Source organism: Streptomyces violaceoruber (assembly GCF_033406955.1).
In the GTDB taxonomy this organism is placed as follows: Bacteria; Actinomycetota; Actinomycetes; order Streptomycetales; family Streptomycetaceae; genus Streptomyces; species Streptomyces violaceoruber.
The window spans coordinates 6,879,766-6,993,824 of record NZ_CP137734.1 but is presented as its reverse complement, the minus strand read 5'-3'; the positions used below and the strand labels follow the sequence as shown (position 1 = coordinate 6,993,824).

At 72.5% G+C, this 114,059-nt stretch carries 103 protein-coding genes, 1 pseudogene and 1 riboswitch (2 of these 105 only partly in view); of the genes and pseudogenes, 27 read left to right on the top strand and 77 right to left on the bottom strand.

The features are described from left to right. Positions 1-813, top strand: partial view of a putative hydro-lyase gene (locus R2E43_RS31380; RefSeq protein ID WP_030866955.1) — the 3' portion only. 21 nt of this gene lie to the left of the window's left edge; only the last 813 of its 834 coding nucleotides appear in the window; its start codon lies beyond the left edge, outside the window; the stop codon is at positions 811-813. A 446-nt stretch (positions 814-1,259) separates the two neighbouring features. Here the strand turns inward: R2E43_RS31380 and R2E43_RS31375 are convergent, their stop codons facing one another. After that, positions 1,260-2,678 carry a HEAT repeat domain-containing protein gene (locus R2E43_RS31375; protein ID WP_332056762.1) on the bottom strand — a complete coding sequence of 473 codons (1,419 nt, stop codon included), beginning with the start codon at positions 2,676-2,678 and terminating at the stop codon, positions 1,260-1,262. A gap of 335 nt (positions 2,679-3,013) precedes the next feature. Next, positions 3,014-3,406, bottom strand: a complete 393-nt coding sequence (locus tag R2E43_RS31370) for an ankyrin repeat domain-containing protein (protein WP_016325767.1) — start codon at positions 3,404-3,406, stop codon at positions 3,014-3,016. A gap of 269 nt (positions 3,407-3,675) precedes the next feature. Here R2E43_RS31370 and R2E43_RS31365 point away from each other — a divergent pair, with 269 nt between their 5' ends. Together R2E43_RS31365 and R2E43_RS31360 are read left to right on the top strand one after the other, a co-directional pair. Further along, positions 3,676-3,870, top strand: a complete 195-nt coding sequence (locus tag R2E43_RS31365; RefSeq protein ID WP_003977410.1) for a hypothetical protein — start codon at positions 3,676-3,678, stop codon at positions 3,868-3,870. Between the two features lie 53 nt (positions 3,871-3,923). Beyond that, the gene (locus R2E43_RS31360; protein ID WP_319711306.1) at positions 3,924-5,678 is read left to right on the top strand and encodes a hypothetical protein; all 1,755 of its coding nucleotides are present in this window, start codon (positions 3,924-3,926) and stop codon (positions 5,676-5,678) included. A 367-nt stretch (positions 5,679-6,045) separates the two neighbouring features. Here R2E43_RS31360 and R2E43_RS31355 read toward each other — a convergent pair whose 3' ends face one another. After that, entirely contained in the window at positions 6,046-7,548 is a 1,503-nt protein-coding gene (locus tag R2E43_RS31355) for an SCO1417 family PLP biosynthesis transcription factor (RefSeq protein WP_003977408.1), read from the bottom strand. Between the two features lie 102 nt (positions 7,549-7,650). Between R2E43_RS31355 and yczE the strand changes: the two genes are divergently transcribed. The 4 genes from yczE to R2E43_RS31335 all read left to right on the top strand — a co-directional run bounded on the left by yczE (position 7,651) and on the right by R2E43_RS31335 (position 11,166). Next, positions 7,651-8,343, top strand: a complete 693-nt coding sequence (gene yczE, locus R2E43_RS31350) for a membrane protein YczE (protein ID WP_030866963.1) — start codon at positions 7,651-7,653, stop codon at positions 8,341-8,343. Next, the gene (locus R2E43_RS31345) at positions 8,340-9,107 is read left to right on the top strand and encodes a glycerophosphodiester phosphodiesterase (protein WP_030866965.1); all 768 of its coding nucleotides are present in this window, start codon (positions 8,340-8,342) and stop codon (positions 9,105-9,107) included. Before yczE ends, R2E43_RS31345 begins: the two co-directional genes overlap by 4 nt. 51 nt (positions 9,108-9,158) lie before the next feature. Further along, positions 9,159-10,514 carry an MFS transporter gene (locus R2E43_RS31340; RefSeq protein ID WP_210984468.1) on the top strand — a complete coding sequence of 452 codons (1,356 nt, stop codon included), beginning with the start codon at positions 9,159-9,161 and terminating at the stop codon, positions 10,512-10,514. A 277-nt stretch (positions 10,515-10,791) separates the two neighbouring features. Further along, positions 10,792-11,166, top strand: a complete 375-nt coding sequence (locus R2E43_RS31335; RefSeq protein ID WP_003977404.1) for an RNA polymerase-binding protein RbpA — start codon at positions 10,792-10,794, stop codon at positions 11,164-11,166. 102 nt (positions 11,167-11,268) lie between these two features. On the opposite strand, the gene fxsA is transcribed toward R2E43_RS31335, so the two are convergent. From fxsA to R2E43_RS31315, 4 genes are all read right to left on the bottom strand, one after another. Then, entirely contained in the window at positions 11,269-11,853 is a 585-nt protein-coding gene (fxsA, locus tag R2E43_RS31330; protein ID WP_193485757.1) for an FxsA family membrane protein, read from the bottom strand. Between the two features lie 46 nt (positions 11,854-11,899). Continuing rightward, positions 11,900-12,808, bottom strand: coding sequence for a polyprenol monophosphomannose synthase (locus R2E43_RS31325; RefSeq protein ID WP_011027779.1), 909 nt, complete (start codon positions 12,806-12,808; stop codon positions 11,900-11,902). Between the two features lie 525 nt (positions 12,809-13,333). Further along, on the bottom strand, positions 13,334-14,938 hold the full coding sequence (locus R2E43_RS31320; protein ID WP_037666826.1) for an amidohydrolase: 1,605 nt from the start codon (positions 14,936-14,938) through the stop codon (positions 13,334-13,336). Positions 14,939-15,027: 89 nt separating this feature from the next. Next, a complete protein-coding gene (locus tag R2E43_RS31315; protein WP_019983923.1) occupies positions 15,028-15,468 on the bottom strand; it encodes an Lrp/AsnC family transcriptional regulator in 441 nt (146 codons plus the stop codon). A gap of 267 nt (positions 15,469-15,735) precedes the next feature. On the opposite strand from R2E43_RS31315, the gene R2E43_RS31310 reads away from it, so the two are divergent. Together R2E43_RS31310 and R2E43_RS31305 are read left to right on the top strand one after the other, a co-directional pair. After that, the gene (locus R2E43_RS31310) at positions 15,736-16,173 is read left to right on the top strand and encodes a hypothetical protein (RefSeq protein WP_003977399.1); all 438 of its coding nucleotides are present in this window, start codon (positions 15,736-15,738) and stop codon (positions 16,171-16,173) included. 172 nt (positions 16,174-16,345) lie between these two features. After that, positions 16,346-16,663, top strand: a complete 318-nt coding sequence (locus tag R2E43_RS31305; RefSeq protein WP_003977398.1) for a hypothetical protein — start codon at positions 16,346-16,348, stop codon at positions 16,661-16,663. Here R2E43_RS31305 and R2E43_RS31300 read toward each other — a convergent pair. Next, positions 16,626-17,801, bottom strand: coding sequence for an acyl-CoA dehydrogenase family protein (locus R2E43_RS31300; RefSeq protein WP_003977397.1), 1,176 nt, complete (start codon positions 17,799-17,801; stop codon positions 16,626-16,628). The genes R2E43_RS31305 and R2E43_RS31300 overlap by 38 nt on opposite strands. A gap of 369 nt (positions 17,802-18,170) precedes the next feature. Between R2E43_RS31300 and R2E43_RS31295 the strand changes: the two genes are divergently transcribed. Beyond that, positions 18,171-19,424, top strand: coding sequence for a glycoside hydrolase family 18 protein (locus tag R2E43_RS31295; protein ID WP_136209164.1), 1,254 nt, complete (start codon positions 18,171-18,173; stop codon positions 19,422-19,424). Positions 19,425-19,502: 78 nt separating this feature from the next. Here R2E43_RS31295 and R2E43_RS31290 read toward each other — a convergent pair whose 3' ends face one another. The 3 genes from R2E43_RS31290 to R2E43_RS31280 form a co-directional block, all read right to left on the bottom strand. After that, the gene (locus R2E43_RS31290; protein WP_003977395.1) at positions 19,503-20,165 is read right to left on the bottom strand and encodes a TetR/AcrR family transcriptional regulator; all 663 of its coding nucleotides are present in this window, start codon (positions 20,163-20,165) and stop codon (positions 19,503-19,505) included. 82 nt (positions 20,166-20,247) lie between these two features. After that, positions 20,248-20,391 (bottom strand): SCO1431 family membrane protein, encoded by a 144-nt coding sequence (locus R2E43_RS31285; RefSeq protein WP_106435246.1) that lies wholly within the window; start codon positions 20,389-20,391, stop codon positions 20,248-20,250. 119 nt (positions 20,392-20,510) lie between these two features. Continuing rightward, positions 20,511-21,902: a peptidase C39 family protein gene (locus R2E43_RS31280; RefSeq protein WP_332056761.1), complete on the bottom strand. Its 1,392-nt coding sequence runs from the start codon at positions 21,900-21,902 to the stop codon at positions 20,511-20,513. 184 nt (positions 21,903-22,086) lie between these two features. Here R2E43_RS31280 and R2E43_RS31275 point away from each other — a divergent pair, with 184 nt between their 5' ends. Together R2E43_RS31275 and R2E43_RS31270 are read left to right on the top strand one after the other, a co-directional pair. Then, entirely contained in the window at positions 22,087-22,689 is a 603-nt protein-coding gene (locus R2E43_RS31275; protein WP_231909170.1) for a uridine kinase family protein, read from the top strand. 447 nt (positions 22,690-23,136) lie between these two features. Then, the gene (locus R2E43_RS31270) at positions 23,137-24,993 is read left to right on the top strand and encodes an AAA family ATPase (protein WP_189283929.1); all 1,857 of its coding nucleotides are present in this window, start codon (positions 23,137-23,139) and stop codon (positions 24,991-24,993) included. Positions 24,994-25,167: 174 nt separating this feature from the next. On the opposite strand, the gene R2E43_RS31265 is transcribed toward R2E43_RS31270, so the two are convergent. The 9 genes from R2E43_RS31265 to R2E43_RS31225 all read right to left on the bottom strand — a co-directional run bounded on the left by R2E43_RS31265 (position 25,168) and on the right by R2E43_RS31225 (position 32,501). After that, positions 25,168-26,211 carry a hemolysin family protein gene (locus R2E43_RS31265; RefSeq protein ID WP_003977390.1) on the bottom strand — a complete coding sequence of 348 codons (1,044 nt, stop codon included), beginning with the start codon at positions 26,209-26,211 and terminating at the stop codon, positions 25,168-25,170. Beyond that, entirely contained in the window at positions 26,208-27,539 is a 1,332-nt protein-coding gene (locus tag R2E43_RS31260; RefSeq protein WP_003977389.1) for a hemolysin family protein, read from the bottom strand. The genes R2E43_RS31265 and R2E43_RS31260 overlap by 4 nt, the downstream gene beginning before the upstream one ends. Positions 27,540-27,743: 204 nt before the next feature. Beyond that, on the bottom strand, positions 27,744-28,214 hold the full coding sequence (locus R2E43_RS31255; RefSeq protein WP_003977388.1) for a PH domain-containing protein: 471 nt from the start codon (positions 28,212-28,214) through the stop codon (positions 27,744-27,746). Between the two features lie 37 nt (positions 28,215-28,251). Further along, positions 28,252-29,109, bottom strand: coding sequence for an ATP phosphoribosyltransferase (gene hisG, locus R2E43_RS31250; protein ID WP_003977387.1), 858 nt, complete (start codon positions 29,107-29,109; stop codon positions 28,252-28,254). A gap of 48 nt (positions 29,110-29,157) precedes the next feature. Beyond that, the gene (locus R2E43_RS31245) at positions 29,158-29,430 is read right to left on the bottom strand and encodes a phosphoribosyl-ATP diphosphatase (RefSeq protein WP_011027788.1); all 273 of its coding nucleotides are present in this window, start codon (positions 29,428-29,430) and stop codon (positions 29,158-29,160) included. Between the two features lie 34 nt (positions 29,431-29,464). Then, complete coding sequence (gene ribH / locus R2E43_RS31240; protein ID WP_003977385.1) at positions 29,465-29,950, bottom strand: 6,7-dimethyl-8-ribityllumazine synthase; 486 nt, start codon at positions 29,948-29,950, stop codon at positions 29,465-29,467. A 21-nt stretch (positions 29,951-29,971) separates the two neighbouring features. Beyond that, a complete protein-coding gene (locus R2E43_RS31235) occupies positions 29,972-31,261 on the bottom strand; it encodes a bifunctional 3,4-dihydroxy-2-butanone-4-phosphate synthase/GTP cyclohydrolase II (RefSeq protein ID WP_193485760.1) in 1,290 nt (429 codons plus the stop codon). Then, positions 31,258-31,902, bottom strand: coding sequence for a nicotinamide mononucleotide transporter family protein (locus R2E43_RS31230; protein ID WP_003977383.1), 645 nt, complete (start codon positions 31,900-31,902; stop codon positions 31,258-31,260). Before R2E43_RS31230 ends, R2E43_RS31235 begins: the two co-directional genes overlap by 4 nt. Further along, positions 31,899-32,501, bottom strand: a complete 603-nt coding sequence (locus tag R2E43_RS31225; RefSeq protein ID WP_003977382.1) for a riboflavin synthase — start codon at positions 32,499-32,501, stop codon at positions 31,899-31,901. Before R2E43_RS31225 ends, R2E43_RS31230 begins: the two co-directional genes overlap by 4 nt. 148 nt (positions 32,502-32,649) lie before the next feature. Next, positions 32,650-32,780, bottom strand: a riboswitch (FMN riboswitch). Positions 32,781-32,984: 204 nt separating this feature from the next. Here R2E43_RS31225 and R2E43_RS31220 point away from each other — a divergent pair. From R2E43_RS31220 to R2E43_RS31210, 3 genes are all read left to right on the top strand, one after another. Continuing rightward, positions 32,985-35,366 carry a chitinase C-terminal domain-containing protein gene (locus tag R2E43_RS31220; RefSeq protein WP_332056760.1) on the top strand — a complete coding sequence of 794 codons (2,382 nt, stop codon included), beginning with the start codon at positions 32,985-32,987 and terminating at the stop codon, positions 35,364-35,366. A gap of 241 nt (positions 35,367-35,607) precedes the next feature. After that, complete coding sequence (locus R2E43_RS31215; RefSeq protein WP_030867004.1) at positions 35,608-36,375, top strand: SDR family oxidoreductase; 768 nt, start codon at positions 35,608-35,610, stop codon at positions 36,373-36,375. Positions 36,376-36,594: 219 nt separating this feature from the next. Further along, on the top strand, positions 36,595-36,810 hold the full coding sequence (locus R2E43_RS31210; protein ID WP_231909118.1) for a hypothetical protein: 216 nt from the start codon (positions 36,595-36,597) through the stop codon (positions 36,808-36,810). 21 nt (positions 36,811-36,831) lie between these two features. Here the strand turns inward: R2E43_RS31210 and R2E43_RS31205 are convergent, their stop codons facing one another. After that, positions 36,832-38,031 (bottom strand): ROK family transcriptional regulator, encoded by a 1,200-nt coding sequence (locus R2E43_RS31205; protein WP_003977378.1) that lies wholly within the window; start codon positions 38,029-38,031, stop codon positions 36,832-36,834. A 112-nt stretch (positions 38,032-38,143) separates the two neighbouring features. Here R2E43_RS31205 and R2E43_RS31200 point away from each other — a divergent pair, with 112 nt between their 5' ends. Then, positions 38,144-39,355, top strand: a complete 1,212-nt coding sequence (locus R2E43_RS31200) for an MFS transporter (RefSeq protein ID WP_003977377.1) — start codon at positions 38,144-38,146, stop codon at positions 39,353-39,355. Here R2E43_RS31200 and R2E43_RS31195 read toward each other — a convergent pair. Further along, entirely contained in the window at positions 39,315-39,773 is a 459-nt protein-coding gene (locus R2E43_RS31195; RefSeq protein ID WP_003977376.1) for an acyl-CoA thioesterase, read from the bottom strand. The genes R2E43_RS31200 and R2E43_RS31195 overlap by 41 nt on opposite strands. Positions 39,774-39,941: 168 nt before the next feature. Here R2E43_RS31195 and R2E43_RS31190 point away from each other — a divergent pair, with 168 nt between their 5' ends. Further along, positions 39,942-41,378: a uracil-xanthine permease family protein gene (locus tag R2E43_RS31190; protein WP_093455759.1), complete on the top strand. Its 1,437-nt coding sequence runs from the start codon at positions 39,942-39,944 to the stop codon at positions 41,376-41,378. On the opposite strand, the gene R2E43_RS31185 is transcribed toward R2E43_RS31190, so the two are convergent. Beyond that, complete coding sequence (locus R2E43_RS31185; RefSeq protein ID WP_011027791.1) at positions 41,360-42,511, bottom strand: glycoside hydrolase family 6 protein; 1,152 nt, start codon at positions 42,509-42,511, stop codon at positions 41,360-41,362. The genes R2E43_RS31190 and R2E43_RS31185 overlap by 19 nt on opposite strands. Positions 42,512-42,684: 173 nt before the next feature. On the opposite strand from R2E43_RS31185, the gene R2E43_RS31180 reads away from it, so the two are divergent. The 3 genes from R2E43_RS31180 (at position 42,685) to R2E43_RS31170 (ending at position 45,452) form a co-directional block, all read left to right on the top strand. Continuing rightward, on the top strand, positions 42,685-43,380 hold the full coding sequence (locus R2E43_RS31180) for a DUF5995 family protein (protein WP_003977373.1): 696 nt from the start codon (positions 42,685-42,687) through the stop codon (positions 43,378-43,380). 131 nt (positions 43,381-43,511) lie between these two features. After that, positions 43,512-44,444, top strand: a complete 933-nt coding sequence (locus tag R2E43_RS31175) for an LLM class F420-dependent oxidoreductase (RefSeq protein ID WP_003977372.1) — start codon at positions 43,512-43,514, stop codon at positions 44,442-44,444. Positions 44,445-44,520: 76 nt separating this feature from the next. Beyond that, positions 44,521-45,452, top strand: a protein-coding gene (locus tag R2E43_RS31170; RefSeq protein WP_408649106.1) for an IS5 family transposase whose coding sequence is annotated in 2 segments (ribosomal slippage) — positions 44,521-44,853 and positions 44,856-45,452 — 930 coding nt in all. Because the reading frame shifts where the segments join, the coding sequence is not laid out codon by codon here. Between the two features lie 16 nt (positions 45,453-45,468). On the opposite strand, the gene R2E43_RS31165 is transcribed toward R2E43_RS31170, so the two are convergent. The 3 genes from R2E43_RS31165 to R2E43_RS31155 form a co-directional block, all read right to left on the bottom strand. Beyond that, the gene (locus tag R2E43_RS31165; RefSeq protein WP_332055754.1) at positions 45,469-45,732 is read right to left on the bottom strand and encodes a hypothetical protein; all 264 of its coding nucleotides are present in this window, start codon (positions 45,730-45,732) and stop codon (positions 45,469-45,471) included. Positions 45,733-45,772: 40 nt separating this feature from the next. Next, a complete protein-coding gene (locus R2E43_RS31160) occupies positions 45,773-47,470 on the bottom strand; it encodes a flavin monoamine oxidase family protein (protein ID WP_332056759.1) in 1,698 nt (565 codons plus the stop codon). Positions 47,471-47,534: 64 nt separating this feature from the next. Beyond that, positions 47,535-48,323 (bottom strand): carbon-nitrogen hydrolase family protein, encoded by a 789-nt coding sequence (locus tag R2E43_RS31155; RefSeq protein ID WP_011027793.1) that lies wholly within the window; start codon positions 48,321-48,323, stop codon positions 47,535-47,537. 350 nt (positions 48,324-48,673) lie between these two features. On the opposite strand from R2E43_RS31155, the pseudogene R2E43_RS31150 reads away from it, so the two are divergent. Continuing rightward, positions 48,674-49,005, top strand: a pseudogene (locus tag R2E43_RS31150) (hypothetical protein). Here the strand turns inward: R2E43_RS31150 and R2E43_RS31145 are convergent. From R2E43_RS31145 to R2E43_RS31085, 13 genes are all read right to left on the bottom strand, one after another. Then, complete coding sequence (locus R2E43_RS31145) at positions 48,953-50,194, bottom strand: MFS transporter (protein ID WP_030867019.1); 1,242 nt, start codon at positions 50,192-50,194, stop codon at positions 48,953-48,955. The pseudogene R2E43_RS31150 and the gene R2E43_RS31145 overlap by 53 nt on opposite strands. 147 nt (positions 50,195-50,341) lie before the next feature. Further along, positions 50,342-50,794, bottom strand: coding sequence for an Lrp/AsnC family transcriptional regulator (locus R2E43_RS31140; protein WP_003977367.1), 453 nt, complete (start codon positions 50,792-50,794; stop codon positions 50,342-50,344). Positions 50,795-50,809: 15 nt separating this feature from the next. Further along, the gene (locus tag R2E43_RS31135) at positions 50,810-52,300 is read right to left on the bottom strand and encodes an amino acid permease (RefSeq protein WP_319120032.1); all 1,491 of its coding nucleotides are present in this window, start codon (positions 52,298-52,300) and stop codon (positions 50,810-50,812) included. Positions 52,301-52,599: 299 nt separating this feature from the next. Further along, positions 52,600-52,995, bottom strand: a complete 396-nt coding sequence (locus R2E43_RS31130; protein ID WP_003977365.1) for a hypothetical protein — start codon at positions 52,993-52,995, stop codon at positions 52,600-52,602. 72 nt (positions 52,996-53,067) lie between these two features. Next, positions 53,068-54,510 (bottom strand): GuaB1 family IMP dehydrogenase-related protein, encoded by a 1,443-nt coding sequence (locus R2E43_RS31125; RefSeq protein WP_162495116.1) that lies wholly within the window; start codon positions 54,508-54,510, stop codon positions 53,068-53,070. A 108-nt stretch (positions 54,511-54,618) separates the two neighbouring features. Further along, positions 54,619-54,972, bottom strand: coding sequence for a barstar family protein (locus tag R2E43_RS31120; protein ID WP_003977363.1), 354 nt, complete (start codon positions 54,970-54,972; stop codon positions 54,619-54,621). Between the two features lie 65 nt (positions 54,973-55,037). Continuing rightward, positions 55,038-56,081 (bottom strand): sugar-binding transcriptional regulator, encoded by a 1,044-nt coding sequence (locus R2E43_RS31115; protein WP_003977362.1) that lies wholly within the window; start codon positions 56,079-56,081, stop codon positions 55,038-55,040. A 77-nt stretch (positions 56,082-56,158) separates the two neighbouring features. Next, the gene (gene rpe / locus R2E43_RS31110) at positions 56,159-56,845 is read right to left on the bottom strand and encodes a ribulose-phosphate 3-epimerase (RefSeq protein WP_332056758.1); all 687 of its coding nucleotides are present in this window, start codon (positions 56,843-56,845) and stop codon (positions 56,159-56,161) included. Between the two features lie 157 nt (positions 56,846-57,002). Further along, a complete protein-coding gene (locus R2E43_RS31105) occupies positions 57,003-58,208 on the bottom strand; it encodes an ABC transporter substrate-binding protein (RefSeq protein ID WP_011027799.1) in 1,206 nt (401 codons plus the stop codon). Further along, positions 58,205-59,143, bottom strand: a complete 939-nt coding sequence (locus R2E43_RS31100; RefSeq protein ID WP_011027800.1) for a hypothetical protein — start codon at positions 59,141-59,143, stop codon at positions 58,205-58,207. Before R2E43_RS31100 ends, R2E43_RS31105 begins: the two co-directional genes overlap by 4 nt. Then, positions 59,140-60,615, bottom strand: a complete 1,476-nt coding sequence (locus R2E43_RS31095; protein WP_011027801.1) for a VWA domain-containing protein — start codon at positions 60,613-60,615, stop codon at positions 59,140-59,142. Before R2E43_RS31095 ends, R2E43_RS31100 begins: the two co-directional genes overlap by 4 nt. Before the next feature lie 58 nt (positions 60,616-60,673). After that, on the bottom strand, positions 60,674-63,046 hold the full coding sequence (locus R2E43_RS31090; RefSeq protein WP_332056757.1) for a tetratricopeptide repeat protein: 2,373 nt from the start codon (positions 63,044-63,046) through the stop codon (positions 60,674-60,676). A 49-nt stretch (positions 63,047-63,095) separates the two neighbouring features. Beyond that, positions 63,096-65,198, bottom strand: a complete 2,103-nt coding sequence (locus R2E43_RS31085; RefSeq protein WP_332056756.1) for a S1 family peptidase — start codon at positions 65,196-65,198, stop codon at positions 63,096-63,098. A gap of 75 nt (positions 65,199-65,273) precedes the next feature. Here R2E43_RS31085 and R2E43_RS31080 point away from each other — a divergent pair, with 75 nt between their 5' ends. After that, entirely contained in the window at positions 65,274-65,570 is a 297-nt protein-coding gene (locus R2E43_RS31080; RefSeq protein ID WP_016325785.1) for a trypco2 family protein, read from the top strand. A gap of 19 nt (positions 65,571-65,589) precedes the next feature. On the opposite strand, the gene R2E43_RS31075 is transcribed toward R2E43_RS31080, so the two are convergent. Beyond that, the gene (locus tag R2E43_RS31075) at positions 65,590-67,017 is read right to left on the bottom strand and encodes an RsmB/NOP family class I SAM-dependent RNA methyltransferase (RefSeq protein WP_332056755.1); all 1,428 of its coding nucleotides are present in this window, start codon (positions 67,015-67,017) and stop codon (positions 65,590-65,592) included. A gap of 88 nt (positions 67,018-67,105) precedes the next feature. After that, positions 67,106-68,038 carry a methionyl-tRNA formyltransferase gene (gene fmt / locus R2E43_RS31070; RefSeq protein ID WP_030867037.1) on the bottom strand — a complete coding sequence of 311 codons (933 nt, stop codon included), beginning with the start codon at positions 68,036-68,038 and terminating at the stop codon, positions 67,106-67,108. A 308-nt stretch (positions 68,039-68,346) separates the two neighbouring features. Between fmt and R2E43_RS31065 the strand changes: the two genes are divergently transcribed. Further along, a complete protein-coding gene (locus tag R2E43_RS31065; RefSeq protein WP_011027806.1) occupies positions 68,347-68,898 on the top strand; it encodes a hypothetical protein in 552 nt (183 codons plus the stop codon). A gap of 189 nt (positions 68,899-69,087) precedes the next feature. Here the strand turns inward: R2E43_RS31065 and R2E43_RS31060 are convergent, their stop codons facing one another. From R2E43_RS31060 to pyrR, 14 genes are all read right to left on the bottom strand, one after another. Then, positions 69,088-71,238 carry a primosomal protein N' gene (locus R2E43_RS31060; RefSeq protein WP_030867039.1) on the bottom strand — a complete coding sequence of 717 codons (2,151 nt, stop codon included), beginning with the start codon at positions 71,236-71,238 and terminating at the stop codon, positions 69,088-69,090. Between the two features lie 124 nt (positions 71,239-71,362). After that, positions 71,363-72,571: a methionine adenosyltransferase gene (gene metK, locus R2E43_RS31055; RefSeq protein WP_003977350.1), complete on the bottom strand. Its 1,209-nt coding sequence runs from the start codon at positions 72,569-72,571 to the stop codon at positions 71,363-71,365. Positions 72,572-72,810: 239 nt separating this feature from the next. After that, positions 72,811-74,013, bottom strand: a complete 1,203-nt coding sequence (gene coaBC, locus R2E43_RS31050; RefSeq protein ID WP_193485775.1) for a bifunctional phosphopantothenoylcysteine decarboxylase/phosphopantothenate--cysteine ligase CoaBC — start codon at positions 74,011-74,013, stop codon at positions 72,811-72,813. A gap of 168 nt (positions 74,014-74,181) precedes the next feature. After that, positions 74,182-74,454 carry a DNA-directed RNA polymerase subunit omega gene (gene rpoZ / locus R2E43_RS31045; RefSeq protein WP_003977348.1) on the bottom strand — a complete coding sequence of 91 codons (273 nt, stop codon included), beginning with the start codon at positions 74,452-74,454 and terminating at the stop codon, positions 74,182-74,184. A 62-nt stretch (positions 74,455-74,516) separates the two neighbouring features. After that, complete coding sequence (gene gmk / locus R2E43_RS31040; protein WP_332056754.1) at positions 74,517-75,110, bottom strand: guanylate kinase; 594 nt, start codon at positions 75,108-75,110, stop codon at positions 74,517-74,519. A 37-nt stretch (positions 75,111-75,147) separates the two neighbouring features. Further along, on the bottom strand, positions 75,148-75,471 hold the full coding sequence (locus R2E43_RS31035; protein ID WP_003977346.1) for an integration host factor: 324 nt from the start codon (positions 75,469-75,471) through the stop codon (positions 75,148-75,150). A 223-nt stretch (positions 75,472-75,694) separates the two neighbouring features. Beyond that, positions 75,695-76,540, bottom strand: a complete 846-nt coding sequence (gene pyrF / locus R2E43_RS31030) for an orotidine-5'-phosphate decarboxylase (protein WP_016325793.1) — start codon at positions 76,538-76,540, stop codon at positions 75,695-75,697. After that, on the bottom strand, positions 76,537-77,643 hold the full coding sequence (locus R2E43_RS31025; protein WP_003977344.1) for a quinone-dependent dihydroorotate dehydrogenase: 1,107 nt from the start codon (positions 77,641-77,643) through the stop codon (positions 76,537-76,539). The genes pyrF and R2E43_RS31025 overlap by 4 nt, the downstream gene beginning before the upstream one ends. 96 nt (positions 77,644-77,739) lie before the next feature. Beyond that, the gene (carB, locus tag R2E43_RS31020) at positions 77,740-81,048 is read right to left on the bottom strand and encodes a carbamoyl-phosphate synthase large subunit (protein WP_332056753.1); all 3,309 of its coding nucleotides are present in this window, start codon (positions 81,046-81,048) and stop codon (positions 77,740-77,742) included. Then, positions 81,041-82,183: a glutamine-hydrolyzing carbamoyl-phosphate synthase small subunit gene (gene carA, locus R2E43_RS31015; RefSeq protein WP_265696741.1), complete on the bottom strand. Its 1,143-nt coding sequence runs from the start codon at positions 82,181-82,183 to the stop codon at positions 81,041-81,043. Before carA ends, carB begins: the two co-directional genes overlap by 8 nt. Next, positions 82,180-82,755 (bottom strand): PH-like domain-containing protein, encoded by a 576-nt coding sequence (locus R2E43_RS31010; protein ID WP_003977341.1) that lies wholly within the window; start codon positions 82,753-82,755, stop codon positions 82,180-82,182. Before R2E43_RS31010 ends, carA begins: the two co-directional genes overlap by 4 nt. Continuing rightward, the gene (locus R2E43_RS31005; RefSeq protein ID WP_003977340.1) at positions 82,752-84,038 is read right to left on the bottom strand and encodes a dihydroorotase; all 1,287 of its coding nucleotides are present in this window, start codon (positions 84,036-84,038) and stop codon (positions 82,752-82,754) included. Before R2E43_RS31005 ends, R2E43_RS31010 begins: the two co-directional genes overlap by 4 nt. Positions 84,039-84,042: 4 nt before the next feature. Continuing rightward, positions 84,043-85,023 carry an aspartate carbamoyltransferase catalytic subunit gene (locus R2E43_RS31000; protein WP_052837878.1) on the bottom strand — a complete coding sequence of 327 codons (981 nt, stop codon included), beginning with the start codon at positions 85,021-85,023 and terminating at the stop codon, positions 84,043-84,045. A 114-nt stretch (positions 85,024-85,137) separates the two neighbouring features. Then, a complete protein-coding gene (pyrR, locus tag R2E43_RS30995) occupies positions 85,138-85,719 on the bottom strand; it encodes a bifunctional pyr operon transcriptional regulator/uracil phosphoribosyltransferase PyrR (RefSeq protein WP_003977338.1) in 582 nt (193 codons plus the stop codon). Positions 85,720-86,016: 297 nt separating this feature from the next. On the opposite strand from pyrR, the gene bldD reads away from it, so the two are divergent. After that, positions 86,017-86,520 carry a transcriptional regulator BldD gene (gene bldD, locus R2E43_RS30990; RefSeq protein WP_003977337.1) on the top strand — a complete coding sequence of 168 codons (504 nt, stop codon included), beginning with the start codon at positions 86,017-86,019 and terminating at the stop codon, positions 86,518-86,520. A gap of 204 nt (positions 86,521-86,724) precedes the next feature. Here the strand turns inward: bldD and nusB are convergent, their stop codons facing one another. From nusB to R2E43_RS30920, 14 genes are all read right to left on the bottom strand, one after another. Further along, positions 86,725-87,153, bottom strand: coding sequence for a transcription antitermination factor NusB (gene nusB / locus R2E43_RS30985; RefSeq protein ID WP_003977336.1), 429 nt, complete (start codon positions 87,151-87,153; stop codon positions 86,725-86,727). Positions 87,154-87,155: 2 nt separating this feature from the next. Next, positions 87,156-87,722, bottom strand: a complete 567-nt coding sequence (gene efp / locus R2E43_RS30980; RefSeq protein WP_003977335.1) for an elongation factor P — start codon at positions 87,720-87,722, stop codon at positions 87,156-87,158. Positions 87,723-87,786: 64 nt separating this feature from the next. Then, positions 87,787-88,893: an aminopeptidase P family protein gene (locus R2E43_RS30975; protein WP_003977334.1), complete on the bottom strand. Its 1,107-nt coding sequence runs from the start codon at positions 88,891-88,893 to the stop codon at positions 87,787-87,789. 179 nt (positions 88,894-89,072) lie between these two features. After that, complete coding sequence (locus tag R2E43_RS30970; protein WP_332056752.1) at positions 89,073-89,960, bottom strand: Pro-rich N-terminal domain-containing protein; 888 nt, start codon at positions 89,958-89,960, stop codon at positions 89,073-89,075. A gap of 166 nt (positions 89,961-90,126) precedes the next feature. Continuing rightward, the gene (gene aroB, locus R2E43_RS30965) at positions 90,127-91,218 is read right to left on the bottom strand and encodes a 3-dehydroquinate synthase (protein WP_003977332.1); all 1,092 of its coding nucleotides are present in this window, start codon (positions 91,216-91,218) and stop codon (positions 90,127-90,129) included. Beyond that, positions 91,215-91,730 carry a shikimate kinase gene (locus R2E43_RS30960; RefSeq protein ID WP_011027814.1) on the bottom strand — a complete coding sequence of 172 codons (516 nt, stop codon included), beginning with the start codon at positions 91,728-91,730 and terminating at the stop codon, positions 91,215-91,217. Before R2E43_RS30960 ends, aroB begins: the two co-directional genes overlap by 4 nt. Further along, positions 91,727-92,911: a chorismate synthase gene (aroC, locus tag R2E43_RS30955; RefSeq protein WP_003977330.1), complete on the bottom strand. Its 1,185-nt coding sequence runs from the start codon at positions 92,909-92,911 to the stop codon at positions 91,727-91,729. Before aroC ends, R2E43_RS30960 begins: the two co-directional genes overlap by 4 nt. 205 nt (positions 92,912-93,116) lie before the next feature. Continuing rightward, on the bottom strand, positions 93,117-93,482 hold the full coding sequence (locus tag R2E43_RS30950; protein WP_332056751.1) for a hypothetical protein: 366 nt from the start codon (positions 93,480-93,482) through the stop codon (positions 93,117-93,119). A 48-nt stretch (positions 93,483-93,530) separates the two neighbouring features. Then, the gene (locus R2E43_RS30945) at positions 93,531-94,370 is read right to left on the bottom strand and encodes a shikimate dehydrogenase (RefSeq protein ID WP_332056750.1); all 840 of its coding nucleotides are present in this window, start codon (positions 94,368-94,370) and stop codon (positions 93,531-93,533) included. After that, positions 94,351-96,099 (bottom strand): endolytic transglycosylase MltG, encoded by a 1,749-nt coding sequence (gene mltG / locus R2E43_RS30940; protein WP_332056749.1) that lies wholly within the window; start codon positions 96,097-96,099, stop codon positions 94,351-94,353. Before mltG ends, R2E43_RS30945 begins: the two co-directional genes overlap by 20 nt. Positions 96,100-96,227: 128 nt before the next feature. Then, positions 96,228-96,731, bottom strand: a complete 504-nt coding sequence (ruvX, locus tag R2E43_RS30935; RefSeq protein WP_332056748.1) for a Holliday junction resolvase RuvX — start codon at positions 96,729-96,731, stop codon at positions 96,228-96,230. Then, entirely contained in the window at positions 96,728-99,400 is a 2,673-nt protein-coding gene (gene alaS / locus R2E43_RS30930; RefSeq protein ID WP_003977325.1) for an alanine--tRNA ligase, read from the bottom strand. The genes ruvX and alaS overlap by 4 nt, the downstream gene beginning before the upstream one ends. Beyond that, a complete protein-coding gene (locus R2E43_RS30925) occupies positions 99,400-99,756 on the bottom strand; it encodes a hypothetical protein (protein WP_003977324.1) in 357 nt (118 codons plus the stop codon). Before R2E43_RS30925 ends, alaS begins: the two co-directional genes overlap by 1 nt. A 7-nt stretch (positions 99,757-99,763) precedes the next feature. Then, positions 99,764-100,213: a DUF948 domain-containing protein gene (locus tag R2E43_RS30920; protein ID WP_003977323.1), complete on the bottom strand. Its 450-nt coding sequence runs from the start codon at positions 100,211-100,213 to the stop codon at positions 99,764-99,766. Between the two features lie 165 nt (positions 100,214-100,378). Here R2E43_RS30920 and R2E43_RS30915 point away from each other — a divergent pair, with 165 nt between their 5' ends. Beyond that, entirely contained in the window at positions 100,379-102,568 is a 2,190-nt protein-coding gene (locus R2E43_RS30915) for an ATP-binding protein (RefSeq protein ID WP_319127700.1), read from the top strand. A 44-nt stretch (positions 102,569-102,612) separates the two neighbouring features. Here the strand turns inward: R2E43_RS30915 and rpsD are convergent, their stop codons facing one another. From rpsD to R2E43_RS30890, 5 genes are all read right to left on the bottom strand, one after another. Further along, positions 102,613-103,227, bottom strand: a complete 615-nt coding sequence (gene rpsD, locus R2E43_RS30910) for a 30S ribosomal protein S4 (protein WP_003977321.1) — start codon at positions 103,225-103,227, stop codon at positions 102,613-102,615. A gap of 294 nt (positions 103,228-103,521) precedes the next feature. Then, positions 103,522-104,877: a replication-associated recombination protein A gene (locus tag R2E43_RS30905; RefSeq protein WP_003977320.1), complete on the bottom strand. Its 1,356-nt coding sequence runs from the start codon at positions 104,875-104,877 to the stop codon at positions 103,522-103,524. A 69-nt stretch (positions 104,878-104,946) separates the two neighbouring features. Continuing rightward, on the bottom strand, positions 104,947-105,609 hold the full coding sequence (locus R2E43_RS30900) for a vitamin K epoxide reductase family protein (RefSeq protein ID WP_030871078.1): 663 nt from the start codon (positions 105,607-105,609) through the stop codon (positions 104,947-104,949). A gap of 193 nt (positions 105,610-105,802) precedes the next feature. After that, on the bottom strand, positions 105,803-107,065 hold the full coding sequence (hisS, locus tag R2E43_RS30895; protein WP_016325801.1) for a histidine--tRNA ligase: 1,263 nt from the start codon (positions 107,063-107,065) through the stop codon (positions 105,803-105,805). Between the two features lie 11 nt (positions 107,066-107,076). Next, a complete protein-coding gene (locus R2E43_RS30890; RefSeq protein WP_003977317.1) occupies positions 107,077-107,784 on the bottom strand; it encodes an MBL fold metallo-hydrolase in 708 nt (235 codons plus the stop codon). A gap of 183 nt (positions 107,785-107,967) precedes the next feature. Between R2E43_RS30890 and R2E43_RS30885 the strand changes: the two genes are divergently transcribed. Together R2E43_RS30885 and R2E43_RS30880 are read left to right on the top strand one after the other, a co-directional pair. Further along, complete coding sequence (locus tag R2E43_RS30885; protein ID WP_121716484.1) at positions 107,968-108,801, top strand: peptidylprolyl isomerase; 834 nt, start codon at positions 107,968-107,970, stop codon at positions 108,799-108,801. A 135-nt stretch (positions 108,802-108,936) separates the two neighbouring features. Further along, positions 108,937-110,166 carry a DUF349 domain-containing protein gene (locus R2E43_RS30880; RefSeq protein WP_016325802.1) on the top strand — a complete coding sequence of 410 codons (1,230 nt, stop codon included), beginning with the start codon at positions 108,937-108,939 and terminating at the stop codon, positions 110,164-110,166. Positions 110,167-110,244: 78 nt separating this feature from the next. On the opposite strand, the gene relA is transcribed toward R2E43_RS30880, so the two are convergent. The 3 genes from relA to secF form a co-directional block, all read right to left on the bottom strand. After that, entirely contained in the window at positions 110,245-112,788 is a 2,544-nt protein-coding gene (gene relA / locus R2E43_RS30875; protein WP_003977314.1) for a GTP pyrophosphokinase, read from the bottom strand. 183 nt (positions 112,789-112,971) lie between these two features. Then, complete coding sequence (locus tag R2E43_RS30870; RefSeq protein WP_016325803.1) at positions 112,972-113,520, bottom strand: adenine phosphoribosyltransferase; 549 nt, start codon at positions 113,518-113,520, stop codon at positions 112,972-112,974. After that, positions 113,517-114,059: the 3' portion of a protein translocase subunit SecF gene (gene secF, locus R2E43_RS30865; RefSeq protein WP_003977312.1), read on the bottom strand. Its footprint extends 579 nt past the window's final position; the window shows 543 of its 1,122 coding nt (coding positions 580-1,122); its start codon lies beyond the right edge, outside the window; the stop codon is at positions 113,517-113,519. The genes R2E43_RS30870 and secF overlap by 4 nt, the downstream gene beginning before the upstream one ends.

The window sequence follows — 114,059 nt, the reverse complement described above, 5'->3', positions numbered from 1 at the left end:
ACCGGGGACCGGCCGCTCGCCCTCGTCGACGAGCACGCGCACGCGTGGAGCCCGAAGACGGCCCGCGCCCGCTTCCGGAAGGGGCTGACCGGCCCCACGGCCGGGGTCGCCGCCGGCCACACCCAGGCCAACCTGATCTCGGTGCCCGCCGACTGGGCCTACGACATGCTGCTGTTCTGCACCCGCAACCCGCAGCCCTGCCCGGTGCTCGACGTCACCGACGCCGGGTCCTGGACCACGGTGCTCGCCGACGGCGCCGACCTGCGCACCGATCTGCCGCGCTACCGGGTGTGGCGGGACGGCGAACTGGTGGACGAGCCGTCGGACGTGCGCGAGCACTGGCGGGACGACCTGGTGACGTTCCTGATCGGGTGCAGTTTCACCTTCGAGTGGGCGCTGGCCGCGGCCGGTGTGCCGATCCGTCACGTCGAGCAGGGCCGCAACGTCCCGATGTACGTCACCTCGCGCGCGTGCCGTCCGGCCGGGCGACTGCGCGGGCCGATGGTGGTCTCGATGCGTCCGGTGCCGCCCGCGCACCTGTCGGCGGCGATCCACGAGAGCAGCCTGCTCCCGGCGGTGCACGGCAGCCCCGTGCACTGCGGGGACCCGTCGGCGCTCGGCATCGACGACCTGGACCGGCCCGACTTCGGCGAGGCGGTGGACCGCGAGCCGGACGACATCCCGGTGTTCTGGGCCTGCGGCGTGACTCCGCAGGCGGCGGTCATGGCCTCGCGGCCGCCCTTCGCGCTCACCCACGCGCCGGGGCAGATGTTCCTCACCGACGCCCGCGACGAGCAGTACCGCGTGGCCTGATCCCCGGTGCCACGACACGGCCCGGGCACGGTCTGCGGCAACGGCCGGACCTGCGCGCCCGCGGCCGGGCGAAGCCCTCCAGGGCGCCGATCCGGCAGGCCACCCGCCACCGGCCGACGGCGGCGCGTGGACGGCGGCGGCGGTACACGGCAGCGGGGGCTCATGCCTGTCCGTCGGATCACGCCGCGGGCCCAGGGAACTCGGGCGGGCCCGCGGAGCGGGCGGGACTCACGGCGTCACGGCGCGGCCTCCGGCAGCACGGGAGCCGTCGGCGGCGGCGCCGCGCGAGCACGCGAGCGTCCCGTGAGCGTTGCCCCGCCCATCCGGCGGTCCGGGCCACGGCCACGCCCGGCTGAGCCGCGGTCCGTCCCCCGTTCACCCGGCGCATCCCCGGGTTCGAGCCGCGCGGCCGGCGCGGCTCCCCCGCGCGCCGGGTGCCGGGGCTCTCACACGGCGGGCGCGTCCGGTCCGAAGCGGCTGCGCACCGCCGTCTGGACCTCGTCCTCCTCGGCCGGGTCGGCGGCGAGCCTGCGCAGCCGTTCGACGACGCGGTTGTCGCCGGTCTCGGCATGGCGCGCGGCGATCTCGCGGGTGGTCTCCTCGCAGTCCCACAGGCACTCGATGGCGAAGCCCGCCGCGAAGGACGGATCCGTGGCGGCCAGCGCGCGGGCGGCCCGGCCGCGCAGGTGGGAGGAGGCGGTCTCGCGGTAGATGTGGCGCAGTACGGGCGCGGCGCAGGCGATGCCGAGCCGTCCGGTGCCGTCGACGAGCGTCCACAGGGTCGGCGCGTCGGGGCCTTCGCCGCGTACCGCCTCCCGCAGCGCGGCGAGCACGAGATCGCGGTCCTGGGCGGCGCCCCGGCAGGCGAGGACCCGTCCGGCGGCGGCCCCCAGGGCGTCGGGCCGGTGCACCCAGCCACGGGCCCGGTCGACGGCGGCGAGGCTGCGCATGCGCTCGTACGTGGCGACGGCGGCCTCCACGACAGGGGTCGACCCCGTCGCCAGGGCACCGTCGATCAGGTCGAGGACGTCCGGGTCGTTGCTGTCGGCGAGATAGCGCAGGGCAGTGCAGCGGGCGCCCTCGGTGCCCGACCGCGCGGCCTCGACGATCTCGGGGCGGTCCTCGGGCCCGGCGACGGCCGCGAGGCAGCGGGCGGCCGGCACATGGAGCGGGGTGCCGCGCTCGACGCCCTGCTCGGCCCATTCGAAGACGGCTCGCACGCTCCAGCCGGGGCGCGGCCCGGAGGAGTCCATCTGGCGCTGCCAGCGGTCGAAGCAGCCCGTCTCCTGGGCGGCACGCACGCGCGTGGCGATCGATTCCCGGGGGTCCTCGGCCCACAGGCGCCAGGGCCTGGGTTCGAAGGCGTCCCGCACCGCGGCGGCCAGCTCGGCCTCGCCCACGGCGTCGCGCGGGAAGCGGGCCAGGACGGGCGCGGCGAGGGCGCGCAGCCCCGCGTCGTCGTCGCGCAGGGCCAGCTCGTCCAGGGCCCACGCCCAGTTGACGCCGTGGGCGGCGTACCGGCGCAGCAGCTGGAGCGCGTCCAGCCTGCCGTAGGAGGCGAGGTGGCCGAGGACCGCGAGGGCCAGCCCGGTGCGCGACTCGTCGGCGTCCAGGACGTCCTCGGGGTCGAAGAGGTGGGCCTCGATCGCGTCCAGTTCACCGTTCAGGTCGAGGTAGAGGCGGGCGTAGTAGAGGGAGCGGTTCTCGACCTGCCAGTCGTGGCGGGGGTCGTGGAGCACGCAGTGGTTCAGCGCCGCGAGCGCTTCGGCACGGGGCGCGGTGAGCGCGTGCAGCGTGCCGTCGCCGCGACCCCGCTGAAGCAGGCCGAGCAGCGTACCGCTGGGCGCTATGACCGGATCGAACATGGGAAACAGCCTCACATCAAGCGTCGACGCAACCGGGGAGCACGCGTTACCTGGCCGTGCGCCAACACGTCGGAGCGCCCGCCGTCTCTTGCTTGCTGAAGACCATGTTCCTCTGCCTCTCGTCGGTGGCCCTTGCGGGCCGAGTCACGGCCCGCGCGGTGCGGCAACATCTGCCCAGCCATCACGTCCGTGAACCACGTCGTCATGATGGCCCGGCGGTCACATCTGCCGCGACCGAAATTTCGGCGGCCCTGTACCGCCTCCCCCGTTTCCAGTGTTTTCCCTGGTCAGAAAAATGTGGAGCAGGTCCGGACAGGACCCTCTCCACCGCCCCGTCACCGGGCGCCGAACAGCTCCAGCAGGTCCGTCCGGGCGAACATCCGGGCCGTGTCGACGGCCGACGGGGTGCCCGCCGCCGGGTCCGCGCCGGCCTCCAGCAGCGCCTTGGTCACGTCGATCTCACCCTTGAAGGCGGCTCCGGCGAGCGGCGTCTGACCCCGGTCGTTGACACGGTCGGCGTCGGCGCCACGGGTCAGCAGCGCGCGGACCGCGGCGGCGTGGCCGTGGTAGGCGGCGAGCATGACGAGGGAGTCGCCGCGGTCGTTGGTGAGGTCGGCCGGGACACCGGCGTCCACGTACGCCACCAGCTCTTCGGTCCGCCCCTGCCGGGCCAGATCGAAGATCTTGGTCGCCAGCTCCACGACCTCGGGGTCGGGGGCTTCACTCATCGGCCGGACCACCTCTCACTACCTGCGTGACGCTCGTACGGGTCTGACGAACGCCGGGGACTACGGGTACGCACGGCCACGAGCGGTGTGGCCGTGCGGGTGAACCGCCAGGGTACTGGCTCGCAGCACACCCGAGCGGCCCAAGGAGCGCTCCGCCACCTGAGGTAATTCGGTCGAATTTCCCCCATTTGCACCTTTTATCGTACGGATACATGCTGTGAGCCTGGAAGTACTCATGGTGACTGTCCCCGTGAACCAGGAGAACTCACATGATCCTCTCGATCTCAGGCGTGGTCCTGCTCGGCATCGTCGTCTTCATCTTCTTCCGCAAGGACGGCCTCAAGGCCTCGCACGCGCTGGTCGCCGTACTGTTCGGGTTCTATCTCGCGAGTACGGCCATCGCCCCGAGCATCAAGGCGGGCGGCGAGAGCCTCGCGGGCCTCCTCGGCGGCATCAAGTTCTGACGACCCGCTCCCCCCGCCCGACATCCGCACGTACGCACCTCCAGGAGGCAGCAGTGGCCCGGCGGCCCCTCCCCCGCATTCTGAGCAACGGCGGCGCACAGCTCGCCCGGAGCCGGGAGCTGGCCCGGACGGCGGCCGACAGCGCCACCGACGTCCTCCAGCCGCTGATCACGATCGCCCGCGGTCTGCGCCGACTGGCCGCGGCCGGGCGGCGCAGATGGACCGAGACCCCCAGGGACCGGCGCGGCGCGCTGCTGTTCCTGGTGGCCTCGGTGGTCCTGGTCGTGGCGCTCGTGCCCTACGGCCCGCTGCTCGCCGTCATCGTCCTGATGGCGGCGGCAGCCTGGCAGGGCAGGGAACGCACCCCGGCGGCGCCCGAGGGCACCGACGACACCCGGACCAGGCGCCTTCAGTCGCTCTACGAGGCGCTGGTCCCGTACTTCTCCATCGCGGAGGACCCCGACCCCCTCTACGCCCACGGCGGCGGGTGGGAGAAGGCGTTCCCCGCCCACGAGTTCGACGAGGACGGGCGCGTCGCCCACCTGGTGATCCGCTACCCCGCCTACTTCACCGACGGGGAGGCGGAGTCCCGGGCCCGGATCGAGCACCTGCTCACCGCGAAGTCCGGCCGGGGCCGGGAGTACCGCTTCACGTGGGACGAGGAGGCCAACCACCTCTCCGTCGACGTGCTCGCGGCGCTCCCCACCGACATCGCCGCCCAGCGTTTCGTGACGGCGCCCGGCGAGACCGTCCTCGGCTTCACCGACCCGACGCGCGTCCAGCGCACGCTCCCGCTCACCCACGGCGTGGAGCAGCGGGACGTACCGCCGGTCGTCTGGCGCACCGGCATCCGCTCGACCGAGCCCCATCTGCTGGTCCTGGGGCAGCCCGGCACCGGCACGTCCACCCTGCTGCGCTCGGTCGCCCTCCAGGCGCTGCACCACGGCGACCTGCTGATCGTGGACGGCGGAGGCACCGGGGAGTACGCCTGCCTGGTCGGCCGGGACGGCGTCCTGGCCGTGGAGTGCGGCCTCACCGGCGCGCTGACCAGCCTGGAGTGGGCCGCCGCGGAGACGGAGCGGCGGCTGATCGCCGTGAACCGGGCCCGTCAGCAGGGCCTGGCGGCACCGGACGACACCCGGCGGCCCCTGTGGGTCTTCCTGGACCGTCCGACCGCGTTCACGCACCTCGCCGACACGGGCGGGCGCCGCGACCCGCAGACCCTGCTCCAGGTCCCCCTGCGGCACGGCCGGGCGGCGAACGTGACGGTGGTCGTCGCCGACCAGCTCGACGCCCTCGACAGCCTCACCGACGCCGTACGGCAGCACACACGCGCGCGTGTCGTGCTCGGCCCGGCCACCGCGGACGAACTGGCGAACGCGCTGGGCGCTCCCCCGCACACCACTCCGCTCGACCAGGTCCCGCCCGGCCGGGGGTACGCCCGCCTCGGCACCGGCCCGGTGCACCGCCTCCAGGTCCCGGCCACCCCGGACCCCTACGACGACGCGACGAGCGAGGCCCACCGGCAGGCGGTGCTCGACCTGCTCCCCCCGCGCACGACACCGGCGGACGGGGAGCAGGCCCCCCTCCCCCCGGAGGCCGAGGCGGAGGTGGAGGCGGAGGCGAAGGCCGTCTCCATGGAGAAGCAGGGAGCCCCGGTCCGCGTGGTGGCGAGCGAGCCGGAGGCGACCGCGGCGGAGCCGGAGCCGGACCCGGTGACGGCGGAGAAGGCGACGGCCGGGGCGCCGGCCGAACCCGCGCCCGCTGAGACGGTTCCCGCCGACGCGGTCGCGGCGGAGACCTCCTGACTCCCCGGCCGGGACGGCGCACCCCACCGCCCGTCCCGGCCCCGCCGCCTCTCCACCGTCCGTCCGCGTCCCGCCCGGGGCCCCGCGGGCCCCGGCGGCCGCAGCGCCTTCGCCCGGCCGCCCGACGGTCACCGGTGCGACCTGCCCGTGCGCGCCCCAGACGTCCCACCCGCCTCGCGCGCCGGCGGCCTCGGCGTCCCCGACGGGCACGCCGAGGCGGGTGCGGCGCGCGCGCTCGCCACATCGCCGGCCGTTGCCGACTCGGCACGTCGCCACCGTCCCCGGCACGGGCGGGCGAACGAACGGGGGGCTCCGCCCGCCCGGACTTCGCGGGCGGAGGTCCCCCGGCGGCCCCGCCGGACGCGCCCTAGGCCACGAACGTCCGCGGTGCCTCTCCGCCGCCCCCGACGCCGCCGCTCTCCACCAGCCGGGCCGCCGCGGCCAGCCGTACCGCCGCCTCCTCGGCCACCGCGCCGCCGACCGTGAACGGCAGCCGGACGTACCCCTCGAAGGCACCGTCGACCCCGAAGCGCGGCCCGGACGGGACGCGGACGCCCACCCGCTCCCCCGCCTCGGCGAGCCGGGATCCCGACAGGCCCCCCGTGCGCACCCAGAGGGTGAGCCCACCGCGGGGCACCTCGAACTCCCAGTCGGGCAGCTCCCGGCGCACCGCCGCCACCAGCTCGTCCCGGTTCTGCCGGGCCTGCTCGCGGCGCACCGTCACGGCCTGCTCCCAGCCTCCGGTGCTGAACAGCCAGTTCACGGCGAGCTGCTCCAGCACCGGTGTGCCCAGGTCGGCGTAGGCCCGCGCGGCGACCAGGCTGCGGATCACGTCGGGCGCGGCGCGGACCCAGCCGATGCGCATCCCTGCCCAGAAGGCCTTGCTCGCGGAGCCGACGGTGATCACGGTGGAACCGGCCGGGTCGAAGGCGCACACGGGACGCGGCATCTCGACGTCCTCGTCCAGCCACAGCTCGCTCATCGTCTCGTCGGCGACGAGCACCGTCCCCGCCGAGCGGGCCGCGTCGACCAGCCGTCGCCGCTGATCGTCGTCGGCGAGCGCACCGGTGGGGTTGTGGAAGTCGGCGACGACGTAGGCGATCCGGGGCGCGGCGTCGCGCAGCACCTGCCGCCAGCGGTCCACGTCCCAGCCGGTGAGGCCCTCGGCCATCGCGACGGGCACCAGCCTGGCCCCGGCCTCGCGCATCAGCTGGAGGATGTTGGCGTAGGACGGGGACTCCACGGCGATCCGCTCGCCGCGCCCGCCGAAAAGGTGGCAGATGGCGTCGATGGCGCCCATCGCCCCGGTGGTCACCATGATCTGCTCGGGCATGGTGGGGATGCCCCGCGCGGTGTAGCGCTCGGCGATCATCGCGCGCAGCGCGGGCAGTCCGGCCGGGTAGTCGCCGTGGGTGTGCGCGTACGGCGGCAGCTCTTCGAGGGCGCCCTGTACGGCACGGGTGAGCCAGGGCTCGGGTGCGGGCAGCGCCGCGCAGCCCAGGTCGATCACCGAGCCGAGCGCCTCGGGGGGAAGCGGCTCGAGTCCGCGCGCGGGCAGCGGGTTCCCGGCCGGAACCGCGGTCCAGCTGCCCGCCCCCCGCCGGGACTCCAGGAAGCCCTCGGCACGCAGCGCCTCGTAGGCGGCGGCGACGGTGGTCCGGCTGACGGTCAGGGCGAGGGCCAGTTCGCGTTCGGCGGGCAGCCGGGCGGCGACCGGGACGCGGCCCTCCAGCACGAGCAGCCGGATGCCGTCGGCGAGCGCGCGGTAGGCCGGCGGGCGGCGCGTGCCGGGCCCGGCCGGGCGGTCCTGCTGGGAGCCGAGCAGCCGCGCGAGCTGCCCCGCCCCCACGGCCGAGGTCCACTGCGCCATGAAAATCAGTCCACCTTCCCCGAATTGGCCATGGTTGACTCCTCTTCTGAAGCCACAGGGTGTCATGTGGCAGTCCACTACCACCACCCCAGGGGGCACTTCTTGTCCAGGCAGTCCAGGCAGTCGAGGCAATCCGGGCAGTCCGGACGGTCCGGGCGACTCGCGCGGCGGCTGACCCAGCTCTACGGCGGTCTCGTCCTGTACGGAGCGAGTTCGGCGCTGCTGGTCAGGTCCGGGCTCGGCCTCGAACCGTGGAACGTGCTGCACCAGGGCCTGGCGGAGCACACCGGGCTGTCGATGGGCGTGGTGCTGACCGTCGTGGGCGCGGTCGTCCTGCTGCTGTGGATCCCGCTGCGCCAGCGGCCGGGCCTCGGCACCGTCTCCAACGTGCTCGTGATCGGCGCCGCGATGGACGCCACGCTGAGCGTCGTGCCGGACGCCCACGGCTGGACGCTGCGGATCGCCGCGATGGTGGCGGGCATCGTCCTGAACGGCGCGGCGACGGGGCTGTACATCGCCGCGCGCTTCGGCCCCGGCCCCCGGGACGGCCTGATGACGGGGCTCAACCGGCGCACGGGGCTCTCGGTGCGGCTGGTGCGGACCGCCGTCGAGATCACCGTCGTGGTGACGGGCTTCGCGCTCGGCGGCACGGTGGGCCTCGGCACCCTGCTCTACGCCGTGTCGATCGGCCCGCTCGCCCAGGTGTTCCTGCGCGCGTTCGCCGTACCGCCGGCACCGGACGGCAGCACGGTGGTTGCCGCCGGTCAACCCCGGCGCGCGATACTGCGTCGGTGACCACCCCGATACGCCACCCCTACCTCGACCATCCGGGACCCATCGCCTTCGCCCACCGGGGCGGGGCGGCGGACGGCCTGGAGAACACGCTGCGGCAGTTCCGCCGGGCCGTCGGGGCGGGCTACCGGTACATCGAGACGGACGTGCACGCCACGCGGGACGGGAAGCTGGTCGCCTTCCACGACGGGACCCTGGACCGGGTGACGGACGGGGCCGGGCGGATCGCCGACCTGCCGTGGGAGAACGTGCGCCACGCGCGCGTGGCGGGCGAGGAACCGGTGCCGCTCTTCGAGGAGCTCCTGGAGACCTTTCCCGCGGTGCGCTGGAACGTCGACGTGAAGGCGGAGCCCGCCCTGGAGCCGCTCCTGGAGCTGATCGGCCGGCACAACGCCTGGGACCGGATCTGCGTCGGCTCGTTCTCCGAGGCGCGCGTGGTCCGCGCCCAGCGGCTGGCCGGCCCGCGCCTGGCCACCTCGTACGGCACCCGCGGCGTCCTCGGGCTGCGGCTGCGCTCCTGGGGCGTGCCGGTCGCGCCGCGCCGCTCGGCGGTGGCCGCGCAGGTTCCCGAGACGCAGTCGGGCGTCCCGGTGGTGGATCACCGTTTCCTGCGGGCCGCACACGCGCGCGGGCTGCAGGTGCACGTCTGGACGGTGAACGACGCGGACCGCATGCACCGGCTTCTGGACCTGGGAGTGGATGGCATCATGACCGATCACATCGACACACTGCGCAAGGTCATGGAGGACCGCGGCGTCTGGGGATGACCCCGGCCGCATCCCGGGGACGGTGCGCGTTCACGGGGAAGCGAGGGCACGGTGGGCACCGACACCCTGCGGACGGATGCGGCGGACGGGGCCGACCCGGCCGCCGAACGGCGGCGCGAGCAGCGTGGCTGGTACTTCTACGACTGGGCGTGCTCCGTCTACTCGACGAGCGTGCTCACCGTGTTCCTGGGGCCCTATCTCACCTCGGTCGCGGAGTCGGCGGCGGACGCGGACGGGTACGTCCACCCGCTGGGCATACCGGTGCGCGCCGGTTCGTTCTTCGCGTACTCGGTGTCGCTGTCGGTGATCGTGGCGGTGCTGGTGATGCCTCTGGTGGGCGCGGCGGCCGACCGCTCGGGGCGCAAGAAGCCGCTGCTGGCCGCCGCCGCGTACACCGGCGCCGCGGCCACGACCGCCATGTTCTTCCTCGACGGCGACCGCTACCTGCTGGGCGGCCTGCTGTTGGTCGTCGCCAACGCCGCGCAGTCGGTCGCCATGATGCTCTACAACTCCTACCTGCCCCAGATCGCCCCGCCCGAGGAGCGCGACGCGGTCTCCTCCCGCGGCTGGGCCTTCGGCTACGCGGCCGGCTCCCTGGTCCTGGTCGTCAATCTGGTCCTCTACACCGGCCACGACTCCTTCGGGCTGAGCGAGAGCGCGGCGGTCCGCATCTGTCTGGCGTCGGCGGGACTGTGGTGGGGCGCCTTCGCGCTCATTCCGCTCCGGCGGCTGCGCGACCGGCGCGCGGTGGCACGGGAGGCCGCGCTGCCCGGGTTCCGGCAGCTCGCGGCGACCGTCCGCGACATGCGCCGCCGCCCGCTGACGCTGGCCTTCCTGCTGGCGTACCTGGTCTACAACGACGGCATCCAGACGGTGATCTCCCAGGCCTCGGTCTACGGTTCCGAGGAACTGGACCTCGGGCAGTCCACGCTCATCGTGGCGGTGCTGCTGGTCCAGGTGCTGGCGGTGGCGGGCGCGCTGGCGCTCGGCCGGCTGGCCCGGAGGTACGGGGCCAAACGCACGATCCTCGGGTCGCTGGTCGCCTGGACGGTGACCCTGGCGGCCGGGTACTTCCTGCCGGCCGGGGCGCCGGCGTGGTTCTTCGTGCTGGCCGCCGGGATCGGGCTCGTCCTGGGCGGCAGCCAGGCCCTGTCCCGCTCCCTGTTCTCCCACCTGGTCCCCCCGGGCAAGGAGGCGGAGTACTTCTCGGCGTACGAGCTGAGCGACCGCGGGATGAGCTGGCTCGGGCCGCTGCTCTTCGGGCTGACCTACCAGCTGACCGGGAGCTACCGGGACGCGATCATCTCGCTGGTGGCCTTCTTCGTTATCGGGTTCGTGCTGCTCGCGCGGGTCCCGGTACGGCGGGCGATCGGCGACGCGGGCAACCCGGTACCCGAAAGGATTTAGCACTCGGCGCGAAAGGGCTGTAGTGTACGCGTTTGGCCTGCCAGGCGTACCGTTACTGCGCGTCAAAGGTGCCGAATCGCTATGTCACATCTGCCAGCAGAGGTGACAAACCGGACGTCGGCGGGTACTGCACTGGTTGCAAGGCTGCGGCTGCGACGGCGACGCAGGGCCCGGATCGGGAGTCGGAACGGGAATCTTTACCGCCGCCCGGACGTTGACCGGATGACGACGACAGCGACACCTGTCCTGTGGGCGACAAGCCCGGGAGGCACGATTCATGAGTGAGCGAGCTCTTCGCGGCACGCGCCTCGTGGTGACCAGCTACGAGACGGACCGCGGCATCGACCTGGCCCCGCGCCAGGCCGTGGAGTACGCATGCGAGAAGGGACATCGATTCGAGATGCCCTTCTCGGTCGAGGCGGAGATCCCGCCGGAGTGGGAGTGCAAGGTCTGCGGGGCCCAGGCACTCCTGGTTGACGGCGACGGCCCTGAGGAGAAGAAGGCCAAGCCCGCGCGTACGCACTGGGACATGCTGATGGAGCGACGCACCCGCGAGGAACTCGAAGAGGTCCTCGAGGAGCGGCTGGCCGTTCTGCGCTCCGGCGCGATGAACATCGCGGTCCATCCGCGAGACAGCCGCAAGAGTGCGTAGCGGGAAACCGTAGGCGACACAACCGAACAAAAACCGCGGGTGCCGTACATGACTTCATGTACGGCACCCGCGGTTTTGTCGTGCCGTGCCCGGCCCGCAGGCTCAGTGCGTCAGCGGGGGGCGCGGGTCCTGCGGGGCGTCGTCCGGGTCGTCCCGTATGACCTCGCCCTGGACGACCTTGCCGTCCGGGTGCTGCATCCGGGCCTGGCGGAAGGCGTCGCCGAGGGTACCGGGCCCGGCGTCGCGGAGCTTGCGCTCCACCGTCCGCTGGGCGTAGCGGCTGACGCCCTTCTGCACCGGGGGCAGCAGCATGAGCAGGCCGAGCACGTCCGAGATCGGACCGGGCAGGATCAGGAGCAGCCCGCCCAGCATCATCAGGCCGTTGCCCTCGCTGTTGGGGCGTGCCTCGGGCGGCACGCCCGCCCGCATGGCCGACTGCTGCTGGTTGAGCGTCTCGGTGAGATTGCGGAAGGCCCGGCGGCCCGCCGCCTTGATGACCATGGAGCCGAGGACGACACCGGCGACCAGGAGCAGGAAGACCATGAAACCGCTGGTCGCCCCCGCGATCACGGTCAGCAGCCAGATCTCCAGCACGAGCCAGGCGGCGGCGCCCAGCGGCAGGAACGTGCGCAGCCGGGAGCGCGGAGGCCGGGCGGGGGACCTGGGGGTCTGAGCGCCAGTCGTCATACTCCCAGTGTGCCTGGCCCCGGCTCAGTGCCGCATAAGAGGGCGGTCAGGCCTTGGCGTCGGACGCCTTCGCCGACTCGTCGAGGGAGTCCGTCGACCTGTCGCTCGAGGCCGTCCGCCCGTCGGTCCCGCTCGAGGCCGTCTGCCCGTCGGCCGCCGTGCCGGACCGCCTGTCGCGGCCGAGCACCTTGCCGACCCTCTCCCCCACGCCCCACGTGGTGACCCGCCACAGGGCCTCCACCAGGATGTCGCGGCTCATCTTGGAGTCGCCGAGTTCCCGCTCCACGAACGTGATCGGCACCTCCACGACGTGATAGCCGGCCTTGATCGCCCGGCGGGCGAGGTCGACCTGGAAGCAGTACCCCTGGGAGGCGACCTCCTCGAGGCCGAGCCCCTCCAGGGTCTCGCGGCGGAAGGCGCGGTAGCCGCCGGTGATGTCGCGCAGCGGCAGGTCGAGCGCGATTCTCGAGTACATGCTGCCGCCACGCGAGATGATCTCGCGGGACTTGGGCCAGTTGACCACCCGGCCGCCGGGCACCCAGCGCGAGCCGAGGACGAGGTCGGCGCCCTTGAGGGCGGTCAGCAGACGGGGCAGTTCCTCGGGCTGGTGGGAGCCGTCGGCGTCCATCTCGATCAGCACGCCGTAGCCGTGCTCCAGGCCCCAGCGGAAGCCGGCGAGGTAGGCGGCGCCCAGCCCTTCCTTGCCCTTGCGGTGCATGACCTGGACGTGGTCGTCCGCGGCCGCCAGTTCGTCGGCGAGCTTGCCGGTGCCGTCGGGGCTGTTGTCGTCGGCCACGAGCACGTGTGCCTCGGGGACGGCCTCGCGCACACGCGTGACGATCGCCTTGATGTTCTCCGCCTCGTTGTAGGTCGGGATGATCACCAGGGCCGTGCCCAGCGGGCCGAACCGCCTCTCCCGCGCCGCAGCCGCGGGCGTCCCGTCGCCGTCGTTCACCACTGCCCCTTCGTGTCCGTCCACAGAGGACCACCATAATCGCCGCGGCCTGCGCCGACGCGACAGGACGGCCGTACGGTGGTGTCGTTTTCCCGGAACCGGGGTAGGGATGGCCGATTCAGGCCGTTTGTGCGACGGATGGGGGCCCGGCGCCCTTCGGGCCGGCCCGGGACCCGCCGGCTGCGGATCGGCCCAGGCCGTTGTCTACTGAGCGCCCGGGCCCCACCCGGGTCACACCTCCCGACCGGCCGGAACGTTCCCTCGTCGCGGTGCGGGCACTGAGCCTGGCTCCCAGTGGCGGTGCCCCGGTGCGGCACACCGTCCCTGACTCAGCGGCGCCGCGACGCGTGTGCGGAAGGTTCCCCGGTCGGGCGTCCGGTGGTGGACCCGGCCGAACCTACCGGCCCCCCGCCGTCGCCTGTCAACAGTCGTTCCACCTGCACCTTTGATGTCAATGCGCAGGTCAGCGCGGAGGAGACGCAGGTCGCGGCCGCGCGAAGATCATCGCCCCGTCGGCCGTGGAGATCACTCGCCCGGCCGTACGAAGACCGTCCGGCCGCCCACCACGGTACGCAGGCAGACGGGCAGGTCCCGGCCGGGGGTGAGGTCGGGCAGGCCGGGGGTGCCGGAGCGCGGGTCGGTCGACCAGCGGGCCACCCGGTCGTCCGGGGCCTGGACCACGAGTTCGCCGGTACGCCACACGGCGTAGTCCGCGGGCACACCCGGCACCAGGACACCCGCGTCGTCGCGGCCGATCGCCCGCCAGCCGCCCCGCGTGTGCGCCGTGAACGCGGCGCGGACGGAGACCCGGTGCTCCGGGGTGCGGTGGAAGGCGGCGGCCCGGACGGTCCCCCACGGGTCGAGGGGGGTGACCGGGCTGTCGGAGCCGAAGGCGAGCGGCACGCCGGCGCGCAGCAGGGCGGCGAAGGGGTTGAGCGTGCGGGCCCGCTCGGCGCCCAGGCGCCGGGCGTACATGCCGTCCTCGCCGCCCCAGAGCGCGTCGAAGGCGGGCTGGACGGAGGCGGTCAGGCCCAGTTCGGCGAAGGCCGCGACCGTCTCGGGCGTGAGCATCTCGGCGTGCTCGATCCGGTGGCGGGCGGCCCGGACGCGGGCGAGGCCGATCTTGTCGGCAGCGGCGCGCACTCCCTCCACGACGGCGCTCACGGCGGCGTCACCGATGGCGTGGAAGCCCGCCTGAAGGCCCGCCTCGGTGCAGGCGACGACGTGCGCGGCGACGGCGGCGGCGTCCAGGTGGGCGGTGCCGGTGTGGCCGGCGTCGGCGTAGGGCTGGTGCAGGCAGGCCGTGTGGGAGCCGAGGGAGCCGTCGACGAAGAGGTCCCCGGCGGCCCCGACGGCGCCCAGCTCCCGCGCCTTGTCGACGTCCTGCTCGGCCCAGTAGCCGATCACCCGCGGCCCGGGCTCCTTCGCGGACAGGCGCAGCAGGCCGGTCAGGTCGTCCTCGGAGGAGATGTCCGGGCCTGCGCATTCGTGAACGGTTCCGATGCCGAGGGAGGCGGCGTGCGCGAGGGCCGCGCGCTGGGCGCCGGCGCGCTGGGCGGGGGTGACGGCCCCGAGGGCGGCGGCGCGTACGGCGTGGTGGGCGTCGCCGGTGAGCGGGCCGTCCCCGCGCGCGAGGTCACCGGGCGCCAGGTCGAGCAGGGCGGTGGTGACGACGGCCGAGTGGACGTCGATCCGGCTGAGGTAGAGGGGGCGGCCGCCGGTCGCGGCGTCCAGCTCGGCGCGCGCGGGCGGCTGCCCGTCGGGCCAGCGGGCGGCGTCCCAGCCGTGACCGAGGAGCACGCGGTCGTCCGGGCGGGCGGCGGCGAAGTCCCGTACCAGGGCGAGGGCCGCCTCGCGGGTGGGGGCACCGGACAGGTCGAGCCCGGTGAGGGCGAGGCCGGTGGCGGTGGTGTGCACGTGTGCGTCGGTGAACGCCGGGGTGACGAGGGCGCCGTCCAGGTCGATCACCTCGTCGACCCCGTCCGCGAAGGCGTCCGCGGCGCCCTCCGAGCCGACCCAGGCGACCTGGCCGCGTTCGACGACCATGGCCGTCGCGAAGGGGTCGGCGGGACTGTGGACCTCGCCGCGGCGCAGCAGGACGGTCGAGGACGGGGTGGTGGACTCACTCATGGACACCAGTCTCGCCCCTCGCGGGGGCCGCCCGGCAGCCGGGGCTGCCGGGCGTGCGGCCGTGGCCCCGCAGTCCCGCGCGGGCGCCGTCAGATGCGCGGCGGACGGGACTCGTAGGGGGTCGAGAGGACCACGGTGGTGCGGGTCGAGACACCGGCGAGGGAGCGGACCCGGGCGAGCAGTTCCTCCAGCTCGTGCGGGGTGGCCACCCGGACCTTGAGGATGTAGTTCTCGTCGCCCGCGACGCTGTGGCAGGCCTCGATCTCGGGGACCCCGGCGAGGCGGTCCGCGATGTCGTCGGGGGCGCTGGGGTCGAACGGTTTCACCGAGATGAAGGCGGTCATCGGCAGCCCGACGGCCTCCGGGTCGACGACCGCGGCGTAACCGCGGATGACGCCACGCTGCTCCAGCCGCCGCACCCGCTGGTGCACGGCCGACGTGGACAGGCCCGTGGCCTTGCCCAGGTCGGTGTAGCTCATCCGCCCGTCCTTGACGAGCAGCTGCACGATCTGTCGGTCCAGCTCCTCCATGGCGCAAGAACCTACAGTGCCGTTGACCTCCTCGGACACCTGCGCAGTGCGGGTCATGCCCCGTTCGTGATGTGACGGGTCGTCGAACGGTGCCCGGGTGGGGACAAACACACCGCACGGGGCATCTGCGAGCGGCATGTGACGAAGACCACACTGGTTGAACGTTCTCCGTGATGGTCCCGTGATTACCCCGGAGGGGGGACGGGAAGTGCTTGCTGTGGTCGAGGCCGCAGTGCCGTCACGACCCAGCCCGAGGGGGAGAATCCCATGCAGAGTCTTAAGCGCCCTGGTCGTACCACGCCCAAGCGGCAGCAGCCGGTCGTCGAGCCCGTATCGGAGGGCGTCGAACCCGACGCCTTCGACGACGAGGAACTCGACGCCTACGACACCTTCGAGATGTACCGGGTGCTCTGCCCGGACTGTGCGCAGCCCATCGCCCTGCTGGCGGACGAGGAGACGCTGCCGGAGCACGCCCTGTGCGCCTCCCCGTGGAACCCGTTCGGGCTCACGGTCTGCGCCGGCACCGGCCGCAGGGCCACCGAGGCGCGTCCCGCGGACGAGTCGTTCCGGCCCCACGAGCAGGACACCGCCCTGCTGTTGACGCTCCCTCGGGGCCTCGACTGGCGGACCCAGCCCTTCTCCCACGTCGGCGGCCCGGGCTCGCGCCCGATGCGGGTGCCGACGATGCGGCGCGAAGCGGCCTGAGGCCCCCGGGCGCCCGGGCGCCCGGTTCGAGGAGCTCGCCCGCCCGTTCCGTCACCCCGCCCGCGCCGCGGCTCGCAGGATGCCGTGGCGCGGGTCGGTGGCGGACGCCCACGAACTCACGCTCGATTGCCTCCGCCGGTGACCTGACCGCACGTCGCCGCGTTGCCGGTGTATGACCCCCACGTACTCGTCGACCGGGAGTCGGCGCCGCGTGTTCGTGCCGGTGCCCGCGGGTCCGGTCCCACCGGCCCCGCAGATCCCGGACCCGCCGATCTACCGTGAGCTGATGCGGACCTGGGCCGACGGCGGCCGCACCCTGCCCGGACGCCACGACCCGGAGTGGGTCAGGCTCGCGGAACCCCCGCGCGGCCTCGGGGACTTCTTCGCCACGGGTGACTTCTTCACCACCGGCGACTTCCGCGGCGGCGGCGACTTCGCCGTCGCCGCCGACCTCAGCGCTCCTCGGGACCCGCGAGGTGACGGGCGATGACCATCCGCTGGATCTGGTTGGTGCCCTCGACGATCTGCAGCACCTTGGCCTCGCGCATGTACCGCTCGGCAGGGAAGTCGGCGGTGTAGCCGTACCCGCCGAGGATCTGCACGGCGTCGGTGGTGACCCGCATGGCCGTGTCGGTGCAGTGCAGTTTGGCCATGGCGGCCTGCTTGGCGAACGGCAGCCCGGCGTCGCGCAGTCGGGCCGCCGTCAGGTACAGGGCACGGCCCGCCTCGATCTGCGTCGCCATGTCGGCGAGCATGAAGCGCAGCCCCTGGAAGTCGGCGATCGGCTTGCCGAACTGCCTGCGCCCGGTCGCGTAGGACAGCGCCTCGTCCAGCGCCGCCTGGGCCACGCCGATCGCGCAGGCGGCGATGCCCAGCCGGCCGGAGTCGAGCGCGGACAGGGCGATCGCGAAGCCCTGCCCCTCGTCGCCGAGCCGGCGGGCGTCGGGGACCCGCACACCGTCGAGGTGGACCTGTGCGGTGGGCGAGCCCTTGAGCCCCATCTTCTTCTCCGGCACCGCGGCGCTCAGCCCCTCGGCGTCGGCGGGCACCAGGAACGCGGTGATGCCGCGCGGTCCGTCCTCGCCCGTGCGCGCCATGACGGTGTAGAAGTCGGCGATGCCGCCGTGCGTGATCCACGCCTTGGTGCCGGTGATCACCCAGTCTCCGCCGCTTTCGCGCACGGCCTTGGTGCGCAGCGAGGCGGCGTCGGAGCCGGAGGCGGGCTCGGAGAGGCTGTAGGCGCCGAGCAGGCCGCCGCCGAGCATCGCCGGCAGGTGCTCGGCCTGCTGCTCCTTGGTGCCGTACGTGGCGAGCGCGTAGGAGGCGAGCGTGTGCACGCTGACGCCGAGGCCGACGGTGAGCCGGGCCGCGGCCAGCTCCTCGAGGACCTGGAGATAGACCTCGTACGGCTGCTCCCCGCCGCCGAACTCGGCGTCGTAGGGCAGGCCGAGGAGGCCCGAGTCGGACAGGAGGGTGAAGACCTCGCGCGGAAAGCGTCCGGTGTCCTCCTCCTCGGCCGCGCTCGGGACGATCTCACGCTGCGCGATGTCGCGAACGAGCGAGATCAGGTCCCGTGCCTCGTCCGTGGGCAGTTGCCGGTCCACCGGCTGCGGGGCGCGGTCGGGCATGGCGACGCTCTCCTCCCTGTCGGGCACATCGGCGGACGTGCGCCTTGGGTGGAGGCGGCTCCGCCGGGTCTTTCGGGCCTGGCCGATGCTCGCACTCCCGGGTCGCGGAAGCGGCTGACCAGCGGCTGTGCGCTGTGAGTATGCCCGATCGGAGGCACGGAGTCACCAGTTAACGACCGCTTACTCAAAGAATTCCGGGAATGCCTTCGACCGGGCCGGCGGGCGCCGCGATTCCGGCTTCGGAACCCAAGAATGGTCCGAACCATTGACCACACTGGTCTAGTCCTCCTACGGTGACGGACCGAGCGCATTACCGCGTTCATGCCAATCGGCGCGCGTTTCCCTCATCCCCCCACGAGGAGACACCCGATGCACGTCCCGCACCTCCCCCGCGTCCGCCCCATCCGGACGCTGTTCTCCGCCCTGTGCACCGTCGCCCTCGGCGCCGGTCTGCTGGCCGGGGCCGGCCCCGCCACGGCCACCGCCGCGCAGGCCGAGGCACCCGCCGCGCAGGCCGCGCCCGGGTCCAAGGTCGTCGGCTACTTCACCGAATGGGGCGTCTACGACCGCAACTACCACGTCAAGAACATCGAGTCGTCGGGCTCCGCCGACAAACTCACCCACATCAACTACTCGTTCGGCAACGTCACCGGCGGCAAGTGCGCCATGGGCGACGCCTACGCGGCGACCGACCGGGCCTACACCGCCGCCGACTCCGTCGACGGCGTCGCCGACACCTGGGACCAGCCGCTGCGGGGCAACTTCAACCAGCTGCTCAAGCTGAAGCAGAAGCACCCCGACCTGAAGATCCTCTGGTCGTTCGGCGGCTGGACCTGGTCCGGCGGCTTCGCGCAGGCCGCGCAGAACCCGGAGGCGTTCGCGCAGTCCTGCTACGACCTGGTCGAGAACTCCAAGTGGGCCGACGTCTTCGACGGCATCGACATCGACTGGGAGTACCCGAACGCCTGCGGCCTCAGCTGCGACACCAGCGGCCGCGACGCCTTCCCGAAGCTGATGGGCGCCCTGCGCGCCAAGTTCGGCCAGGACTACCTGGTCACCGCGGCGATCACGGCCGACGCCACGGCCGGCGGCAAGATCGACGCGGCGGACTACGCCGGGGCCGCGCAGTACGTCGACTGGTACAACCCGATGACGTACGACTTCTTCGGCGCCTGGGACGCCACCGGGCCGACCGCTCCGCACTCGCCGCTGACCTCGTACTCCGGCATTCCGAAGGAGGACTACCACACCTCGGCGACGATCGCGAAGCTCAAGGGGCTCGGCGTCCCGTCCTCGAAGCTCCTGCTCGGCCTCGGCTTCTACGGCCGCGGCTGGACCGGTGTCACCCAGGCGGACCCGGGCGGCACCGCGACCGGCCCGGCGAAGGGCACGTACGAGAACGGCATCGAGGACTACAAGGTGCTCAAGACCAGCTGCCCCGCGACCGGCACGGTGGGCGGCACCGCGTACGCCAAGTGCGGCAGCGACTGGTGGAGTTACGACACGCCGCAGACCATCGCCACCAAGATGGCGTACAAGAACGAGCAAGGTCTCGGCGGCACCTTCTTCTGGGAGCTGAGCGGCGACACCGCGAACGGCGAGCTGATCAGGGCGATCGACTGAACCACCTGGCGCGTACGGGGGGCGAAGGGGCGGGACCCTGCTCGGGTTCCCGCCCCTTCGTCGGCGTCGTCCCGGTCGTCAGGCGTCGTCGCGGCGGGCCGGGGCCGGGGCCGGGTAGCCGGGGTCCAGTTCCTCGATGGCGCGCAGCGTGCCGCCGAGCGACTTCACCAGCAGCTCGCGCATGGTCTCGCGGGGCAGTTCGGGCCGGCCGATCCAGTCCAGGGTGGCGCCCTCGACGCTGCACACCCAGGCGAGCAGGCCCATGCGGGCCAGCGGACCGATGTCCGAACGGCCGTACGCCCCTTCGGCGATGGTGGCGACGATGGCCTCACGCACCCCGTCCCGGATGCCGTGCACCTCGGCGTCGAAGCCGACTCCCCCGCTGACGATGGTGCGGTAGGCGGCCTGGTTGTGCTCGGCGTAGCGCAGATAGCCGTCGATGGTGCGGTGGACGCGGTCCACCTGCGGCAGTTCGGTGCCGCGCGCCGCGGTGGTGACGAGGCCCGCGACGGAGTCCTGGATGATCGCCAGGTAGTAGCCCCGCTTGGACTGGAAGTAGTAGTAGATCAGCCCCTTGGCGACATGCGCCTGGCGGGCGATGTCGTCCATCGAGAGCGCGTCGTAGGACGTGTCGGCGAACAACCTCCGCCCGATGGCGATGAGTTCGGCGCGGCGTGCCACCGAGCGCTCGGTGCCGCGTGCCCGGGGACGGACGTCGGCAGGTTGTTGACTGATATTCAATTTCGACCCTGGTCTCCTGCGGGGGGCGGGACCTCCGCAGTATGGCAGGTCGGGTCGTGGGGCAGGTCACACCCGGGTCACGTCACAGCAGGCCCAGCTGAACCACGAGCATCGCGACCACCACGACGAGGGTCCAGCCCAGGACGTGTTCCAGGATCTTCGGGCCGTCGTCGTCCTTGGGTCCGCCGGTACGGACACGGGTGGCGGCTGCGCTGTGTGCGGTCATGGCTTCTCGCTGCTCTCGGCTTCGGCTCGGCGGAGTCCCCCCGCTCACGGTGTCCACCTTGCCACCGTGAGCGGCTTTTGCGGCCGAGAGCTTGGTCACAGCGGCGCGGTCCGCTCCGCTCAGCGCACGCCCACCGCCGCGAGGGCCTTGCGCTGACGCGGGCCGGGGTGGGCCGGGAAGTACAGGTAGCAGACACCGCCGGTGCCGGAGACGACCTTGCCACTGGCGTTGTACCGCTTCGTCCTGAGCCAGATGTTCTCCCACTCGCGCCGCCTGTAGACCCGGCGCACGGCGTCGTTGTCGTCCGAGGCCGGGTCGTTGGCGATCACGTCGCCGTCGGCGGTGAAGCCGATCACGGTCATCAGGTGGCCGGAGGTGCCGTACCCCGATCCGGTCAGTTCCTCCTCCAGGAACGACTGGGACGTTATGGCCGGGATGCCGGCCGCGATCAGCGTCTCCAGGTCGGTGAGGGATCCGAGGCGGGTGACCACGCCCTGGAGACCCTTGAAGGTGGCGGCGTAGGCGGCGTTGAAGGGCCAGTTGCCGCAGCCCTCGTACTGGTTGTCGTACGTGTACCGGGCGGCGTGGCAGATCTGCGGGTCGGCGTAGGAGGGATCGACCCAGGCCAGCTGGTCCTCGGTGAGGCGGCCGCCCCAGTACTCGATGATCATCTGCGAGGAGGTGGGGCTGCACCAGGCCTCGCCGCCGTTGTCGTACTCCGGGTACTGGCCCTTGTGGATCTCCTGCGAATAGCGCGGGACGCGCAGTTCCCCGGCGTACCCGGGGGTGGAGGCGGGCACGGTGAAGCGGTCGGGGACGTCCGAGCCCATCGCGCCGAGCCGCCAGACGGTGGGCGTGGTGCGGGTGCCCGGGCGGCGGTGGAGGGTGAGCCGGAGCCGGTAGGAGGCCAGGCGCAGGCCGGTGGAGGCGTCGTCGATCGAGAAGGTGTCGGTCCAGATGCTGCTCCTGCCGTCGCCCTGGTCGTCGACCGAGGTCCGCCTGATGTCCTGCTCGCCGTCGCCTGCCGTCCAGCGGCCCATCACGTACCAGGGCGTGTCCGTGCCGTCGGAGTAGGTGCCCTTCAGTTCGACCTGGATCCAGGTGCCGCCCGGCGTGTGCGCGTTCCAGGAGGCGATGACCTCCGTCGAGGGCACCGCGAGCCGGTGGACGGGCGAGGTCCAGGTCGCGTACTCCCAGGTCGCGGTGGTGCCGGTGTGCGGGTCGGCGTAGTCGACGGTGCCGGCCGGGGCGCCGATCACGACTCCCGGGCGGGCGCCCGCGACGGGCCGGGCGCCCCGCACGGTCCCGCGCCGCCAGTCGCCGAGGGTGGTCCAGGCGCGGTAGTCCACCGGCCGCCGGGCGCTGTCCCGGCCGGGGCCCGCGGCGCCACCGCCGGCACCCGCGCGGGATGCGGCCAGGGCGGTCGCCGGGATCGCTCCGCCCGTCACGGCGGCCGCGGCGACGGCTGCGGCCAGCAGGGCTCTGCGGGACGGCTGTTCGACTCTGCTCATGAGCGGGAGACCCCCAGGTGTCCGGGTCGGGCGGGTCCGTCGTTGCACGGTCGTGCGCCAACTATGGCCGCAGGTGCCCGCTCCTGCCAGCACTTCCACGCACGCCACGCCACCAATATTGGTGTCGACCACTGGTTAGAGTGCGACTGAACACGTCCGCCCCGCGCCACCCCCGGGATCCGCCATCCTCGACCTCGCAGCCCGGCTCCGCCGGCTTCCCCCCTCCTGCGGACCCGTACGTCTGATCGCCGTCGACGGACACGCCGGGTCCGGCAAGTCCACCTTCGCCGGGCGGCTGGCGGCCGGCCTGGGCGGTGCGCCGGTGCTGCACCTCGACGACATCGCCAGTCACGACGAGCTGTTCGGCTGGACCGCGCGACTGCTCGCCCAGGTGATCGAGCCGTTGGGGCGCGGTGAGACCGCGCACTACGCGCCGTACGACTGGCGGACCCGGCGGTTCGGGGCACCGGTCGCCCTGGAGCCCGCTCCGGTGGTCCTGGTCGAGGGCGTCGGCGCCGGCCGCGGGGCGCTCCGGCCGCACCTGGCCGGACTCCTGTGGATGGACCTGCCCGCGGCGCGGGCGTGGGCGCGCGGACGGGCGCGCGACGGAGCGGAACAACGGACGTTCTGGGACGGATGGATCCCGGCCGAGCGCCGGCACTTCGCCGAGGATCCCTCGCGCCCCTTCGCGCACCTTCTGGTGCGACAGCGCGAACAGGGGTACGAGGTACTGCCGGGGCCGGCGGGGAGCACCTCCGGAGCCCACTTTCTCACACAGAGTGACTGACCTTCCGCAATGTGTTGAACGCGTGAAGATCGCGCCCCGGCACCCCGCCGACGTGCCCCAACTTCGCTTGACCCAGGGGCCGTACAGGTCTTACGTTCTGAATGTGCGGCAGTTCGAAGCCGCCGACAGACGCGAAGCCCCCGGTTGTTCCCCCGTGATCGGGGGCTTCGTTCTGCCCTGAGCGCGCCTTCCGGCTCCTCCGCGACGCCAAACGCTCACCCTCGGTCACCGTCGGGTCGCGCGCCCCGCCCGCTCCCACCTCGCGGAACGACCCCTCCCGCACCCTTCGGAGGAATGACCGCCGCGGGTACGATGCCCTCGGTGCGACCTACGGGAGATTGCCGCACGCACCTGCAACTCCGGTCCGCGGTAGAGCCGTTGACCGAGGCGGCCGACGAGCGACGGCTCGGTGGCATACCGACGGGGGCACGGTAGGTGGGGGACGTGATGGACTTCGGCACGCAGGGCCCACAGGCCCCGGCCGAACTCGCCTGGCTGCGCGGCGTGGACGCCTACACCATGGGGGCCTACCCGCAGGCGGAGGAGGAGTTCCGGGCGGCGGTGCGGATCGACCCCACGATGGCCGACGGCTGGCTGGGACTGCACGCGCTGCGCGTCGACACCACGAACGCGCTCCTGCGAATGTTCCGCAACCGCGACCGCTTCGGCGAGCAGCGGGCCCGCCACCGCCGGACGCTCAACTCCTGGTACTGGCTGGGCTGGTGGGTGCAGCCCGTGCTGGAGAACCCGCGCGACCTGCTGCTGGCGCACGCCTCGCACTGGCTGGACGGCCGGCACGTCCCGGAGCTGGACCGGGCCCTGGCCGGGCTGCCACCGGTGGACTCCGACGCGCAGGTCCGCTTCCTGCACGCGTGCCGCGCCTACCTCGTCAAGGACTGGGAGCAGCTCGTCCGGCACACCGACCCACTGCTCGGCGACCCCTTACTGGGTATCGAGGCGGGGCTGTTCAGCGGCATGGCCCGGGTCCGCCTGGAGATGTACGGGCAGGCCGAGCCGCTCCTTTCGGCGGCCCTGATGCGGTGCCGCAGCGAGCAGCCGCAGCGCAAGGAGCTGCGCTACTGGCTGGCGCGGGCCCACGAGGGCACCGGGCGCAGCGCCGCCGCGCTCCCGCTGTACCGGGCGGTGCACCGCGTCGACCCCGCCTTCATGGACACCTCGGCCCGGCTGGCCGCGATCGCCGAGGGCGACGGCTACGACGACCCGGCCGACCTCACGGGGTACGCGCAGGCGGGTGCGGGGACGGACGGCCTGGACGGGCTCGACCCCCTGTTCGGCACCGAGGAGCGCGGCGTCAAGGTCTCCGCCCCGGAACCCGCGCTGTCCGCCCCGCTGCCTCCGCTCGGCGGGCCGTCGGTGCGCGAGAAGGCGGGCGGGCCCGACCCGTCCCTGCCCAGCGGTCCCACCGATCCGGCACTGCTGGAGGAGGCGCTCGCCGAGCTGGAGCGGATGGTGGGCCTGGAACCGGTGAAGCGCCAGGTCAAGGCGCTATCCGCGCAGCTGAACATGGCGCGGCTGCGGGCCGGGCAGGGCTTGCCCGTGCAGCCGCCCAAACGTCACTTCGTCTTCTCCGGCCCCTCCGGCACCGGCAAGACCACCGTGGCCCGCATCCTGGGCCGGGTCTTCTACGCCCTCGGACTGCTCGGCGGCGACCACCTGGTGGAGGCGCAGCGGGCGGATCTGGTCGGCGAGTACCTGGGCCAGACCGCCGTGAAGGCGAACGAGCTGATCGACTCCGCGCTCGGCGGTGTCCTCTTCGTCGACGAGGCGTACTCCCTGTCCAACTCCGGGTACGGCAAGGGCGACGCGTACGGCGACGAGGCACTCCAGGTGCTGCTGAAGCGGGCCGAGGACAACCGGGACCACCTGGTGGTGATCCTGGCCGGCTATCCGGAGGGCATGGACCGGCTGCTGGGCGCCAATCCCGGGTTGTCCTCGCGTTTCACGACGCGGGTGGACTTCCCGTCGTACCGGCCGCTGGAGCTGACCTCGATCGGTGAGGTGCTCGCGGCGGAGAACGGGGACGTGTGGGACGAGGAGGCGCTGGACGAGTTGCGGTCGATCGCCGGGCACGTGGTGGATCAGGGGTGGATCGACGAGTTGGGGAACGGGCGGTTCCTGCGGACGCTGTACGAGAAGAGCTGTGCGTACCGGGATCTGCGGTTGTCCGTGTATCCGGGGGCATTGACCCGGGACGATCTGGCCACGTTGCGGTTGCCGGATCTGATGCAGGCGTACGGGGAAGTGCTGTCGGGACGGGGGCCGGGGGGACCGTCGGCCGTGTAGAGGCCGAGCCTCGGTGCGGGGGGGCACAGCCCGGCGCTGCGGGGTGCCCCCCGTGCCTGAACGGCCTGGGAGGCGCCCCCACCGCCCACCCGTGCCGCCCCAGCGGCGCGACTGCCCGCAGCGGCGGCGGGGCGGCGGCGCGTATACCCGCGGCGCCGGCGCGAGTGCCCGTGGTTACGTGGCCAGGGTTACCTCTCTGTTTCTGTGGGCCGGGTCCCGTACCTCGCCGACCAGGAGTTCCAGTACGTCCTCCAGGGCGACCAGACCGAGGATCCGGCCCGACGGGTCCGTGACCTGGGCCAGGTGGGTGGCCGCGCGGCGCATCACCGTGAGGGCGTCGTCCAGGGGGAGCTCGGGGCGCAGCGTGGTCATCGGGCGCCACAGGTGCTGGGGGACGGCGCGGTCGGACTCCTCCAGGTCGAGGACGTCCTTGACGTGCAGGTACCCCATGAAGGCGCCCTGGTCCGCCGCGATCGGGAAGCGCGAGTACCCGGTGCGGGCGGTGAGCGCGACGATCTCCCCGGGCGTGACCGAGGGGCTGACCGTCACCAGGGACTCACGTGGCAGGAGTACGTCCGTCACCGGGTGGGAGCCCAGTTCCAGGGCGTCCTCGAGGCGTTCCTGCTCCTCCGGGTCGAGCAGTCCGGCCTGGCCGGCGTCCTCCACCAGCCGGTTGAGCTGCTCGCTGGTGAAGACGGCCTCGACCTCGTCCTTGGGCTCGACGTGGAAGAGCCGCAGGATGCCCTGGGCGCAGGCGCCCAGCGCGACGGTGATCGGCCGGCACAGGCGGGCGAAGGCGACCAGGCCGGGGCTGAGCCACAGCGCGGCCTTCTCGGGTGCGGCCATCGCCAGGTTCTTCGGGACCATCTCGCCGATGACCAGGTGGCAGAAGACCACGACGGCCAGCGCGATGACGTAGCCCAGCGGGTGGATCATGCCGTGCGGCAAGTGGATCCACTCGAAGACCGGCTCCAGGAGGTGCGCGACGGTCGGCTCGGCGACCGCGCCGAGGGTCAGCGAGCAGACGGTGATGCCGAACTGGGCGGCGGCCATCATCTGCGGCAGTCGTTCCAGGCCGTACAGCACCTGCCGGGCGCGGGTGGTGCCGAGCGGTTCGATCTGGCTGCGGCGCACGGAGACGAGCGCGAACTCGGCGCCGACGAAGAAGCCGTTGGCGAGCACGAGCAGTGCGGCGAAGAGGAGTTGCAGGACGCTCATCGGGCGGCCTCCAGGGCGGAGACCGCGGCAGTGCGCACCAGGCGTATCCGCTCGGCGCGGTAGTGGCCGACCTGGCGGACCGAGAGCCGCCAGCCGGGCAGCTCGGCGCGGTCGCCGACGGCCGGGATGCGGCCGAGCAGGTCGGCGACGAGTCCGGCCACGGTCTCGTACGGCCCCTCGGGGGCGTCCAGGCCGACGCGGCGCAGGGCGTCCACGCGGCAGCTGCCGTCGACGTCCCAGGCGGGGCGGCCGTCCTCGGGCGGGGCGGGGGCCAGTTCGGGTGCGTCGAGTCCGTCGTGCTCGTCGCGGACCTCGCCGACGATCTCCTCGACGATGTCCTCCAGGGTGACGACTCCGGCCGTGCCGCCGTACTCGTCGACCACGACCGCGATGGGCTGCTCGCTGCGCAACCGGGTCAGCAGCGGTCGCACGGGCAGGGTCTCGGGGACGAGCAGCGCCGGGCGGGCGATCCGGCCGGCCGGGGTGCGCAGCCGGTCGTGCACGGGGACCGCGAGGGCGTCCTTGAGGTGGACCATGCCGACGATCTCGTCGATCTTCTCCCGGTACACGGGGAAGCGGGACAGGCCGGTGGCGCGGGTCAGGTTGACGACGTCCTCGGCGGTGGCCGAGGAGTGCAGCGCGCTGACCTTCACGCGGGGTGTCATGACGTGCTGGGCGGTCAGTTCGCCGAGGGAGAGGGTCCGTACGAAGAGGTCGGCGGTGTCCTGTTCCAGGGCGCCGGCCCGGGCGGAGTGCCGGGCCAGGGAGACCAGTTCGCCGGGGGTGCGGGCGGAGGCCAGTTCCTCGGCGGGTTCGATGCCCAGCGTGCGGACCAGGCGGTTGGCCACGGTGTTGAGTGCGGCGATCACCGGGTGGAAGAGCCGGGCGAAGGCGTGTTGGGGTCCGGCGACGAAGCGCGCGACCTGGAGCGGCTTGGAGACCGCCCAGTTCTTGGGCACCAGTTCGCCGATCACCATCTGCACGGCGGAGGCCAGCAGCATGCCGACGACGACCGACACGCCGGACACGGCGCCGTCGGGGACGCCGACGGCCGTGAACGGGCCGTCGAGCAGCCGGGCCAGCGCCGGTTCGGCGAGCATGCCGACGACGAGCGAGGTGATGGTGATCCCGAGCTGGGTGCCGGAGAGCTGGAAGGACAGCTCCTTGAGGGACTCGACGACCCGGTGGGCGCGCCGGTCGCCGGCCGCGGCGGCCTGTTCGGCGTCGGGCCGTTCCACGGTCACCAGTCCGAACTCGGCCGCGACGAAGAAGCCGTTGGCGAGGATCAGCAGGAACGCGGCTGCGAGGAGCAGCAGGGGGGTGGTCATGAGGCCGCCGCCTGTGGGGTGTCACAGCAGGGGGCGGCGCAGGTACTGCAGGACGGTCCGTCCATCGCCGGAGGGAGTCACTCCTCGGGTAGCAGGAACCCCGCGCACCGGGCGGAGCGGCGGGGGCGAGCACGCGAGGTCCGCGTCCTCGTTCCCAGATTAATCACGAAAAGGGGGCCCGCGGCAGGGTCGGCGGCGCCGCGTCTAGTCGCGCGGCGCCTCGGGGAGGGCACCGGACCGGGCCTCCACGAGGTCGCGCAGGGCACGTGCGTCGGCGAGGGCCTGCTGCTTGGCGATGCCGGGCTGGATGCCGAGCGCGGGCAGGCTGGTGCCGTCGCTGAGGTCGAGGAAGACCCAGGGGTCGCCCTGACGGAGGTTGACCCGGAGGATCTCGGGCCACGCGAGGCGCCGCCTGGCGGTCAGGTTGACCACCGTGACGCCCGTCTCGTCGGCGTCGACCCGGGGCCGGGCCATCAGGAACAGCACGCCGGCCAGGACGAGTGCGGTCAGCACGAAGCTGACGCGCTCGCCGGGGCCGAGGCCGCCCAGCAGCATCCCGAGCGCCGTGACGGTCACGAAGGTGACGATCGCGAGGACGATCAGGACGGCACGGGTGCGTCCCGGACGGAAGGTGACGGGCAGGGCCGGCAGGTGGTCCGGCGTGGTGTCGGGCATGGCGTGGCTCCGTGCGTGCTCCTGGGGCGGCGGCGGGTCAGAGCCGGCAGGCGTGGATGGCCGTGGTCAGGATGGCGCGGGCGCCGATCTCGTACAGGTCGTCCATGATCCGCTGGGCCTCCTTGGCCGGGACCATCGCGCGCACGGCGACCCAGCCCTCGTTGTGCAGCGGGGACACGGTCGGGGACTCCAGGCCGGGGGTGAGCGCGACGGCCTTCTCCAGCTGCTCGACCCGGCAGTCGTAGTCCATCATCACGTAGGTCCGGGCCACCAGGACGCCCTGGAGGCGGCGCAGGAACTGCTGGACCTTGGGTTCGGTGGTCTCGTCGGGCTCCGCGTCCGAGCGGCGGATCACGACGGCCTCGGACTTCATGATGGGCTCGCCGAAGACCTCCAGGCCCGCGTTGCGCAGGGAGGTGCCGGTCTCCACGACGTCCGCGATGACCTCGGCGACGCCCAGCTCGATGGCGGTCTCGACGGCTCCGTCCAGGTGGACGACGGAGGCGTCGACGCCCCGGTCGGCCAGGTGGGCGGCGACGATGCCCTCGTAGGAGGTGGCTACGGTGCGGCCCTTGAGGTCGTCGATGCCGGTGGCGGCGCCGGGCTTGCCGGCGAAGCGGAAGGTGGAGCGGGCGAAGCCGAGCGGGAGGATCTCCTCGGCGTGGGCGCCGGAGTCGACCAGCAGGTCGCGGCCGGTGATGCCGATGTCGAGCTTGCCCGAGGAGACGTAGATCGCGATGTCGCGGGGGCGGAGGTAGAAGAACTCGACCTCGTTGACCGGGTCGACGATCCGCAGCTCCTTGGACTCGCGCCGCTGCTGGTAGCCGGCCTCATGCAGCATCTCCCCCGCGGGGCCTGACAGGGAACCCTTGTTGGGGACGGCGATGCGCAGCATGAGGTCGGCTTCCTTTGTGTGAAGGGGTGGAGAAGAGGGGGTCCGGCTTTACAGGTGGGCGTAGACGTCGTCCAGGGAGATGCCGCGGGCGACCATCATCACCTGGACGTGGTACAGCAGCTGGGAGATCTCCTCGGCCGCCGCGTCCTTGCCCTCGTACTCGGCGGCCATCCAGACCTCGGCGGCTTCCTCGACGACCTTCTTGCCGATGGCATGGACCCCCTTGTCCACCAGTTCGGCGGTGCGGGAGGTGGCGGGGTCGCCGTTGGCTGCCTTGTGCTGGAGCTCGGTGAACAGCTCCTCGAAAGTCTTCTTGGACATGGTGCCGCCCACTTTACGCGTAGTGCCGACCGGCCTAGCGCCACGGTTCGGATACTGAGCGGAGCGTGGCCGCCGTGGCGACGGCCGCGGTCACCGCCTCGTGGCCCTTGTCCTCGCTGGAGCCCTCGATACCGGCCCGGTCCAGGGCCTGTTCCTCGGTGTCGCAGGTGAGGACGCCGAAGCCGACGGGGACGCCGGTCTCGACGGAGACCTGGACCAGGCCCTGGGTGACGCCCTGGCAGACGTAGTCGAAGTGGGGGGTGCCGCCGCGGATGACGACGCCGAGGGCGACGATCGCGTCGTAGCCGCGGCCCGCGAGGACCTTGGCGACCACCGGCAGTTCGAAGCTGCCGGGGACCCTGAGCAGGGTCGGCTCGTCGATCCCCAGCTCGTGCAGGGCGCGCAGGGCGCCGTCGACCAGTCCGTCCATCACCTTGTCGTGCCACTGCGACGCGATCACGGCGACCCTGAGGTCTCCGACGTTGCGTACGGACAGTTCCGGTGCACCCTTGCCGCTCACGTGTCTCCTCGTCGTACGTGCTTACTGGTTGCCGCAGGTGGACACGGGGGTCGTGTCCAGCCAGGGCAGGTCGTGTCCCATCCGGTCCCGCTTGGTGCGCAGGTAGCGGAGGTTGTGCTCGCCGGCCTGGACGGGCATGGGCTCGCGGCCGGTGACCGTGATGCCGTGCCGTTCGAGGGCGTCGCTCTTGTCCGGGTTGTTGGTCAGGAGGCGGACGGCTCGCACGCCGAGGTCGGCGAGGATCTGCGCGCCTGCGCCGTAGTCGCGGGCGTCGGCGGGCAGGCCGAGTTCCAGGTTGGCGTCGAGGGTGTCCCGGCCGCGCTCCTGGAGTTCGTAGGCGCGCAGCTTGGACATCAGGCCGATGCCGCGCCCCTCGTGGCCGCGCAGGTAGACGACGACTCCCCGGCCCTCGGCCTGGATGCGGTCCAGGGAGGCGTCGAGCTGGGGGCCGCAGTCGCAGCGCTGGGAGCCGAAGACGTCGCCCGTGAGGCACTCGGAGTGGACGCGGACCAGGACGTCCTCGCCGTCGCCGATCTCGCCGTGCACGAGGGCGATGTGCTCGACGCCGTCGACGGTGGAGCGGTAGCCGTACGCCGTGAACTCGCCGTGCTTCGTGGGCAGCCGTACCTCGGCCTCGCGGCGGACGGTGGGTTCCGCGCTGCGCCGGTAGGCGATGAGGTCCTCGATGGAGATGATCGTCAGGCCGTGCTTGCGGGCGAACGGGATCAGCTCGGGCAGCCGCAGCATGCGCCCGTCCTCACCGGCGATCTCCACGATGGCGCCGGCCGGACGCAGTCCCGCGAGGCGGGCCAGGTCGACGGCGGCCTCGGTGTGGCCGTTGCGGACGAGTACGCCGCCGGGGCGGGCGCGCAGCGGGAAGACGTGCCCGGGGCGGACCAGGTCGCCGGGCTCGGCGGTGCCGCCCGCCAGGAGCCGGAGGGTGGTGGCGCGGTCGGCGGCGGAGATGCCGGTGGTGACGCCGTGGGCGGCACCGGCGTCCACGGAGACGGTGAAGGCGGTCTTCATCGACTCGGTGTTGTCGTCGACCATCTGCGGGAGCCGGAGCCGGTCCAGTTCCTCGCCCTCCATGGGGGCGCAGATCAGGCCGCGGCACTCGGTCATCATGAAGGCGACGATCTCCTCGGACGCCTTCTCGGCGGCGATGACGAGGTCGCCCTCGTTCTCGCGGTTCTCGTCGTCGACGACCACGACGGGGCGGCCCGCGGCGATGTCCGCGACGGCCTGCTCGACGGGGTCGAGGACGAGGTCCTCGGGGCCGTCGGGGCTGTAGAGGATGGGTGCCGTGCTCATGCGGGCGCTCCTTCCGGGAGGGGGCGGGCCGCGTCGCGGGAGCGCAGCCACCAGTCGCGCAGGCCCCACAGGACGAGCGCGCCGTAGAGGACGTAGACGAAGCCGGAGAAGGCGAAGCCGTTGGCGAAGTTCAGCGGGACGCCGACGAGGTCGACGAGCAGCCAGGCGAACCAGAACTCGACCATGCCGCGGGCCTGGGCGTACATGGCGACGACGGTGCCGACGAAGATGTACGCGTCCGGCCAGGGGTCCCAGGACAGGGTGGGGAAGGCGGTGAACAGGGCGCCCACCGCGAGGGTGCCGACGGCGGCCGCGGCGACCAGCGCGCCGCGCTCGCGCCAGGTGGCGAACCGTACGGCGACGGAGCCGTCCTGCGTCTGCCGCCGGCCGCGGTTCCACTGCCAGAAGCCCCAGGCGGCGACGACCATGACGACGATCTGCTTGCCCGCGCTGCCGGAGAGGTGGGCGGTGGCGAACGCGGTGAAGAGGATCAGCCCGGAGACGAACTGCACGGGCCAGGTCCAGATCGAGCGCCGCCAGCCGAGGGCGAGGCCGAGCAGACCGATCACGTTGCCGATCATGTCCGACCACTTGATGTGCTGGTCGAAGAGGGTGAACGCCTCGGAGTTGAGCCAGTTCACTTGGTACTCCCCTGGGCGCCGAGCAGCCGCTCGACGTACTTGGCGATGACGTCGACCTCGAGGTTGACCGGGTCGCCGGGCTGTTTGATGCCCAGCGTGGTCAGGGCGAGCGTGGTGGGGATGAGGCTGACGGTGAAGAAGTCGGGTCCCGCGTCGACGACGGTGAGGCTGATGCCGTCGACGGTGATGGAGCCCTTCTCCACGACGTAGCGGGCGAGGTCGGCGGGCAGCGAGATCTTGACGATCTCCCAGTGCTCGGAGGGCTTGCGCTCCAGGATCTCGCCGGTGCCGTCGACGTGGCCCTGCACGATGTGCCCGCCGAGCCGGGCGCCGACGGCGGTGGGGCGCTCCAGGTTGACGCGGGAGCCGACGGCGAGGGCGCCGAGGCTGGAGCGGTTCAGGGTCTCGGCCATCACGTCGGCCGTGAACGCGTCGCCCTCGTGGTCGACGACCGTGAGGCAGACGCCGTTGACGGCGATCGAGTCGCCGTGCCGGGCACCTTCGGTGACCGCGGGGCCGCGCACGCGGAAGCGACAGGCGTCGTCGAGGGTCTCGACTGCGGTGATCTCGCCCAGCTCTTCGACGATTCCGGTGAACACTTCCCGGGTCCTCCTGCCTCTTCGGGCACGGACTCCGGGGCTGTCGGAACGACAGAGTCACGAACGAGGACACCGGGAGCGACGCCGCACAGGGCGCACCCCTGAAAGGCACGCCCAGAAATCGGCGGCGCGCACGAATGCTCGCCCGCCGCGCACTGCCTCCCATCCGGACTTTAACCGTCGGTCCAGGAATTTCACCTGGTCAACCGGTCGCTGGAGGCGACCGGGTCGCGGACTGTAACCGCCGGTTCGGACTTTCACCGACCCCGGAGTGCGCTGCTTCTGGTACAGGGCCAGTGTGCCACGCCTGATCCACCTTCATGCGAACGGAGCGTGTGGAGTGGCTCACAGGGTGGTCATCGCCGGGCGCGGAGGGCGCCAACTGGGCGGCCGCACCGTCGCCTTGAGATTGGTCCATACCTATTGACTCACTGGTCTAGTCCTCTCTACTGTCTGCGCAACTTCCGTGGAGAGGAACCGACTGTGCCTTCCCCGTCACGCTCCAGATCCCGCCACAGAGCGGGGCCGGCCCTGTTCGCGGCCGTCGCCGCCGTCGCCGGCCTGCTGCTCGCCGGACTCCCGGCGACCGCCTCGCAAGCCGCCGACCAGGAGTCCTGTCGACCCGACGGGCTCTACCAGACCCCCGGCGTCGACGTCCCCTACTGCTCGGTCTACGACGCCGACGGCAGGGAGAAGATGGGCGCCGACCACCCGCGCCGGGTGATCGGCTACTTCACGAGCTGGCGCACGGGCAAGGACGGCAAGCCGGCCTACCTCGCCTCGGACATCCCGTGGGACAAGATCACCCACATCAACTACGCCTTCGCGCACGTCGACGGCGGCAACAGGCTCTCCGTGGGCTCGAACGGCGAGAAGAACGCGGCCACCGGCATGACGTGGCCCGGGGTCGAGGGCGCCGAGATGGACCCCGGCCTCCCCTACAAGGGCCACTTCAACCTGCTCAACAAGTTCAAGAAGCAGCACCCTGACGTCAAGACGATGATCTCGGTGGGCGGCTGGGCCGAGACGGGCGGCTACTTCGCGGACGACGGCTCGCGCGTCGACTCCGGCGGCTTCTACTCGATGGCCACCAAGGCCGACGGCTTGGTCAACCAGGCCGGCATCGACACCTTCGCGGACTCGGCGGTCGACTTCGTCCGGAAGTACGGCTTCAACGGCGTCGACATCGACTACGAGTACCCGACGACGATGAAGGACGCGGGCAACCCGCTCGACTGGTCCTTCGCCAACGGCCGCCGGGCCGGGCTGGTCAAGGGCTACGCGGCACTGATGAGGACGCTGCGCGAGAAGCTGGACCGCGCGGGCGCCGCGGACGGCAGGCACTACCTGCTCTCCGTCGCCGCGCCGTCCTCCGGATACCTGCTGCGCGGCATGGAGACCTTCCAGGTCCAGAAGTACCTGGACTACGTCAACATCATGTCCTACGACCTGCACGGCGCCTGGAACGAGTACGTCGGCCCGAACGCCTCGCTCTTCGACGACGGCAAGGACGCCGAACTGGCCGCAGCCAACGTCTACGGCAGCGCCCAGTACGGGGGCATCGGCTACCTCAACACCGACTGGGCCTACCACTACTTCCGCGGCTCCATGCCGGCCGGCCGCATCAACATCGGCCTGCCGTACTACACCCGCGGCCACAAGAACGTCCAGGGCGGCACCGACGGCCTGTGGGGCAGGGCCTCCGCGTCCACCTGCCCGGCGGGCTCCGGCCTGACCAAGTGCGGTGACGGCGCCGTCGGCATCGACAACCTCTGGCACGACCTCGACACCAACGGCAAGGAGTCCCCGGCGGGCTCCAACCCGATGTGGCACGCCAAGAACCTGGAGAAGGGCATCGTCGGCGACTACGTCACCGACTACGGCTTCCCGGCGGACACGAAGCTGACGGGCACCTACGCCCGCAAGTACGACTCGACGCTGGTCGCCCCCTGGCTGTGGAACACCGAGAAGAAGGTGTTCCTGTCCACCGAGGACGAGCAGTCGGTCGGGGCCAAGGCCGACTACGTGGCGGACCGCGGCATCGGCGGCGCGATGATCTGGGAGCTGGCCGGCGACTACGGCTGGAACGCCGCCAAGGGCCAGTACGAGATGGGCGACACTCTCACCTCGCTGATGTACGACACGTTCAGGTCGGCCGCGCCCTACGGCGCGAAGAAGTCCGACGCGGACCTGCCGGTGCGGGCCGTGGACGTGGACGTGGAGTTCACCGACTTCAAGCTGGGCGACTCCAACTACCCGATCACGCCCAAGCTGCGGATCACCAACAACACGAGGACCGCGCTGCCGGGCGGCACCGAGTTCCAGTTCGACTACGGGACCTCGGCCCCGGGGAACGCCTCCGACCAGTCCGGTTTCGGGACCAAGGTCATCCACAGCGACCACACGGGCGGCAACGCGGGCGGTCTGAAGGGTGACTTCCACCGGGTGTCGCTGAAGCTGCCGGCGTGGCAGTCGCTGGCGCCGGGCGCGACCGTGGACCTGGCGTTCAACTACTACCTGCCCGTGTCGACCCCGTCGAACTGGACGGTCACGATCGGCGGCACGGCGTACGCCCTGGCGGGTGACCTCGCCCGGGGCACGACCGTGGTGGACCCGGGGACGCAGACGCCCACGCCCACCCCCACGCCCACGCCCACGGGCACCGAGTCCCCGGGGCCGAGTCCCAGCCCGACGGACGGCACCGGGCAGTGCACCGCTCCCGCCTGGGACACGGCCTCGTCGTACGGCGGCGGCACATCGGTGTCCCACCAGGGGCACACGTGGAAGTCCAAGTGGTGGACGAAGGGCGAGGAGCCCGGAACCACCGGTGAATGGGGTGTCTGGCAGGACCTCGGCGCCTGCTGACCCCCGCCCGAACGGGCCCGGCGGCGGTGACGAAGGCCCTTGCCCGCCGCCGGGTCCCCCCAGCGCCCGGCGAACTGCACGCCGTGATGAGCCCGGACAGAATGGCATGCGCAGGCCGTCAGCCGGCCCGGCCGTGCGGAATCCGCCTCGGCGATGTCACATTTCGCGGGTGTCGGGCGGTCCCGGCCGACGACAGGGCGCTCCACCCGGGGGGCCCCACGTCCGACAGGGGCTGAACAGCATGACCACGATCCTGGTGACCGGCGGCACCGGCACGCTCGGCCGGCTCGTCACCGAACGGCTGCGCAGCGACGGACACGAGGTGCGGGTGCTCAGCCGGCACAGCGAGCCGTACGCCGTCGACCTGCGCGAGGGCGGCAGCGGTCTGGACGCGGCGCTCGCCGGTGTCGACACGGTGGTGCACTGCGCGACCACGCAGCGCGGCGGGGACGAGCGGTCGGCCGCGAACCTGATCGCGGCGGCGCGGCGGGCCGGCGCGACCCACCTGGTCTACATCTCGATCGTCGGTGTCGACCGGGTGCCGCTCGGCTACTACCGGTCCAAGTACGCGGTGGAGAAGCTGGTGGCGGAGTCGGGGATCGGGTGGACGGTGCTGCGGGCCACCCAGTTCCACGACCTGGTGGTGCAGATGCTCCGGGCCCTGGCCAAGCTGCCGGTCGTGGTGCTGCCCGCCCACGCCTCGGACCAGCCGGTGGAGGTGGCGGAGGTCGCGGACCGGCTCGCCGAACTGGCCCAGGGGGCGCCCGCCGGACGGGTGCCGGACATGGGCGGTCCCGAGGTGCGCACCTTCGCGTCGCTGGCCCGCGCCTATCTGGGCGCGACGGGACGCCGGCGGGCCGTGGTGAACGTGCCGCTCGCGGGGAGGACTTACCGCGCGTTCCGCGCGGGCGGGCATCTCGCGCCCGAACACGCGGTCGGCGAGGGCACGTTCGAGGAGTACCTGGCGGGGCGGTTCGGCCGCAGGGAGGGCGGGCGGCGGCGCGGATGAGCTGACGGGCGGGGCCGCGGGCGGGGCCGGGGCTGCTCGCGGTCGTCCCGGTGGTGCTGGGGCTGTGGATCCTGCTGCTGCCCGAGCTGTTCTGGAAGTGGCCCTGTGCGTCGCACCAGCCGCCCTGCAACGAGCATCTGCTCCGGGACTTCGGCGGGGCGGGCCTCGCGCTCGCCGTGGTGCTGTGCGCGGCGGTGGCGACGATGGAGCGCCCGCCTGGTGCTCACGTCCCCGGTGGCCTGTCCGGTCTCCTCCGTCGCCCACCTCCTGTTCCACGCCCGGCATCTGGAGCCCCTGTCCGCGGGGAGTGCCGCGGGCTTCATGGCGCCGCTGGGAACGGCGGTGCTGCTGCCGGCGGTACTCGGGTGGCCGGCGGCGGACGGCACGGCGTTTGGGGAGCCGGGCTCCGCGGGCACCGGCCGGCGCCCCGGGTGAGGCCCTTCCGGGCGCCGCGGGCTACCGCTCCGGCGGTGCGAAGAGGTCGTCCTGGGCGCGGTCGCGAGCGGTGAGCAGGGCGCCGCGCAGTACCGCGCCGCCGCCCAGGGTGCTGGGCCGTACCTCCGTGGCCAGCGGTGACATGCGGGTGAGCCGGTGCTGGACGCGGTCGGCGAGGGCGTCGGCGCCGGCCCGGCCGATCTCACCGGCGAGCACCAGGCAGCCGGGGTCGAGGACGGAGACGACGGCGGCGGCGCCGAGGACGACCCGGTCGGCGAGCGCGTCGAGGAACCGCTCGGCGGCGGGGTCGCTCCCGGACGCCGACCGGCGTACCGCCTCCCGGACCAGCGCGGCGGCGTGCGGCTCGGGCCCGGCGGGTCGTGCCGTCACACCGTGCTCCGCCGCGAGGGCGGTGACCGCCGCCGCGCCCGCAACGGAGTGGAAGCCGCCGTCGCAGTCGGTGGCGGAGGGCAGGCCGGCGGTGCCCGGCACCGGCATGAAGCCGATCTCGCCGGCGCCCCCGGACACGCCCCGGCGCAGGGTGCCGTCGAGGACGACGGCGGCGCCGATGCCGAGGCCGAGCCAGAGCAGGACGAAGGTGTCCCGGTCCCGGGCGGCGCCGTCGCGCTGTTCGGCCAGGGCGGCGAGGTTGGTCTCGTTCTCGACGCCGACCCGGGCCTCGGGGAACTTCTCCTGGAGCGCGGCCATCAGCCGGCGATGCCACTCCGGCAGCCCGGTGGAGTCCCGCAGTTCACCGCCGGCCGGGTCGATCAGGCCGGGCGCGCCGATGCCGACGGTGTGCAGCCGGTCGGCGCCGGCCTCCTTGACCGCGCGCTCGACCAGGCTCACCGCCTGCTCCACCGCGGGACCGGTGCCGGAGTGGTCGTCGATGGGCACGGACGCCTCGGCGAGGACCCGGCCGAGCAGGTCGGAGACGAGCACGGCGACGCCTTCGGTGCGCACGTCGAGGGCGGCGAGGTAGGCGCGCTCGGCGACGATGCCGTACAGCTTGGCGTTGGGTCCGCGGCGCTGCTCGCCCGACTCCCCCGCCACCTCGATGAGTCCGGAGGCGGTGAGGCGTTCGACGAGGTCGGCGACGGTGGGCCGGGACAGGCCGGTCAGCTGCTTCAACTGCCCTGCCGTCAACGGGCCCTCCCGCTGGAGCAGATGAAGGGCGAGCCGGTCGTTGATGGCCCGGGCGGTGCTCGGTGATGCGGGCATGCCGGGATCCTTCCAGATCGGCGGCGCGGGGACCGCACCGGTAACCCACTATCTATCAGGCAGGCTCCCTGATAGTTTACGCCGCGGATTGACGGACACGGAGGGGTGGACCATGAACACAGGGACCTACGGGCGGCGCGAGGTGAGACACGCCCGGTACGCGGTGGCGGCCGTGTTCGCCGTGCACGGCTCGGTCACCGGCTCCTTCGCGACCCGCGTGCCCTGGATCCAGGACCACGCCGGCGTGAGCGCGGGCCAGTTGGGGCTGGCGCTCGCCTTCCCGGCGCTCGGCGCGTCCCTCGCCATGCCGCTGGCCGGCCGCGTCACCCACCGCTTCGGTGCCCGCGCCGCCCTGCGCGGCCTGCTGGCCCTGTGGACGCTGGCGCTGGCCCTGCCCTCCCTCGCCCCCAACCTGCTCACCCTGTGTCTCGCCCTGTTCGTCTACGGCGCCACGGCGGGCATGTCGGACGTGGCGATGAACGCCCTGGGCGTCGAGATCGAGACCCGTCTGGACAAGTCGATCATGTCCGGGCTGCACGGCATGTGGAGCACGGGCGCGCTGATCGGTTCGGCGGCCGGCACGCTCGCCGCCCACCTGGGCACGGACGCCAGGACGCACCACCTCCTGGCGGCCGCGGTGCTGACCGTGACGGGCCTGGTCGCCTGCACCTGGGTGCTGGACCTGCAGCCCGCCGAGGACGAGGACCCGCCGCCGCGCTTCGCGCTGCCGCCCAAGTCGGCGCTGCTGATCGGCGCGGTCGGGTTCTGCGCGGTGTTCGCGGAGGGCGCGAGCCTGGACTGGTCCGCGGTCTATCTGCGGGACGAGCTGGAGACCTCGGCCGGTCTGGCGGCGGCCTGCACGACGGGCTTCACGCTGACGATGGCGCTGGCCCGGCTCGCCGGCGACAAGGTGGTGGACCGGTTCGGCGCGGTGCGCACGGTGCGGGTGAGCGGTGTGCTGGCCACCCTCGGGGGCCTGCTCGTCGTGGTCGGCGGCCACCCGGCGGTGGCGATGACCGGCTTCGCGCTGATGGGCCTCGGCATCGCCGTGGTCGTCCCGCTGTGCTTCGCCGCGGCCGGCCGGGCCGGCTCCAACCCGAGCCTGGCCATCGCGGGCGTCGCCACCATCACGTACACCTCGGGCCTGGTCGCGCCGAGCGCGATCGGCGGTCTGGCCCAGGCGACCAGCCTGGTGGTGTCGTTCGGCCTGGTGACCCTGCTGGCCTGCTGCCTGGTGGTGTTCGCGAGGGTACTGCGGGCCGGGGACCGGAACCGGCCGAAGATCAGTCCGCCGGTCGCAGAAGTGCCCGGCCGGCAGTCCTGAACGCCTCGCTCCAGGGCGCCGGGCGCAGCGTCCGCGCGTCCAGCCGGACCAGCACCCGGGTGCCCCGGGCGTAGGTGGTGGCCCCGTCCGCCGAGCAGAACCGGAAGCCGTAGGTGAGACCGGTGGTGCCGAGCCGGTCCAGCCACAGGTGGACGGCGTACGCGCCGGGCCGGGTGACCGGCGCCTCGTAGCCGATCGTCAGTTCCCTGACCGCGTTGCAGGCGTCGCCGGCCGCCTCCCAGTCGCCCTCGAACCGGACGCCGTGCCCGGCCCACAGCTCGGTCCAGGCCCGCTCGACCATCACCGGGTAGCGGGCGTTGTGCAGCAGTCCGAGGGCGTCCAGGTCGTCGAAGTGGACGGTCACGGGGACGAGCCGGCCGTGGGACAGGGCGGGCGCGGTGGGTGCTTCGGCGGTCACGGGTGGGGCTCCTGGTCGTGCTCGGCTGTGCCGGAGTACGGCGGTTCCCGCTCATCCTAAGCGGACGCTCAGCACGCCCCTCGGGGAAGGGTGCAGGTCAAGGCACGGCCGGGCACCCCCGACAATGGTCCGGACAGTCCTCACGTACAGAGAAAGCGAAACCTCACCATGGACCTCGGCGTGCGTTGGAAACTGCACGGGGACGGGAAGGTGCCCGCCCCCGGAGCGGTGGTCCGCCCCGACGAACGGCTCTCCTGGCCCCGCACGGCCGGGCTCGGCGCCCAGCACGTGGTGGCCATGTTCGGGGCGTCCTTCGTGGCTCCGGTCCTGATGGGCCTGGACCCCAACCTCGCGATCATGATGTCGGGCGTCGCGACCGTCATCTTCCTGCTCGCCACCCGGGGCCGGGTACCCAGCTACCTCGGCTGCTCGCTCTCCTTCGTCGGCGTCGCCGCGGTCATCCGGGCGCAGGGCGGCACCAGCGCCACGGTGACCGGCGCCGTCCTCGTCGTCGGCGTAGCGCTGTTCCTGGTGGGCCTCGCCGTGCAGCGGTTCGGGGCGCGGATCATCCACGCCGCGATGCCGCCGGTCGTCACCGGCGCGGTGGTGATGCTGATCGGCTTCAACCTGGCCCCGGTGACCGCGTCCACGTACTGGCCGCAGGACCAGTGGACGGCGCTGTTCGTGATGCTGTTCACCGGTCTCGCCGTGGTCTGCCTGCGCGGTTTCTGGTCCCGCATCGCGATCTTCCTTGGGCTGGTCTTCGGGTACGTCCTGTCCTGGGCGCTCGACCGGATCTTCGGGAAGATCCACTCGGTGGACGGCAGCGGCAGGCCGACCGACCACTGGCGGCTGGACTTCTCCGCCGTGGGCCAGGCCGACTGGATCGGGCTGCCGTCCTTCCACGGGCCGAGCTTCGAGTGGTCGGCGATCCTGGTCGCCCTGCCCGTCGTCATCGCCCTGATCGCGGAGAACGCCGGGCACGTCAAGGCGGTCGGCGAGATGACCGGCGACAACCTCGACGACAAACTCGGCACGGCGATCTCGGCCGACGGCATCGGCTCGGTGCTCTCCACCGCCGTCGGCGGCCCGCCCAACACCACGTACTCCGAGAACATCGGCGTGATGGCCGCGACCCGGGTCTACTCGACGGCCGCGTACTGGGCGGCGGCCGGGTTCGCCCTGCTCTTCGGCCTCTGCCCGAAGTTCGGCGCGGTTGTGGCGGCGATCCCGGGCGGCGTCCTCGGCGGCATCACCGTCATCCTCTACGGCATGATCGGGCTGCTCGGCGCGCAGATCTGGATCAACGCCAAGGTGGACATGCGCAACCCGCTGAACCTGGTGCCGGCCGCCGCGGGCATCATCATCGGCGTCGGCAACGTCAGCATGGAGTTCACCGACACGTTCTCGCTCAGCGGCATCGCGCTCGGCACCCTGGTCGTCATCACCGGCTACCACGCACTGCGGGCCTTCGCCCCGGCCCACCTCAAGACGCAGCAGCCGCTCCTCGACGAGGGCACGTCGTCGTACGACGCGAAGACCGGATCCGGCGGCGCCGGTGGTGACGGCGGCGGTGACGGCGGCGCTCAGCGCGCCAGGTCGTAGGCGTACGAGGGCGTGAACGTCCCCGGCTCGCCCCGGCAGCCGTCCGACTCCCCGGGCAGCTTGACCCACAGGTAGGCGTCGACGCGCCCCATGCCGGTGGTGAGGGTCGGTGCGCGGCCGAGGCTGCGGCCGTCCGGGTCGCACCACTCGCCGTCGGCCGGGGCGCCGTTGCCGTTGCGGCTGGTGTCGATGACGGCACCGAGGCTCGCCGGACCGCCGAGGGCGTCGAGGACCGCGCGGTCGTAGGCGACCTCGTCGGCGGTGGCGTGGAAGTTGGAGACGTTGCTGAAGACGCCGTCGGAGGAGTCGGCCGAGGCGGCACCGGCCTGCTTCAGCCAGCCCGCCTGCTTGGCGGGCGCGTGCCAGCCGGAGTGACCCGCGTCGTAGTACACCCGGGCGGCCGGGTCGGCGTCCTTCATGACCCGCCCGGCGCGGGCCAGGGAGGCGAAGCGGTCGGCGCGCTCACCGGCGGTCAGGCACTCGGACTGGGCGACCGAGTCGGGCTCCAGCACGACGATCACCTCACCGGAGCCCAGCCCGGCGGCGAACCGGTCGATCCAGGCGTCGTAGGCGTCGAGGTCGGGCGCGCCGCCCTCCGAGTGGCCGCCGCAGTCGCGGTCGGGTATCGCGTACGGCACGAGGACCGGCACCCGGCCCTGGGCGGCGCCCGCGGCGGTCACGGCGCGGACCCGGGAGGTGATGGTGGCCGGTGTGTGGTCGGCGAACCAGACGGCGGCCGGGTGGCCGGCGATCCGGGACGCGATGACGTCCCGGCGCGGGTCGCCGGGGTGGGCCCGGACCCAGTCGAGGACCTGGGAGTCGGGATGCCGGTAGAGCCGGGTGGCGGCGTCCGTCGACCGCGGTTCCCTCTTCGTGGAGTTCCGCTTCGGCGAGGGGGCGGAAGTCTGCTTCCCGGCGGTCGGCGACGGTGACGGGGACACCGACGGTGACGCGGATCGCGACGACACCGCCGACACCGACGGGGACGGGGAGACGGGCAGGGCGTCCAGCCGCACCGAGTGGGTCACCCGCGGGTGGCCGGCGCCGGCACCGCCGGGGTCCTCGCCGCCGAGCGCGGTGAGCATGCCGGCGGCGGTCCCCACGGCGACGACGACGGACGCCGCCGCGACCATCGCACCGCGTCCTGCGGCCCGCCTGCGTTCTGCCCTGCGAGCAGCCCGGCGCCGGGCACGACGGCCTGACACGTACGGTCCCCCTCCCCCGCGCGGCGGGCGCGTTCCCCCGTTCTGGGGAAGCGTCGGGCCCGCCGGCACTCCCGTCAGCCTAAAGCTGCGACGCTGCGGCCATGGCGCACTGCGAGCAAGTCCCGACGGCCGCCTTGACGGTGGACACCGTCCTGTCCCGGTTGCGCGCCCTGGACACCGCGCTGCCGGCCGGGGACGGAGTGGCGGTCTTCAACCGCGTCTACCTCGCCGTCACGGAGGCCGTGGACCGGCACATCGACGGCGGCCGGTTCGCGGACGCCTCGGCCGCGACCGCGCTGGACGTACGGTTCGCGGAGCGCTATCTGGCCGCCGTGGACGCGGCGGAGGAGGACCGCCGTCCGCCCGCCTGCTGGCGCCCCCTGTTCCAGTTCCGCCGCCATCCCGGCGTACGGCCGCTGCAGTTCGCGCTGGCGGGCATCAACGCGCACATCGGCCACGACCTCGCGCTGGCCGTGGTGGACACCTGTCGTACGCTCGGCTGCGACCCCGTCGACCTGGAGGACGAGTTCGACCGCGTGGGCGATCTCCTCGTCTCGCTGGAGGAGCGCGTCCGCGACGAGCTGATGCCGGGACCCGACGTCCTGCAGATCGCCGACCCGCTGACCCATCTGCTGGGCTCCTGGAGCCTGGACCGCGCCCGCGAGGCCACCTGGGCGGCGGCCCGCGCGCTGTGGGCACTGCGCCGGCTGCCGGACGTCGCCGGGGAGTTCACCGTACGACTGGACGCCGCGGTGGGCTTCGCCGGCCGCATGCTGCTCACTCCGCTGCCGGACTGACCGGCCGGTTCCCGCCGCGTGCGTTCCCGGACTCCCGTCAGATCGCTGTACGTTGCAACTGGTGGGCCCATGGGCAACCTGGTGGGGCCCATGGACAACAGCGCATCCCGACTGCGAAGGAGCACCCCGGTATGACGACCCGGCTCGGACTCGGCCTCCCTCAGATGCGGCAGTACGACATCGGCAAGGACGTCCCCGACGTGGCGCGCGCGGCGGAGCGGATGGGCTACGAGAGCCTGTGGGTGTTCGAGCGCGCCCTGTTCCCGGAGCCCGCGACCCAGGGGCTCTACGGCGTCGAGGGCCTGCCCTGGCCGGACACGTACCGGAGCGTGGCGGAGCCGCTGGTGACCCTCGCCCTCGCCGCCGCGGTCACCGAGCGGGCCCGGCTGGGCACGAGTGTGCTGGTCGCCCCGCTGCACGTGCCCTTCCAGCTGGCCAAGTCGCTGGCCTCGCTGGACGCGGCGAGCGGCGGCCGGGTGGTGGCGGGCTTCGGCACCGGCTGGTCGCACGACGAGTACGCGGCGGCGTCCGTACGGCCGTTCGCCGAGCGCGGCGCCGCCCTGGACGAGCTGATCGGGGTGTGCCGCGCGGTGTGGGGCCCGGACCCGGTGGTGTACGACGGGGAGGTCACGAAGATCGCGTCCGCCGTGGTCGGCCCCAAGCCCGCCCGGCCGATTCCGATCCTGCTGGCGGCGGGCGGCAGCGGCCGGGCCCGGCGCCGCCTGGTCGACCACGCCGACGGCTGGCTGCCGACCGGCATGGGCGCCGAGACCGTCGCCCGGCAGTGGCGGGAGCTGCGGGAGCTGGCCGCCGAACGGGGCCGCACGGAACCGATCCGGACGGTGCTGCGGGTCAACACCCGCTACAGCGCGAAGAACTACGAGGGCTCGGACCGCCGTCCCTTCCAGGGCGGCGTCGACCAGATCGTCGAGGACCTGGCCGCGCACGCCGAGATCGGCCTGGACGAGATCCTCGTCGACGTGCAGAGCACCGTGCGCGACGCGGAGGAACTCAAGGACGTCGCCGCCCTCGTCCACGAGAAGGCCAGGGCGGCCGGAGTCTAGGCCCCCGGCCGGACAGGCCCTAGGACTTGTCCGGCCGATCATGTGACTACTTCGTCCACAGGTCGTTGATGCGGACATGGGGCGGGGAGATCTGACGGATGCCGAGTGGGAACGGCTGCTGCCCTTCCTGCCGGTGAGTAACGGTCGTTGCGGCCGGTGGCGGGATCACCGTCAGGTGATCGACGGGATTCTGCACCGGGTGCGGACCGGCGTTCAGTGGCGGGACCTGCCCGAGCGGTTCGGCCCGTGGAAAACCGTCTACGAACGCCACCGGCTGTGGTCAGCCGACGGCACCTGGGAACGTCTGCTGCAGCAGGTCCAGGCTGCAGCAGACGCGGCAGGTGAAATCGACTGGGACATCTCGGTGGACTCCACCATCGTCCGAGCCCATCAGCACGCGGCCGGCGCCCGCACCGATCCGCCCCCTGCGCCCGCCTCAAAGGGGGACGACGAGGTGGAACACCAGGACGAGACGCCGTGGCAGAGCCTCGTCGGCCGCCTGGTGGAGGTGGTGCTGGAAGTGAGGGCTTGGGTCGTTCGCGGGGCGGGTTCACCAGCAAGGTCCATCTGAGCGCGGACGGCCGCTGCCGTCCGCTCTCTCTGGTCATCACTCCAGGTCAAAGGGCCGACTGCACCCAGTTCAAGCCGGTCTTGGAGAAGATCCGCGTCCCCAAACTCGGCCCGGGCAGGCCACGCAAGAAGCCGGACAGCCTCGCCGCGGACAAGGCATACAGCAACGGGCCGTGTCGCGAGTACCTGCGGCGCCGGGGCATCCGGCACACGATCCCGGAGAAGACCGACAGCCATGCGGCCCGTCTGCGCAAGGGTTCACGCGGTGGGCGGCCACCGGGCTTCGACGAGGAGCGGTACAAAAAGCGAAACACCGTCGAACGGACTATCAACCGTTTGAAGCAGTCCCGAGCTGTCGCTACCCGTTACGACAAGCGCGGTTACGTCTACCTTGGCACCGCGACAGCGGCAGCCGTGGCGATCTGGCTCCGGACCTGAAGATCCGGGACGCAGCTCAAAGAACGCCCTCGGCTGGCCTCTGGTGCCCACACGGCACCTGGCCTCCGTTCTTGTCGAAGACCTCGGCATCGTCGCCAGAGTTCACCCAGACCGTGATGCCCTGACCATGCACGACCACATTGAACGGCGACTCCTCCGCCTCCGTCTTCGTCACCACCGTGAACTCCTCGCCCGGACGCATCCAGTGATCGGTTCCCCATGGCTCGACCCACAGGCAGAGCCTGCTGCTGGTCTCGTTGCTCACGCTCGTCTTCGACACGCTCGCACCCTAACCAGCAACATGATCGGCCGGACAAGTCCTAGTCCTCGGGGAGTTCCACGGGCGCGATCTCCTCGTACAGGTCGCCCGGGCCGGGGTTGGTCGCGTCGGTCTCGCCGCCGAGGTGGTGCATGACGCCCCAGACCGCGTTCAGCGCGGTCTGGACGGCGCCCTCGGCCCAGCCGGCCGTCCAGGAGATGTCGTCGCCGGCGAGGAAGATGCCCCGCTTGTCCTCCGGCAGGTCCTCCTGCATGAAGTGGGTGAACAGGCGCCGCTGGTAGCGGTAGTGGCCGGGCAGGTTGGCCTTGAACGCGCCCATGAAGTAGGGCTCGTTCTCCCAGGAGACCGTCACCGGATTACCGATGACGTGCTTCCGGATGTCGACCTTCGGGTAGATCTCGCCGAGCGACTTGAGCATGACCTCCATCCGCTCGTTCGCGGACAGCGGCAGCCACTTCAGGCTGTCGTCGCACCAGGTGTAGGAGAGGCAGATGACGGCGGGCTTGTTGGGGCCGTCGTCGAGGAGGTAGGTGCCCCGCGTCATCCGGTCGGTGAGCGTCATCGACATGACGTCCCGGCCCGTGTCCTCGTCCTTGTCGAGCCAGAAGGGCCGGTCCACGGGCACGAAGAGCTTGCTGGACTCCATGTAGTGGGTCCGCTCGATCGCGGTCCAGTGGTCGATCGGGAAGAGCGAGTCGTCGCAGGCGATCTTCGAGAGCAGCATCCAGGACTGGGCGGTGAAGATGGCCGCCCGGTAGGTGCGGATGTCGCCGTCGGCGTCGGTCACGGTGATGCGGTTGCCGGCGGTGCGGTTCAGCCGGGTCACGGCCGGGCGGGGCTCGCCGTCCACGTGCAGGGACCGCAGGGAGGTGCCGTACGGCCAGTGCACGATCTTCTCCGGCTCGCGCTCCCACAGCCTCAGCGGCAGCTGCTGGGAGCCGCCGACGATGCCGCGGTGGTGGTCGTCGGCCTCGGTGTAGACGACGCGGAGGATCTCCAGGATGGAGTTGGGGAAGTCGGTGTCCCAGCCGCCGGTGCCGAAGCCGACCTGGCCGAAGATCTCGCGGTGCCGGAAGGACTTGAAGGCCTCGGAGTCGCACAGGAAGCCGTAGAAGGTCTGGTTGTCGAGCTTCTCGACCAGCTTCGCCCAGATCTCGCGGATGCGCGGGACGTCGCGCTCGCGCAGGGCGCGGTTCATGTCGGTGAAGTCGGCGCCCTCTTCGAGGCACTTCGCCCAGGCGTCGGCCACGTCCCGGTAGACCTGCGGCAGGTCGTCGAGGGTCTCGGCGTAGTGCGACTCGCCCTTGAGGTCGACGACGGTCGACGACGTGGCCTCGGCGAGGGGGTTGGGGAAGGCCCGGGTCCGAAGGCCCACCAGGTCGATGTAGTGCTGGAGGGCGGTGGAGGACGGCGGAAAGCGCATCGCGCCCATCTCGGCGGTCAGCGAGGGGTCGCAGCCGTCGAAGCCGACGGTGCGCAGGCGGCCGCCGATCCGGTCGGCCTCGTAGACGACGGGCCGCAGACCCATCTTCATCAGCTCGTAGGCGGCCACGATGCCGGACAGGCCGCCGCCGATGACGGCGACCTCGGTGCCGTGCTCGGTGGCGGGTATCTGGCCGAGTCCCGCCGGGTGGGCGAGGAAGTCGTCGTACGCGTACGGGAAGTCCGGCCCGAACATGGTGATCGGCGGCTGCTGCTCGTCTGCGTGTTCGATCGCGTTGGGCACGGTGGACGTCATGGGGGGCGGACTCCTTGCGCGGGTGGAACGGGCGGAACGGGGGGCGTGAAGCGCGGTTCGCGGCTCAGGCGAGGGCGCCGTAGAGGCCGGGGCGGCGGTCCTTCAGGTACGGGTTGGCCTCCCGGGACGCGGCGAGGAAGGCCGGGTCGGCGTCGGCGAGGATCAGCTCCTCCCCCCGTCCGGCGCGGGCGCGGGCGACGCCGTCGGGCCCCGCGAGGGTGGACAGGCCGACGAACTCGAACTCGCCCTCCCGGCCGACGCGGTCGACGTACGCCACGTACATCTGGTTCTCGAAGGCCCGCACCGGCACGACCGACTCGGCGACGAACTGGAAGGGGTGCATCTGCGCGGTCGGGACGAGCAGCAGGTCGGTGCCGGCCAGGGCGTGGGCGCGGACGTTCTCCGGGAACTCGACGTCGTAGCAGATCATCAGGCCCACGGTGAGGCCGTTCAGCTCGGCCTGGACGACGGGCTGCTCGCCGGGGGTGAAGTGGTCGCGCTCGAAGCAGCCGAAGAGGTGGGTCTTGCGGTAGCCCGCGAGCCGGGTGCCGTCCGCGGCGATGAGCTGGACCGAGTTGAAGACGCGCTCCCCGTCCCGCTCGGGATAGCCGTACGCGACGGCCAGGCCGTGGCGCCCGGCGATCTCCGCGACGGCGTCGGCCGCGTCGCCGTCGGCGGGCTCGGCGAGGACGCCGACGGCGTCTCCGATGGCGTATCCGGTCAGGAACAGCTCGGAGGTGACGAGCAGCGCGGCTCCCGCGGCTGCGGCGCGGCCCGCGGCCTCGTCGAGGACCTCGAGGTTCTCGGCGGTGGAGCCGGGGCGGCCGGAGCTCTGGAGCAGGGCGGTGCGCATGCGTGTTCCTCACCGGTCACGAGGGGGGTTCAGGGGGCCAGATAGACGGTACGGTCGGCGGACTCGGCCGGACAAGACGGACCTGTTGCGCGCCGGTGAGCGGATCGTTGCGTGCCCGGGGCACCCCACGGCGATTCGTTGCGCACCCTCCGGCGGGTGCGGTACTCGTCCTCGGGGATCAGACCGGGGCGGCCCTCCCCGCCGCGCGGCGCAGGCGGCTCCCGTCCCGGGCGCGATGGGGCGCGGGCGCGGCGCCGGGACCGTGGTGACCGTTCGGTTCACCGGCTTCGGTCCAGGGGGGACGACCGCCATGAGACGCCGCCCCAACGGTCGCCGCGCTCTGCGCCGCCCTGCTGCTCACCCCCGCCACCACGGGCGCGGCCGTCGCCGCCGGCCCCGACGGGAGACCGCACGACGGCCCGCCCCGAGGGAGGCCGCCGCCCAGACCGGCACCGCCAAGCCGTACCGGTCGGCGGGGGACGACGTCACCTTCACCTTCGACGCCCCTCTGGCGGCCGAGGCCACCGTGGGCCGCCACGACCGGCTCGGCAACAGCTGGGCGGCGGCGGGCAGCCCCGCGGAGGGCGGGGAGCCGCCCCGGTGCGTGGGGTCGGCGCCCTTCGAGAAGGTCAGGAAGGGGACCGGCGACTTCGACGTCGTGCCCTGGCAGCCGCGGCTGTAGTCCGGGCGGCGCCGGCCAGCAGCAGCGCCGTCAGGACGTAGGGCAGCGCGGAGAGCGCGAAGGCGGTGCCGTGGCCCCATGCCGTGGCCGCCGCCGCGTAGGCGCCGTAGGTGGCGAGGTTGCCCAGCTCGGTGCCGAGGCCCGCGACCGAGGTCAGGGTGGCCCGCCCGGTGTCGTCGATGCGCTGCTGGAGGCGGGCGTCGGCCAGCACGGTCGCCAGCTGGAAGCCGCCGAAGGCGAGGGCCACCAGGACCAGGGCGGCCGGTGTGCCGGCCAGGCCGCCCACGGCCAGGGCGAGCGCGGAACCGGTGAGCAGCGCGGCGAACCCGTTGGCGGTCAGGCGCTCCGCCGCACCGGCCAGCAGGCTGCCGGCCGTGGCTCCGGCCCAGATCACCAGCAGCAGCCAGGGCACGGTCTCGGCCGCCACGCCGGTGTCGTGCGCCAGCAGCGGCGTGTACTCGTCGAGCGCGCCCCACACCGCGGTCACGGCCGGCACGAGGAGCAGCGCACCGCGCACGGACCGGTCGGCGCGGGCGTCGGCGAGTCCCGCGCGCAGGGTCGCGGACCAGCGTTCGCCGCCGCCGGAGGGTGTCCGGTGCTCGGGGAACCGGGTGGCCACGGCCGCCGCCGCCAGACAGGCGAGCACGCTCGCGGCGCCCACCGCGTCGTAGCCGCCCAGGGCGAACACCGGGCCGGCCAGGCCCATGGCGGACATGGTCGCGGCGATGCCGATCGCCCGGGCCCGGCCCATGACGCGGGCGTAGTGGCCGGCCGCGCCGGCCCGCTCGAGTTCGTCGTAGACCAGCGCCTCCAGCGCGCCCGAGCCGAGCGCGCCGCCGGCGCCCCACAGCACGAAGCCGAGCGCGAAGGCGCCGTAGGAGGGCGCGAGCACCCACAGTGCGAAGCCGGCGGCGGTGAGCAGCGGGCCGAGGATCAGCAGCAGCCGCCGGGAGACGGCGTCGGCCCAGGCGCCGGAGGGCACTTCGAGCAGGATGCCGGTCAGCGACCACAGGCCGAACAGCGAGGCCGTCTGCCAGACGGACAGGCCGGTGTCGCTGAACAGCAGGGCGTACACCGGGTAGAGCAGGACGAACTCGTCGCAGAACGCGGAGGCGTACAGCGTGCGCACGAGCCGGCGGGTTCCGGCGGGCGCGGTGGCGGCACGCTCGGGCAGAGGTGAGACGGTCATGAGGCCTTCCCGAGGGGGCGGATCGGACACCGGAGTACGGCGTCCGGGGCGGCCCTCGGGAGGAGGCGCTACGGGTGGCGCGGGGGGATCAATGTCGTCGGCTCATGGCACCGATGCTAGACGCCGGCCGGTGTCCTGCCCATGGGATTACGTGGGCGAGCCCGACGAGAAGCGCCGCAGCAGCGGCGAGAGCACCAGCACGGACTTGGTGCGCTCCACGAAGGGCTCCCCGGCGATCCGCTCCAGGACCCGCTCGAAGTGCCGCATGTCGGAGGCGAAGACCTGGGCGACCGCGTCGGCGTCCCCGGTGACGGTGGACGCGGCCACGACCTCCTGGTAGCGCTCCAGGCCCCGCTGGATGGTCTCCGGCGAGGTGTTGCGGCGGCAGAAGATCTCGACGAACCCCTCGGTCTCCCAGCCGAGCGCGGCGGGGTCGACGCGGACGGTGAAGCCGGTGATGGCGCCGGTGGCGCGCAGCCGGTCCACGCGCCGTTTGACGGCGGGTGCGGACAGGCCGACCGACTGCCCGATGTCCGCGTAGGAGCGGCGGGCGTCCTCGGCGAGGGCGTGCACGATGCGTTCGTCGAGATCGTTCAGCACTGCGGGTCGTTCACTTCACTTCTGGTGCGTCCGGGCCTCGGACGGGACCGGTGTGGCGAGTCGGGAGCGGCGGTGGCCGTACACGAAGTAGAACACGAGCCCGACGGCCATCCAGACACCGAAGACCACCCAGGTGACGGTGGACAGGCTCCCCATCATCCAGACGCAGAGGCCGAAGCCCAGCGCGGGCAGGACCGGCGACAACGGCACCCGGAAGGTGCGGCGCATCTCGGGACGGGTCCGGCGCAGCACCACGACGGCGACGTTGACGAGCGCGAAGGCGAAGAGGGTGCCGATGCTGGTGGCGTCGGCGAGCTGGCCGAGCGGGACGGCGGCGGCGAGGACGCCGCAGAACAGGGAGACGATCAGCGTGTTGGCGCGGGGCGCGCCGGTCTTCGGGTGGACCTTGGAGAAGACCTTGGGCACCAGTCCGTCGCGGGACATGGCGAACAGGACGCGGGTCTGGCCGTAGAGGACGGTCAGTACGACGCTGGCGATGGCGACGACCGCGCAGAAGGCCAGCAGGGTGCCCCAGAAGGTCTGCCCGGTGACGTCGGTCATGATCTGCGCGAGGGACGCCTCGGAGTCGGTGAAGGTCCGCCAGGGCTTGGCGCCGACGGCGACGGCCGCGACCAGGACGTACAGCACCGTGACGATGACCAGGGACAGCATGATCGCGCGGGGCAGGTCGCGCTGGGCGTTCTTGGCCTCCTCGCCCGCGGTGGAGGCGGCGTCGAAGCCGATGTAGGAGAAGAAGAGCGTCGCACCTGCCGCGCTGACCCCGGCCATGCCGAGCGGCATGAAGTGCTCGTAGTTGCCGGGGCGGAAGCCCTGCACGCCGATCGCGCAGAAGAGCACCAGGGCCGCGATCTTGACGACGACCATGATCGTGTTGGCGCGGGCGGACTCACGGGCGCCGCCGAGCAGGAACGTCATGGCGAGGAGCACGACGATCAGCGCGGGCAGGTTGAAGATGCCGCCGTCGCCGGGCGGTGCCGACAGGGCCGCGGGGAGGGTGACGCCGATGGTGCCGTCGAGCAGCTCGTTCAGGTACTCGCCCCAGCCGACGGCGACGGCGGCCACGGACACGCCGTACTCCAGGACCAGGCACCAGCCGCAGATCCAGGCGACCAGTTCGCCCATGGTGGCGTAGGCGTACGAGTACGAGGATCCGGCGACCGGGATGGTGCCGGCCAGCTCGGCGTAGGACAGGGCCGAGAAGAGCGCGGTGAGGCCCGCGATGACGAAGGACAGCGTGACGGCCGGGCCGGCCTTGGGGACGGCCTCGCCGAGGACGACGAAGATGCCGGTGCCGAGGGTGGCTCCGATGCTGATCATCGTGAGCTGCCAGAGGCCGAGGGAGCGGCGGAGGCTGCCGCCCTCGCCCTGGCCGCCCTCGGCGACCAGGCGTTCCACCGGCTTGCGGCGCATGAGGCGCGCGGCCAGGCCCGGGGACGGTGGGACGGCCGATGCGTCGTGGGGCGGGGGTGCGCCTTGGTCGAGCACGCGTTGACTCCTTTGTCGCTGCCGGTCGGGCCGCCGGGGTGGGCGGACGGCTCCCGGCGGGTCTGGGGAGCGGCGGGGACCGGCGGGCGCGCTCGTGCAGAACGGGGACCCACCGAGCGGGGTCCCCGCCACGCCACGTACAGCGCAGAACACTACGAGCGGGGCGGTGCCCCGGTAATGCAGCAACCTTGCGCGTTCGGGCACGATCGTTGCGTTCGGCGCGGCAGCGCGGGTGTTCGTTGCGCGCGGGGGTGTGCGGTGGTGCGCCGGGGGGGGCGACGGCGGTGGATCGGGCCTGGTCAGTGGCCGTCCGGCTCGCCCGCGGCGGCGCGTGCCTCGGCCGCGTCCGCGGCGTCGAAGCCGATCTGCCCGGGTTGGCCGCAGGCGGCCTCCTGAGCATCGATCCAGCGCGTGTGCGCCTCCCAGGCGGCCTGCTTGCTGGTGCCGAGGGCGGCGCCGATCTGCGCCCAGGAGGCACCGGCCTCGCGGGCGGCGCGGACGGTGAGCTGGCGCCCGTAGGCGGCCTTGCGGGCGACCACCTCGCTCAGTGCGAGCAGCTCCAGGAGCTGGGGGCGGTCCAGGGCCTCGTCGTCGCTGCCGAACCCGGCGAGGGACTCGCGGGCGCGCAGCTCGTCGAGGCGGGCCACGGCGGTCAGCAGGGTGTGCTGCGGCTCGATGCTCTGCGGTGTCGTCATGCGTCCAGCGTCGCGTCAAGCCTGCCTGACGTCAAGCAGGCCTGACGGGACGGTGGACGTGCCGGGCGCCGGTCAGCTCCAGCTGGCGTGCAGCGGCTTGCCCTCGGCGTAACCGGCGGCGCTCTGGATGCCGACGATGGCCTTCTCCGTGAACTCCTCCAGGGAGCCGGCCCCGGCGTAGGTGCAGGACGAGCGGACGCCCGCGATGATCGCGTCGATCAGGTCCTCGACGCCGGGCCGGGCCGGGTCGAGGAACATCCGCGAGGTGGAGATGCCCTCCTCGAACAGCGCCTTGCGGGCCCGGTCGTACGCCGACTCCTCCGAGGTGCGGTTGCGCACCGCGCGCGCGGAGGCCATGCCGAAGGACTCCTTGTAGGCGCGGCCGTTGGCGTCGTGCTGGAGGTCGCCCGGGGACTCGTAGGTGCCCGCGAACCAGGAGCCGACCATCACGTTGGAGGCGCCGGCCGCGAGGGCCATCGCCACGTCGCGCGGGTGGCGGACGCCGCCGTCGGCCCACACGTGCTTGCCGTACTTCTTCGCCTCGGCGGCGCACTCCAGGACGGCGGAGAACTGCGGCCGGCCCACGCCGGTCATCATGCGGGTGGTGCACATGGCACCGGGGCCGACGCCGACCTTGATGATGTCGGCGCCCGCCTCGATCAGGTCGCGCACACCCTGGGCGGAGACGATGTTGCCCGCGACGATCGGGACCCGCGGGTCGAGGTCGCGCACCACCTTGACGGCGCTGATCATCGATTCCTGGTGGCCGTGCGCGGTGTCGATGACGAGGGTGTCCACACCCGCGTCGAGGAGTTGCTTGGCCTTGCCGGCCACGTCGCCGTTGATGCCGACGGCGGCGGCGATGCGGAGCCTGCCCTGTGCGTCGACGGCCGGGGTGTACAGGGTGGCGCGCAGCGCGCCCTTGCGGGTGAGGATGCCGGCGAGACGGCCGTCCTCGTCCACGGCGGGCGCGTAGCGCCGGTTGGCCGCGTCGAGGGTGTTGAAGGCCTCGCGCGGGTCCAGGTCGGCGTCGATGAGGATCAGGTCCTTGGACATGACCTCCTCGAGCTGGGTGAAGCGGTCCACGCCGTTCAGGTCGGTGTCGGTGACCACGCCGACCGGCTTGCCGTCCTCGTCCACGACGACGCCCGCGTTGTGCGCGCGCTTGGGCAGCAGGGCCAGCGCGTCGGCGACGGTCTGGTGCGGGGCCAGCACGATCGGGGTGTCCAGGACGTGGTGGCGGCTCTTCACCCAGGAGACGACGTCGGTGACGACCTCGATCGGGATGTCCTGCGGGATGACCACGAGGCCGCCGCGCCGGGCCACCGTCTCGGCCATCCGGCGGCCCGCGATGGCGGTCATGTTGGCGACGACCAGCGGGATCGTGGTGCCCGTGCCGTCCGGGGAGCCGAGGTCCACGCCCTGCCGGGAGCCGACGGCGGAGCGGCTCGGCACCATGAACACGTCGTCGTACGTCAGGTCGTACGAGGGCTGGATGTCATTGAGGAAACGCACGTGCTGCACATCCCAGTCGATCAGAGGTGGCCCCCGGACAGGTCAGCCAGGGGGAAAGAGCACGTACTTCATTGTCCCATGACGGGTGGCCGATAATCCCCGGGCAGATCATCCAGGCTGGTCAGCGGCCTCCCTGGAGGATCCTCCAGGGCCGAGGGTGACGAACAGCCCCGGGCCGCGGTCGGTGGCCTCGGCGAAGACCTCCTCGGCGACGGCCCACTCGTCCGGCCGCGCCTCGGCGTACGCCCGCCAGCCCGCCACGACGAGGACCAGACCCCGGTCGGCGGCGCCCTCGGGCCACACGGAGGGGTCGGCGAGGGAGTCGGCGAGGGAGTCCCAGTTCCGGCCGAACCGGTCGGGCAGCGCCAGGTCACGGGCGCAGCGGTCCATCAGGCCCGCTTTGTCCGTGACCCCGCCGAGGTCCAGCGTGACCACGAGCCGTCCCGCGGAGTCCTCGGTCATGTCCCGCGCCCCTTCTCCGTGCTCTCTGCTCTCTCTGCTCTCTGCTCTCCCGTGCCGACCGGCCGTCAGATTCCGTCGGGGTCGGTCCGGTTGAGCGTCGACTTCGGTGCCGAGCCGACCGTCATCAGGTAGTCCGCGGCCGACGTGTCCGTGACCAGGCTGGTGACGAGACCGGAGCGCAGCACCGCGTCGATGGCCGCCGCCTTGCGCTGCCCGCCCGCGATCGCGACGACCTCGGGGATACGCCGGAGCTGGTCGGCCTTGACGGTGATGCACCGCTCCCCCAGGTCCCGCCCGACCCGGCGCCCTTCGGCGTCGAAGAGGTGCGCGGACATCTCGGCGGCGACCCCGAGCGAGGCGTAGTGCGCGCGCTCCTCGTCGCTGAGCATGTCGTGCACGGTCGAGATGCCGGGCTCCCAGGAGCCGATGGAGACGCAGGCGACCGTGACCTTGTCGAAGTACTCGAAGGCCCGGGCGATCCCGGTCTGGTGCCGCAGCGCCTGCGCGGTGGCCGCGTCCGGCAGCAGCATCGGCGCGTAGATGGGGTGGGCGTCGCCGCCCGACACCTGGGCGGCGCGGCGCACGGCCTCCACCGAGCCGCGCTCGGCGGTCCCGGCGTCGTACACGCCCGTCAGCTGCACCACGGTGCACGGCGGCAGCCGGTCGAGCGCCGCCGCCATGTGGATGGTGGACCGGCCCCAGGCCAGGCCCAGCACGTCGCCCTCGTTGACCAGCTCGCCGAGCAGGTCGGCGGCCACCTCCCCCAGGTTCTCCGGGTCGGGTGTCTCCTCGGCGTCGGCCGGGGACTCCACCACGACGGCGTGCCGCAGCCCGTAGCGGGCGCGCAGCGCGTCCGAGCGCTCGGCGTCCAGCTCGGCCGGCACCCGGATCTCGATGCGTACAAGGTCCCGCTCGAGGGCGGTCTCGAGAACCCTGGCCACCTTGAAGCGGCTGACGCCGAACTCCTCCGCGATCTGGATCTTGGACTTGCCCTCGAGGTAGAAGCGGCGGGCCATGGCCGCCGCCTGGACCAGCTCAGCGGGTCCCATCCGCATGGCTGAACGGCCCGCCGACATACCCGACACGGCGATCTCCTCACTGCTGTTCACACTCTGGATACGCCGTTCATCCTTGCAGATTCGGCGCACTTGATCAGCCCTGGTGGGAGCCGTTCACTTTCTGTTCCTCAGTGGTCGCAGGACCAGGATGCCTCGGCGGTCGCCGCGTCTGCCTGCGTGCGCAGTGCACGTACCGCCTCGGCCGGGTCGGACGCCCCGTACACCGCGGACCCCGCGACGAAGACGTCGGCTCCGGCGTCGGCGCACCGCTCGATCGTGGCCGCCGAGACACCGCCGTCGACCTGGAGCCACAGCTCCAGACCGTGCTTCTTGATCAGCTCACGGGTGCGGCGGATCTTGGGAAGCATGATGTCCAGGAACGCCTGCCCACCGAAGCCGGGTTCAACCGTCATGATCAGCAGCATGTCGAGTTCGGGGAGCAGGTCCTCGTAGGGCTCGACCGGCGTCGCGGGCTTGAGCGCCATGGACGCGTGGGCGCCCTTGGCCCGGATCTCCCGGGCCAGCCGCACCGGCGCGGCGGCCGCCTCGGCGTGGAAGGTGACGGAACCGGCGCCCGCCTCCACGTACTGCGGCGCCCAGCGGTCGGGGGCCTCGATCATCAGGTGGCAGTCGAGCGGGGTGTCGGTCGCGCGGGCCAGGGACTCGACCACCGGCACACCGAGCGTGAGGTTCGGGACGAAGTGGTTGTCCATGACGTCGACGTGGAGCCAGTCGGCTCCCTCGACCGCCTTGGCCTCGTCCGCGAGGCGGGCGAAGTCGGCGGACAGGATGCTGGGGTTGATCTGCGCGGCCATGGGCCCAAGCCTGCCATGCCCTCCGGGGGTGGGCCGGGATGGGTCCGGGGTGGTCGGGGTTGTTCGTCGGCCGCGGGCCCGGTGGCGGGTTGCTCGCGCAGTTCCCCGCGCCCCTCTGGGGCGCGTCCAGTGGACGCGGACTACAAGAAGCCCCCGTTCAGACGGCGCCGCAGACAGGGAGGTTCTGGGGTTCGCGCAGGCGGTCCAGTTCTCTGAGGCGGGTGTCCAGGGCCGTCGGGTCGGCGAAGGTGCGCAGTACTGCCAGGTGGAAGGCGTCGCGGGTGGTGCGGGGCATCGCGTCGGAGGCGTCCCAGCAGCGGGTCCGGCCGGGTTCGCGCAGGATGGCCCAGATCTCCCGCTCGGTGGCGTCCTGGTCGGCGTCGGCCGCGGCCGACCTGTTCGCCGTGTACTCCGGCAGCGCGGTGTCCGGATCGGCGAGGTAGCGGATCAGCCGCTCGGCCTCCGGGGTCGGGTTCAGTACGGCCGCGAGGTCGCCGGAGACCTCCCAGGCGCCGGCGTCCGCTCCGGCCCCGGGCACGACCTCGGAGGAGTGGACGTGGTCGCCGCCCTCCTGCCGCCAGTGCCCGGCGCGGAAGGAACCCTGGTGTTCCAGGCTGCCCGGCGCGCAGTCGGCGTCGAAGGCGGTGGTCAGCACCTGCTCGACGCGGGCTCGGTCGCCCGCGCCCACCAGGTCGGCCCAGGTCGTCCAGGCCTTGCGCACGGCGTCGTCGGTCCACGGCAGCCTGCCGTTGGCCCACTCCTCGTACACCCGTGGGCCGGCCTGCTGGAGCAGGATGTCCTCGACCCAGTCCGTGCCCGGCCAGCCGGACGTCGCGCCGGACTCCAGGCCTGCGCACCACCGTGCGGGAGGGCCGGCCGTCCCGGCCGTCGGTGCCGGTCCGGCGTACCAGACCATGCTCTTGAGGCCGGTCTTCACGGGCAGCCAGTACGTGTGGGCGCCCTGCCCCGGCACGGTGACCTCGGGAGCCCAGAACCGGTCGTAGTCCCCGGCGTCGAAGAGGCCGTCCAGCGGGTGGAGCCGGCCGTCGACGGCGTAGGCGAGCAGTTCGCCGGGGCCGGGCAGCACCGCCACGTCGGGCGGGTTGCCGGCCGCCATGTCGGCGGCCAGCACCTGGCTGAGCGCGGAGCTGCCCTGGTAGACGACGTCGATCCGGTACTTCTCCTCGAACGGCTCGATGACGTGCTCCTCGAACTGCTCGCGTTCCGTGCCGCTCCAGTTGGCGAGCAGGGTGACCGAGCCCTGCCAGTCGCGCGCCCAGCGCACCCCGGCGTACACCCCGGCGCCGAGCAGGACCAGACAGACGCAGAGGATGCCCAGGGTGCGGGCGCCCGGGCGGCTCATCGCCGTCCCCGGAACCGGTACTCGGCGATCCGCGGCCACAGCCCCCACAGCGTCAGCGCCACCACCACGGCCCCTCCCAGCAGTATCCAGTCGGACAGCGAGGCCCAGAACCCGGCGTCCGCGAGCGCGCCCTGCACCTCGTCGGCCACCTCGGGGATGGCCTCCGGGGCGGCCGGCGGCACCCGTACCTCGGCGACGGAGTCGGTCATCGCTCGGTGTGCCGAGACGGTCTGCCAGGCCAGTACGGGCACGCCGACGGCGCACACCGCGGTGGCGGCCAGCAACCGCAGTTGCACGGGCCGCCGGAAGCGGCGCCGCAGGAACCGCTGGCTCTCCAGCAGCGCCCCGCACAGGGCCGCGTACAGCACCGCGACCGTGCACCAGCCGAGCCACAGCTGCCAGGGGAAGGCGGCCTGCCGCCGGGCCTCGGCCAGCTGTTCGCCGCGCAGGGCGTCCAGGCGGCTCATGATGTCGCCCTCGGTTCCGGCCTCGGCCTCGAGACCGAGGACCTTCTCGGCGTAGTGGAGGAAGGCCGCGCGCAGCGGTGAGCCCTCCGGTTCGCGGCCCCGGCGCTCCACCCAGCCCGAGTAGACGGCGATCAGCCCGGTGACGGTCTGGACGTCGTGGCGGCCCGCCAGGCCGGTGACGTTCTCCGAGGCGGCCAGGGCGAGGCTCTGCTGGGCGACCGAGACCTGGGTGAGGAACTCGCCGCTGGTGTCCCCCTCGGCGCCGGTCTCGCGGACCACGGCGTTCGCCTGGCGCAGCGCGCTCTGCGCGGTGTCGACGGCGCGGATTCCGGGCGTGCTCGCGGTGGACAGCGGAACGGTGTCGTCGTGCACGCCGCGGTAGGCGAAGAACAGCGCGAGGGTGGTCGCGGTCGCCAGCACGAGCAGCAGCCTGAGTCTGCGGACGAGGTCCCGGCCGGTGGTGCTCACGGCCGCGCCCCGAAGCGGTGGCCGCAGGCCGGGCAGAACCGGGCGGCCGCCGGAGCCTTCCGCGAGCAGGCCGGGCAGGGCACGGTGGCCCCGCCGCCCGGCGCGCCGCCTGCCGCACCGGAGCCGGTCCCGACGCCGGTGCCGGTGCCGGATGCGGGGCCGTAGGTGCTGTGGCTGCTCGCGGTGATCAGGTGCTGGAAGTCGACGGCCGTGACCTCGGGGCGCAGGGCGACCCGGCCGGACGGCGCGTCCTGGATCCGCACCAGCCGGGCCAGCCGGGTCAGCTGCTCGTCGGCGCCCATGGCGTGGGCGAGCCGCACGGCCCGGCCGAGCTGCTGTTCGGCCAGGTCGCGCTGTCCTCGGCGGTGGGCGTCGGTGGCGGCGGCGACGGCCTCGCCGAGCCGCTGGTGCTGCTCGAAGTGCTCGACCTGGGCGTCGGTGTGCCGGGACAGGGCCGGGTCGTCGGTCCAGTGCACCAGGCAGGGCCGCGGCGGCGGCAGCCGGACCTCGCGGCCGCCGGGTACGTCGACGGCGACCACGGCGAGCTGGAGGTCCTCCCCCCGTGGGCGGCCGGTCGGGTCGGCGGCCAGGCACAGCTGGTAGCGGCGCGTCTCGTCGCCCCAGGCCCGGGTGACGAACCGGCCGGTGCCGTCCTCGGCGGTCAGCTCCGCCTCGGTGGGGAAGACCTGTTTGAGGTAGCGCACGGTGCACCCGGGCATGGCGGTCACGGAGACGACCAGTTCGGGGACGGTCTTGGTGAGCAGGCGGTTCATCAGCTGCTCGTACTCACCGGGCAGGGCCTCCTCCTCGCGCACGGACGAGGCGCTGCCGTGCAGTCGGCTGGTGATCCGCAGCAGTTCCCGGCCGTCCCAGCCGTCACCGATGCCCCAGGCGTCGCAGACGAACCGGCCCGCGCACTCCTCCAGCACCCGGGCGAGCGGCATCTGCTCGTCGTGCTGGTTCTTGCCGTCGGTGAGCAGCAGGACGTGCCCGATGGGGGCGTCCTGCTCCGTCAGCAGCCGGCGGCTCAGGTCCAGCCAGGCGCCGATGCAGGTGCCGCCGCCCGCGACCGTCTCGCGCACGGCGCGTTCCGCCCGCGACCGGGTGCGGGCGGAAGCGCGGGCCATGCGCGGGGTGTCCGGGTACACCACGGCCGCCTGCTCGTTGCCCCGGACCACCGCGAACGGGGTGCCGTCGGGGAGCTTGCGGATCGCCGCGACGGCCGCCCGCTGTGCCGCGTGCAGTTTCTCCACCGGCCAGGTCATCGAGCTGGAGCAGTCCATGACCAGCACCTGCGCGAGTACCGGGCCGCCCGGGTGGCCGTCGCCCCCGGTGCCGTCCACGCGCACGCTGAGGATGGCGTGCATCTGCGGGTCGCCCGCCTCGCCGGGCAGGTACTTCCACTGGCTGATCTCCAGTCCGGCGGCCACCTGTCCGGCCGCCTCGCCCGTCCGGGGCGTTCCTGTCTCCACGTCTGCGTGCCCCCTCGCCCACGTCGTCGCTGCCTCGCACCGTCACGTGCTCGCGTGCTCACGCCGTACGCCGCCACCCCCGCACCAGCTCGCGCAGCCCGGCCGGTGCCGGGAGCACCGCGTACGCGGTGTCCAGCAGGTCGCCGCGCTCGCCGACGCCACCCGCCTGGTCGGCGAGGCGTCTGAGCGACGCGGACAGCAGCCGGCGCAGCGCCTCCTCGGTGTCCTGTGGGCCGCACAGCTCGCCGGCGGGGAAGCCGCTCCCCCAGCCGCCGGGCGGGCGGCAGGCGAGCGCGTGCTCGCGCAGTTCGGTGACCAGCCGGTCCCAGGACCCGCTGCCGTCCAGGTGCAGCCCCGCCAGCCGTTCGGCGGCCTCGCGCAGTTCGGCGGCGAGCGGGGCGGGCCGGTCCGGCAGCCTGCCGGTCAGGATCCGCACCGCCGCGACGCGGGCGGCGTCGTAGTGCCGGGAGGTGGTGGGCACGCCGTCCAGGACGTCGACGGCCGGGCGGCGTCCGGCGCGGCGCAGCCGGACCCGGGCCAGTCCGAAGGCGGCGCTGCCCTGGGTGGGGTCGCGGCGCAGGACGGCCTCGTAGAACTCCTCGGCCTGCGCCTGACGCGCCCGCATCCGTGCGGCCGCCTGCGCGTCGGCCGGTCCGCCTCCTTCTCCGGCGGACTCGCGGGGCCGCTCCGCGAGGTACTCGGCGCAGAAGCCGAGCGCCAGCTTGGGCGCCGCCTCGCCGGGCAGGGCCGCGTAGGTGGCGGCGAACTCGTCCTCCGCCTTGTCCACCGCGTCGCGCGTGAGGTGGATCAGTCCCCGGTGCCAGAAGATCCGCCAGTCGTAGTCGCCGCTCCACCCCTTGGCGCGGGCCACCCACTCCTCGGCCCGCGCGGCGTCCCCGGCCTCCAGGTAGGCGCGGCACAGCCACAGCGCCGTCTCCACGGTCCGCAGCGCCGGGTCGCCCGCCGACCGTTCGGCGATGCGGTCGGGGGTGTCCGCGGCGAGCCCGCCGAGCAGTACGGCCGCCGGGTCCGAGGCGTCGGGGAGCGGGACCGGCAGGGCCCGGGCCGCCGCCCGGGGTTCGGGGGCGCCGGCCGGCAGCTCGGGTGTCCCGGTTCCGGGGCGTCGGGTCCACCACTGGAGCGCCGGGACGGTGCCGAGGGCGGCGCCGAAGACCGCCGCGGTGGGCTCGAAGCGGGTGGAGCGCTCGGGATACGGTTCGCGCCCGCCGAGTGCCTGGTCCTCGCGCAGCACCTCCCACAGCTGGCGGGCCATCTCGGCCGCGGAACGGAACCGGGCGGCGGGCTCGGGGTGGGTGGCGCGGCGGATCAGCGCCTCGAAGGAGCGGGCGGCCAGTCCGGCGGGCCGGGCGGCGCGTTCGGCGAGCACCTTGAGGGTCCGGCCGACGGTGTACAGGTCGCTGTCGACGTCGAGTCCGCGCCGGTCGCGTTCGCGCTTCGGCGGGGCGTATCCGTGGGTGTGGACGAGCCCGGAGGAGCGGTCGTCGATCCGGCGGATGGCGCCCAGGTCGATGACCTTGATCTCCCGGCCGTAGTGGATGACGTTCTCGGGCTTCATGTCGCAGTACAGCAGGCCCCGGTCGTGCAGGTACTCCAGGGCGCCGAGGATCTTGCAGCCGTAGGTGATGACGTGCCCGAACTCGAAGCCGCCGGTGCCGAACAGCCGCGCCAGCTCCTCCTCGGGGGCGAAGCGGATCCAGGACAGGGACCGGCCGCCGACGTACTCCATCACGATGTAGCCGGTCGGTTCGGCGTCGCCGGGTACCTGGTGCTGGACGTGGGTGACGATGCGGACGATGTCGCGGTGGTGCAGCGTGGTGAGCGAGCGGCGCTCCTCGACGGCCGCCCGGCGGGCCACGGCGTCGCCGGTGTTGATCAGGCCCTTGAGGACGACGTGCAGGCCGGGCACCCGGGTGTCCTCGGCGAGGTAGACCCAGCCGTGGCCGCCGACGGCGAGGTAGCCGAGCACCGCGTAGTGCCCGGCGACCCGGTCTCCGGGGCGCAGCTTCGGCCGGAACGAGTACTCGGTCCCGCACTCGGGGCAGAACCCGTGGTCGGGCGCGGGGCCGCCGTCGTAGGAGACACCGATGGTGCCGGCGCAGTTGTCGACGCCGCAGCGCCGGCCGCCGGTGGGGGGCCGGGCGACGGTGTCGGCGGCCTCGGAGGGGTCCGGGGAGGGGAGGTGGGGCAGGACCAGCAGTCCGTCGCGGTCCAGCTCTCCGGCGGCCGGGGCCCCCGGGCCCTGCGCGGGCCGGGGGCCCCGTGCGTCGGGTCCGGCCGGGTCGGGGTCGGGATCGGGTGGAGTGGCGGTGGGCTCGGGCGCGAGGGGACGGCGGAAGCAGGTGTCGCAGAACCCGGTGACCATGATGTGGCCGCCCCGGCAGTCGGCTCTGGCGCAGGCTCTTCCGCTCATGCCGCGGGCTCCCCGTGCGGCCGCGGGTCGCGCCGGGACCTTCTCGGTGTCATGACGCATCCCCTCCGCCGTACCCGTCCCGGGCGCCGCAGCCGTCCCCGGCGCCGTACCCGTCCCGGGCGCCGTACCCGTCCCGGGCGCCGCAGCCGTCCCCGGCGCCGCAGCCGTCCCGGGCGCCGTGACCGTCCCCGGCTCGCTGCCCGTCCCCTCCGCCATCCCCGGCCCCGCGACCGTCCCCGGTCCCGTGACCAGGCCGGGCACCGCGGCCGTCGTCTCCTCGGCCATGCCCGTCCCGGGCGCCGTGGACGTCCCGGGCGCCGTACGCGTCTCTGGCTCCGCGGCCGTCCTCCCCGCTGTCCCCGTCCCGGGCTCCGCGGCCGTCACCGGACCCGTACCCGTCCTCGTGACCGTCCCGGGCGCCGTGCCCGTCCCGGGCGACCGGTCCGGTGGCTCCGGCGTGGCCGTCGACGCGCCGGGTGTAGGCGTCCACCGCCGCTTCCGCCGCGCGCACGTCGCAGGGCCTCGCCCGGAGCAGGGTGTGGGCCCGGAGGTAGAGGCCGTCCACCGCCGGGTCCTCCTCGCCCCGCAGGGAGTGCTGGTGCATGACCTGGTAGCTCCGCAGGCGCCCGGCGAGTTCGTCGCGCCGGTCGCGGAGCCGGTCGAGTGCCGCGACACCCGCCGTCAGCCGGCCCTCGACCCGGTCGGCCAGCCGCTCGTACCGCGCGAGGTCCGGGCCGGGTCCGGGGAGCGCTTCCCCTTGGCCTTCCCCGTCGTGATCCGCAGCGTCCGCCGCGCGGAGCAGGTCGGCGAGGGCGGCGTGTGCGGCCACCAGGTCGGAGTCGAGGGGGCGCAGGCCCTGGGGCGCCACGGCGGCGAGGCGTTCGCGCAGGTCCTCGGCGAGCGGACCGGTGATCTCCTTCAGCCGCTCGACGAGCCGGGCACGCCGCCCCCGCTCGGGCTCGGTGAGCAGTTGCTCGCGGGCCCGGCGGTGGCAGTCCCCGGCCGTGCGCAGGACGAGCAGCAGGCGGCTGCCGTCGGCACGCAGCACGTCCAGCAGGTCGAGCACGCCGAGCGGATCGACCGCCTCGTCGACTCCGACGACGACCAGGTTCAGGATGGCCCTCGCGGCGCGGATGCGTTCCAGCGGGGCTTCCTCCGGGTGCGGCAGCCCCAGGCGTTCGGCGATCCGCTCGGCGATTCCGGCCGAGGTCCGCCCCTCCGCGTAGACGGCGAGGTCGTGACCGCCGGCCGACGGGACGGTGCCCGGCGGGTCGAGCGAGGCCCGGTCGACGGAGACCGGTGTGCGCAGCTCGCGGTCGGCGAGGGTGATGGCGCGGCGCAGGGTGGCCTCGCGCGCCGCGTCGCCGTGCCGGACGACGCTGATCTTCACCTGGCTGCCGTCGTCGCGCAGCCAGGCGGCGAGACGCTGGGCGAACGGCCGGTCGAGCAGCTCCGGCAGTATGTCGTCGGCGGTGGACCGCAGTTGGGGGTCGACGGCGCTGGGGCCCGTGGTGACGGGGTCGAGCCGGGGCAGGTGGCGCACGATGGTCTCGACGGGACTCATGAAGGAGAACCGGTTGCCGTGCCGGTCCTCCTGGCCGCTGAGCACCATGCCGATGACCTCGCCGGTGTCGCTGTCGGCGACGCCCGCACCGCTGCACCCCGGGCTGGCCAGTTCACCGGGGCTGGCCGGGATCAGCTGCACCTGTCCGTCGCGTCCGCAGACCCCGACGGCGGTGGCGCGGAACCAGATGCCGCCGTTGTGCTCGTACGGGAAGCCGTACATCCGCACCTCACGGTTGGGTGCGGACAGCCGGTGCAGCCGAACCGTTTCCTCGGCGGGGCGGGGCCGCTCCAGCCGCAGCAGCGCCACGTCGCCGCTGGGGTCCCCGTCGGCGTCCAGCGTCTCCGGCACGTAGGCGTCGCGCTCCAGCCTGGCGGGGACCGCGGGCACGCCGTGGCCGACCGCGCCGACGAACTCCGCGGTCATCACGTCCGCCGTCCGGTCCACCACGTGGGCGCAGGTGAGCACCCATTGCGGAGTCAGCAGAATGCCGGCCCCCGCGATCTCCCCGTCCGCTCCCCGGATCCGCACCGCCCAGCTCGGCGTCGCCATCGGCGAGACGGCCGGGCCTCCCCCGCCAGCAGCCATATGCGAACTATACGGGCGTCTGCTCCTGTCGCATACTGCTGCGACAAGAGTGAACGGGCTTTGTACGGAGGCGAATTGACGAACGAACCGGGTTTCGTGGGACTGGCCGAGGTGATCGGCCGGATCCGGGGCGAACTGGAGGAGGCCCGCGCCGACGCGGAGGGCCGGGACCTCGGTTTCGCCGTGGAGAACGTGAGCCTGACCTTCACCGTGCAGGTCCACCGCGCGGGCAGCGGCCGGGGCGGCGTCCGTATCGGCGTGGTGACGGCCGAACTGGGCGGCTCCGTCGACCACCAGACCACCCATCAGGTCCAGGTGGACCTGAAACCGGAGCTGGCGGGCGGGGAGCGGGTGAAGGTGAGCAGACGCTAGAGCCGCCCGACGACGTCGTTCAGGAGGTCCGGCGCAGCAGCGCCAGGTACATGGCGTCCGTGCCGTGCACATGCGGCCACAGCTGGACGTCGGGTCCCTCGCCGAGGCCGGGGACGCCGGGCAGCAGCGGCCGGGCGTCGAGCAGCTCGGTGCCGGGGTGCTGCTTCAGGACGTCCGTGACGACGGCGCGGGTCTCGGCGAGGTGCGGCGAGCAGGTCGCGTAGGCGACGACGCCCCCGACCCGTACGGCCTCCAGGGCATTGCGCAGCAGCCCGCGCTGGAGCGGGGCGAAGCCGTCCAGGTCCTCGGGGCGACGCCGCCAGCGCGCCTCGGGCCGGCGTCTCAGGGCGCCCAGGCCCGTGCACGGCACGTCGACCAGGACGCGGTCGAAGCTCCCGGGCCGCCACGCCGGGCGGGTCCCGTCGGCGGCGATCACCTGGTAGGGGCCGGGATTGCCGTCCAGGGCCCTGGCCACGAGCCCGGCGCGGTGCGGCTGCTTTTCGGAGGCCAGCAGGAAGGCACCCCGCTCGGCCGCCAGGGCTCCGAGCAGCGCGGCCTTGCCGCCCGGCCCCGCGCACCCGTCCAGCCAGCGCCGGTCCGGTCCGTCCAGGGGCGCGTTGGCGAGGGCCAGGGCGACCAGCTGGCTGCCCTCGTCCTGCACCCCGGCGCGGCCCTCCCGCACGGCCTCGACGGCCCCGGGTTCGCCGCCCTCGCTCAGCCGCACCGCGTACGGCGACCAGCGCCCCGGTACGGCGGCCTCCTCGCCGAGGAGCTCCTCGCGGGTGGCCCGGCCCGGCCGCGCGACGAGGGTGACCTCGGGGCGCTCGTTGTCGGCGGCCAGCAGTTCCTCGATGCCGGCCCGGCCGCCGCCCAGCGAGTCCCACAGCGCCGAGACGACCCAGCGCGGGTGCGAGTGCACGACGGCCAGGTGGTCCTCGGGATCCTCGTCGTAGGGCGGGGCGACCCGCTCCAGCCAGCCGTCCAGGTCGTCCCGCGCGACCTTGCGCAGCACGGCGTTGACGAACTTGGCCCGTCCGTCCCCGAGCACGACCCGCGCCAGCTCCACGGAGGCGGAGACGGCGGCGTGGCTCGGGATGCGCGTCCCCAGCAGCTGGTGCACGCCCAGGCTGAGGACGTCGAGCACCGGCGGGTCGACCTCGCGCAGCGGCCGGTCCACGCAGTCCGCGATGATCGCGTCGTACGTCCCCTGCCGCCGCAGCGTCCCGTACACCAGCTCGGTCGCGAGGGCCGCGTCCCGGGCGTCGAACTTCTCGGGGCCCTCCTTCTCCCGTGCCTTGCGCAGCAGGGGCGGCAGGACCAGGTTGGCGTACGCGTCCCGCTCGTCCACGGCCCTGAGCGCCTCGAAGGCGAGCATGCGGACGGGGTCCTTCTGGGGCCTGCGGTACGGCTTGCCGGTTTTGCGGGGACGACGAGGCTGCTCGCTCACGAAAAAGGTGCTCCGGGTGTGGGGTGAAGTGCGCTCACCAGCGTACGCCGGGCAGGTGAACGGTGATGCGGAGGCGCCGCGGCGCGGGTCAGTCGCCGACCCGCTCGCCCTCGGTGATCCGCGCCCCGCGCGCCCAGTCCGCGGCCCGCATCGGCTTCTTGCCCTGCGCCTGCACCCACAGCAGCTCGACGGCGTGCGAGCCGGTGCCGACGTACACGTTGTTCTTCCCGGCGGCGAGCTGCCCCGGGGCCAGGTCGCTCCGGTCGGGCAGGGGGACGGCCTGCACGAGCTTGAGCCGCTCGCCCCGGAAGGTGGTCCAGGCGCCGGGGGCCGGGGTGCAGCCGCGCACCACCCGGTCCACGCGCAGCGCCGGGGCGGTCCAGTCGACCCGCGCGTCCTCGACGGTGATCTTCGGGGCCAGGGTGACGCCCTCGGCGGGCTGCGGCACGGCCTCCAGGCTGCCGTCCTCGATGCCGTCCATGGTGGCCGCGAGCAGACCGGCACCGGCGAAGGCCAGCCGGGTCAGCAGGTCGCCGCTGGTGTCGGTGGGGCGGACGGTCTCGGTGACCGTCCCGTAGACGGGGCCGGAGTCCAGGCCCTCCTCGATCAGGAAGGTGGACGCGCCGGTGATCTCGTCGCCCGCCATCAGCGCGTGCTGCACGGGGGCGGCGCCGCGCCAGGCGGGCAGCAGCGAGAAGTGCAGGTTGACCCAGCCGCGGGCGGGCACGTCAAGGGCGACGCGGGGCAGCAGGGCCCCGTAGGCGACGACGGGGCAGCAGTCGGGCGCGATCTCGCGCAGCCGCTCCAGGAAGCCGGGGTCGCGCGGCTTCGCCGGCTTGAGCACCTCGATGCCCGCCTCCTCCGCCCGCTCGGCCACGGGAGAGGCGACCAGCCGGCGCCCCCGCCCGGCCGGAGCGTCGGGCCGCGTGACGACGGCGGCCACCTCGTGCCGCCCGGAGGCGATCAGGGCGTCCAGGGCGGGAACGGCGACCTCGGGGGTACCGGCGAAGACGAGCTTCATGGGTGGGACGGGCCTCTCGGGCGGGGGCTGTTGCGGGCGACGCACCAGTCTACGAGCCCGCAAGGTCACGGAAAGCCGCCGCCGGCGCGGCACCACGACGGCCCACGCTCACCTCTCGACCGACGGCGAACGGGTGACCCGCGGGTGGGAGGCCCCACGAGGCCGAAGGCCGAGGGGGCGCACGAACAAACCCCCACGCCCCTACCCCGTGACCAACTCCGCACCCGCACGTTGGTCAAGAAAGAGTTGACACACCGGGCCGCCCGCGCGGCCCGATTCCTTTCAACGCCGGTTCGAGAGGCTTGTTCATGGCCGACCACGCAACCCACGACGCCCAGGCTCGGGCCAGCCTGCACTTGCTGGTGCGGGACATCGAGCGGGTCCGCCGGCAGGTGGACGCACTGCGCACCCTCACCGCCCAGTTGGGCAACGTCTACCGCCCGCGACGCTCCGGCCCCTCCGCGGGCTTCGTCGTCTACGGACGTGCCCCCGCCCCGACCGTCCGCCTCGCCCAGGAGCTGCGGGACAGCGTCGAGACCCTGGTCACGGCCGCCGTCGACTTCGACCGTTCGCTCGGCTTCTCGTGGGACGCGGTGGGCTCCGCCCTCGGTGTCACCAAGCAGGCGGTGCACCGGCGCTACGGTTCCCGCCGCGCCGCCGCCCAGACGGTGTCCGCCCCCGAGGCGGCCGAGCACACCGAGGAGCCGACGGGTACGCGGCCGGTCAACGTGGGCTCTGGCCTCCCCCCGGTGCCCACGGTCCCGGCGGCCCGCTCCATGCCGACCCAGCCGACGTCCGGCAGCCCGTCCCTGCGCGACGAGGTCCGTCCGACCGCCTTCCCCGGCCCGCGCAACGGCTGATCCGCACCGGCCGACCACGCGTGCCGGCCGCTCGCGCCTGCCCCTCGTGCCTGCCACTCGGGCCGGCCGTTCGAGGCGTCACACCCGCCCCGCCCTCCCGGCTCCCCGGGGACGGCGGGGCCGCGGCCTGTCCGTGCCCTACCCGATTCCGTGCCTCACCCGATTCCGCGCCTCACCCGATTCCGTGCCTCACCCGATGTCGGGCGGGTCGATCCGCACCCACACCGCCGTGTCGCTCCCCCGGGCCGTCCGTGCCGCCTGAGCCGCTTTCAGCGCACCGGCCAGCGCCGCCCCGCGCCCCGGCGGGACCCGGACCAGCGCACGCTCCCAGTGCTCCCCGGGTGGGGGCGCCCCCACCCGCCGCGGCCGCCCCGCCGGCGTGACCGGCAGGGGCACCGGGCCGAGCACCTCCGCCTCCCGGGGCAGTTCGACCGCGTCGAGGAAGCCGGTCACGGCATCCGGCGGCCCCGCCACGGCCGCCATCCGCGACACCGGCGGAAAGCCCAGTTCGGCCCGTTCCGCCAGCTCTCGCAGTGCGTGTCCGACCGGGTCCCAGCGCACCAGCGCCTGCACCGGCCGCAGCGTCGGCTCGGCGACCGCGACGACGGTGCCCCCGGCGCTCTGCGGGCGCACCAGGGCGGCGGCTGCCAGCCAGCGGCGCAGCGCGTCCTCTCCGGCACGCAGATCGGGGCGGCCGAGCATCGCCCAGCCGTCGAGCAGCAGCGCCGCCGCGTAGCCGCCCTCCGCGACGGGTTCGGCCCCCGGGGTGCTCACCACCAGCGCCGGGGACTCGGACACGGTGTCCAGCACGTGCTCCCGCCCCGAGGTGCGCACGGGCACGGCGGGGAAGGCCCGCCCCAGCTCCTCCGCGGTCCGCCGGGCACCCACGACCTGCGCGCGCAGCCGGAACGCCCCGCACTCCGGGCAGTGCCAGGCGCTCTCCTCGCGCCCGCACCAGCCGCACCGCAGAGCGGATCCGGACTCCTGCCCCTCCAGCGGGCCCGAACAGTGCCGGCACCGCGCGGGCGTCCGGCACGCCGCGCAGGCCATCCGGGGTACGTAACCCCGCCGGGGCACCTGCACGAGTACCGGCCCGTGCCGCAGCCCGTCCCGGACGGCCTGCCAGGCGAGGGTGGGCAGCCGCGCGGCGCGGGCGGCCTCGTCCCGGGCCAGGTCCTGGTCCCCCACGGTCCGCACCAGCGGCACGGCGGCCCGTACCTGCTCCCGCGCGGCGATCAGCGGCCGGGCCCAGCCGGTCTCCACGAGCTGGGCCGCCTCCACGGTGCAGCTCCAGCCGCCCAGCAGGAAGGCGCACCGGTCCTGGGCGGCGCGCAGCAGCAGCACCTCGCGCGCGTGCGGCTGCGGGGCGTGCGGCTCGCTGTGGCTGTCGTCGCCGTCGTCCCACAGGGCGACCAGGCCGAGGTCCCGGACCGGCGCGAACATGGCGGCCCTGGTCCCGATCACGGCCCGTACGGCCCCCCGGCGCACCGCGAGCCACTGCGCGTACCGCTTCTCGGGACCGGCGTCGGCGGTGAGCACCGCGTGCCGTCCCTCGCCCAGGAGCGCGGTGAGCGCGGCGTCGGCGCGGGCGACCGCCCGCCCGTCCGGCAGGACCACCAGGGCACCCCGGCCGGAGGCCAGCGTCGCCGCCACGGCCCGCGCCAGCTCGTCCGTCCACTGCGGTCCGGGCAGCGCGTTCCACACCGCCCGGGGCGCGCCGCCGGACGCGAGGGCGGCCACGAACGCGGCCCCCTGCTCGTATCGCGCCCACGACCCCGGCTCGGGGACCGGCGGTGCGGGCAGTGGCTGCGGCGAGGCCCGCTTCTCGGCGCGCGCGTTGCGCGGTGGTACGGCGAGCTGGAGGACGTCGGCGACGCTGCCCGCGTACCGGTCCGCGACCGCCCGGACGAGGCCGAGCAGCTCTTCGTCGAGGATCCGCTCGGGCGAGACGACCTGGGCCAGCGCGGCCAGCGGCCCCGCGTAGTCGGACTCCGCCAGCCGCTCGATCAGGTAGCCGTCGATGAGCCCGCCGCCCTCGCGCCGCCCGTCCCGCACCCGGTGCCGTCCGGCGCCGAACCGCACCCGCACCCGGACACCCGGCTGGGCCTCGGCGTCCAGCTCCTCGGGGACGGCGTAGTCGAAGTACCGGTCGAGGTGCAGCACGCCCTTGTCGACGAGGACCCTGGCGACCGGCAGCTCCTTGGCGAGCGCGGCCCCGCGCCAGGTGCGCGGCTTGGCCCTCGGGGCCGCCGTCCTGCGCACCGTCTCCCGGATGAGCGCGAGCTGCTCGGGCGGCGCGTCCTGCGCGCCGCCCTGCTCCGGTCCGTTCTCGCTGCTCACGCCTGCATTCTCGCAAAGGCCACTGACAACACCGCCGGGGTCGGAACAGATGGCGAGGCCCGGCGCCCCCTCGGGGAGCGCCGGGCCTCGTCACCTGCCGTGGGGCGCGGTGCGCCCTGGATCCTTACAGGCCCGCGGCCTCGCGCAGCGCGTCCACGCGGTCGGTGCGCTCCCACGTGAAGTCGGGCAGCTCACGGCCGAAGTGACCGTACGCCGCCGTCTGGGCGTAGATCGGGCGGAGCAGGTCGAGAGCGCGGATGATGGCGGCCGGGCGCAGGTCGAAGACCTCGTCGATCGCCTTCTCGATCTTCTCGGTGTCGACCTTGGCGGTACCGAAGGTCTCCACGAACAGACCCACGGGCTCGGCCTTGCCGATGGCGTAGGCGACCTGGACCTCGCAGCGCGCGGCGAGACCCGCGGCCACGACGTTCTTGGCGACCCAGCGCATCGCGTACGCCGCGGAGCGGTCGACCTTCGACGGGTCCTTGCCGGAGAAGGCACCGCCGCCGTGCCGGGCCATGCCGCCGTAGGTGTCGATGATGATCTTGCGGCCGGTCAGACCGGCGTCGCCCATCGGGCCGCCGATCTCGAAGCGGCCGGTCGGGTTGACCAGGAGGCGGTAGTTCTCCGTGTCGATCTTGATGCCGTCCTCGAGGAGCGCCTTCAGCTCCGGCTCGACGACGAACTCCTTGATGTCCGGGGCCAGCAGCGACTCCAGGTCGATGTCGCTCGCGTGCTGGGAGGAGACGACGACCGTGTCCAGACGGACGGCCTTGTCGCCGTCGTACTCGATGGTGACCTGGGTCTTGCCGTCCGGACGCAGGTACGGGATGGTGCCGTTCTTGCGGACCTCGGACAGGCGCTTGGACAGGCGGTGCGCCAGGAAGACCGGCAGCGGCATCAGCGTCGGCGTCTCGTCGGACGCGTAGCCGAACATCAGGCCCTGGTCGCCGGCACCCTGGCGGTCCAGCTCGTCCTCGTCGCCCTCCACCCGGTTCTCGTACGCCGTGTCGACGCCCTGCGCGATGTCCGGGGACTGCGCGCCGATGGAGACCGAGACGCCGCAGGAGGCGCCGTCGAAGCCCTTCTTGGAGGAGTCGTAACCGATCTCCAGGATCTTGCCGCGGACCAGGTTGGCGATGTCCGCGTAGGCCTTGGTGGTGACCTCGCCGGCCACGTGCACCAGGCCGGTGGTGATCAGGGTTTCGACGGCGACCCGGGAGGTCGGGTCCTCGCGCAGAAGCGCGTCGAGAATCGTGTCGCTGATCTGGTCAGCGATCTTGTCGGGGTGACCTTCGGTCACGGACTCCGAGGTGAACAGGCGACGGGACACAACGCTCCCTGGGGTTGCAGCGGCTGCTGGCTGATCATTGGTGGACGGCACGGGGAGCTGCACCCGGCGACGTCCGAGAACAGTTTATCGGTCGCACTCTGCCGCGGGCCCACCTGTCTCAGCTCTCGGGAGGGCTGTGACCTGCGGCACGGGCATTCTGCCCAGAAGGAAGCGTCCTTGGCCAGGGGCGCCACGCTCGAATGCGTCGTCTTCGCTGCTCCTTCGAGCAAATGGGTCATTCATTCCAGCCGCCGGGCGACGAGGTCCCAGACCGTGTCGGCCAGGGCTTCCTTGGGGCCGTGGGCGACCGGTGTCTCGCTGCCGTCGGCGCCCAGGACCACCGCCTCGTTCTCCTCGGAGCCGAAGGTCTTGCGCTCCCCCACCTCGTTCACCACGAGGAGGTCGCAGCCCTTGCGTTTCAGCTTGGCCCGGCCGTTGGCCAGGACGTCGTCGGTCTCGGCGGCGAAGCCGACGACCACCTGTCCGGAGCGGGCCCGGGTCTGGGAGATCTCCGCGAGGATGTCCGGATTACGCACCAGGGTGATCGGCGCCGGTTCCTGGTCGTCCTTCTTCTTGATCTTCCCGGTGGCGTACGTCGCGGGCCGGAAGTCCGCCACCGCCGCGGCCATGACGACGGCGTCGGCGTCGGCCGCGGCGCGCAGCACCGCCTCGCGCAGCTCCACCGCCGTGCCGACGTGCACCACGTCGACGCCGGCCGGGTCCGGCATCGAGGCGTTCGCCGCGACGAGCGTGACGCGGGCACCGCGCGCGGCCGCGGTGCGGGCGAGGGCGTAGCCCTGCTTGCCGGAGGAGCGGTTGCCGAGGAAGCGGACCGGGTCGAGGGGCTCCCGGGTGCCGCCGGCGCTGACCACGACGTGCCGTCCGGCGAGGTCGGGCTCGCGCACCCCGCGGGCGAGCACCCGGCGGCAGACCTCGAAGATCTCGCCCGGGTCGGGCAGCCGGCCCTTGCCGGTGTCGACGCCGGTGAGGCGGCCGACGGCGGGCTCGATCACTACGGCGCCGCGGCGGCGCAGTGCCGCCACGTTCTCCTGGGTGGCCGGGTGCTCCCACATCTCGGTGTGCATCGCGGGCGCGAAGACGACCGGGCAGCGGGCGGTGAGCAGGGTGTTGGTGAGCAGGTCGTCGGCCAGTCCGTGGGCGGCCTTGGCGAGCATGTCGGCGGTGGCCGGGGCGACGACGACCAGGTCGGCGTGCTGGCCGATGCGCACGTGCGGGACCTCGTGGACGTCGTCCCAGACCTCGGTCGACACGGGGTTGCCGGACAGGGCGGACCAGGTGGCGGCGCCGACGAAGTGCAGCGCGGAGGCGGTGGGGACGACCCGGACCTCGTGTCCGGACTCGGTGAGTCTGCGCAGCAGCTCACAGGCCTTGTACGCGGCGATGCCGCCGCTGACCCCCAGAACGACCTTGGGCTTGTCCACCGTCTCTCCCCGGCTCGGATAACGCGCTCGGACCACGCCCCGTTCGGACTTCGCGCCGTTCGGACTGCGTGTACGACCCATCACACACCACAGGCCCGACAGTCGGGCTGCCGGGCCTGTGGATAAGTCAGCGCAAGGCTGAAGATATTACCGCCGATGCTGCTGGTACTACTGCGCCGGGCCCTCGATGGCCTCGGAGGTCAGCAGCCCCGCGTTGATCTCGCGCAGGGCGATCGAGAGCGGCTTCTCGTGCACGTGGGTGTCGACGAGCGGACCGACGTACTCGAGGAGGCCCTCGCCGAGCTGCGAGTAGTACGCATTGATCTGGCGGGCCCGCTTGGCCGCGTAGATCACGAGGCTGTACTTCGAGTCCGTGGCCTCGAGGAGCTCGTCGATCGGCGGGTTGATGATGCCCTCGGGCGCGGAGATGGAAGAGGACACGCTCTACCTTCCGATGGATGGGAAAGATTCGGTCGGGATGACCACGGGGTGACCAGTGGCGATCACACGACGTTCGTCAAGGCTAGCAGCTCGCGCGCCACGTCCTCGACGGAGGTGTTCACCAGGGTCTGGTCGAACTCCGGCTCGGCCGCCAGCTCGACCTTGGCGGCGGCGAGGCGGCGCTCGATCACCTCGGGCGGTTCGGTGCCCCGGCCGGTGAGCCTGCGCACCAGCTCGTCCCAGGAGGGCGGGGCCAGGAACACCAGCCGGGCCTCCGGCATGGACTCGCGGACCTGCCGCGCTCCCTGGAGGTCGATCTCCAGGAGGACCGGCTCACCGGCCTCCAGGCGCTCCAGGACGGCCGTGCGCGGCGTGCCGTAGCGGTTGCCGGCGAACTCGGCCCACTCCAGCAGCTCGCCGTTGGCGATCAGCTTGTCCATCTCCTCGTCGCTGACGAAGAAGTAGTGGACACCGTGCTGCTCGCCGGGGCGGGGCCTGCGGGTCGTCGCCGAGACCGACAGCCATACCTCGGGGTGTTCCTTGCGCATATGGGCGACGACCGTGCTCTTGCCGACCCCCGAAGGGCCGGAGAGCACGGTCAGCCGCGGACGTGCGTCCGGGGGTACGGGGGGCGTCCCCCGGGGTGTTGCAGCCATGCAGCGATTATTCCAGCAATCCCGGAGTGGTCCGGACTCAGCTGCCGGTGCTGCCGAACTCGCGCTCCAGGGACGCGATCTGGTTGGACCCGAGACCGCGCACGCGGCGGCTCTCGGAGATGCCCAGTCGCTCCATGATCTGCTTGGCGCGGACTTTGCCCACGCCCGGCAGGGACTCGAGGAGGGCGGAGACCTTCATCTTGCCGATGACGTCGTTCTCCTGACCCTGCTTGATGACCTCGTGGAGGGAGGCGCCGGAGTGCTTGAGTCGATTCTTGACCTCGGCCCGCTCCCGGCGAGCCGCGGCGGCCTTTTCGAGCGCGGCTGCGCGCTGTTCAGGGGTAAGGGGCGGAAGAGCCACGCCTACGTCACCTCGGATGTCGAACTGTCGGATACGGACCGGTGAGGAACCTGGTCGCCCCTCACCTGGTGAGCCACGGGCAACACGCTCGCCCGACGACTCTCGACGGAGACTAGCGGTCAAGTCCGCCAGAGTCAGCGAGAACAGCGGAAAAGTCCTGGTCAGCCTCCGCCAGGCCGGACATTTAGGACATACTCTCTCTGATTTGAGGATGTATCCAGGGTCAGGACGCCGTGACCGCGGTCCGGATCTCCACCGCGAAGCGGTCGGCAGCAGTCCGCAACGCGGTCACGTCGGGACCGTGACGAAGGACACCCCGGCTGACGTTCGGCACCACGTTGCGCAGCGCCGCACCGAACACGCGCGGCAGATCCGCGGGCGTGGCCCCCTGGGCGCCGATGCCCGGCGCCAGCAGCGGACCGTTGATGCCCAGGTCGTACGAGGACAGGTCGCCGAGCGTGGCACCGACCACCGCGCCGAAGGAGCCGAGCGGCTCCTCCCCCGCGTTCTCGGCGGCCAGGTGCGCCAGCATGGTCGCCCCGACGCTGCGCCCGTCGCCCCGCACCGCGTGCTGGACCTCGCCGCCCTCCGGGTTGGAGGTCAGCGCCAGCACGAACAGGCCCGCACCGCTCTCGCGCGCCAGGTCGACGGCCGGCTTCAGGGAGCCGTAGCCGAGGTACGGGGAGACGGTCAGCGCGTCCGAGAACAGCGGCGCGTCCTTGTGCAGGAACGACTCGGCGTACGCGGCCATGGTCGAGCCGATGTCGCCGCGCTTGGCGTCCATGACGACCAGCGCGCCGGCCGCCCGCGCCTCCTGGACCGTCGTCTCCAGGACGGCGACGCCGCGCGAGCCGAACCGCTCGAAGAAGGCGCTCTGCGGCTTGAGCACGGCGACCCGGTCGGCCATCGCCTCCACGACGGTGCGGCTGAAGCGCTCGAGGCCGGCCACGTCGTCGTTCAGGCCCCACTCGGCGAGCAGGGAGGCGTGCGGGTCGATGCCGACGCACAGGGGGCCGCGCTCGTCCATCGCGCGGCGCAGCCGGGCACCGAAGGGCTCCATCACCGTCATGAGTGCTTCCTTACGTCGGCGCCGACCGCGTCGGCGAGGGTGGCGTACGGGCTCTGCCGCAGGCGGGCGGCGAGTCCCTTGTGCATGGCGCGGCCCCAGAAGGGGCCTTCGTAGATGAACGCGCTGTAGCCCTGGACCAGGGTGGCACCGGCCAGGATGCGCTCCCAGGCGTCCTCGGCCGTCTCGACCCCGCCGACACCGACCAGGGTGATCCGGTCGCCCACGCGCGCGTAGAGGCGGCGCAGCACCTCCAGGGAGCGTGCCTTGAGCGGGGCCCCGGACAGACCGCCGGTCTCCCCGACGAGGGCGGGCGAGGAGGTCAGGCCGAGTCCCTCGCGCGCGATGGTGGTGTTGGTGGCGATGATGCCGTCCAGGCCCAGCTCCACGGCCAGGTCGGCGACCGCGTCCACGTCCTCGTCGGCGAGGTCCGGCGCGATCTTGACCAGCAGCGGGACACGCCGGGCGGTCACCGCGCGGTCGGCGGCCTCGCGGACCGCGCTCAGCAGCGGGCGCAGCGCCTCGGTGGCCTGGAGGTTGCGCAGGCCGGGCGTGTTGGGCGAGGAGACGTTGACGACCAGGTAGTCGGCGTGCGGGGCCAGCCGCTCGGCGGACTTCACGTAGTCGCCGACGGCCTCCTCCTCGGGGACGACCTTCGTCTTGCCGATGTTGACGCCGACGACGGTGCGGAAGACGGGCGTGCGGGAGGCCAGGCGGGCCGCGACGGCCAGCGAGCCGTCGTTGTTGAAGCCCATGCGGTTGATCAGCGCACGGTCGGCCACCAGGCGGAACAGCCGCTTCTTGGGGTTGCCGGGCTGCGGCTCCCCCGTCACGGTGCCGATCTCGACGTGGTCGAAGCCGAGCATCGCCATGCCGTCGATGGCGACCGCGTTCTTGTCGAACCCGGCGGCGAGGCCGAAGGGGCCGTGCATGCGCAGGCCGAGGGCCTCGGTGCGCAGTTCCTTGTGGCGGGGCGCGAGCGCGGCGGCGACGAAGGTGCGCAGGACGGGGACGCGGACGGCGAGGCGGATCCAGCGGAAGGCGAGGTGGTGGGCCCGCTCCGGGTCCATGCGGGAGAAGACGAGCTTGAAGAAGGTCTTGTACATGTGTCCTCGTGAAGCCTCGGTGGGGCTCTGCGGCTCTGTGGTGCGCTGGGGCTCATGAAGAGGGGGACACCGTTTCCGGTGTCCCCCTCGGGGCTGCTAGTCGCGAGCGGCGATCAGGAATGCGGCGTGTTCCTGGAGTGAGCGAACTCCCACGTCGCCGTGGTTGAGGGCGTCGATGCCCTGGACCGCCGCCGCCAGCGCCTGGACCGTCGTCAGGCAGGGCACGGAGCGGGCCACGGCCGCCGTACGGATGTCGTAGCCGTCGAGGCGGCCGCTGGTGCCGTACGGCGTGTTGACGATGAGGTCGACCTCGCCGTCGTGGATGAGCTGGACGATGGTCTTCTCGCCGTTAGGGCCGGTGCCCTCGGACTGCTTGCGCACGACGGTGGCGTTGATGCCGTTGCGCTTGAGGACCTCGGCGGTGCCGGAGGTGGCCATCAGCTCGAAGCCGTGGGCGACCAGCTCGCGGGCCGGGAAGATCATCGAGCGCTTGTCGCGGTTGGCGACCGAGATGAAGGCGCGGCCCTTGGTGGGCAGCGGCCCGTACGCGCCGGCCTGCGACTTGGCGTACGCCGTGCCGAAGACGGAGTCGATGCCCATGACCTCGCCGGTGGAGCGCATCTCCGGGCCGAGCACCGTGTCGACGCCGCGGCCGTGGATGTCCCGGAAGCGGGACCACGGCATCACGGCCTCCTTGACGGAGATCGGCGCGTCCAGCGGCAGGGTGCCGCCGTCGCCGAGCGCCGGGAGCAGGCCCTCGGCGCGCAGCTCGGCGATGGTGGCGCCCAGCGAGATGCGGGCGGCGGCCTTGGCCAGCGGCACCGCGGTCGCCTTCGAGGTGAAGGGCACGGTGCGCGAGGCGCGCGGGTTGGCCTCCAGGACATAGAGGATGTCCCCGGCCAGCGCGAACTGGATGTTGATCAGGCCGCGCACGCCGACGCCCTTGGCGATGCCCTCGGTGGAGGCGCGCAGCCGCTTGATGTCGAATCCGCCCAGCGTGATCGGGGGCAGGGCGCACGCCGAGTCGCCGGAGTGGATGCCGGCCTCCTCGATGTGCTCCATGACACCGCCGAGGTACAGCTCCTCGCCGTCGTACAGGGCGTCGACGTCGATCTCGATCGCGTCGTCCAGGAAGCGGTCGACCAGGACCGGCCGGGACGGGCTGATCTCGGTCGACTCGGCGATGTACGTCTCGAGGCGGGTCTCGTCGTAGACGATCTCCATGCCGCGTCCGCCGAGGACGTAGGAGGGCCGCACCAGGACCGGGTAGCCGATCTCGTCGGCGATGGCCTTGGCCTCGCCGAAGGTGGTGGCGGTGCCGTGCTTGGGGGCCGGGAGCCCGGCCTCGGCCAGGACCCGGCCGAAGGCGCCGCGGTCCTCGGCGGCGTGGATGGCCTCCGGGGAGGTGCCGACGACCGGCACGCCGTTGTCCTTGAGCGCCTGGGACAGGCCCAGCGGGGTCTGGCCACCGAGCTGGACGATCACACCCGCGACGGGACCGGCCTGCTGCTCGGCGTGGACGATCTCCAGAACGTCCTCCAGGGTGAGCGGCTCGAAGTAGAGCCGGTCGGAGGTGTCGTAGTCGGTGGAGACGGTCTCGGGGTTGCAGTTGACCATCACGGTCTCGTACCCGGCGTCGGACAGCGCGAAGGAGGCGTGGACGCAGGAGTAGTCGAACTCGATGCCCTGGCCGATGCGGTTGGGACCGGAGCCCAGGATGATCACCGCGGGCTTCTCGCGGGGCGCGACCTCGCTCTCCTCGTCGTAGGAGGAGTAGAAGTACGGCGTCCGCGCGGCGAACTCGGCGGCGCAGGTGTCGACCGTCTTGTAGACCGGGCGGACGCCGAGCGCGTGCCGCACCTGGCGGACGACGTCCTCGCCCAGGCCGCTGATCTCGGCGATCTGCTGGTCGGAGAAGCCGTGCCGCTTGGCCTCGGTGATCAGGTCGGCGGTCAGCTCGCGGCTCTCGGCGATCTCGTCGGCGATCTCCTTGATGAGGAAGAGCTGGTCGACGAACCAGGGGTCGATCTTCGTGGCGTCGAAGACCTCCTCCGGGGTGGCGCCCGCGCGGATGGCCTGCATGACGGCGTTGATGCGGCCGTCGGTGGGCCGCACGGCCTCGCGCAGCAGCTCATCCTTGTCGCCGGGCTCGCCGACGAAGGTGAACTGGCTGCCCTTCTTCTCCAGCGAGCGCAGCGCCTTCTGGAAGGCCTCGGTGAAGTTGCGGCCGATGGCCATGGCCTCGCCGACCGACTTCATGGTCGTGGTCAGCGTGGAGTCGGCGCTCGGGAACTTCTCGAAGGCGAACCGCGGGGCCTTGACGACCACGTAGTCGAGGGTCGGCTCGAAGGAGGCCGGGGTCTCCTGCGTGATGTCGTTCGGGATCTCGTCGAGGGTGTAGCCGACGGCGAGCTTCGCGGCGATCTTGGCGATGGGGAAGCCGGTCGCCTTCGAGGCGAGGGCCGAGGAGCGCGACACCCGCGGGTTCATCTCGATGACGATCACGCGACCGTCCTCGGGGTTCACCGCGAACTGGATGTTGCAGCCGCCGGTGTCGACGCCGACCTCGCGGATGATCGCGATGCCGACGTCGCGCAGGGTCTGGTACTCGCGGTCGGTCAGCGTCATCGCGGGCGCGACGGTGATCGAGTCGCCGGTGTGCACGCCCATGGGGTCGAAGTTCTCGATGGAGCAGACGACCACGACGTTGTCGTTCTTGTCGCGCATCAGCTCCAGCTCGTACTCCTTCCAGCCGAGGATGGACTCCTCCAGGAGCACCTCGGTGGTCGGCGAGAGGGTGAGGCCCTGTCCGGCGATGCGGCGCAGTTCGTCCTCGTCGTGGGCGAAGCCGGAGCCGGCGCCGCCCATGGTGAAGGAGGGGCGGACGACGACGGGGTAGCCGCCGAGCGCGTCGACGCCCTTGAGGACGTCGTCCATGGAGTGGCAGATGTAGGACCGGGCGGACTCGCCGTGGCCGATCTTCTTGCGGACCTCCTCGACGACCTCCTTGAACAGGTCGCGGTCCTCGCCCTTGTTGATGGCCTCCACATTGGCGCCGATCAGTTCGACGCCGTACTTCTCCAGGACGCCGTTGCCGTGCAGGGAGATCGCGGTGTTCAGGGCCGTCTGGCCGCCGAGCGTGGGCAGGAGGGCGTCGGGGCGCTCCTTGGCGATGATCTTCTCGACGAACTCGGGGGTGATCGGCTCGACGTAGGTGGCGTCGGCGATCTCCGGGTCGGTCATGATCGTCGCCGGGTTGGAGTTGACCAGGACGACGCGCAGGCCCTCGGCCTTGAGCACGCGGCACGCCTGGGTGCCGGAGTAGTCGAACTCGGCGGCCTGGCCGATGACGATCGGGCCGGAGCCGATGACCAGGACGGACTGGATATCGGTGCGCTTAGGCACGCTGGCCCTCCATGAGGTTCACGAAGCGGTCGAACAGGTAGGCGGCGTCGTGCGGGCCGGCTGCCGCTTCGGGGTGGTACTGGACGCTGAAGGCCGGCCGGTCGAGGAGCTGGAGCCCCTCCACCACGTTGTCGTTGAGGCAGACGTGGGAGACCTCGGCGCGGCCGTAGGGGGTGTCGGACACCTGGTCGAGCGGGGCGTCGACGGCGAATCCGTGGTTGTGCGCGGTGACCTCGACCTTGCCGGTCGTACGGTCCTGCACGGGCTGGTTGATGCCGCGGTGGCCGTACTTCAGCTTGAAGGTGCCGAAGCCGAGGGCGCGGCCCAGGATCTGGTTGCCGAAGCAGATGCCGAAGAGCGGGGTGCCGCGCTCCAGGACGCCCTGCATCACGGAGACCGGGTGGTCGGCGGTGGCGGGGTCGCCGGGGCCGTTGGAGAAGAACACGCCGTCCGGCTCGACGGCGTAGACGTCGTCGACCGTGGCCGTGGCGGGCAGCACGTGCACCTCGATGCCGCGCTCGGCCATGCGGTGCGGGGTCATGCCCTTGATGCCGAGGTCGACGGCGGCGACGGTGAACTTCTTCTCACCGATCGCCGGGACGACGTACGCCTCGGTGGTGGCGACCTCGGCGGACAGGTCGGCGCCGCTCATCTCGGGGGCCTGGCGGACCTCGGCGAGCATGGTGCCCTCGTCGGGCAGCGCGTTGCCGGAGAAGATGCCGACCCGCATGGCGCCGCGCTCGCGCAGGTGGCGGGTGAGGGCACGGGTGTCGATGCCGGAGATGCCGACGACGCCCTGGGCGGCCAGTTCCTGGTCGAGGGAGCGCGTCGAGCGCCAGTTGGACGGCACGCGCGCGGGGTCGCGCACGACGTAGCCGGAGACCCAGATCCTCCTGGACTCCATGTCCTCGTCGTTGATGCCGGTGTTCCCGACGTGCGGGGCGGTCATCACGACGACCTGGCGGTGGTACGACGGGTCGGTGAGGGTCTCCTGGTAGCCGGTCATGCCGGTGGAGAACACGGCTTCGCCGAAGGTGGCCCCCACGGCCCCGTAGGCACGGCCTCGGAAGATCCGGCCGTCCTCCAGGACGAGTACGGCGGGAGTCCGGTGGGCTCCCCTGGTGGAGGTCGTCATCGTGCGCCTTCCGTTTCCGTCTTGTTGATCATGTCGTTCAGTGTGTCGACCCACTCGTTGTGCTCGGCCGCGTGGTCGGAGCGGAAGCCGGAGTCGATCAGCTTGTCGCCGTGCGCCCAGGTGACGACCAGCAGGCCGCCCTCGGTGAGGACCTTGCCGGCGATGCCCTTGTCGAGCCGGGCCTCGCGCAGCGCGGCGACGGGGACGAAGAAGTCCGCCGCGCCGGGGCGTACGACGTCCAGTCCCGCGTCGGTCAGGGTCAGCTCGACCCGGCTGCGGGTGCCCAGGCCGTGCGCGACGATGCGGTCCAGCCACTGCCCGGCGGTGGTGGAGCCGTGGTAGCGGCCGCTCATGCTCAGTTTCGCCGGGCCGGGCTCGTCCGGCGCGGCGGGCAGCTCGGGCAGGTCGCCCTGGAGCGTGCCGCGCCACTTCCAGCCCTCGCGCATCAGCCAGTAGACGAGCGCGACGAAGAGGCCGAGGCCCACGACCCAGCCGACCCGGGCGGCCCAGTCGGTCACTTCCGCCGATTCCTTCTCGGCGGCCAGCAGGATTACCGGTGCTACAGATGTCACGTGAGCTTCCCGTCGACGAGCGTGGCCTTGCCCCGCAGCCACGTGTGCGTCACACGGCCCGGCAGCTCACGCCCCTCGTAGGGGGTGTTGCGACTGCGCGAGGCGAAGCCCGCGGGGTCCACCTGGCCACGGTATGCCGCATCGACCAGGGTGAGGTTGGCGGGCTCACCGGCCGAGACGGGACGGCCGTGTCCGGTGGCCTGTCCGATCTTGGCGGGCTTGAAGGACATCCGGTCGGCGACGCCGGCCCAGTCCAGCAGGCCCGTGTCCACCATGGTCTCCTGCACCACGGACAGCGCGGTCTCCAGGCCCACCATCCCCATGGCGGCGGCGGCCCACTCGCAGTCCTTGTCCTCGTGCGGGTGCGGGGCGTGGTCGGTGGCGACGATGTCGATCGTGCCGTCGGCGAGCGCCTCGCGCAGCGCCATGACGTCGCGCTCGGTGCGCAGCGGCGGGTTGACCTTGTAGACCGGGTTGTACGACCGGACCAGCTCGTCGGTGAGGAGCAGGTGGTGCGGGGTGACCTCGGCGGTGACGTCGATGCCGCGGGACTTGGCCCAGCGGACGATCTCGACGGAGCCGGCGGTCGACAGGTGGCAGATGTGCACGCGGGAGCCGACGTGCTCGGCGAGCAGCACGTCCCGGGCGATGACCGACTCCTCGGCGACGGCGGGCCAGCCGCCGAGGCCCAGCTCGGCGGAGACGACGCCCTCGTTCATCTGGGCGCCCTCGGTGAGCCGGGGCTCCTGGGCGTGCTGGGCGACGACGCCGTTGAAGGCCTTCACGTACTCCAGGGCGCGGCGCATGATCACGGCGTCGTGGACGCACTTGCCGTCGTCGGAGAAGACGGTGACGCCGGCCGCGGACTCGTGCATGGCGCCCAGCTCGGCGAGCTTGGCGCCCTCCAGGCCGACGGTGACGGCGCCGATGGGCTGCACGTCGCAGTAGCCGGACTCCTGGCCGAGCCGCCAGACCTGCTCGACGACGCCGGCGGTGTCGGCGACCGGGAAGGTGTTGGCCATGGCGAAGACGTTGGTGTAGCCGCCGCTCGCGGCCGCGCGGGTGCCGGTGAGGACGGTCTCGGAGTCCTCGCGGCCGGGCTCGCGCAGGTGGGTGTGCAGGTCCACCAGGCCCGGCAGCAGCACCTTGCCGTCGGCCTCGACGACCTCCGCGCCCTCGGCGGACAGGTTCGTGCCGACCGCCTCGACGACGGTCCCGTCGATCAGCACGTCCTGCGGCTCGCCGCCGAGCACCTTCGCACCGCGGATCAGGGTCTTGCTCATCGTCTTACTTCTCCTCGGTGGGGCGGGCGTGGGACACGGCGGGCTCGTTGCCGCCGAGCAGCAGGTAGAGGACGGCCATCCGGATGGAGACGCCGTTGGCGACCTGCTCGACGACGGTGCAGCGGTCGGAGTCGGCGACCTCGGCGGTGATCTCCATGCCGCGGACCATGGGGCCGGGGTGCATCACGATGGCGTGGTCGGGCATCTTCGCCATGCGGTCGCCGTCGAGGCCGTAGCGGCGGGAGTACTCGCGCTCGGTGGGGAAGAACGCGGCGTTCATCCGCTCGCGCTGCACGCGCAGCAGCATCACCGCGTCGGACTTGGGCAGCGTGGAGTCGAGGTCGTAGGAGACCTCGCAGGGCCAGGTCTCGACGCCGACCGGCAGCAGGGTGGGCGGGGCGACGAGGGTGACCTCGGCGCCGAGGGTGTGCAGCAGGTCGACGTTGGAGCGAGCGACGCGGCTGTGCAGGATGTCGCCGACGAGGGTGATCCGGCGGCCGTCCAGGTCCTTGCCGAGCCCGGCGTCGCGGCCGACCAGGCGGCGGCGCATGGTGAAGGCGTCGAGCAGGGCCTGGGTGGGGTGCTGGTGGGTGCCGTCCCCGGCGTTGACCACGGCGGCGTCGATCCAGCCGGAGGTGGCCAGGCGGTAGGGGGCGCCGGAGGCGCTGTGCCGGATGACGACGGCGTCGACGCCCATCGCCTCCAGGGTCTGGGCGGTGTCCTTGAGGGACTCGCCCTTGGAGACGCTGGATCCCTTGGCGGTGAAGTTGATGACGTCCGCGGACAGCCGCTTCTCGGCGGCCTCGAAGGAGATCCGGGTCCGGGTGGAGTCCTCGAAGAAGAGGTTGACGACGGTGCGGCCGCGCAGGGTCGGCAGTTTCTTGATCGGCCGGTCCGCGACCCGGGCCATCTCCTCGGCGGTGTCGAGGATCAGGACGGCGTCGTCGCGGGTGAGGTCGGCGGCCGAGATGAGATGACGCTGCATCTGTCAGGCTCCGTAAGGCGATTCATGCGGAAGAGCGGGATAATTCGGGCGGCCGGGCGCGTGCGGGGGCGCGCCGAGCACGCGTACGGCACGAAGGGGTGCGTACGCGGGGTGCTAGGGGTGGGCGCCCGGGGCGGCCGGCTTGGCACCGAGCAGCACGGTGTCGCGACCGTCCTCCTCGGCGAGCTGGACCTTGACCGTCTCCCGCAGCGACGTCGGGAGGTTCTTGCCGACGTAGTCGGCGCGGATGGGCAGTTCGCGGTGGCCGCGGTCGACGAGTACGGCGAGCTGCACCGCGCGCGGGCGGCCGATGTCGTTCAGCGCGTCGAGGGCGGCGCGGATGGTGCGGCCGGAGAAGAGCACGTCGTCGACGAGGACGACGAGGCGGCCGTCGATGCCGTCACCGGGGATCTCGGTGCGGGCCAGGGCGCGCGGCGGATGCATGCGCAGGTCGTCGCGGTACATGGTGATGTCCAGCGAGCCGACCGGCATCTTGCGTTCGGTGATCTGCTCCAGCTTGTCGGCGAGCCGCCGGGCGAGGAAGACGCCCCGGGTCGGGATGCCGAGGAGCACCACGTCGTCGGCGCCCTTGGCGCGTTCGACGATCTCGTGGGCGATGCGGGTCAGCACCCGCGCGATGTCGGGCCCTTCGAGAACGGGCCGGGCTTCCTGCTGCTGGTCCTGTTGCTTGTCCATACGAAACGGACCCCCTTCTCCGCCTCACGGGACGGACCTTAAAGGACGTCGGATATGCGCCACCTACGGTAGCAGGCTCACAGAACCTCTCCGATGACCCCCCTGACACTCCCCCGTCACTCCTCTGCCCCACATCGATCACCCGCACGGAGTAATGGATGGCGAATACCACGGAAGAGTCGGTGCGGACCATTCGGCTTGACGCAGCAGAGTAACGCTGCGTAACCTCACAGTGAGTTACCAGCCGCGCGGCCGACAACACAGCCTGCCGCGTCGACACCTTGTCCGGGGAGCCATATGTCCAGCGAATACGCCAAACAGCTCGGGGCCAAGCTCCGGGCCATCCGCACCCAGCAGGGCCTTTCCCTCCACGGTGTCGAGGAGAAGTCCCAGGGCCGCTGGAAGGCCGTCGTGGTCGGTTCGTACGAGCGCGGCGACCGTGCCGTGACCGTGCAGCGCCTCGCCGAGCTGGCGGACTTCTACGGCGTCCCCGTGCAGGAGCTGCTGCCGGGCACCACCCCGGGCGGCGCCGCCGAGCCGCCGCCGAAGCTGGTCCTGGACCTGGAGCGGCTGGCCACCGTGCCGGCCGAGAAGGCGGGCCCGCTCCAGCGGTACGCGGCCACGATCCAGTCGCAGCGCGGTGACTACAACGGCAAGGTGCTCTCGATCCGCCAGGACGACCTGCGCACACTCGCCGTCATCTACGACCAGTCGCCCTCGGTCCTCACCGAGCAGCTGATCAGCTGGGGCGTCCTGGACGCGGACGCGCGCCGCGCGGTGGCGTCCCACGACGAGCTCTGAGCCCCCACCACCTCAGCAGAAACGTGCCGCCGGGGTGGCCGGAACCGTTCGTACGGTCCCGGCCACCCCGGCGGCTTTTTACCCGTCGTAGGCTCGGCGCGCCCGTAAGGGGCGCGGGGAACTGCGCGACCGGCCACGGTCGGCCCGCGGCCGTTCGTCCCACCGCACCGCCCACGGCGTCACGTCCTCGCACCACCAGCGGAGCTACTCGCGGCGCAACGAGGGCTTCAGTTCCTTCAGCCGGCCCAGCAGCCCGTTGATGAACGCGGGCGACTCGTCGGTGGAGAACTCCTTCGCCAGCTGCACCATCTCGTCCAGGACGACGGCGTCCGGGGTCGCGTCGACCCACAGCAGCTCGTACGCGCCCAGGCGCAGGATGTTGCGGTCGACGACCGGCATCCGGTCGAGCGTCCAGTCGACCGAGTACTGGGCGATCAGCTCGTCGATGCGCTCGGCCCTACCGGCGTAGCCCTCCACCAGCTCCATCGTGTACTCGCTCACCGGCGGCTGCCGGGTGTCGGACCGGGAGTGCCGGACCCAGTCGGCGAGCACCGTCAGGACGTCGGCGCCGCGCTGATCGCCCTCGAAGAGGATCTGGAAGGCGCGCTTGCGGGCCGTATTGCGAGCAGCCACGGTTAGCTGTTCACCCGGCCGAGGTAGTCGCTCGTACGGGTGTCGACCTTGATCTTCTCACCGGTGGTGATGAAGAGCGGGACGTTGATCTGGTGACCGGTCTCCAGGGTGGCCGGCTTGGTGCCGCCTGTGGAGCGGTCGCCCTGGACGCCGGGCTCGGTCTCCTGGATGGTCAGCTCGACGGCGGCCGGCAGCTCGACGAAGAGCACCTCGCCCTCGTGCTGCGCGACGGTGGCCTCGAAGCCCTCGACGAGGAAGTTGGCGGCGTCGCCGACGACCTTGCGGTCGATCATCAGCTGGTCGTACGTCTCCATGTCCATGAAGACGAAGTAGTCGCCGTCCATGTACGAGAACTGCATGTCACGCTTGTCGACAGTGGCCGTCTCGACCTTGACGCCGGCGTTGAAGGTCTTGTCGACCACCTTGCCGGAAAGCACGTTCTTCAGCTTGGTGCGCACGAAGGCCGGGCCCTTGCCGGGCTTGACGTGCTGGAACTCGACGACGGACCAGAGCTGGCCGCCTTCGAGCTTGAGCACCAGGCCGTTCTTGAGGTCGTTCGTGGAAGCCACGGTTTGGGAATCTCCTGGACTGGACTGACGTGGACGACCCCGGGGTTGCGCGCACAGCGCGAGGCTAGAGCGCGAGCAGCTCCTTGGTCGTGATGGTGAGTAGCTCGGGTCCGCCGTCCGCCTCGGGGCGCACGACGAGCGTGTCATCGATCCGGACCCCGCCCCGGCCCGGGAGGTGAACCCCCGGTTCGACGGTGACCGGCACACAAGCGTCCAGTTTACCCATGGCCGCGGGGGCCAACTGAGGGTCCTCGTCGATTTCGAGTCCGACACCGTGCCCGGTGAGTGCCGGAAGGTGCTCGGCGTACCCCGCGGAGTCCAGCGGCTGGCGGGCCGCGCGGTCCACGTCGCGGCAGGCGGCGCCGGGTGCGAGGGCCTCCCGTCCGGCGCGCTGGGCCGAGAAGACGAGGTCGTACAACTCGATCTGCCAGTCGGCCGGCGAGGTGCCGATGACGAACGTACGGCCGATCTCGCAACGGTAGCCGCGGTACGTCGCGCCCAGGCACACGGAGAGGAAGTCGCCCTCCTCGACCCGCCGGTCGGTGGGCCGGTGACCGCGGCGCCCCGAGTTGGGTCCGGTGCCGACGGAGGTGGGGAAGGCGGGGCCGTCGGCGCCGTGGTCGACGAGGCGGCGTTCCAGCTCCAGGGCGAGGTGCCGCTCGGTGCGGCCGACCAGGATGGACTCCAGGAGCTCGCCGAGCGCCTGGTCGGCGATCTCGGCGCCGATGCGCAGGCAGGAGATCTCCTCCTCGTCCTTCACCACCCTCAGCTGCTCGACGGCCTGGCCGAGGTCGGTCAGGCGCAGCGCCGGCGCGACCGAGCGCATGGCGCGGTGCCGGACCACGGTGAGGTGGTGGTCCTCGGTGGCGAGGGACTCGGCGCCCTGGTCCGCGGCGAGGTCGGTGGCCGCGACGGCGGGATCGCCGCCGGGGCCGGACAGCGCACGCACCGGCAGCGACTCGTCGGGGCGGCCCTGCGTCGGCCGGTCGTCCGGCGAGCCCGAGCAGACCAGCAGATCCTCGGTCCTGCCGAGGAGCAGCACGGCGCCGTGCGGGGCGGCGCCCGCGAGATAGCGCACGTTGGCGGGCCGGGAGACGAGCGCCGCCGCGCTGCCGCCCGCGTTGCAGCGTTCCCGTAGGCGCGTCCGGCGGGCCGCGTAGACCTCTGACATGAGCCGAGCGTATGGCTCCGCCGGTGGGGGCGCCGCTCGGGTGGGCCGAGTGGGCGGGGCCGGGAGATGCGGGGCGCGCCAACTGGGGTGGGTCTTCTTGTCGTATGGCGCCTGACAGGCCGGTGGGGGTTTCTCGCGCAGTTCCCCGCGCCCCTATGGGGCGCTGGCCTGAACGGCGTCTACCAGTTCGGGGGGCTGGCTATCGAGCGGGAGAGGACCTCGTCGAGGAGGTGGGCGGTTTCCGGGATGTCGAGTTGGGAGTTGTCGATGATGGGGAGGCCGGAGCCGTACCAGCCGGCCATGCGGCCGTGGATGCGGGCGACCTCCTCGTCGGTGAGGCGCCGGTTGCCGCTGCGTTCGGCGTTGCGCTCCAGGACGATGTCCAGGCCCGGCAGGAGGACGACGGGGAGCAGGCCGGGGCCGACGTGCCGCTTCCAGCCGCCGAGGCCGACGACCGGGCGGTCCGGGAAGACCGCGTCGTCGAGGATGCAGGAGATGCCGTTGGCGAGGAAGTTGCGCGCGGAGAAGCCGCAGGTGCGGCGGGCCAGGCGGTACTGCGCCTCCGAGTGCTCGTTCCACCCGGTCTGGGGGTCGGCGAAGCCGGAGCGGACCCACTCGCGCACGTCGTCGAGGCTGATGTGCGCGGTGGGGACCCGGCGGTGGTCCGCCCAGTACTTGGCCACGCTGGTCTTGCCCGCGCCCGCGGGGCCGATGAGCAGCACCGCGAGGGTGGTCGTGGTGGGGTCGGGCGCGGCGGCCGTGGCGGGGGGCACGCTGGGCACGGCCACCGGACCGCCGGGCGGCAGCGGCACGTGGCCGGTGGTGTCCGGCGCGGGCGGGGCGGGAGCCGGCTGGTGCGGGGCCGGGGCGGGGCCCGGGTGCGGGACCGGGGCAGGGCCCGGGTGCGGGACCGGCCTCGGTGCCATGGGGTACCCCGGCGCCGGAGGGGGCACGGGGGCGGGCCCCTGGGGCGGGCCGGGGTGGTGTGCGGCCGGGGACCAGCCGGGGACCGGTCCGTGCCCCGGCTGATGGGGCGGCGGCAGCGGAGAACCCACGGGGTGCTGCATCCGGTGCCACTCCGTCTCGTACAGGCGATGGGCGCTGACGACGGGAAGGGGCCCGCCGTCGTGCTACCGAACGGTACCGCCCCCGGCCGTCGTTTGGTGAACGGCCGGGGGCGGCCCGAAGTGCCCGTCCCGCCCGGCGAATCGGGCGGAACGGCGCACCGGGGTACTACTCGCCCACCTCGCCGTAGGCGGCGAGGAGGACGGCCGGGTCGGGGCCCTCCAGAACGGTGGGCTTGGCGAGGCCGTCCAGGACGATGAAGCGCAGCAGGTCGCCGCGCGACTTCTTGTCGACCTTCATGTTCTCGACGAGCTTGGGCCACTGGTCGTAGCGGTAGTGCAGCGGGAGGCCGACCGCTTCGAGGATGGAGCGGTGGCGGTCGGCGGTGGCGTCGTCCAGGCGGCCCGCGAGGCGGCCGAGTTCGGCGGCGAAGTGCATGCCGACCGATACGGCGGCGCCGTGACGCCACTTGTAGCGCTCGTTCTTCTCGATGGCGTGGCCGAGGGTGTGGCCGTAGTTCAGGATCTCCCTCAGGCCCGCTTCCTTCAGGTCGGACGAGACGACCTCGGCCTTGACCTTGATGGAGCGCACGATCAGCTCGGCGGTGTGCGGACCGGCCGGCGTCCGCGCGGCCTGCGGGTCGGCCTCGATCAGGTCGAGGATCGCCGGGTCTGCGATGAAGCCGGCCTTGATGACCTCGGCGAGGCCGGAGACGTAGTCGTTGACCGGGAGGGAGTCCAGGGCGGCGAGGTCGCACAGGACACCGGCCGGCGGGTGGAAGGAGCCGACGAGGTTCTTGCCCTCGGCGGTGTTGATGCCGGTCTTGCCGCCGACGGCCGCGTCCACCATGGCCAGCACGGTGGTGGGGACGGCGATCCAGCGCACCCCGCGCAGCCAGGTCGCGGCCACGAACCCGGCCAGGTCGGTGCTGGCGCCGCCGCCGACCCCGACGATGACGTCGGTACGGGTGAACCCGGACTGGCCCAGCGCCTTCCAGCAGTACGCGGCGACCTCGGCGGTCTTGGCCTCCTCGGCGTTGGGCACCTGGATCGCGATCGCCTCGTAGCCCTGAGCGGCGAGATCGGCGCGCAGCGCGTCACCGGTCTCGGCGAGCGCCTCGGGGTGGATCACCGCGACCCGCTTCGCCTTCGCCCCGATCAGACCGCCCAGCTCGCCCAGGAGCTGACGGCCCACCAGGACCTCGTAGGGCTCGGACCCCGCGGTGCCGCCGACCTGGATCCGGGTGACTGCCTCGCTCATGCTTCTTTCAACTCCACTGCGTCCAGGGCGGCTTGGGTGACTTCTTCCGGCGTACGACCGTCCGTGGCCACGACGGCCGTGGCGACGTCCTCGTAGAGGTGCCGACGGGCCTCCATCAGTTCGCGCCACTGTTTGCGCGGGTTGACCGCCAGCAGCGGACGCGCCGCGTTCAGGCCGGTGCGCTTGACGGCCTCCTCGACGTCCATCGAGAGGTAGACGACCCGCTGCCCGGCGAGCAGCGCGCGGGTGTCCGCGTCCAGGATCGCGCCACCGCCGAGGGCGAGGACGCCTTCGTGCTCGGCGAGCGCGGTCCGCACGGCCTCCTTCTCCAGGGTCCGGAAGGCGGCCTCGCCCTCGTCCACGAAGATCTCGGCGATGGCCCGCCCCTGGGCGGTGACGATGTCCTCGTCCGTGTCCCGGTATCCCGTGCCCAGCCGCTCGGCGAGCAGCTGCCCGACGGTGGACTTGCCGACCCCCATCGGCCCGACCAGGACGATCAGCGGTGCGCTCATCGGATGTCCAGGTTGTCGAGGTAGGACCGCACGTTGCGGCGGGTCTCGGTCACGCTGTCGCCGCCGAACTTCTCCGCCACCGCGTCCGCGAGGACCAGCGCCACCATCGCCTCCGCGACGATCCCGGCGGCCGGCACCGCGGACACGTCGGAGCGCTGGTGGTGCGCCTGCGCGGCCTCGCCGGTGGCCACGTCCACGGTCTTCAGGGCGCGCGGCACCGTCGCGATCGGCTTCATCGCCGCGCGCACCCGCAGCAGCTCACCGGTGGTGAGCCCGCCCTCGGTGCCGCCGGAACGGCCCGAGACGCGGCGGATGCCGTCCGGCGTGCCCACGATCTCGTCGTGCGCCCGGGAACCGGGCACCCGGGCCAGCTCGAAGCCGTCGCCGATCTCGACGCCCTTGATCGCCTGGATGCCCATCAGGGCGCCCGCGAGCCGCGCGTCGAGCTTGCGGTCCCAGTGGACGTGCGAGCCGAGGCCCACCGGCACCCCGTAGGCGAGGACCTCCACGACGCCGCCGAGGGTGTCGCCGTCCTTGTGGGCCTGGTCGATCTCGGCGACCATCGCCTTCGACGCGTCCGCGTCCAGGCAGCGCACCGGGTCGGCGTCCAGCCGCTCCACGTCCGCCGGCGTCGGGTAGACCCCGTGGGGCGCCTTCGCCGAGGCCAGCTCGACGACATGGCTGACGATCTCGACGCCGGCCGTCTCCTTCAGGTACGACCGGGCCACCGCGCCCAGGGCGACGCGGGCCGCCGTCTCACGGGCGGAGGCGCGTTCGAGGATCGGCCGGGCCTCGTCGAAGCCGTACTTCTGCATCCCGGCGAGGTCCGCGTGGCCGGGGCGCGGCCTGGTCAGCGGGGCGTTGCGCGCGAGGCCGGCCAGCACCTCCGGGTCCACCGGGTCGGCCGCCATGACCTGCTCCCACTTGGGCCACTCGGTGTTGCCGACCATCACGGCGACCGGGGAACCCATGGTCAGCCCGTGCCGGACGCCGCCGAGGAAGGTCACCTCGTCGCGCTCGAACTTCATCCGCGCACCGCGGCCGTAACCGAGCCGCCGCCTGGCCAGGTGGTCCGCCACCATCTCCGTGGTGATCGGCACACCGGCGGGCAGCCCCTCCAGCGTCGCGACGAGTGCGGGACCGTGGGACTCCCCCGCGGTCAGCCAGCGCAACCTGCTCAACGGTGCTCCTCAGTGCTCGCGCCCCGGTATGCCCCGCGTACGCGCCTTCTTCGCGTACGCGACGGTCCGACCGGGTGCGCGGCCCCGGTCCGCCGCCTCCGATCCTCCCACGTCCGGCCGATGGACCCGGTCGCCGGTCCATTTGCCGGACGCGCGGACGGAACGCGGACGGAACGTCCGACGGCCGCGGCCGACCCGGGCGGCGTCACGCGGGCCGGTCGTCCTGCTGCCGCGCCGGAGCGTAGGCCCCCAGGAAGTCCGCGCCGCTCTCCTGCCGCTGCGCCGGAGCGTAGGGACCGAGGAAGTCGGCCCCGCTCTGCCCCGGCTGCGGTGGTGGGTAGGCCCCCAGGTGGTCGGCGCCGGTGCCCTGCCGCGCCGCCCCGGGCAGGGGCAGGCCCGCGCGGCTCGCGCGGCGCCGGACGAGCCTGCGCCGCACCTTGACCACCCAGCCCGCGACGACGGCGAGCACGATCAGGGCGAGCACCATGATCTGCACCCAGTCGGGCAGGAAGCCCAGCACGGCCTCGAAGATCTGGGTCTTGGCCGAGGCCAGCGGCACGCCTGTGTACATGGATCGTCTTCCCCTCCCGTTCCGCCCCCTGCGGAACCGGACGGGATCCTAGCGATCCGCGAGCGCGTGCTCCCCCGCTTTTCGCATGGCGGCCAGCGGTGCCGGCGCCCGGCCGGTCATCTGCTCCACCTGGAGCACGGCCTGGTGGAGCAGCAGGTCCAGGCCGCTGACGACGGCACCGCCGTGCGCCGACCAGCGGGCGGCGAGCGCGGTGGGCCAGGGGTCGTAGAGCACGTCGAAGAGCGTGGTGGGCATCTCGGGGACGGCGGCCGCGAGCGCGTCGGTGGCACCGGCCGGGGTGGTGGCCACGACCAGCGGGGCGCGCAGTGCCTCCGCGGCGTCCGCCCAGTCGGCGAGGCGCACGTCGACGCCGAGTCGTTCCGCCCAGCCCCGCATCTCGGCGGCGCGGGCCTCGCTGCGCACGTGGACCGTGACCTCGCCGGTGCAGATCCGGGCCAGCGCGGCGAGCGCGGAGGACGCGGTGGCGCCGGCGCCGAGGATCGCGGCGGACTCGACCTTCTCGATGCCGTGCTCGCGCAGGGCGGCGACGATGCCGGGGATGTCGGTGTTGTCGCCGGTCCTGCGGCCGTCCTCGGTGAGGACGACGGTGTTCACCGCGTCCACGGAGGCCGCCGTCTCGCTGACCGAGTCGAGCAGCGGGATCACCGCCCGCTTGAGCGGCATGGTCAGCGACAGCCCCGCCCACTCGGGCCCGAGTCCCTCGAAGAAGCCCGGCAGGGCCGCCTCGTCCACGTCGAAGTGGTCGTACGTCCAGTCCGCGAGGCCCAGCTCCGCGTAGGCGGCGCGGTGCAGCACCGGGGAGAGCGAGTGGGCGATCGGGGAGCCGAGCACGGCGGCCCGGCGCCGGTCAGTTGCCGGAGCTGGCATCGAACTTGTCCTTCAGCTTCAGGAACTCGTCGTGGGTCTTGGCGAACTCGGTCTTCTTCACGCCGTCGGTGGCCACGAAGTAGATCCAGCCGTCCTCGGTGGGGTTGAGCGCCGCTTGCAGGGCCTCTTCGCCGGGGTTGCTGATGGGTCCGGGCGGCAGGCCCCGGTGGTAGTAGGTGTTGTACGGGTCCGGGTTGGTGTTGATCTCGGACTCGCTGATGTGGATCTTGCTCTGGCCCATGAGGTAGTTGAAGGTCGAGTCGAACTGGAGCTTCTGGTTCGTCTCGGTGTTGTCGGTCTTGAGCCTGTTGTAGATGACCTCGGCCATCTTGCGGAAGTCTTCGTGCGTCTTCCCCTCGGCCTGCACCAGGCTCGCGGCGGTGAGCAGCTCCCACGGGCCTTCGAGGCCGAGTCCCTCCGCCTTCTGCTCCAGGCCGATCTTCTCGTACTGCTCGTTGGCACGTGCCACCATCTGCTTGAGCACGTCCGCGGGCTTCTGCCCCTTGGCCGCCGAGTAGCTGGACGGGTAGAGGAAGCCCTCCAGCGGGTCCTTGACGTCCTTGTGGTTCAGCGCCCAGTCGGGCAGGCCGAGGCTCTTGTACTCGGACTTGGCGACCTCGGCGGTGGTGCCCGCCTTCACCTCGAGGCGTTTGTCGATGAGCTTGTAGACGTCGGCGTTGCGCCTGCCCTCGGCGATGATCAGGTTGCTGCGGCTCTTCGGGCTGAGCAGGAGTTCGACCGCGCTCTCGGCCGACATCTCCTTCTGCAGCGTGTACACGCCGTCCTGGATGCTCTTGCCGCGGGGGTTGCTCTGCTGGGCGGAGATGAACGCGTCGACGCTCTTCACCACGCCCTGCCGCTTGAGTTCCTGGCCGATCGTGGAACCGCCCGCGCCCTTGGGGATGGTGACGGTCACCTGCTCGCCGTTGCCGCCGCCCGCGAAGTCCGGGGCCGCGCCGAAACGATCCTGGTAAAACTGGTAGCCGAAATACCCGATGCCTGCCACGCCGCCGCCGAGTACCAGGCAGACCACCAGACAGGCGCATCCGCTGCGGCGCTTCTTGGGCTTGCCGCCCCCCCTGGTTCTGCGCTCCTCCCGGCTTTCGCGGCCGTCGCCCGGCGCGTCGTCGTCCCCGTCCGCGTCCCCGCCGGCGAAGAAGGCGTGCTCCCCCTCGTCCGGTCCGGGGTCCCAGTCGGTGCGCTGCGGCTCGGGCTCGGCGCGCCTGCGGGTGGGCGGCTCCGGCGGCGGGTACGCCTCGGGGGTGCCGTAGAAGTCGGGCTGCTCGGCGCCGTAGCCGCCGGCCTGCTGTCCGTAGGGGTCGGACGGGTCGGCCGGGTACTGCGCCTGGGGGTGTGCGCCGCCGCTCCAGCCGCCGTTGTCGTAGCCCTGCTGCGGCTGGGCCTGGGGTGCGTACTGCTGGTCGTACTGCTGCTGACCGTACTGGTGCTGGTCGTACTGCTGCTGACCGTACGGGTCGTACTGCGGTTCGGGGTGCTGGTGGGCGTACTGGTCGTACTGGGGCTGCCCGTCGCCGTACGACGCCTGGCCGCCGTTGCTCCAGTCGCCGTAACCCTGCTGCGCCTGCTGCTCCGGATACTGCTGCGGCTGGCCGCCGTAGGGGGACTGCTGACCCGCCTGGGCCTGCTGTCCGCCCCATCCGCCGTCCCCGTACAACGGGTCCTCCGGATGCCACGGTTCGGAGCCTGGGCCCCGGCCATACTCAGTCATCGATCCCCTAGAGCCGCGAGGCGACGGGGACCGGGGCCCTTGCCGAAGAGCCCGCTTCCGTTCCGCCTCTTGCTGTGCGGTGGCTGTTCGAATGCCTCCGCATCGCGCGGAACGTTACCGTACCGCGATCAGATGACCACTTCGACGCCCTCGCCGGGTGGCCTGCCTGACACCCGTTCGGATTCCAGGGCCTGCTGGAGGATGATCACGGCGGCGGCCTGGTCGATGACGGACCGGCCCTTCTTGGACTTCACCCCGGAGGCGCGCAGTCCCTGGCTGGCGGTGACCGTCGTCATGCGTTCGTCGACCAGCCGGACCGGGACGGGCGCGATGCCCTTGGCCAGCTCCTGCGTGAAGCGCCTGACCTTGGCGGCGGCCGGCCCCTCGCCCCCCTTGAGGGAGCGGGGGAGGCCGACGACGACCTCGATCGGCTCGTACTCCGCGACCAGCTGCCGCAGGCGCCGGTGCGCCGCCGGGACGTCGCGGCCGGGGACGGTCTCCACCGGGGTGGCGAGGATGCCGTCGGGGTCGCAGGACGCGACCCCGATGCGGGCGTCGCCGACGTCGACGGCCAGGCGGCGGCCGCGGCGGATCTTGGGGCCGTCCGCCTGGTCGTTCTCGGGCGTGCTCACTTGGCGGTGTCCGCCACGAGGCGCTCGACGGCGTCGACGGCGTCACCGATGGCGGCCGCGTTCTGGCCGCCGCCCTGGGCGACGTCCGGCTTGCCGCCACCGCCGCCGCCGAGGGTCTTGGCGGCGGTGCGCACCAGGTCACCGGCCTTCAGGCCGCGCTCGCGGGCGGCCTCGTTGGTGGCGATGACCGTGAGGGGCTTGCCGTTCACCGTGGTGAACAGCGCCACGACGGCGGCCCGGCCGCCCTGGATGCGGCCGCGCACGTCGAGGACCAGCTTGCGCAGGTCGTCGGCGGTGGTGCCGTCGGGCACCTGGCCGGTCACCAGGGCCACGCCGCGCACGTCCTTGGCGGAGTCGGCGAGACCGCCGGCGGCCTGGAGGACCTTCTCCGCGCGGAACTTCTCGATCTCCTTCTCGGCGTCCTTGAGCTTGCCGAGCATCGCGGAGACCTTCTCCGGCAGCTCCTCCGGACGGCCCTTGATCAGCTCCTGGAGCTGGGCGACGACCGTGTGCTCGCGGGCGAGGAAGCTGTAGGCGTCCACGCCGACCAGGGCCTCGATGCGGCGCACGCCGGAGCCGATGGAGGACTCGCCGAGCAGCTTGACCAGGCCGAGCTGGGCGGTGTTGTGCACGTGGGTGCCGCCGCACAGCTCCTTGGAGAAGTCGCCGATGGTGACGACGCGCACGCGCTCGCCGTACTTCTCGCCGAACTCGGCGATGGCGCCCTGCTTCTTGGCCTCGTCGATGCCCATGACGTCGGCGCGCACGTCGAGGTCGCGGGCGAGCACCTCGTTGATCTTCTGCTCGACGTCGGTCATCACGGCCGTCGGCACGGCGGACGGCGAGCCGAAGTCGAAGCGGAAGCGGCCGGGCTGGTTCTCGGAACCGGCCTGGGCGGCCGTCGGGCCGAGAGCGTCGCGCAGCGCCTGGTGGGTGAGGTGGGTCGCCGAGTGGGCGCGGGCGATGGCCTTGCGGCGGCGGTCGTCGATGGAGGCCTGCGCCTTGGCACCGACCGTGACCTCGCCGACCTGGACGACGCCCTTGTGGACGTACACGCCCGGCACCGGCTTCTGGCAGTCGCGGACCTCGATCACGGCGCCGGTGTCGACCCGGATCCGGCCGGTGTCGCCGATCTGGCCGCCGCCCTCGGCGTAGAACGGGGTGCGGTCCAGCACGATCTCGACCTCGTCGCCCTCGGTGGCGGCCGGGGAGGAGGCGCCGTCGACGAGGATGCCGACGATCGTGGACTCGCTCTCGGTGTCGGTGTAGCCGACGAAGTCGGTGGCGCCGGCCTTGTCGGCGATCTCCCGGTAGGCACCGGCACCGGCGTGACCGGTCTTCTTGGCCTGGGCGTCGGCCTTGGCGCGCTCCCGCTGCTCCTTCATCAGGCGCCGGAAGCCGTCCTCGTCCACGGACAGCCCCTGCTCGGCGGCCATCTCCAGGGTGAGGTCGATCGGGAAGCCCCAGGTGTCGTGGAGCAGGAACGCCTTGTCGCCGGCGAGGACGGTGCCGCCGGAGGCCTTGGTGTCGCTCACGGCGGTGTCGAGGATGTTGGTGCCGGCCTTCAGCGTCTTCAGGAAGGCGTTCTCCTCGGCGAGGGCGACCTTCTCGATCCGCTCGCGGTCGGTGACCAGCTCGGGGTACTGCTGCCCCATCATGCCGATCACGACGTCGATGAGGTCCTTGACGACCGGGCCGGTGGCGCCGAGCAGGCGCATGTTGCGGATGGCGCGGCGCATGATGCGGCGCAGCACGTAGCCGCGGCCCTCGTTGCCGGGGGTGACGCCGTCGCCGATGAGCATCACGGAGGTGCGCATGTGGTCGGTGACCACGCGCAGGGAGACGTCCGAGGCCTGGGCGTCGCCGTAGGCCACGCCGGTCAGTTCGGTGGCCTTGTTGATGACGGCCATGGAGGTGTCGATCTCGTACATGTTCTGCACGCCCTGCAGAATCATGGCGAGGCGTTCCAGGCCGAGGCCGGTGTCGATGTTCTTGCTCGGCAGCTCGCCGAGGATCTCGAACTCCTCCTTGCCGATGCCCTCGCCCCGCTCGTACTGCATGAAGACGAGGTTCCAGATCTCCACGTACCGCTCGTCGTTGACGGCGGGGCCGCCCTCGACGCCGAACTCGGGACCGCGGTCGTAGTTGATCTCGGAGCAGGGGCCGCAGGGGCCGGGGACGCCCATGGACCAGTAGTTGTCCTTCTTGCCGAGGCGCTGGATGCGCTCGGAGGGGACGCCCACGACGTCGTGCCAGATGCGCTCGGCCTCGTCGTCGTCCTGGTACACGGTGATCCACAGGCGCTCGGGGTCGAGGCCGTAACCGCCCTTGTCCTGGGCGCTGGTGAGCAGCTCCCAGGCGTAGGTGATGGCGCCTTCCTTGAAGTAGTCGCCGAAGGAGAAGTTGCCGCACATCTGGAAGAACGTGCCGTGCCGGGTGGTCTTGCCGACCTCTTCGATGTCCGGCGTGCGCACGCACTTCTGCACGCTGGTGGCGCGGTCGAAGGGCGGCTTGACCTCACCCAGGAAGTAGGGCTTGAAGGGCACCATGCCGGCCGGGACGAGGAGCAGAGTCGGGTCGTCCGCGATGAGCGACGCCGAAGGGACGACGGTGTGACCGCGCTCCTCGAAGAAGCTCAACCAGCGGCGACGAATCTCGGCCGACTCCATCAGTGGTCCTCATTCCGGTTGTACGAGTGCGTCGTCCTGTCGTCGACGACGTACTCGGGGTCCTTGCTGTTCTCGATGGCGGCGTGGTGCCTCGGTGCGGGCAGTTCACGGTCGACGGGGGCCTTCAGGCCCAGCGCGTCGTCCAGTTCGGCCTCCCGCTGGGCCATGTTGTCGCGGACGTCGAGTGCGAAACCCACCGCGCGGTCCCTGACCCGGGTGCCCACGTCGAGCGCCTTGTTCGCCGCGGTGGCGGCGAGGCTGTCGGGGGTGAGCTGCTTGAGCTTCCGGTTGACCTTGGTGGTGGCCCACACACCGGCGGCCACGCCGGTGCCGAACCAGAACGTACGGCGGAACATCGCTCGGTCAGCCCTTCTTCCGCTTCGTCCGCCGCGCGGCCGGGAGCGTGCGGCCCACGATCACGGTACGCCGCGCCTGGTCGGCCGGGGCGGACATGTCCTCCTTGCGACCGCCGAGTGCCCGGCGCACGCCGTACCCGAACGCCGCGACCTTGACCAGCGGGCCGCCGAAGGTGGAGGCCACGGTGGTGGACAGCGCGGAGGCGTTCGAGGTGACCTCCTGGACGTCGGAGGCGATCGCGTCGACCCGGTCGATCTGGGTCTGCGCGCTGCGCACCGCCGCCGAGGCGTCGGCCAGCAGCGGGACCGCCTGGTCGGTCACGTCCGCCACGAGCTTGGTGGTCGTCCTGAGCGTCTGGGCCAGCCTCGCCAGTGCGACGGCGAGGAAGGAGACCAGGATCGCCCAGAAGACGGCCACCAGGATCCCGGCCACCTCGCCACCGGACACTGTGTGCACCCGCTCCCTGAAAGACGTGCCTGAACATCGGGAAAGTCGTGCACCGAGCCTATCGCGCCGGGCGCGGGGCTCCGTACCGGATTCCCCGTCGCGCGCGGCGCGGTGCGGCCGGGTTCGGTGAAGCGATTGTACGGAGTGAACACGGTTCAGTACGCTCCGTGTTTCATGCGAGACCATCGGCGCGACGGCATCCCGCACGGCAACCTCCCACTGGAGCTCGACGCCTTCGTCGGGAGAGGGGCGCAGCTGGCGGAGCTGGCGCGGACGCTGGACTCCGCGCGACTGGTGACCCTCACCGGTTCCGGCGGTGTCGGCAAGTCCCGGCTGGCCGCGCGGGCGGCCGCGCGCCGCGCGCCCCGGGACGGGGTGTGGCGGGTCCAGCTGGCGCCGGTGCGGGACGAGGAGTTCGTCGACTACGCGGTCGTGGAGGCACTGGGGCTGACCGACCACACGACCCGGCTGCCCCGCGAGACGCTGCTCGCGCACCTGGCCGAGCGGGAGCTGCTGCTGCTCCTGGACGGGGTCGAGCACCTGGTGGACGCCTGCGCGGCGCTGGTGACCGAGCTGCTGGGCCGCGCACCGGGGCTCAGCGTGCTGGCCGTGGGACGCAGACCGCTGGGGGTGGCCGGCGAGCGGCTGGTTCCGCTGGCACCGCTGGGCACGGAGGAGGCGGTGGAGCTGCTGACGGTCCGGGCCGGGCAGCGGAGCGTCGCCCGCGACCACGACGCGGACCCGGACGCGGACCAGCGGGAGGTGCGCGAGCTGTGCCGGCGTCTGGACGGCATCCCGCTGGCGATCGAGCTGGCGGCGGGGCGCCTGGACGCGCTGTCGCCGGGGCAGATGCTGCGCCGCCTCGACGACCGGTTCCGGCTGCTGACGGGCGGGGACCGCACCGCGCTGCCCCGGCACCGGACGCTGCGCACGGCGATCGGCTGGAGCCACGAGCTGTGCACGCCGCCGGAGCGGCTGCTGTGGGCGCGGCTTTCGGTGTTCGCCGGGCCGTTCGACCTGGAGGCCGCCGAGTACGTGTGCAGCGGGGACGGGATGCCGGCCGACGACGTGCTCGACGTGCTCTGCGCCCTGCTCTCCCAGTCCGTGCTGACCCGCGAGGAGTCCCCGGCCGGGGTGCGCTACCGGATGCTCGACACGGTACGGGCGTACGGCGCCGACTGGCTGGCGGCGACGGGGGACGCGGACCGGCTGCGGCGGCGGCACCGGGACTGGTACGTGGGCCTGGCGACCTGGTGCGAGCTGGAGTGGTTCTCGCCGCGCCAGGGCGAGGTCGCCGCGCGGGTGGACGCCGAACTGCCCAACCTGCGCAGCGCCCTGGAGCACTGCCTGGACGAACCGGACGGCGCGCACCTGGGCCAGTACCTGGCGGGCGCCCTGTGGTTCCACTGGGTGGGCTGCGGCCGGCTGTCGGAGGGGCGGCACTGGCTGGAGCAGGCGGTGCGGCTGGACGCGGAGCCGACGGCCGGCGAGCAGTCCCGGCTGAAGGCGCTGTGGGTGCTCGCCTACGTGGCGATCCTCCAGGGCGACACGGTGCCCGCGCTGGCGGCGCTCCAGGAGTGCCGCGAGGAGGCGGAGCGCTCGGCGAATCCGACGGCGGCGGCGTACGCGGAGCACCGCACCGGCTGTCTGGCGCTGGTGACGGACGACCTGCCGCGCGCGGAGACGCTGCTGCGCTCCGCGCTGCACCGCTACCGGGAGATCGGCGAGCTGAACAGCAACGTGCTGATGGGCCAGGTGGAGCTGGCGATGGCCCGGGCCTTCCAGGGCGATCTGCCGGACGCGGTGCGCCTGTGCGAGGACGTGCGCCAGGTGTGCGAGGACCACGGCGAGCGCTGGGCCCGCGGGTACGCCCTGTACGTCCTCGCCTACGCGGCCTGGAGCGACGGTGAGCCGGTCCGCGCCCGCGAGCTGCTGGCCGACTGCCTGGGCAGCGCGCACCGCTTCCGCGACCAGCTGGGCTCGGTGCTCGCGGTGGAGCTGCTGGCCCTGGTCACGGTGGCGGAGGGCGACGCGGCGGAGGCTGCGGTGCTCCAGGGCGCGGCGGGGCGGATGTGGCCGTCGGTGGGGCTGCCGCTGTTCGGCTCGGCGCACTACAACGCGCCGCACGAGCTGTGCGAGGCCGCGGCCCGGGAGCAGCTGGGCGACGAGCGGTACGAGGAGTGCGTACGGCACGGGGCGCGGCTCGGGCGCCGGGAAGCGGTGGCGCGGGCCCTGCGCCGGCCCGGGGCGAGGGCCTCGCTGCCGGCGCCGCGTCCGACGGCCGTGCGGCGGGCGCCGGCGGGCGCCCGGACGGCGAAGCCCGCCGCCTCGCCCACCCGGAAGGGCGGGGAGACGGCGGGCTGAGGTACCGCTGGTACTGCGCCTGCTCGTTCAGCGTTTCCGCTGGATCAGCGGGCGTAGTACTCGACGACGAGCTGCTCGTCGCAGATCACCGGGATCTCCTTGCGGTTCGGCTCGCGGTCCAGGCGGAACGCCAGGGCCTTGAGGTTCACCTGGAGGTAGCGCGGGGTCTCGCCGTCGGGGGCGAAGCCACCCTCGCGGGCGATGGTGAAGAGCGTCTTCTCCTTGGAGCGCTCGCGCACCTGCACCACGTCGTCCGGACGGACACGGAAGGACGGCTTGTCGACCTTCTGGCCGTTGACCTGGATGTGGCCGTGCACGACCATCTGACGGGCCTGGTAGATCGTGCGGGCGATGCCCGAACGCAGGACCAGCGCGTCGAGACGGCGCTCGAGCTCGATGACCAGGGCCTCGCCGGTCTTCATGTTGGTCTTGGAGGCACGCTCGTAGGCGCGGACGAGCTGGCGCTCGCTGAGGTCGTACTGCGCGCGCAGACGCTGCTTCTCGAGCAGACGGACCTTGTAGTCCGAGTTCTGCTTGCGGCCGCGGCCGTGCTCACCCGGCGGGTAGGGGCGGGCCTCGAAGTACTTGACGGCCTTCGGGGTCAGCGCGATGCCGAGGGCACGCGACTTCTTGACCTTGGGGCGGGGCTGGTTCGCCACTGTCTGTGTCTCTTTTCTGGGTTTCCGGCTTGTCAGGGTTGAGGGAGGTCGCAATCCGCAGCCGGGGAAACCCGCCGGGTCCGCTCGGGACCTGCCGGGCAGCCGCTCCCCTGGTCTGGGCACATACGTGCAGCACGCGAGTGGCCCACCGACCGCTCCCGGAAGCCGGGTGGTGGTGGGCTGCCCGCGACACCATCGACGGTGCGCGACGCTCCTGGAACCCGTGAGGGTTCCGGCCGGTCGTCCCGTTCTGACTGCACGGGACACGGCACTCCGAGGGATTCTACAGGCTGCTCAGGACGGCTTGCGACCGAGGTGCCCGCGGGTCCACTCCACGGCGTCCGCGTACCGGGCCTCGGCGCCGTGCCGGGTCGGCGTGTAGTACGTCCGGTCCTTGAGTCCGTCCGGGGCGTACTGCTGGGCGGCGATCCCCTCGGGCAGGTCGTGCGGGTACACGTAGCCCTGCCCGTGTCCGAGCTTGCCCGCGCCCTTGTAGTGGCTGTCGCGCAGGTGGGCCGGGACCGGTCCGGTGTGGCCCTTGCGCACGTCGTCCAGGGCGGCGCCGATGGCGGTGGTCGCGGCGTTGGACTTGGGGGCCAGCGCCAGGGCGATGGTGGCGTGGCTGAGGGTGAGGGCGGCCTCGGGAAAGCCGATCATGGCGACGGCCTGGGCGGCGGCGACGGCAATCTGCAGTGCGTTCGGATCGGCCAGGCCGATGTCCTCGCTGGCCGAGATCATCAGGCGCCGGGCGATGAAGCGGGGGTCCTCGCCGGCCTCGACCATCCGGGCCAGGTAGTGCAGGGCGGCGTCCACGTCGGAACCGCGGATGGACTTGATCAGGGCGCTGGCGACGTCGTAGTGCTGGTCGCCGTCGCGGTCGTACTTCACCGCGGCCCGGTCGACCGTCTCCTCCAGCGTGGTCAGACCGACCTCCGCCTCGCCCTTGTCGAGCGCGGCCCCGGCGGCGGCCTCCAGCGCGGTGAGCGCGCGCCGGGCGTCGCCGCCCGCGATGCGCAGGAGGTGCTCCTCGGTGTCCCCGGGCAGGGTGACGGCGCCTTTCAGGCCGCGCTCGTCGGTCAGGGCGCGGCGCAGCAGGTCCCGGACGTCGTCGTCGGTGAGGGGTTCCAGGGTGAGCAGGAGGGAGCGGGAGAGCAGCGGGGAGATCACCGAGAAGTACGGGTTCTCGGTGGTGGCGGCGATCAGGGTGACCCAGCGGTTCTCCACGGCCGGGAGCAGGGAGTCCTGCTGGGCCTTGCTGAAGCGGTGGATCTCGTCGAGGAAGAGGACGGTCTCCTTGCCGTACCCGCCGACCGCGCGGCGGGCGCCGTCGATGACCGCGCGGACCTCCTTGACGCCCGCGGTGATCGCCGACAGCTCGACGAACCGCTTGTTGGTGGCCTTGGAGACGACGTACGCCAGGGTGGTCTTGCCGGTGCCCGGCGGGCCCCAGAGGATGACCGAGGAGGGCCCCGCGGGCCCGGACGCGCCCTCGCCGACCAGGCGGCGCAGGGGGGATCCGGGCTTGAGCAGGTGCTGCTGGCCGACGACCTCGTCGAGGGTGCGCGGGCGCATCCGCACGGCGAGGGGGCTGCCGGTCGGGTCCTTCTCCTGGCGTTCTTCGGCTGCGGCGGTGAACAGATCGGGCTCCACGCCTTGAACCCTAAATGACCGCACCGACAACGCGGCGGGCCCGGTGGGCCCGCCCGCGCGGAAGGCCGGTCAGCTGGTCCAGAAGTCCCACCAGCGGGTGAGGATCATCATGCCGATGATGCCGATGTGCAGCACCGGCAGGACCCAGGTGAACTCGCCGAAGAAGCCGCGCAGCCAGCCCGGCGCGGGCAGGAAGCCCTTGCGGACGTTGAAGGACGTCACGTACCAGAACATCAGGATCGTGGCGACCCAGGCCAGGCAGCACCACAGGCACAGCGAGTTGATCCGGTACAGGGACTGGAACTGCAGCCACGAGACGAACGCGACGCCGAACAGGCAGCCGGCGTTGAAGGTCAGCCAGTACCAGCGCGGGTAGGTGGCACGGGCGAGCAGGCTCATGCCGACGCAGATGACGATGCCGTAGGCGACGAGGCCGAGCATCGGGTTGGGGAAGCCGAAGACCGAGGCCTGGTCGCTCTCCATGATGTTGCCGCAGGAGACGACCGGGTTGAGGCTGCAGCCGGGCGTGAACGTGGTGCCGGCGACCTTGGCCTCGAGGATCTTCTGCTTGTCGATCGTGATGACCCACGCGGCGAGCAGGCCGGCCGCGCCCGTGATCACCAGCAGCAGCGCGAGGGCCCGGCTGCCGCCCTCGGTACGCGGGGTGCGGGTGCCGCTGTCCGGCGCGGACTCTGCCACGGTGGAGACGTCCTTCACTGTCGTCTTGCTCATCACGCCGATTCCGTCACTGGGGAGTGGGGCCTGCTTCGGGCAGGGGCCATTGTGCCGCACAAGCCTGTATGGGCACCGTTCGATGAGCCTATGAACGGATCGGCGATCACTCCGGGGCGGCGCGTTTTGGCCACCACGCGTTCCTCAGGGGCACGCGCGAGCGAAAACGCGTGCCCCGAAGGGTGTCGGCCCGCTAGCCGAGCCTCGACTCCAGCTCCGCCACGATCTCGTTGACGCCGATCGCGGTCTGCTCGCCGGACTCCATGTCCTTGAGCTGGACCACTCCCTCGGCGAGATCCCGCTCGCCCAGGACCAGGGTGTAGCGGGCGCCGGAGCGGTTGGCCGCCTTCATCGCGGCCTTCAAGCCCTTGCCGCCGTAGGAGAAGTCGGCGGCGACGCCGTTCTTGCGCAGCTCGGTGACCTTGGCGAACAGGATCCGGCGGGCCTCCTCGCCGAGCGGGACCGCGAAGACGGAGGTGGCGGAGGGGATGTCCAGTTCGATGCCCTCCGCCTCCAGGGCGAGGACGGTGCGGTCGACGCCGAGGGCCCAGCCGACCGAGGGCAGCGAGGGGCCGCCGATCATCTCGGACAGGCCGTCGTAGCGGCCGCCGCCGCCCACCGCGGACTGGGAGCCGAGGCCGTCGTGGACGAACTCGAACGTCGTGCGGGTGTAGTAGTCCAGGCCGCGGACCAGCTTCGGGTCGTCCTCGAAGACCACGCCCGCCGCCGTGATCAGCTCGCGCACCTCCTCGTGGTACGCCTTGCAGGCGTCGCACAGGTAGTCGCGCAGCAGCGGGGCTTCGGTGAGCTGCTTCTGGACGTCCGGGCGCTTGTCGTCCAGAACGCGCAGCGGATTGATCTCCGCGCGGCGCAGGGTCTCCTCGTCCAGGTCGAGCCCCCGCAGGAAGTCCTGGAGAGCGGCCCGGTAGACGGGGCGGCACTCCTGGTCGCCCAGGGAGTTGAGCAGGATGCGGAAGTCCTGCAAACCGAGCGCGCGGTACGACTGGTCGGCCAGGATGATCAGTTCGGCGTCCAGGGCCGGGTCCTCGGCGCCGATCGCCTCGGCGCCGACCTGGGAGAAGTGGCGGTAACGGCCCTTCTGGGGGCGCTCGTAGCGGTACTGCGAGCCCGAGTACCAGACCTTGACGGGCAGGTTGCCCGCCTTGTGCAGGTTGGCCTCCAGGACCGCGCGCAGTACGGGAGCGGTGGTCTCCGGGCGCAGGGCGAGCCGGTCGCCGCCCTTGGTCTCGAAGACGTACATCTCCTTGGTCACGATGTCGGTCGACTCACCGACGCCGCGCGCGAACAGCTCGACGTTCTCGAAGCCGGGCGTCTCGATGTAGCCGTAGCCGGAGTTGCGCAGCGGGGCGGCGATCGCCTCGCGGACGGCCAGGAACTTGGCGGAGTCGGGCGGCAGCAGGTCGTACGTGCCCTTGGGGGCCTTGAAGGTGCTCACGGAAGGTCTCGTCACATTCCTCGTCGGGGCGCGTCGGGAGCGCCCTGGCCGGCGGCCACCTGCCGCAAGTACGGGTTGGTGGCGCGCTCCTGGCCGATGGTCGTCTGGGGGCCGTGTCCGGAGAGCACCACGGTCGAGTCGTCGAGCGGCAGGCACACGCGTGCCAGGGACTCGAGCATGTCGTCCATGGAGCCACCGGGGAAGTCGGTGCGTCCGATGGAGCCGGCGAACAGCAGGTCGCCCGAGAACATCACCGGCGGGATGTCCGCCGCCTCGGGCAGGCCGAAGGTCACCGACCCCTTGGTATGGCCCGGGGCGTGCGCGACGGTCAGCTCCAGGCCCGCCAGCGCCAGCCGCGCGCCGTCGGTCAGCTCCTTGACGTCGTCCGGCTCCCCCACGGTCAGCTCGCCCATGAGCGGCATGCCGATGCTGCGACCGATCCCCTTCTCGGGGTCGCTCATCATGAAGCGGTCCTCGGGGTGGATCCAGGCCGGCACGTCGTGGGCGCCGCACACCGGGACGACCGAGGCGACGTGGTCGATGTGGCCGTGGGTGAGGACGACGGCGACGGGCTTGAGCCGATGCTTGCGGATCGCTTCCTCGACTCCGGGGGCCGCCTGGTGGCCCGGGTCGATGATCACGCACTCCTCACCGGCGGCGGGGGCGACGAGGTAGCAGTTCGTCCCCCAGGCACCGGCGGGGAACCCGGCAATGAGCACGATCGTCCTTCGTTTGGGTCGGTACGGGTGGGCTTGCGAACGGGTCGCGCCCATGGTCAGAGCCTACCGGCGGTGCCGATTCCTCAGCGAACCCATATACGGTACGGGGCTACACGCCCACGGTCGGCTCATCGCACCCACGCGTACCGGTCGGCACACGAAGACGCATGAGGAGAGAACCCGGTGGTCACCCAGGAGCAGCGGCGGCGTCAGCTCGCCCGGGAGAAGTTCTTGCGGCAGCAGCAGCGACGCACCTCCGCGCGACGCAAGGCACGCATGCGCAACGCCGCTATAGCGTCGGTGCTCGGCGTGATTCTGATCGGCAGCGTCGCGCTGTACACGACCGGCGTGGTCCTGGGGGACGACGACGACAAGACGAACGCGGGCGCGGAGGTCACCCCGAGCGCCTCGGCGCCCAGCAAGGCGCCGGACCCGTGCGACAAGCCGGCCGAGGGCAAGGTCAAGACGCAGACCTGGAAGAAGGAACCTGCGATGACCGTCGACAAGTCGGCCAAGTACACGATGAAGCTGGCGACCACGTGCGGTGACATCGACCTCGCGTTGAAGGCGGACGCGGCACCGCACACCGTGAACTCGTTCGACTTCCTGGCCGGCAAGGGCTACTTCGACCACACCAAGTGTCACCGGCTCACCACCGAGGGCATCTACGTGCTGCAGTGCGGCGACCCCACGGCCCAGGGCAACGGCGGTCCCGGCTACAACATCCCGGACGAGAACCTGAAGGACAAGAGCCTCAAGGACAACGTGTACCCGGCGGGCACGGTGGCGATGGCGAACACCGGTCAGCCGGACTCGGGCGGCAGCCAGTTCTTCCTCGTGTACCAGGACAGCCAGCTGCCCCCGAGCTACACCCCGTTCGGCACCGTCTCGAAGGAGGGCATGACGGTCCTGAAGAAGATCGCCTCCGCGGGAGCCCAGCCCGCGGACCCGACGACGGGCAACACCGCACCCAACGCGACGGTCGTGATCGACAAGGCAACCGTCTCGAAATCCTGACCCCCATCAGCGAAAGTTCGGTCGTGCGGGATGCGGACAGGCCACCCGCCGGTCGCCTATGTTGGCCGAGACGAAACTGTGGACGATGCCCGGGGGTAGCGAAGCCCTCCGCCGGCATCATGTGGAGGAGGCGCTGTGAGCAGCGACCCGTGGGGCCGCGTCGATGAGACGGGGACCGTGTACGTGCGTACGGCCGACGGCGAGAAGGTCGTCGGATCCTGGCAGGCAGGCTCCCCCGAGGAGGCACTGGCCTACTTCGAACGCAAGTACGAAGGCCTGGTTGTCGAGATCGGCCTCCTCGAGAAGCGGGTGAAGACCACCGACCTGTCGGCCAAGGACGCCCAGACCGCCGTCGACCACCTGCGCGAGCAGGTGGACGCGCACCACGCGGTCGGCGACCTGGAGGCCCTGCGGGCCCGGCTGGACCAGCTCGTCGCGCTCGTGGAGACCCGGCGCGAGGAGCGCAAGGCCCAGCGGGCCAAGCAGTCCGACGAGGCGCGTGGCGCCAAGGAGGCCCTGGTCGCCGAGGCCGAGGAGCTGGCGCGCTCGGACCAGTGGCGGGCGGCCGGTGAGCGGCTGCGGTCCCTGGTCGACACCTGGAAGGGTCTGCCGCGTCTGGACCGCAAGTCCGACGACGAGCTGTGGCACCGCTTCTCGCACGCCCGCTCGGCGTTCTCCAAGCGCCGCAAGCAGCACTTCGCGCAGCTCGACGCACAGCGCGAGGAGGCCCGGCGGATCAAGGAGCGGCTGGTCTCCGAGGCCGAGGCGCTGTCGAACTCGACGGACTGGGGACCGACGGCCGCGCGCTACCGCGACCTGATGTCCGAGTGGAAGGCCGCGGGCCGGGCCCAGCGCGAGCACGAGGACGACCTGTGGAACCGCTTCCGCGGCGCCCAGGACGTGTTCTTCGCCGCCCGCAGCTCGGTCTTCGCCGAGCGGGACGCCGAGCAGTCGGAGAACCTCAAGCTCAAGGAAGAGCTGGTCACGGAGGCCGAGAAGCTCGTCCCGGTCACCGACCTCAAGTCGGCGCGCGCCGCGTTCCGTTCGGTCAACGAGCGCTGGGAGGCCATCGGCCACGTGCCGCGCGACGCCCGGCCGAAGGTCGAGGGGCGGATGCACGCGGTCGAGCGGGCCCTCCAGGAGGCCGAGGAGGCCGAGTGGCGCCGGACCAACCCGGAGGCACGCGCGCGTGCCGAGGGCCTGACCGGTCAGCTCCAGGCCGCCGTGGACAAGCTGCGCTCCCAGGTCGAGCAGGCGCGCGCCCAGGGCAACGACGCCAAGGCCGACAAGCTCGCGCGTGAGCTGGAGGGCCGCCAGGCGCTCCTCGACCAGGCGCTCAAGGGACTGCACGAGTTCGGCGGCTGACGTCGCCGACCGGACACGAGAGGGGCTCCCGTACAGTGCGTACGGGAGCCCCTCTCGTGTGTGCGCCTGTGCGGCCCGCTACGACGGCCTGCGCGCCGAAGTCACCCGGTACACGTCGTAGACGCCCTCGACGCCGCGTACGGCCTTCAGGACGTGCCCCAGGTGCTTCGGGTCGCCCATCTCGAAGGTGAAGCGGGAGGTGGCCACCCGGTCGCGGGAGGTCTGGACGGCCGCCGACAGGATGTTGACGTGCTGGTCGGACAGCACGCGCGTGACGTCCGACAGCAGCCGGGAGCGGTCCAGCGCCTCGACCTGGATGGCGACCAGGAAGACCGAGGACTGGGTGGGCGCCCACTCGACCTCGAGGATGCGCTCCGGCTCGCGGGAGAGCGAGTCCACGTTCACGCAGTCGCTGCGGTGGACGGAGACGCCGCTGCCGCGGGTGACGAAGCCGATGATCGGGTCGCCGGGCACGGGCGTGCAGCAGCGGGCCAGCTTGACCCACACGTCCTCGACGCCCTTGACGACCACGCCCGGGTCGGCGTTGGCCCGGCGCTTGCGGCCGCGGCCGCGGGACGGCGGGACCGACTCGTCGATCTCCTCGGTGGCGGCCTCCTCGCCGCCGAGCGCCTGGACCAGCTTCTGCACGATGTTCGGCGCGGAGACGTGGCCCTCGCCGATCGCCGCGTACAGCGCGGAGATGTCCGAGTACCGCATCTCGTGCGCGAGCGTCACCAGGGAGTCGCCGGTGAGGATGCGCTGGATCGGCAGGTTCTGCTTGCGCATCGCGCGGACGATGGCGTCCTTGCCCTGCTCGATCGCCTCGTCGCGGCGCTCCTTGGAGAACCAGGCGCGGATCTTGTTGCGGGCGCGCGGCGACTTCACGAAGCCCAGCCAGTCGCGGGAGGGGCCCGCGCCGGCCGCCTTGGAGGTGAAGACCTCCACCAGGTCGCCGTTGTCCAGGGTGGACTCCAGCGGCACCAGCCGTCCGTTGACCCGTGCCCCTATGGTGCGGTGGCCGACCTCGGTGTGGACGGCGTAGGCGAAGTCCACCGGGGTGGCCCCGGCCGGAAGCGCTATGACGTCGCCCTTGGGGGTGAAGACGAAGACCTCGTTGCGGGAGAGGTCGAAGCGCAGGGACTCCAGGAACTCCCCGGGGTCCTCGGTCTCCTTCTGCCAGTCGAGCAGCTGGCGCAGCCACGCCATGTCGTTGAGGTGGTCGTCCTTGCTCTTGCCGGACGACTTGGGGGCGTCGGTGCGCACCTTGGAGGCGCCGGCGACGGCCTCCTGCTTGTACTTCCAGTGCGCGGCGATGCCGTACTCCGCGCGGCGGTGCATGTCGAAGGTGCGGATCTGCAGCTCGACCGGCTTGCCGCCGGGCCCGATGACCGTCGTGTGCAGCGACTGGTACATGTTGAACTTGGGCATCGCGATGTAGTCCTTGAACCGCCCCGGAACCGGGTTCCAGCGGGCGTGGACCGTGCCGAGCGCCGCGTAGCAGTCGCGGACGGTGTCCACCAGGACGCGGATGCCCACCAGGTCGTAGATCTCCGCGAAGTCCCGGCCGCGGACGATCATCTTCTGGTAGACGCTGTAGTAGTGCTTGGGGCGGCCGGTGACGGTCGCCTTGATGCGGGCCGCGCGCAGGTCCTGCTGGACCTCGTCGGTGACGACGGCGAGGTACTCGTCGCGCTTGGGGGCGCGCTCGGCGACCAGGCGGACGATCTCGTCGTACATCTTGGGGTAGAGGATCGCGAAGGCGAGGTCCTCCAGCTCCCACTTGATGGTGTTCATGCCCAGGCGATGGGCGAGCGGCGCGTAGATCTCCAGGGTCTCGCGTGCCTTCTTCTCCTGCTTCTCGCGCTTGAGGTAGCGCATGGTGCGCATGTTGTGCAGGCGGTCGGCGAGCTTGATGACCAGGACGCGCGGGTCCTTGGCCATGGCGACGACCATCTTGCGCACGGTCTCGGCCTGCGCGGCCTCCCCGAACTTGACCTTGTCCAGCTTGGTGACGCCGTCGACGAGCAGGGTGACGACGTCGCCGAAGTCGCGGCGCAGGTCCTCCAGGCCGTACTCGGTGTCCTCGACGGTGTCGTGCAGCAGCCCGGCCATCAGCGTGGCCGGATCCATGCCCAGCTCGGCGAGGATGGTGGTGACGGCGAGCGGGTGCGTGATGTACGGGTCGCCGCTCTTGCGCTTCTGGCCGCGGTGCCAGCGTTCGGCGACCTGGTAGGCCCGCTCGATCTGGCGCAGGGTCGACGTCTCGATCTTCGGGTCGTTGCCGCGCACTATGCGCAGCAGCGGCTCCAGGACCGGGTTGTACGGGTTGGCGCGCTGCACGCCGAGGCGGGCCAGGCGGGCGCGGACGCGGTTGGAGGAGCCGGAGCGGGCGGGCTGCCCGGCGGGGGCGCGGACCACGGGCGCGTTCTGCGGGCGCTCGGCCGGCAGCGGCTTGGGGCGCGGCTGCTGCTCGGCCGGCTTGTCGACCGGTGCGGCCGGGGCGTGCTGGATCGGCCCGTGCGTGTCGTTCTTCGCCTGGGGCGCGCTCGGCGCGGGCTTCGCCGCGGACGCCGAGGCGGACTCGGGCTTTGCGGCGGTCAGTGGCTGGGCCTCGTCTGGCAAGAGGACTCCTCGTGCGCGATCCGGGTCCCCCGGTCAGGCTCCGGATACCCCATGGTAGCGATCCTGCCCTCCAGGATCGCCTTCTGGCCAATGTGAGGGCCTGTGACGGCCGTCAACCCCTGCAACGCCTGGGGCGGGCGCCGGATTCCTCCGGGCCCGCCCCAGCCGTGCGGTTCGCGTGGTTCAGACCGTGAGCAGTGCCTCCAGCGGTGCCCCGGCCAGCGCCGGCTCCAGCCGGGCCCGCCCGCCGAGGAAGCCCAGCTCCATCAGCACGGCGAGGCCGGCGACCTCGGCACCGGCCCGGCGGATCAGCTCCAGCGAGGCCTCGGCGGTGCCGCCGGTGGCGAGGACGTCGTCGACGACCAGCACGCGGTCGCCCGCGGTGAGGTCCTCGGCGTGCACCTCGATCTCGGCGGAGCCGTACTCCAGGTCGTACGCCTGGCTGAGCGTGGCTCCGGGGAGCTTGCCCGCCTTGCGCACGGGGATGAAGCCGAGACCCGCCCTCAGGGCCACCGGGGCGCCGAGGATGAAGCCGCGGGCCTCCAGGCCGACGACCTTGGTGGCGCCGGTGCGCCCGGCAGCCTCGGCGAGCGCGTCGGTCAGGGCGGCGAACGCCCCCGGGTCCGCCAGGAGCGGGGTGATGTCCTTGAACACCACGCCCGGCTCCGGGTAGTCGGCCACGTCACGGATGCGGCTGAGCAGCAGCTCCGTGATGCCGGTCGGCTCGGTCATCGGCGCTTCCCCGAAGGCCGGCCGCGGCCCCTGCCACGGGACGCGGGCTGGTTGCGGGGACCGACGACCGCGGGTGCGGCGTCGTCCGGCTCGTCGGCGTCGTACGCCCCCTCGTCGGCCGCGGACTCCGCGCTCTCGCCCTTGGCGGCCCCCTGGGCACGCTTGGCGAGGACCCGCTTCTTGAGGGCCTTCATCTGCGGCTCGGCCTCCTTGAGGTCGGCGACGAGCGGCGTGGCGATGAAGATCGACGAGTAGGCGCCCGCGGCGAGACCGACGAACAGCGACAGCGAGATGTCGTTGAGCATGCCGGCACCGAGGACACCGCCGCCGATGAACAGCAGGCCCGCCACCGGCAGCAGCGCGACCACCGTGGTGTTGATGGAGCGGACCAGGGTGCTGTTGATCGAGCGGTTGGCGATCTCCGCGTAGGTCCAGCGGGTCTGCTTGGTGATGTCCCGGGTCTGCTCCTTGAGGCTGTCGAAGACGACGACCGTGTCGTAGAGCGAGTAACCGAGGATCGTCAGCAGACCGATCACCGT

What these genes read in the sequence shown, in the direction of transcription:
- R2E43_RS31375 (WP_332056762.1), bottom strand. Translation starts at nt 2,678, where the DNA reads ATGTTCGATCCGGTCATAGCGCCCAGCGGTACGCTGCTCGGCCTGCTT.
- R2E43_RS31370 (WP_016325767.1), bottom strand. Translation starts at nt 3,406, where the DNA reads ATGAGTGAAGCCCCCGACCCCGAGGTCGTGGAGCTGGCGACCAAGATC.
- R2E43_RS31365 (WP_003977410.1), top strand. Translation starts at nt 3,676, where the DNA reads ATGATCCTCTCGATCTCAGGCGTGGTCCTGCTCGGCATCGTCGTCTTC.
- R2E43_RS31355 (WP_003977408.1), bottom strand. Translation starts at nt 7,548, where the DNA reads ATGGCGCAGTGGACCTCGGCCGTGGGGGCGGGGCAGCTCGCGCGGCTG.
- R2E43_RS31335 (WP_003977404.1), top strand. Translation starts at nt 10,792, where the DNA reads ATGAGTGAGCGAGCTCTTCGCGGCACGCGCCTCGTGGTGACCAGCTAC.
- fxsA (WP_193485757.1), bottom strand. Translation starts at nt 11,853, where the DNA reads ATGACGACTGGCGCTCAGACCCCCAGGTCCCCCGCCCGGCCTCCGCGC.
- R2E43_RS31320 (WP_037666826.1), bottom strand. Translation starts at nt 14,938, where the DNA reads ATGAGTGAGTCCACCACCCCGTCCTCGACCGTCCTGCTGCGCCGCGGC.
- R2E43_RS31315 (WP_019983923.1), bottom strand. Translation starts at nt 15,468, where the DNA reads ATGGAGGAGCTGGACCGACAGATCGTGCAGCTGCTCGTCAAGGACGGG.
- R2E43_RS31310 (WP_003977399.1), top strand. Translation starts at nt 15,736, where the DNA reads ATGCAGAGTCTTAAGCGCCCTGGTCGTACCACGCCCAAGCGGCAGCAG.
- R2E43_RS31305 (WP_003977398.1), top strand. Translation starts at nt 16,346, where the DNA reads ATGACCCCCACGTACTCGTCGACCGGGAGTCGGCGCCGCGTGTTCGTG.
- R2E43_RS31300 (WP_003977397.1), bottom strand. Translation starts at nt 17,801, where the DNA reads ATGCCCGACCGCGCCCCGCAGCCGGTGGACCGGCAACTGCCCACGGAC.
- R2E43_RS31295 (WP_136209164.1), top strand. Translation starts at nt 18,171, where the DNA reads ATGCACGTCCCGCACCTCCCCCGCGTCCGCCCCATCCGGACGCTGTTC.
- R2E43_RS31285 (WP_106435246.1), bottom strand. Translation starts at nt 20,391, where the DNA reads ATGACCGCACACAGCGCAGCCGCCACCCGTGTCCGTACCGGCGGACCC.
- R2E43_RS31280 (WP_332056761.1), bottom strand. Translation starts at nt 21,902, where the DNA reads ATGAGCAGAGTCGAACAGCCGTCCCGCAGAGCCCTGCTGGCCGCAGCC.
- R2E43_RS31270 (WP_189283929.1), top strand. Translation starts at nt 23,137, where the DNA reads ATGGACTTCGGCACGCAGGGCCCACAGGCCCCGGCCGAACTCGCCTGG.
- R2E43_RS31265 (WP_003977390.1), bottom strand. Translation starts at nt 26,211, where the DNA reads ATGAGCGTCCTGCAACTCCTCTTCGCCGCACTGCTCGTGCTCGCCAAC.
- R2E43_RS31260 (WP_003977389.1), bottom strand. Translation starts at nt 27,539, where the DNA reads ATGACCACCCCCCTGCTGCTCCTCGCAGCCGCGTTCCTGCTGATCCTC.
- R2E43_RS31255 (WP_003977388.1), bottom strand. Translation starts at nt 28,214, where the DNA reads ATGCCCGACACCACGCCGGACCACCTGCCGGCCCTGCCCGTCACCTTC.
- hisG (WP_003977387.1), bottom strand. Translation starts at nt 29,109, where the DNA reads ATGCTGCGCATCGCCGTCCCCAACAAGGGTTCCCTGTCAGGCCCCGCG.
- R2E43_RS31245 (WP_011027788.1), bottom strand. Translation starts at nt 29,430, where the DNA reads ATGTCCAAGAAGACTTTCGAGGAGCTGTTCACCGAGCTCCAGCACAAG.
- R2E43_RS31235 (WP_193485760.1), bottom strand. Translation starts at nt 31,261, where the DNA reads ATGAGCACGGCACCCATCCTCTACAGCCCCGACGGCCCCGAGGACCTC.
- R2E43_RS31215 (WP_030867004.1), top strand. Translation starts at nt 35,608, where the DNA reads ATGACCACGATCCTGGTGACCGGCGGCACCGGCACGCTCGGCCGGCTC.
- R2E43_RS31205 (WP_003977378.1), bottom strand. Translation starts at nt 38,031, where the DNA reads ATGCCCGCATCACCGAGCACCGCCCGGGCCATCAACGACCGGCTCGCC.
- R2E43_RS31200 (WP_003977377.1), top strand. Translation starts at nt 38,144, where the DNA reads ATGAACACAGGGACCTACGGGCGGCGCGAGGTGAGACACGCCCGGTAC.
- R2E43_RS31190 (WP_093455759.1), top strand. Translation starts at nt 39,942, where the DNA reads ATGGACCTCGGCGTGCGTTGGAAACTGCACGGGGACGGGAAGGTGCCC.
- R2E43_RS31185 (WP_011027791.1), bottom strand. Translation starts at nt 42,511, where the DNA reads ATGGTCGCGGCGGCGTCCGTCGTCGTCGCCGTGGGGACCGCCGCCGGC.
- R2E43_RS31180 (WP_003977373.1), top strand. Translation starts at nt 42,685, where the DNA reads ATGGCGCACTGCGAGCAAGTCCCGACGGCCGCCTTGACGGTGGACACC.
- R2E43_RS31175 (WP_003977372.1), top strand. Translation starts at nt 43,512, where the DNA reads ATGACGACCCGGCTCGGACTCGGCCTCCCTCAGATGCGGCAGTACGAC.
- R2E43_RS31160 (WP_332056759.1), bottom strand. Translation starts at nt 47,470, where the DNA reads ATGACGTCCACCGTGCCCAACGCGATCGAACACGCAGACGAGCAGCAG.
- R2E43_RS31155 (WP_011027793.1), bottom strand. Translation starts at nt 48,323, where the DNA reads ATGCGCACCGCCCTGCTCCAGAGCTCCGGCCGCCCCGGCTCCACCGCC.
- R2E43_RS31145 (WP_030867019.1), bottom strand. Translation starts at nt 50,194, where the DNA reads ATGACCGTCTCACCTCTGCCCGAGCGTGCCGCCACCGCGCCCGCCGGA.
- R2E43_RS31130 (WP_003977365.1), bottom strand. Translation starts at nt 52,995, where the DNA reads ATGACGACACCGCAGAGCATCGAGCCGCAGCACACCCTGCTGACCGCC.
- R2E43_RS31120 (WP_003977363.1), bottom strand. Translation starts at nt 54,972, where the DNA reads ATGACCGAGGACTCCGCGGGACGGCTCGTGGTCACGCTGGACCTCGGC.
- rpe (WP_332056758.1), bottom strand. Translation starts at nt 56,845, where the DNA reads ATGGCCGCGCAGATCAACCCCAGCATCCTGTCCGCCGACTTCGCCCGC.
- R2E43_RS31105 (WP_011027799.1), bottom strand. Translation starts at nt 58,208, where the DNA reads ATGAGCCGCCCGGGCGCCCGCACCCTGGGCATCCTCTGCGTCTGTCTG.
- R2E43_RS31090 (WP_332056757.1), bottom strand. Translation starts at nt 63,046, where the DNA reads ATGAGCGGAAGAGCCTGCGCCAGAGCCGACTGCCGGGGCGGCCACATC.
- R2E43_RS31085 (WP_332056756.1), bottom strand. Translation starts at nt 65,198, where the DNA reads ATGGCTGCTGGCGGGGGAGGCCCGGCCGTCTCGCCGATGGCGACGCCG.
- fmt (WP_030867037.1), bottom strand. Translation starts at nt 68,038, where the DNA reads ATGAAGCTCGTCTTCGCCGGTACCCCCGAGGTCGCCGTTCCCGCCCTG.
- R2E43_RS31065 (WP_011027806.1), top strand. Translation starts at nt 68,347, where the DNA reads ATGGCCGACCACGCAACCCACGACGCCCAGGCTCGGGCCAGCCTGCAC.
- gmk (WP_332056754.1), bottom strand. Translation starts at nt 75,110, where the DNA reads ATGGCTGCAACACCCCGGGGGACGCCCCCCGTACCCCCGGACGCACGT.
- pyrF (WP_016325793.1), bottom strand. Translation starts at nt 76,540, where the DNA reads ATGACGGTGATGGAGCCCTTCGGTGCCCGGCTGCGCCGCGCGATGGAC.
- R2E43_RS31025 (WP_003977344.1), bottom strand. Translation starts at nt 77,643, where the DNA reads ATGTACAAGACCTTCTTCAAGCTCGTCTTCTCCCGCATGGACCCGGAG.
- carA (WP_265696741.1), bottom strand. Translation starts at nt 82,183, where the DNA reads ATGACGACCTCCACCAGGGGAGCCCACCGGACTCCCGCCGTACTCGTC.
- R2E43_RS31005 (WP_003977340.1), bottom strand. Translation starts at nt 84,038, where the DNA reads ATGAGCAAGACCCTGATCCGCGGTGCGAAGGTGCTCGGCGGCGAGCCG.
- R2E43_RS31000 (WP_052837878.1), bottom strand. Translation starts at nt 85,023, where the DNA reads ATGCAGCGTCATCTCATCTCGGCCGCCGACCTCACCCGCGACGACGCC.
- pyrR (WP_003977338.1), bottom strand. Translation starts at nt 85,719, where the DNA reads ATGGACAAGCAACAGGACCAGCAGCAGGAAGCCCGGCCCGTTCTCGAA.
- bldD (WP_003977337.1), top strand. Translation starts at nt 86,017, where the DNA reads ATGTCCAGCGAATACGCCAAACAGCTCGGGGCCAAGCTCCGGGCCATC.
- R2E43_RS30975 (WP_003977334.1), bottom strand. Translation starts at nt 88,893, where the DNA reads ATGTCAGAGGTCTACGCGGCCCGCCGGACGCGCCTACGGGAACGCTGC.
- R2E43_RS30970 (WP_332056752.1), bottom strand. Translation starts at nt 89,960, where the DNA reads ATGCAGCACCCCGTGGGTTCTCCGCTGCCGCCGCCCCATCAGCCGGGG.
- aroB (WP_003977332.1), bottom strand. Translation starts at nt 91,218, where the DNA reads ATGAGCGAGGCAGTCACCCGGATCCAGGTCGGCGGCACCGCGGGGTCC.
- R2E43_RS30960 (WP_011027814.1), bottom strand. Translation starts at nt 91,730, where the DNA reads ATGAGCGCACCGCTGATCGTCCTGGTCGGGCCGATGGGGGTCGGCAAG.
- R2E43_RS30950 (WP_332056751.1), bottom strand. Translation starts at nt 93,482, where the DNA reads ATGTACACAGGCGTGCCGCTGGCCTCGGCCAAGACCCAGATCTTCGAG.
- R2E43_RS30945 (WP_332056750.1), bottom strand. Translation starts at nt 94,370, where the DNA reads ATGCCAGCTCCGGCAACTGACCGGCGCCGGGCCGCCGTGCTCGGCTCC.
- mltG (WP_332056749.1), bottom strand. Translation starts at nt 96,099, where the DNA reads ATGACTGAGTATGGCCGGGGCCCAGGCTCCGAACCGTGGCATCCGGAG.
- alaS (WP_003977325.1), bottom strand. Translation starts at nt 99,400, where the DNA reads ATGGAGTCGGCCGAGATTCGTCGCCGCTGGTTGAGCTTCTTCGAGGAG.
- R2E43_RS30925 (WP_003977324.1), bottom strand. Translation starts at nt 99,756, where the DNA reads ATGTTCCGCCGTACGTTCTGGTTCGGCACCGGCGTGGCCGCCGGTGTG.
- R2E43_RS30915 (WP_319127700.1), top strand. Translation starts at nt 100,379, where the DNA reads ATGCGAGACCATCGGCGCGACGGCATCCCGCACGGCAACCTCCCACTG.
- R2E43_RS30900 (WP_030871078.1), bottom strand. Translation starts at nt 105,609, where the DNA reads ATGAGCAAGACGACAGTGAAGGACGTCTCCACCGTGGCAGAGTCCGCG.
- R2E43_RS30870 (WP_016325803.1), bottom strand. Translation starts at nt 113,520, where the DNA reads ATGACCGAGCCGACCGGCATCACGGAGCTGCTGCTCAGCCGCATCCGT.